Source organism: Bradyrhizobium hereditatis, from assembly GCF_020329435.1.
In the GTDB taxonomy this organism is placed as follows: domain Bacteria; phylum Pseudomonadota; class Alphaproteobacteria; order Rhizobiales; family Xanthobacteraceae; genus Bradyrhizobium; species Bradyrhizobium hereditatis.
Genome location: NZ_JAGKJK010000008.1, coordinates 1 through 112,024 on the forward strand (window position 1 = coordinate 1; position 112,024 = coordinate 112,024).

106 protein-coding genes, 3 tRNA genes and 2 pseudogenes (1 of these 111 cut by a window edge) are annotated in these 112,024 nt (G+C 62.9%); 57 read left to right on the forward strand and 54 right to left on the reverse strand.

The genetic code is table 11. The annotated features are described in order from the left end of the window. The first annotated feature begins 611 nt into the window (after nucleotides 1–611). The 6 genes from J6524_RS19170 to J6524_RS19195 all read left to right on the forward strand — a co-directional run bounded on the left by J6524_RS19170 (nucleotide 612) and on the right by J6524_RS19195 (nucleotide 6,574). Entirely contained in the window at nucleotides 612–1,325 is a 714-nt protein-coding gene (locus tag J6524_RS19170; protein WP_225673274.1) for a TetR/AcrR family transcriptional regulator, read from the forward strand. Continuing rightward, nucleotides 1,322–2,107, forward strand: a complete 786-nt coding sequence (locus tag J6524_RS19175; RefSeq protein ID WP_225673275.1) for an HlyD family secretion protein — start codon at nucleotides 1,322–1,324, stop codon at nucleotides 2,105–2,107. The genes J6524_RS19170 and J6524_RS19175 overlap by 4 nt, the downstream gene beginning before the upstream one ends. Beyond that, nucleotides 2,104–3,048, forward strand: a complete 945-nt coding sequence (locus J6524_RS19180) for an ABC transporter ATP-binding protein (RefSeq protein WP_225673276.1) — start codon at nucleotides 2,104–2,106, stop codon at nucleotides 3,046–3,048. The genes J6524_RS19175 and J6524_RS19180 overlap by 4 nt, the downstream gene beginning before the upstream one ends. After that, nucleotides 3,045–4,211: an ABC transporter permease gene (locus tag J6524_RS19185; protein WP_225673278.1), complete on the forward strand. Its 1,167-nt coding sequence runs from the start codon at nucleotides 3,045–3,047 to the stop codon at nucleotides 4,209–4,211. The genes J6524_RS19180 and J6524_RS19185 overlap by 4 nt, the downstream gene beginning before the upstream one ends. 126 nt (nucleotides 4,212–4,337) lie before the next feature. Beyond that, nucleotides 4,338–5,645, forward strand: coding sequence for an adenylate/guanylate cyclase domain-containing protein (locus J6524_RS19190; RefSeq protein WP_225673280.1), 1,308 nt, complete (start codon nucleotides 4,338–4,340; stop codon nucleotides 5,643–5,645). A 14-nt stretch (nucleotides 5,646–5,659) separates the two neighbouring features. Continuing rightward, nucleotides 5,660–6,574 carry a PhzF family protein gene (locus J6524_RS19195; RefSeq protein ID WP_225673282.1) on the forward strand — a complete coding sequence of 305 codons (915 nt, stop codon included), beginning with the start codon at nucleotides 5,660–5,662 and terminating at the stop codon, nucleotides 6,572–6,574. Nucleotides 6,575–6,664: 90 nt separating this feature from the next. Here the strand turns inward: J6524_RS19195 and J6524_RS19200 are convergent, their stop codons facing one another. Then, nucleotides 6,665–7,129 carry a DUF488 domain-containing protein gene (locus J6524_RS19200; RefSeq protein WP_225673284.1) on the reverse strand — a complete coding sequence of 155 codons (465 nt, stop codon included), beginning with the start codon at nucleotides 7,127–7,129 and terminating at the stop codon, nucleotides 6,665–6,667. Nucleotides 7,130–7,275: 146 nt separating this feature from the next. Between J6524_RS19200 and J6524_RS19205 the strand changes: the two genes are divergently transcribed. Continuing rightward, nucleotides 7,276–8,247 carry a Bug family tripartite tricarboxylate transporter substrate binding protein gene (locus J6524_RS19205; protein ID WP_225673286.1) on the forward strand — a complete coding sequence of 324 codons (972 nt, stop codon included), beginning with the start codon at nucleotides 7,276–7,278 and terminating at the stop codon, nucleotides 8,245–8,247. A 9-nt stretch (nucleotides 8,248–8,256) separates the two neighbouring features. Here J6524_RS19205 and J6524_RS19210 read toward each other — a convergent pair whose 3' ends face one another. Both J6524_RS19210 and J6524_RS19215 read right to left on the reverse strand, forming a co-directional pair. Continuing rightward, on the reverse strand, nucleotides 8,257–9,081 hold the full coding sequence (locus tag J6524_RS19210; RefSeq protein WP_225673288.1) for a DUF72 domain-containing protein: 825 nt from the start codon (nucleotides 9,079–9,081) through the stop codon (nucleotides 8,257–8,259). Between the two features lie 169 nt (nucleotides 9,082–9,250). Then, nucleotides 9,251–9,859, reverse strand: a complete 609-nt coding sequence (locus tag J6524_RS19215) for a phasin family protein (protein ID WP_225673289.1) — start codon at nucleotides 9,857–9,859, stop codon at nucleotides 9,251–9,253. A gap of 215 nt (nucleotides 9,860–10,074) precedes the next feature. Between J6524_RS19215 and J6524_RS19220 the strand changes: the two genes are divergently transcribed. The 3 genes from J6524_RS19220 (at nucleotide 10,075) to J6524_RS19230 (ending at nucleotide 13,355) form a co-directional block, all read left to right on the forward strand. Continuing rightward, nucleotides 10,075–10,275 (forward strand): hypothetical protein, encoded by a 201-nt coding sequence (locus J6524_RS19220; RefSeq protein ID WP_225673291.1) that lies wholly within the window; start codon nucleotides 10,075–10,077, stop codon nucleotides 10,273–10,275. A 316-nt stretch (nucleotides 10,276–10,591) separates the two neighbouring features. Beyond that, a complete protein-coding gene (locus J6524_RS19225; RefSeq protein WP_225673293.1) occupies nucleotides 10,592–11,722 on the forward strand; it encodes a glycosyltransferase in 1,131 nt (376 codons plus the stop codon). Between the two features lie 133 nt (nucleotides 11,723–11,855). Then, the gene (locus tag J6524_RS19230; protein ID WP_225673295.1) at nucleotides 11,856–13,355 is read left to right on the forward strand and encodes a glycosyltransferase family 39 protein; all 1,500 of its coding nucleotides are present in this window, start codon (nucleotides 11,856–11,858) and stop codon (nucleotides 13,353–13,355) included. A gap of 7 nt (nucleotides 13,356–13,362) precedes the next feature. Here the strand turns inward: J6524_RS19230 and J6524_RS19235 are convergent, their stop codons facing one another. Both J6524_RS19235 and J6524_RS19240 read right to left on the reverse strand, forming a co-directional pair. Then, nucleotides 13,363–15,258 carry a CHASE2 domain-containing protein gene (locus tag J6524_RS19235; protein WP_225673297.1) on the reverse strand — a complete coding sequence of 632 codons (1,896 nt, stop codon included), beginning with the start codon at nucleotides 15,256–15,258 and terminating at the stop codon, nucleotides 13,363–13,365. Nucleotides 15,259–15,266: 8 nt separating this feature from the next. Then, complete coding sequence (locus J6524_RS19240; RefSeq protein ID WP_225674024.1) at nucleotides 15,267–15,788, reverse strand: FecR domain-containing protein; 522 nt, start codon at nucleotides 15,786–15,788, stop codon at nucleotides 15,267–15,269. A gap of 267 nt (nucleotides 15,789–16,055) precedes the next feature. On the opposite strand from J6524_RS19240, the gene J6524_RS19245 reads away from it, so the two are divergent. The 7 genes from J6524_RS19245 (at nucleotide 16,056) to J6524_RS19275 (ending at nucleotide 22,910) form a co-directional block, all read left to right on the forward strand. Next, the gene (locus J6524_RS19245; protein ID WP_225673298.1) at nucleotides 16,056–16,751 is read left to right on the forward strand and encodes a DUF899 family protein; all 696 of its coding nucleotides are present in this window, start codon (nucleotides 16,056–16,058) and stop codon (nucleotides 16,749–16,751) included. Nucleotides 16,752–16,881: 130 nt separating this feature from the next. Then, nucleotides 16,882–18,222 (forward strand): RtcB family protein, encoded by a 1,341-nt coding sequence (locus J6524_RS19250; protein WP_225673301.1) that lies wholly within the window; start codon nucleotides 16,882–16,884, stop codon nucleotides 18,220–18,222. 273 nt (nucleotides 18,223–18,495) lie between these two features. Next, nucleotides 18,496–19,668 carry a DUF2778 domain-containing protein gene (locus J6524_RS19255; RefSeq protein ID WP_225673303.1) on the forward strand — a complete coding sequence of 391 codons (1,173 nt, stop codon included), beginning with the start codon at nucleotides 18,496–18,498 and terminating at the stop codon, nucleotides 19,666–19,668. Between the two features lie 400 nt (nucleotides 19,669–20,068). After that, nucleotides 20,069–20,138: transfer RNA gene (locus tag J6524_RS19260), tRNA-Ser, on the forward strand. 7 nt (nucleotides 20,139–20,145) lie between these two features. After that, nucleotides 20,146–20,211 (forward strand) — tRNA-Asp (locus tag J6524_RS19265). Nucleotides 20,212–20,552: 341 nt separating this feature from the next. Continuing rightward, on the forward strand, nucleotides 20,553–21,704 hold the full coding sequence (locus J6524_RS19270; RefSeq protein ID WP_225674026.1) for a slipin family protein: 1,152 nt from the start codon (nucleotides 20,553–20,555) through the stop codon (nucleotides 21,702–21,704). A 444-nt stretch (nucleotides 21,705–22,148) separates the two neighbouring features. Further along, a complete protein-coding gene (locus J6524_RS19275; protein ID WP_225673305.1) occupies nucleotides 22,149–22,910 on the forward strand; it encodes a Crp/Fnr family transcriptional regulator in 762 nt (253 codons plus the stop codon). Between the two features lie 730 nt (nucleotides 22,911–23,640). Here the strand turns inward: J6524_RS19275 and J6524_RS19285 are convergent. From J6524_RS19285 to groES, 3 genes are all read right to left on the reverse strand, one after another. Then, nucleotides 23,641–24,087, reverse strand: coding sequence for a phasin family protein (locus tag J6524_RS19285; protein WP_225673309.1), 447 nt, complete (start codon nucleotides 24,085–24,087; stop codon nucleotides 23,641–23,643). 438 nt (nucleotides 24,088–24,525) lie between these two features. After that, entirely contained in the window at nucleotides 24,526–26,166 is a 1,641-nt protein-coding gene (groL, locus tag J6524_RS19290) for a chaperonin GroEL (protein WP_225673311.1), read from the reverse strand. A 91-nt stretch (nucleotides 26,167–26,257) separates the two neighbouring features. Further along, nucleotides 26,258–26,572 (reverse strand): co-chaperone GroES, encoded by a 315-nt coding sequence (gene groES / locus J6524_RS19295; protein ID WP_225673313.1) that lies wholly within the window; start codon nucleotides 26,570–26,572, stop codon nucleotides 26,258–26,260. Between the two features lie 380 nt (nucleotides 26,573–26,952). Between groES and J6524_RS19300 the strand changes: the two genes are divergently transcribed. Both J6524_RS19300 and J6524_RS19305 read left to right on the forward strand, forming a co-directional pair. Then, nucleotides 26,953–27,240: an usg protein gene (locus J6524_RS19300; protein WP_225673314.1), complete on the forward strand. Its 288-nt coding sequence runs from the start codon at nucleotides 26,953–26,955 to the stop codon at nucleotides 27,238–27,240. Between the two features lie 150 nt (nucleotides 27,241–27,390). Continuing rightward, nucleotides 27,391–27,930 carry a cupin domain-containing protein gene (locus J6524_RS19305; protein ID WP_225673316.1) on the forward strand — a complete coding sequence of 180 codons (540 nt, stop codon included), beginning with the start codon at nucleotides 27,391–27,393 and terminating at the stop codon, nucleotides 27,928–27,930. Between the two features lie 114 nt (nucleotides 27,931–28,044). On the opposite strand, the gene J6524_RS19310 is transcribed toward J6524_RS19305, so the two are convergent. Continuing rightward, nucleotides 28,045–29,295 (reverse strand): NupC/NupG family nucleoside CNT transporter, encoded by a 1,251-nt coding sequence (locus J6524_RS19310; RefSeq protein ID WP_225673318.1) that lies wholly within the window; start codon nucleotides 29,293–29,295, stop codon nucleotides 28,045–28,047. A 243-nt stretch (nucleotides 29,296–29,538) separates the two neighbouring features. Here J6524_RS19310 and J6524_RS19315 point away from each other — a divergent pair, with 243 nt between their 5' ends. The 3 genes from J6524_RS19315 to J6524_RS19325 all read left to right on the forward strand — a co-directional run bounded on the left by J6524_RS19315 (nucleotide 29,539) and on the right by J6524_RS19325 (nucleotide 32,143). Continuing rightward, nucleotides 29,539–30,762 carry an MFS transporter gene (locus tag J6524_RS19315; protein ID WP_225673320.1) on the forward strand — a complete coding sequence of 408 codons (1,224 nt, stop codon included), beginning with the start codon at nucleotides 29,539–29,541 and terminating at the stop codon, nucleotides 30,760–30,762. Nucleotides 30,763–30,863: 101 nt separating this feature from the next. Further along, nucleotides 30,864–31,091, forward strand: a complete 228-nt coding sequence (locus tag J6524_RS19320; protein WP_225673322.1) for a hypothetical protein — start codon at nucleotides 30,864–30,866, stop codon at nucleotides 31,089–31,091. Nucleotides 31,092–31,102: 11 nt separating this feature from the next. Then, the gene (locus J6524_RS19325; RefSeq protein WP_225673324.1) at nucleotides 31,103–32,143 is read left to right on the forward strand and encodes a hypothetical protein; all 1,041 of its coding nucleotides are present in this window, start codon (nucleotides 31,103–31,105) and stop codon (nucleotides 32,141–32,143) included. On the opposite strand, the gene J6524_RS19330 is transcribed toward J6524_RS19325, so the two are convergent. From J6524_RS19330 to J6524_RS19350, 5 genes are all read right to left on the reverse strand, one after another. Then, nucleotides 32,140–32,904 (reverse strand): SDR family oxidoreductase, encoded by a 765-nt coding sequence (locus J6524_RS19330; protein WP_225673326.1) that lies wholly within the window; start codon nucleotides 32,902–32,904, stop codon nucleotides 32,140–32,142. The genes J6524_RS19325 and J6524_RS19330 overlap by 4 nt on opposite strands. Nucleotides 32,905–32,917: 13 nt before the next feature. Continuing rightward, complete coding sequence (locus J6524_RS19335; protein ID WP_225673328.1) at nucleotides 32,918–33,676, reverse strand: proteasome-type protease; 759 nt, start codon at nucleotides 33,674–33,676, stop codon at nucleotides 32,918–32,920. Nucleotides 33,677–34,040: 364 nt separating this feature from the next. Continuing rightward, nucleotides 34,041–34,883: a transglutaminase family protein gene (locus J6524_RS19340; RefSeq protein ID WP_225673330.1), complete on the reverse strand. Its 843-nt coding sequence runs from the start codon at nucleotides 34,881–34,883 to the stop codon at nucleotides 34,041–34,043. 131 nt (nucleotides 34,884–35,014) lie between these two features. Further along, nucleotides 35,015–35,959: an alpha-E domain-containing protein gene (locus J6524_RS19345; RefSeq protein WP_225673333.1), complete on the reverse strand. Its 945-nt coding sequence runs from the start codon at nucleotides 35,957–35,959 to the stop codon at nucleotides 35,015–35,017. A gap of 16 nt (nucleotides 35,960–35,975) precedes the next feature. Next, nucleotides 35,976–37,394 carry a circularly permuted type 2 ATP-grasp protein gene (locus J6524_RS19350; protein WP_225673335.1) on the reverse strand — a complete coding sequence of 473 codons (1,419 nt, stop codon included), beginning with the start codon at nucleotides 37,392–37,394 and terminating at the stop codon, nucleotides 35,976–35,978. A gap of 220 nt (nucleotides 37,395–37,614) precedes the next feature. On the opposite strand from J6524_RS19350, the gene J6524_RS19355 reads away from it, so the two are divergent. From J6524_RS19355 to J6524_RS19365, 3 genes are all read left to right on the forward strand, one after another. Then, nucleotides 37,615–38,352: a competence/damage-inducible protein A gene (locus J6524_RS19355; protein ID WP_225673336.1), complete on the forward strand. Its 738-nt coding sequence runs from the start codon at nucleotides 37,615–37,617 to the stop codon at nucleotides 38,350–38,352. A gap of 67 nt (nucleotides 38,353–38,419) precedes the next feature. Continuing rightward, nucleotides 38,420–38,911, forward strand: a complete 492-nt coding sequence (gpt, locus tag J6524_RS19360; RefSeq protein ID WP_225673338.1) for a xanthine phosphoribosyltransferase — start codon at nucleotides 38,420–38,422, stop codon at nucleotides 38,909–38,911. Nucleotides 38,912–39,073: 162 nt separating this feature from the next. Further along, entirely contained in the window at nucleotides 39,074–39,718 is a 645-nt protein-coding gene (locus J6524_RS19365; protein ID WP_225673340.1) for a hypothetical protein, read from the forward strand. Nucleotides 39,719–39,833: 115 nt separating this feature from the next. On the opposite strand, the gene J6524_RS19370 is transcribed toward J6524_RS19365, so the two are convergent. Further along, on the reverse strand, nucleotides 39,834–40,856 hold the full coding sequence (locus J6524_RS19370) for a methionine synthase (protein WP_225673342.1): 1,023 nt from the start codon (nucleotides 40,854–40,856) through the stop codon (nucleotides 39,834–39,836). Between the two features lie 265 nt (nucleotides 40,857–41,121). Here J6524_RS19370 and J6524_RS19375 point away from each other — a divergent pair, with 265 nt between their 5' ends. Both J6524_RS19375 and J6524_RS19380 read left to right on the forward strand, forming a co-directional pair. Continuing rightward, nucleotides 41,122–41,730 carry a 2-hydroxychromene-2-carboxylate isomerase gene (locus tag J6524_RS19375; RefSeq protein ID WP_225673344.1) on the forward strand — a complete coding sequence of 203 codons (609 nt, stop codon included), beginning with the start codon at nucleotides 41,122–41,124 and terminating at the stop codon, nucleotides 41,728–41,730. Further along, nucleotides 41,730–42,704 (forward strand): NADPH:quinone oxidoreductase family protein, encoded by a 975-nt coding sequence (locus tag J6524_RS19380; protein ID WP_225673345.1) that lies wholly within the window; start codon nucleotides 41,730–41,732, stop codon nucleotides 42,702–42,704. The genes J6524_RS19375 and J6524_RS19380 overlap by 1 nt, the downstream gene beginning before the upstream one ends. Nucleotides 42,705–42,840: 136 nt before the next feature. Here the strand turns inward: J6524_RS19380 and J6524_RS19385 are convergent, their stop codons facing one another. The 8 genes from J6524_RS19385 to J6524_RS19420 form a co-directional block, all read right to left on the reverse strand. Next, the gene (locus J6524_RS19385) at nucleotides 42,841–43,731 is read right to left on the reverse strand and encodes a crotonase/enoyl-CoA hydratase family protein (protein ID WP_225673347.1); all 891 of its coding nucleotides are present in this window, start codon (nucleotides 43,729–43,731) and stop codon (nucleotides 42,841–42,843) included. Between the two features lie 131 nt (nucleotides 43,732–43,862). Then, nucleotides 43,863–45,287, reverse strand: a complete 1,425-nt coding sequence (locus J6524_RS19390) for an amidase (RefSeq protein ID WP_225673349.1) — start codon at nucleotides 45,285–45,287, stop codon at nucleotides 43,863–43,865. Beyond that, nucleotides 45,280–46,452 carry a M20 aminoacylase family protein gene (locus J6524_RS19395; protein WP_225673351.1) on the reverse strand — a complete coding sequence of 391 codons (1,173 nt, stop codon included), beginning with the start codon at nucleotides 46,450–46,452 and terminating at the stop codon, nucleotides 45,280–45,282. Before J6524_RS19395 ends, J6524_RS19390 begins: the two co-directional genes overlap by 8 nt. A gap of 5 nt (nucleotides 46,453–46,457) precedes the next feature. Further along, on the reverse strand, nucleotides 46,458–47,984 hold the full coding sequence (locus tag J6524_RS19400) for a M81 family metallopeptidase (RefSeq protein WP_225673353.1): 1,527 nt from the start codon (nucleotides 47,982–47,984) through the stop codon (nucleotides 46,458–46,460). 219 nt (nucleotides 47,985–48,203) lie between these two features. Beyond that, nucleotides 48,204–49,844 carry an ABC transporter ATP-binding protein gene (locus J6524_RS19405; protein WP_225673355.1) on the reverse strand — a complete coding sequence of 547 codons (1,641 nt, stop codon included), beginning with the start codon at nucleotides 49,842–49,844 and terminating at the stop codon, nucleotides 48,204–48,206. Nucleotides 49,845–49,995: 151 nt separating this feature from the next. Next, nucleotides 49,996–50,886 carry an ABC transporter permease gene (locus J6524_RS19410; protein WP_225673357.1) on the reverse strand — a complete coding sequence of 297 codons (891 nt, stop codon included), beginning with the start codon at nucleotides 50,884–50,886 and terminating at the stop codon, nucleotides 49,996–49,998. Beyond that, nucleotides 50,886–51,827, reverse strand: coding sequence for an ABC transporter permease (locus J6524_RS19415; RefSeq protein WP_225673359.1), 942 nt, complete (start codon nucleotides 51,825–51,827; stop codon nucleotides 50,886–50,888). The genes J6524_RS19410 and J6524_RS19415 overlap by 1 nt, the downstream gene beginning before the upstream one ends. A 250-nt stretch (nucleotides 51,828–52,077) precedes the next feature. Continuing rightward, the gene (locus tag J6524_RS19420; protein ID WP_225673361.1) at nucleotides 52,078–53,208 is read right to left on the reverse strand and encodes a M20/M25/M40 family metallo-hydrolase; all 1,131 of its coding nucleotides are present in this window, start codon (nucleotides 53,206–53,208) and stop codon (nucleotides 52,078–52,080) included. Between the two features lie 275 nt (nucleotides 53,209–53,483). On the opposite strand from J6524_RS19420, the gene J6524_RS19425 reads away from it, so the two are divergent. Further along, nucleotides 53,484–55,106 carry an ABC transporter substrate-binding protein gene (locus J6524_RS19425; RefSeq protein WP_225673363.1) on the forward strand — a complete coding sequence of 541 codons (1,623 nt, stop codon included), beginning with the start codon at nucleotides 53,484–53,486 and terminating at the stop codon, nucleotides 55,104–55,106. Nucleotides 55,107–55,193: 87 nt separating this feature from the next. Here the strand turns inward: J6524_RS19425 and J6524_RS19430 are convergent, their stop codons facing one another. Continuing rightward, entirely contained in the window at nucleotides 55,194–55,340 is a 147-nt protein-coding gene (locus J6524_RS19430) for a hypothetical protein (RefSeq protein WP_225673364.1), read from the reverse strand. A gap of 53 nt (nucleotides 55,341–55,393) precedes the next feature. Continuing rightward, nucleotides 55,394–56,251: an alpha/beta fold hydrolase gene (locus J6524_RS19435; RefSeq protein WP_225673366.1), complete on the reverse strand. Its 858-nt coding sequence runs from the start codon at nucleotides 56,249–56,251 to the stop codon at nucleotides 55,394–55,396. A 133-nt stretch (nucleotides 56,252–56,384) separates the two neighbouring features. On the opposite strand from J6524_RS19435, the gene J6524_RS19440 reads away from it, so the two are divergent. Further along, entirely contained in the window at nucleotides 56,385–57,116 is a 732-nt protein-coding gene (locus J6524_RS19440; protein ID WP_225673368.1) for a lysophospholipid acyltransferase family protein, read from the forward strand. Nucleotides 57,117–57,261: 145 nt separating this feature from the next. On the opposite strand, the gene J6524_RS19445 is transcribed toward J6524_RS19440, so the two are convergent. The 3 genes from J6524_RS19445 to J6524_RS19455 form a co-directional block, all read right to left on the reverse strand. Then, nucleotides 57,262–57,714, reverse strand: coding sequence for a DUF302 domain-containing protein (locus J6524_RS19445; RefSeq protein ID WP_225673370.1), 453 nt, complete (start codon nucleotides 57,712–57,714; stop codon nucleotides 57,262–57,264). 98 nt (nucleotides 57,715–57,812) lie between these two features. Further along, complete coding sequence (locus tag J6524_RS19450) at nucleotides 57,813–58,325, reverse strand: TMEM175 family protein (protein WP_249789545.1); 513 nt, start codon at nucleotides 58,323–58,325, stop codon at nucleotides 57,813–57,815. A 262-nt stretch (nucleotides 58,326–58,587) separates the two neighbouring features. Further along, nucleotides 58,588–58,674, reverse strand: a tRNA-Leu gene (locus J6524_RS19455). 187 nt (nucleotides 58,675–58,861) lie between these two features. Here J6524_RS19455 and J6524_RS19460 point away from each other — a divergent pair. Further along, entirely contained in the window at nucleotides 58,862–59,284 is a 423-nt protein-coding gene (locus J6524_RS19460; RefSeq protein ID WP_225673374.1) for a twin-arginine translocation pathway signal, read from the forward strand. Nucleotides 59,285–59,471: 187 nt separating this feature from the next. Here the strand turns inward: J6524_RS19460 and J6524_RS19465 are convergent, their stop codons facing one another. Together J6524_RS19465 and J6524_RS19470 are read right to left on the reverse strand one after the other, a co-directional pair. Further along, nucleotides 59,472–60,674, reverse strand: a complete 1,203-nt coding sequence (locus J6524_RS19465; protein ID WP_225673376.1) for an FAD-dependent monooxygenase — start codon at nucleotides 60,672–60,674, stop codon at nucleotides 59,472–59,474. Nucleotides 60,675–60,681: 7 nt separating this feature from the next. After that, entirely contained in the window at nucleotides 60,682–60,927 is a 246-nt protein-coding gene (locus J6524_RS19470) for a zinc-finger domain-containing protein (protein ID WP_057852504.1), read from the reverse strand. A gap of 260 nt (nucleotides 60,928–61,187) precedes the next feature. On the opposite strand from J6524_RS19470, the gene J6524_RS19475 reads away from it, so the two are divergent. Then, nucleotides 61,188–62,345 carry a hypothetical protein gene (locus J6524_RS19475; protein ID WP_225673378.1) on the forward strand — a complete coding sequence of 386 codons (1,158 nt, stop codon included), beginning with the start codon at nucleotides 61,188–61,190 and terminating at the stop codon, nucleotides 62,343–62,345. A 56-nt stretch (nucleotides 62,346–62,401) separates the two neighbouring features. Continuing rightward, on the forward strand, nucleotides 62,402–63,154 hold the full coding sequence (locus J6524_RS19480) for an alpha/beta fold hydrolase (protein WP_225673380.1): 753 nt from the start codon (nucleotides 62,402–62,404) through the stop codon (nucleotides 63,152–63,154). Here the strand turns inward: J6524_RS19480 and J6524_RS19485 are convergent. After that, nucleotides 63,140–63,524 (reverse strand): annotated as a pseudogene (locus J6524_RS19485) (hypothetical protein); the annotation flags it as partial. The gene J6524_RS19480 and the pseudogene J6524_RS19485 sit on opposite strands and share 15 nt — an antisense overlap. Before the next feature lie 430 nt (nucleotides 63,525–63,954). Here J6524_RS19485 and cysE point away from each other — a divergent pair. Both cysE and J6524_RS19495 read left to right on the forward strand, forming a co-directional pair. After that, nucleotides 63,955–64,782 (forward strand): serine O-acetyltransferase, encoded by an 828-nt coding sequence (gene cysE, locus J6524_RS19490; RefSeq protein ID WP_225673382.1) that lies wholly within the window; start codon nucleotides 63,955–63,957, stop codon nucleotides 64,780–64,782. A gap of 106 nt (nucleotides 64,783–64,888) precedes the next feature. Then, nucleotides 64,889–65,107, forward strand: a complete 219-nt coding sequence (locus J6524_RS19495; RefSeq protein ID WP_171709115.1) for a DUF3126 family protein — start codon at nucleotides 64,889–64,891, stop codon at nucleotides 65,105–65,107. Between the two features lie 130 nt (nucleotides 65,108–65,237). On the opposite strand, the gene J6524_RS19500 is transcribed toward J6524_RS19495, so the two are convergent. Beyond that, entirely contained in the window at nucleotides 65,238–65,939 is a 702-nt protein-coding gene (locus tag J6524_RS19500) for a hypothetical protein (RefSeq protein ID WP_225673384.1), read from the reverse strand. Nucleotides 65,940–66,157: 218 nt separating this feature from the next. Here J6524_RS19500 and J6524_RS19505 point away from each other — a divergent pair, with 218 nt between their 5' ends. After that, nucleotides 66,158–66,487: a DUF6949 family protein gene (locus J6524_RS19505; protein ID WP_225673386.1), complete on the forward strand. Its 330-nt coding sequence runs from the start codon at nucleotides 66,158–66,160 to the stop codon at nucleotides 66,485–66,487. Between the two features lie 64 nt (nucleotides 66,488–66,551). Next, on the forward strand, nucleotides 66,552–67,082 hold the full coding sequence (locus J6524_RS19510) for a gamma carbonic anhydrase family protein (protein WP_225673388.1): 531 nt from the start codon (nucleotides 66,552–66,554) through the stop codon (nucleotides 67,080–67,082). A 129-nt stretch (nucleotides 67,083–67,211) separates the two neighbouring features. Here the strand turns inward: J6524_RS19510 and J6524_RS19515 are convergent, their stop codons facing one another. The 4 genes from J6524_RS19515 to J6524_RS19530 form a co-directional block, all read right to left on the reverse strand. Further along, nucleotides 67,212–67,379 (reverse strand): hypothetical protein, encoded by a 168-nt coding sequence (locus J6524_RS19515; protein WP_225673390.1) that lies wholly within the window; start codon nucleotides 67,377–67,379, stop codon nucleotides 67,212–67,214. Further along, a complete protein-coding gene (locus J6524_RS19520) occupies nucleotides 67,376–67,603 on the reverse strand; it encodes a hypothetical protein (RefSeq protein ID WP_225673392.1) in 228 nt (75 codons plus the stop codon). The genes J6524_RS19515 and J6524_RS19520 overlap by 4 nt, the downstream gene beginning before the upstream one ends. A gap of 1,449 nt (nucleotides 67,604–69,052) precedes the next feature. Further along, nucleotides 69,053–69,559, reverse strand: coding sequence for a hypothetical protein (locus J6524_RS19525; RefSeq protein WP_225673394.1), 507 nt, complete (start codon nucleotides 69,557–69,559; stop codon nucleotides 69,053–69,055). A 153-nt stretch (nucleotides 69,560–69,712) separates the two neighbouring features. Beyond that, entirely contained in the window at nucleotides 69,713–70,600 is an 888-nt protein-coding gene (locus J6524_RS19530; protein ID WP_225673396.1) for an alpha/beta hydrolase, read from the reverse strand. A gap of 572 nt (nucleotides 70,601–71,172) precedes the next feature. Here J6524_RS19530 and J6524_RS19535 point away from each other — a divergent pair. Continuing rightward, nucleotides 71,173–72,582 (forward strand): phospholipase D-like domain-containing protein, encoded by a 1,410-nt coding sequence (locus J6524_RS19535; RefSeq protein ID WP_225673398.1) that lies wholly within the window; start codon nucleotides 71,173–71,175, stop codon nucleotides 72,580–72,582. Between the two features lie 63 nt (nucleotides 72,583–72,645). Here the strand turns inward: J6524_RS19535 and J6524_RS19540 are convergent, their stop codons facing one another. After that, nucleotides 72,646–73,872, reverse strand: coding sequence for a S41 family peptidase (locus J6524_RS19540; RefSeq protein ID WP_225673399.1), 1,227 nt, complete (start codon nucleotides 73,870–73,872; stop codon nucleotides 72,646–72,648). On the opposite strand from J6524_RS19540, the gene J6524_RS19545 reads away from it, so the two are divergent. From J6524_RS19545 to J6524_RS19565, 5 genes are all read left to right on the forward strand, one after another. Then, on the forward strand, nucleotides 73,778–73,996 hold the full coding sequence (locus J6524_RS19545; protein ID WP_225674051.1) for a hypothetical protein: 219 nt from the start codon (nucleotides 73,778–73,780) through the stop codon (nucleotides 73,994–73,996). The genes J6524_RS19540 and J6524_RS19545 overlap by 95 nt on opposite strands. A 263-nt stretch (nucleotides 73,997–74,259) precedes the next feature. Then, entirely contained in the window at nucleotides 74,260–76,056 is a 1,797-nt protein-coding gene (locus J6524_RS19550; protein ID WP_225673401.1) for a Rieske (2Fe-2S) protein, read from the forward strand. Between the two features lie 27 nt (nucleotides 76,057–76,083). Next, a complete protein-coding gene (locus tag J6524_RS19555) occupies nucleotides 76,084–76,380 on the forward strand; it encodes a cytosolic protein (protein ID WP_225673403.1) in 297 nt (98 codons plus the stop codon). Nucleotides 76,381–77,037: 657 nt separating this feature from the next. Then, entirely contained in the window at nucleotides 77,038–77,493 is a 456-nt protein-coding gene (locus J6524_RS19560) for an Hsp20 family protein (RefSeq protein ID WP_225673406.1), read from the forward strand. A gap of 86 nt (nucleotides 77,494–77,579) precedes the next feature. Continuing rightward, nucleotides 77,580–77,897 (forward strand): hypothetical protein, encoded by a 318-nt coding sequence (locus J6524_RS19565; protein WP_225673408.1) that lies wholly within the window; start codon nucleotides 77,580–77,582, stop codon nucleotides 77,895–77,897. 126 nt (nucleotides 77,898–78,023) lie between these two features. Here the strand turns inward: J6524_RS19565 and J6524_RS19570 are convergent, their stop codons facing one another. Together J6524_RS19570 and J6524_RS19575 are read right to left on the reverse strand one after the other, a co-directional pair. Beyond that, nucleotides 78,024–78,653, reverse strand: coding sequence for a transglutaminase-like cysteine peptidase (locus tag J6524_RS19570; protein WP_225673410.1), 630 nt, complete (start codon nucleotides 78,651–78,653; stop codon nucleotides 78,024–78,026). Nucleotides 78,654–78,983: 330 nt separating this feature from the next. Further along, nucleotides 78,984–79,601 carry a PilZ domain-containing protein gene (locus J6524_RS19575; RefSeq protein ID WP_171709126.1) on the reverse strand — a complete coding sequence of 206 codons (618 nt, stop codon included), beginning with the start codon at nucleotides 79,599–79,601 and terminating at the stop codon, nucleotides 78,984–78,986. Nucleotides 79,602–79,967: 366 nt separating this feature from the next. On the opposite strand from J6524_RS19575, the gene J6524_RS19580 reads away from it, so the two are divergent. Beyond that, nucleotides 79,968–80,741, forward strand: a complete 774-nt coding sequence (locus J6524_RS19580) for an enoyl-CoA hydratase-related protein (protein ID WP_225673412.1) — start codon at nucleotides 79,968–79,970, stop codon at nucleotides 80,739–80,741. Nucleotides 80,742–80,840: 99 nt separating this feature from the next. Further along, on the forward strand, nucleotides 80,841–81,428 hold the full coding sequence (locus tag J6524_RS19585) for a hypothetical protein (protein WP_225673414.1): 588 nt from the start codon (nucleotides 80,841–80,843) through the stop codon (nucleotides 81,426–81,428). A gap of 12 nt (nucleotides 81,429–81,440) precedes the next feature. Here J6524_RS19585 and J6524_RS19590 read toward each other — a convergent pair whose 3' ends face one another. The 6 genes and pseudogenes from J6524_RS19590 to J6524_RS19615 all read right to left on the reverse strand — a co-directional run bounded on the left by J6524_RS19590 (nucleotide 81,441) and on the right by J6524_RS19615 (nucleotide 85,869). Beyond that, on the reverse strand, nucleotides 81,441–82,169 hold the full coding sequence (locus J6524_RS19590) for an amino acid ABC transporter ATP-binding protein (protein WP_225673416.1): 729 nt from the start codon (nucleotides 82,167–82,169) through the stop codon (nucleotides 81,441–81,443). After that, nucleotides 82,156–82,806, reverse strand: coding sequence for an amino acid ABC transporter permease (locus tag J6524_RS19595; RefSeq protein WP_225673418.1), 651 nt, complete (start codon nucleotides 82,804–82,806; stop codon nucleotides 82,156–82,158). The genes J6524_RS19590 and J6524_RS19595 overlap by 14 nt, the downstream gene beginning before the upstream one ends. A gap of 3 nt (nucleotides 82,807–82,809) precedes the next feature. Continuing rightward, nucleotides 82,810–83,472 (reverse strand): amino acid ABC transporter permease, encoded by a 663-nt coding sequence (locus J6524_RS19600; protein WP_225673420.1) that lies wholly within the window; start codon nucleotides 83,470–83,472, stop codon nucleotides 82,810–82,812. Nucleotides 83,473–83,491: 19 nt separating this feature from the next. Then, entirely contained in the window at nucleotides 83,492–84,268 is a 777-nt protein-coding gene (locus J6524_RS19605; RefSeq protein ID WP_225673441.1) for a transporter substrate-binding domain-containing protein, read from the reverse strand. A gap of 224 nt (nucleotides 84,269–84,492) precedes the next feature. After that, the gene (locus tag J6524_RS19610) at nucleotides 84,493–85,047 is read right to left on the reverse strand and encodes a PAS domain-containing protein (protein WP_225673443.1); all 555 of its coding nucleotides are present in this window, start codon (nucleotides 85,045–85,047) and stop codon (nucleotides 84,493–84,495) included. 529 nt (nucleotides 85,048–85,576) lie between these two features. After that, nucleotides 85,577–85,869 (reverse strand): annotated as a pseudogene (locus J6524_RS19615) (GIY-YIG nuclease family protein). A gap of 290 nt (nucleotides 85,870–86,159) precedes the next feature. Here J6524_RS19615 and J6524_RS19620 point away from each other — a divergent pair. After that, nucleotides 86,160–86,954, forward strand: a complete 795-nt coding sequence (locus J6524_RS19620; protein WP_225673446.1) for a rhomboid family intramembrane serine protease — start codon at nucleotides 86,160–86,162, stop codon at nucleotides 86,952–86,954. Between the two features lie 189 nt (nucleotides 86,955–87,143). Next, a complete protein-coding gene (locus J6524_RS19625; protein ID WP_225673448.1) occupies nucleotides 87,144–87,572 on the forward strand; it encodes a CBS domain-containing protein in 429 nt (142 codons plus the stop codon). A 3-nt stretch (nucleotides 87,573–87,575) separates the two neighbouring features. Here the strand turns inward: J6524_RS19625 and J6524_RS19630 are convergent, their stop codons facing one another. Further along, nucleotides 87,576–88,643 (reverse strand): patatin-like phospholipase family protein, encoded by a 1,068-nt coding sequence (locus J6524_RS19630; protein ID WP_225673450.1) that lies wholly within the window; start codon nucleotides 88,641–88,643, stop codon nucleotides 87,576–87,578. Nucleotides 88,644–88,877: 234 nt separating this feature from the next. Between J6524_RS19630 and J6524_RS19635 the strand changes: the two genes are divergently transcribed. After that, nucleotides 88,878–89,945 carry an RgsD C-terminal domain-containing protein gene (locus J6524_RS19635; protein ID WP_376712055.1) on the forward strand — a complete coding sequence of 356 codons (1,068 nt, stop codon included), beginning with the start codon at nucleotides 88,878–88,880 and terminating at the stop codon, nucleotides 89,943–89,945. A gap of 156 nt (nucleotides 89,946–90,101) precedes the next feature. After that, complete coding sequence (locus J6524_RS19640; RefSeq protein ID WP_225674029.1) at nucleotides 90,102–92,582, forward strand: putative bifunctional diguanylate cyclase/phosphodiesterase; 2,481 nt, start codon at nucleotides 90,102–90,104, stop codon at nucleotides 92,580–92,582. Between the two features lie 115 nt (nucleotides 92,583–92,697). On the opposite strand, the gene J6524_RS19645 is transcribed toward J6524_RS19640, so the two are convergent. Both J6524_RS19645 and thrS read right to left on the reverse strand, forming a co-directional pair. Next, nucleotides 92,698–93,261, reverse strand: a complete 564-nt coding sequence (locus J6524_RS19645; RefSeq protein WP_225673454.1) for a nitroreductase family protein — start codon at nucleotides 93,259–93,261, stop codon at nucleotides 92,698–92,700. 82 nt (nucleotides 93,262–93,343) lie between these two features. Next, entirely contained in the window at nucleotides 93,344–95,389 is a 2,046-nt protein-coding gene (thrS, locus tag J6524_RS19650; RefSeq protein ID WP_225673456.1) for a threonine--tRNA ligase, read from the reverse strand. 296 nt (nucleotides 95,390–95,685) lie between these two features. On the opposite strand from thrS, the gene J6524_RS19655 reads away from it, so the two are divergent. After that, a complete protein-coding gene (locus J6524_RS19655; RefSeq protein WP_225673458.1) occupies nucleotides 95,686–96,876 on the forward strand; it encodes an MFS transporter in 1,191 nt (396 codons plus the stop codon). Nucleotides 96,877–97,016: 140 nt separating this feature from the next. After that, nucleotides 97,017–99,305 carry a TonB-dependent receptor gene (locus tag J6524_RS19660; protein WP_225673460.1) on the forward strand — a complete coding sequence of 763 codons (2,289 nt, stop codon included), beginning with the start codon at nucleotides 97,017–97,019 and terminating at the stop codon, nucleotides 99,303–99,305. A 117-nt stretch (nucleotides 99,306–99,422) separates the two neighbouring features. Here the strand turns inward: J6524_RS19660 and J6524_RS19665 are convergent, their stop codons facing one another. Next, nucleotides 99,423–100,604: a hypothetical protein gene (locus tag J6524_RS19665; RefSeq protein WP_225673462.1), complete on the reverse strand. Its 1,182-nt coding sequence runs from the start codon at nucleotides 100,602–100,604 to the stop codon at nucleotides 99,423–99,425. A 129-nt stretch (nucleotides 100,605–100,733) separates the two neighbouring features. Next, nucleotides 100,734–102,047: an alpha/beta hydrolase family protein gene (locus J6524_RS19670; RefSeq protein WP_225673465.1), complete on the reverse strand. Its 1,314-nt coding sequence runs from the start codon at nucleotides 102,045–102,047 to the stop codon at nucleotides 100,734–100,736. Between the two features lie 297 nt (nucleotides 102,048–102,344). Here J6524_RS19670 and J6524_RS19675 point away from each other — a divergent pair, with 297 nt between their 5' ends. Then, on the forward strand, nucleotides 102,345–103,715 hold the full coding sequence (locus J6524_RS19675) for an APC family permease (RefSeq protein WP_225673467.1): 1,371 nt from the start codon (nucleotides 102,345–102,347) through the stop codon (nucleotides 103,713–103,715). A gap of 2 nt (nucleotides 103,716–103,717) precedes the next feature. Continuing rightward, nucleotides 103,718–104,950 carry a hypothetical protein gene (locus J6524_RS19680; protein ID WP_225673469.1) on the forward strand — a complete coding sequence of 411 codons (1,233 nt, stop codon included), beginning with the start codon at nucleotides 103,718–103,720 and terminating at the stop codon, nucleotides 104,948–104,950. A 34-nt stretch (nucleotides 104,951–104,984) separates the two neighbouring features. On the opposite strand, the gene yidD is transcribed toward J6524_RS19680, so the two are convergent. Continuing rightward, nucleotides 104,985–105,296, reverse strand: coding sequence for a membrane protein insertion efficiency factor YidD (gene yidD / locus J6524_RS19685; protein ID WP_225673471.1), 312 nt, complete (start codon nucleotides 105,294–105,296; stop codon nucleotides 104,985–104,987). A 273-nt stretch (nucleotides 105,297–105,569) separates the two neighbouring features. Between yidD and J6524_RS19690 the strand changes: the two genes are divergently transcribed. Beyond that, nucleotides 105,570–106,508, forward strand: a complete 939-nt coding sequence (locus J6524_RS19690; RefSeq protein ID WP_225673473.1) for a COG3904 family protein — start codon at nucleotides 105,570–105,572, stop codon at nucleotides 106,506–106,508. A gap of 135 nt (nucleotides 106,509–106,643) precedes the next feature. Here J6524_RS19690 and J6524_RS19695 read toward each other — a convergent pair whose 3' ends face one another. Beyond that, complete coding sequence (locus tag J6524_RS19695; RefSeq protein ID WP_225673475.1) at nucleotides 106,644–107,093, reverse strand: iron-sulfur cluster assembly scaffold protein; 450 nt, start codon at nucleotides 107,091–107,093, stop codon at nucleotides 106,644–106,646. A gap of 231 nt (nucleotides 107,094–107,324) precedes the next feature. On the opposite strand from J6524_RS19695, the gene folE reads away from it, so the two are divergent. The 4 genes from folE (at nucleotide 107,325) to J6524_RS19715 (ending at nucleotide 111,187) form a co-directional block, all read left to right on the forward strand. Further along, nucleotides 107,325–108,062 (forward strand): GTP cyclohydrolase I FolE, encoded by a 738-nt coding sequence (gene folE / locus J6524_RS19700; protein WP_225673477.1) that lies wholly within the window; start codon nucleotides 107,325–107,327, stop codon nucleotides 108,060–108,062. 28 nt (nucleotides 108,063–108,090) lie between these two features. Beyond that, a complete protein-coding gene (gene hisI / locus J6524_RS19705; protein WP_225673479.1) occupies nucleotides 108,091–108,519 on the forward strand; it encodes a phosphoribosyl-AMP cyclohydrolase in 429 nt (142 codons plus the stop codon). A 226-nt stretch (nucleotides 108,520–108,745) separates the two neighbouring features. Next, on the forward strand, nucleotides 108,746–109,732 hold the full coding sequence (locus J6524_RS19710) for a transglycosylase SLT domain-containing protein (protein ID WP_225673482.1): 987 nt from the start codon (nucleotides 108,746–108,748) through the stop codon (nucleotides 109,730–109,732). 279 nt (nucleotides 109,733–110,011) lie between these two features. Continuing rightward, nucleotides 110,012–111,187: a DUF2336 domain-containing protein gene (locus J6524_RS19715; protein WP_225673484.1), complete on the forward strand. Its 1,176-nt coding sequence runs from the start codon at nucleotides 110,012–110,014 to the stop codon at nucleotides 111,185–111,187. Nucleotides 111,188–111,302: 115 nt separating this feature from the next. On the opposite strand, the gene J6524_RS19720 is transcribed toward J6524_RS19715, so the two are convergent. Together J6524_RS19720 and J6524_RS19725 are read right to left on the reverse strand one after the other, a co-directional pair. Next, on the reverse strand, nucleotides 111,303–111,881 hold the full coding sequence (locus J6524_RS19720; RefSeq protein ID WP_225673486.1) for an Hpt domain-containing protein: 579 nt from the start codon (nucleotides 111,879–111,881) through the stop codon (nucleotides 111,303–111,305). A gap of 22 nt (nucleotides 111,882–111,903) precedes the next feature. Beyond that, on the reverse strand, nucleotides 111,904–112,024 hold the end of the coding sequence (locus J6524_RS19725; RefSeq protein WP_225673489.1) for a response regulator. It continues 425 nt past the right edge of the window; the window shows 121 of its 546 coding nt (coding positions 426–546); its start codon lies beyond the right edge, outside the window — the gene reads right to left on this strand; the stop codon is at nucleotides 111,904–111,906.

A 112,024-nucleotide genomic window follows, 5' to 3' on the forward strand; every position in this document is an offset into this window, starting at 1 on the left:
ACGGAGGCCAGAGGAATTCGGCTCCGGGGAGATCGCGGCATAAGCCGTCAAACCATTGCGCAGGGAATGCCGGAGTGCTTCGGCTGTACCTGTATGCTCGTGTGCGTTTTGCTTTGCGCATATTGCACACGAGACCGCGGGTGCAGCGTGCACCCGGCATTCCCTGCTCCCTCTCGTTGGGGAGACAAGTTTTCTTGGCAAAGCTCGGACGCAAGTCGCGTCGCGAGAACGCCGGCACACATTCACCTGTCATCGTCCGCGAAGGCGGACGATCCAGTATTCCAGAGGCAGCAGTGATGGAACCGATGAGCCGCGGCGTGCTGGATCCCCCGCATGCGCGGGGGATGACGATCGAGTGTTGGGTTGCTGTTGCCGCGTCATTGCGAGCCAACGGGGCGCGCATTCGCGCGACCCGTTGGCTCGCAATGACCCGGAGGGGCTGTGGCGTAACGGACACCCCGCATGTGTGGGATAGGAAATGCAATTGGGCCCGCGTCAAAATCTTCCACGCTACGCGGTCCGCACCCCGCCAGCCGCTAGTAACGCCCATGTGAGAGCCATCCTTTCAATCGCCCTTTGACAATGACTGACCAGTCAGTCATAATTAAAACATGACAAATGTAGCCGCCAAAAACCCGCGAAAAATCGCCGTCAAAGCGACCAGTCGCCGAGCCGGCGCGAAGGCATCGGCCAGATCGAACCTGCCGCCCAAACCCGCCTCCAACCGCGCCGAACGCGCGGCCGAGCGGCGCGGGGCGATCATCGAGGCGGCGATGGACGAGTTCATCGCGCGCGGATTTGCGGCGACGCGGCTTGACGACATCGCCAAGCGCGCTGGCGTCGCCAAGGGCACGATCTACCTGCACTTCAAGGACAAGGAATCGATGTTCGAGGAACTGATCCGCACCGCCATCGTTCCGCTGGTTGTGCGCCTCAGTTCGACGCCGCCGCCGCCCGGTGCATCGGTTCGCGACATGGTGGAGCTGTTCGCGCAAAACTTCATCAAGGAGGTTGCAAGCACACGGCGCGGCGATCTCGTGCGGCTGATCGTGGCGGAGGGGCCACGATTTCCAGCCGTGGCCGACTTCTACTATCGCGAGGTGGTGACGCGGGGGCTTACCGGAATGCGCGCGCTCATCGAACTCGGCATCAACAGGGGCGAGATCAAACAGAAGAACCTGGCGCAGTTTCCCCAGATCATGGTCGCGCCCGCGCTGATCGCCGTGATCTGGCAGAGCCTGTTCGGCAGGCACGCGCCGCTGGATGCGATCGCGATGTTTCGCGTGCATCTCGATCTGATTTTTGGCGAGCGGAGAATGGCATGACTTCGTCGCGAACGATAACGATCCTGGCCGCGCTGGCGCTTGCCGCTACGCTCGCGGGCTGCAAGGAGCGCCGGGATCCGGGCTTTCAGGGCTGGGTGGAGGCCGACATGATTTTTGTCAGCCCCGATGAAACCGGCCGCGTCACCAAGCTCAACGTGCGCGAGGGCGACGAGGTCAAGCCTGGCGATCACCTCTATTCGGTCGACGACGATCTGCAACTGGCGGACCTCAACCAGAACAAGGCGACGCTCGCGAATGCGCAACAGACCTATGACCGCGCGGCGTCGCTGAGCAAGACCGGCTCCGGCACGCAGGCCAATCTCGATTCCGCGACCTCGGCGTTGCGCGTGGCGGAAGCCCGCGTCAACACATCCCAGACGCGGCTGGCGCGGCGGCGCGGCTTTGCGCCGGTCGGTGGCACCATCCAGCAGATCTATTTCCGCGAAGGCGAGATGGTACCGGCGCAGCGGCCGGTGCTGTCGATCATGCCGCCCGGCAACATGAAGGTCCGCTTCTTCGTACCGGAGACCGAACTGCCGAAGCTTGCGATCGGCGATGAGGTGAGGGTGACCTGCGACAATTGCGCGCCCGATCTCACCGCGAAGATCTATTTCATCGCGACGACGGCGGAATATACCCCGCCGGTCATCTACAGCCTCGATGAACGCAACAAGCTGGTTTACCTGATCCAGGCGCGGCCGAGCCGGCCCGACGCACTGCGTGTTGGTCAGCCGGTCAGCATATTCCTCAATCCCCGGACGCCGGTGGCGGACAAGCGATGAATGCAGCGCCTGCATCAGCACCCGATATTGCCATCAATGTCGAGGGCCTTTCGAAGTCGTTCGGCGGCCGCGAGGTCGTGCATGATCTCTCGATGCAGGTGAAGCGCGGCTCGATCTACGGCTTCCTCGGACCCAACGGCTCCGGCAAGACCACGACCATTCGCATGCTGTGCGGGCTGCTGACACCGGATTCCGGCGAGGGCACGTGTCTCGGCTACGACATCCGGCGCGACGCCGACAAGATCAAGCGCCAGGTCGGCTACATGACCCAGCGCTTCAGCCTGTATCAGGATCTCTCGGTGCGCGAGAACCTCGAATTCGTCGCGCGGCTCTACGGCCTGCGCGACGCGCGGAGCGCGGCACGCGACATGATCCAGCGCATCGGCCTCAACGGCCGCGAGGAGCAGCTCGCCGGCGAGCTTTCAGGCGGCTGGAAGCAGCGGCTGGCGCTCGGCGCCTGCACGCTGCCCAATCCGCGATTGCTGCTGCTGGACGAGCCGACGGCCGGCGTCGATCCGAAGGCGCGGCGCGACTTCTGGAACGAGATCCACGCGCTCGCAGCCGATGGGCTGACGGTGCTGGTCTCGACCCACTACATGGACGAGGCCGAGCGCTGTCACGAGATCGCGTACATCGCCTATGGCCACCTGTTGGCGCACGGCACGGTGGACGAGGTGATTGCGAAATCCGCGCTGTCGACCTGGACAGTCTCCGGCGACGACCTCAACGGGCTTGCGGCCGAACTCGCCGGCAAACCCGGCGTTGACATGGTGGCGCCGTTCGGCACCAGCCTGCACGTCTCCGGGCGCGACAAGGCCGCGCTTGAGGCAACCATCGCCCCTTATCGCGACAAGAGAGGATGGCGCTGGGAGGACAGCGAGCCATCGCTGGAAGACGTGTTCATCGATCTCATGAACCGCTCAAAGGACAATTTCCAATGAGTGCAACCGATGCTGCCAGCCAAGATCGCGGCGTGCCGGAGCCTGCTTTCGGTTTCTGGCGGCGCAGCTACGCCATGCTGGTGAAAGAGTTCATCCAGCTCCGCCGCGACCGCGTCTCGTTTGCGATGATCGTGATGATACCGGTCATGCAGCTATTGCTGTTTGGCTACGCCATCAACACCACGCCGCGCCATCTGCCGACGGCGGTATTGATCCAGGAAGACAGCGACCTGGCGCGCTCGGTGCTGAAGGCGTTGGAGAACACTCGCTACTTCCGCTTTACCCGGGAGGTGCACAGCGTCGCCGAGTTCGACGAACTCCTGCAGTCCGGCAAGGTGCTGTTCGGGGTCGAGATCCCGCGCGGCTTCGAGCGGGCGGTGCGGCGCGGCGACCGCCCGGCGCTGCTTGTCGCGGCCGATGCGACCGATCCGGTTGCTGCCGGTTCTGCGCTCGGCACGCTTGGCGCGGTCGTGCAGACCGCGCTCGCGCACGACGTCCACATCGGCGATCCGCCGCAGCTTCCGTTCGAGATCAGGGCGCATGCCCGCTACAACCCGGCCGCGGAATCGCGGCTCAATATCGTGCCGGGCCTCGTCGGCACCATCCTCACCATGACGATGCTGATCTTCACCGCGCTGTCGGTGACGCGCGAGATCGAGCGCGGCACCATGGAGAGCCTCTTGTCGATGCCGATCAAGCCGGTAGAGGTGATGTTCGGCAAGATCATTCCTTACGTGATCGTCGGCTTCATCCAGGCTTCGCTCATCGTCAGCATCGGTGTGCTGCTGTTCGGAGTGCCCATCCTCGGCAGCGTGACACTGCTGGCCTTGCTGACAACGCTGTTCATCACCACCAACCTGTCGATCGGCTATACCTTCTCGACCATCGTGCAGAACCAGTTGCAGGCGATGCAGATGTCGATGATGTTCTTCCTGCCCAGCATTCTTCTGTCCGGATTCATGTTTCCATTCGCCGGCATGCCGGTCTGGGCGCAATATCTCGGCGAGGCTCTGCCGCTCACCCATTACATCCGCATCGTCCGCGCCATCATGCTGAAGGGCGCTGATCCTTCCAACCTGCAATACGACACGATTGCACTCATTGTACTGATGCTGGTGGCGATGACGATCGCCGTGACGCGCTTCCGTCGCACGCTCGATTGAGGTTATACATTTCGTAGTCATTCCGGGCGATGCGCAGCATCGAACTATGATGTGCTATAGCACATCTGAGAATCTCGAGATTCCGGGTTCACGCTGACGCGTGCCCCGGAATGACAAGGGGCTTCGATGGCAGGGTTCTGGGGCAAGGGGAAGAGCGACCAAGACACGGAAGTGTCGCCTGATTTCCAGCGCGCGTTGACACAGGAAGTGATGGCGACCGAGTTGCTCCGCATCAAGGCGCTGATCGGAACGACCGTCCTGTTGGCCGGCATACTCTGGACCGTCTACCTCCTCGCGCCCGAGAAGGTGAGCCAGATTTGGCACGGCAATCTCAAGCCGCACTATCTCTATTCGGTCATGGTGCCGTTCATCCTGTTCGAACTCTGGGTGCATGGCGCGATCACCCGGCACATGCGTCAGGGCCGTGATCTGCCCTTGTTCCGGCGCTATCTCGGTGCGCTGATCGAGACGTCGATGCCGACGGTTGCGCTGGCGCTGCACATCAACAGTATGGGATCGGTCGCCGCGCTCGGCTTCGTGGTCCCGATGACCTATTTCATCTTCATCATCCTCTCCACGCTGCGGCTGGATTTCTGGCTCTCCACCTTCACCGGTTTCGTCGCGGCGGCGGAGCTGTTTGCAATGGCGATTTTCTATCACCCCGATCCCAGTCAGGAGGCCAGCGTCTTCTATCACGCCGCACGCAGCCTGATCCTCCTGGTCTGCGGCGTGCTCGCCGGCGCCGTCGGGCACCAGTTGCGGCGGCAGTTCGAAAAGAGCATCAAGGCCGCCACGGCGCGCGATCGCATCACCAACCTGTTCGGCCAGCACGTCTCGCCACAGGTGGTTGAACGCCTGATGGCCGAGGGCACCAAGACCGACAGCGACATCCGCCGCGTTGCCGTCATGTTCGTCGATTTCCGCAGCTTCACCGCAGGCGCGCGCAGCCGCACGCCGCAGGAGGTGGTGGAGCGGCTCGACGGCGCCTTTGCCGTGCTGGTCGATATTCTTGATCGGCACGGCGGCATCGTGAATAAATTTCTGGGCGACGGATTCCTGGCGTTGTTTGGCGCGCCGCTGGAAGCGCCGGACCCGGCGCACCGGGCGGTCGCAGCAGCGCGCGAAATGCTGGAAGCCAATGAACGGGCCAACGAGGCGACGAGCTGGCCGCTGCGCATCGGCATCGGCATTCACCTCGGCGAAGTCGTCGCTGGCAGCATCGGCTCGCCGCGGCGCAAGGAATACACAGTGATCGGCGACACCGTGAACTTTGCCTCGCGGCTTGAAGCGCTCAACAAGGACTTCAATACACAATTCCTGATCTCGGAAGCGGTTCGCGATGCGCTCGGCGACGCCTGTGGCGATGCCGTCGCACTCGGTGAGGTCGAGGTCAGGGGCTATGAGCGGCCGATGGCCGTGTGGCGGCTGGGATAAGAGGGAGTATTGAAATGAACCGGCGTTACGTCACCGTCGATGTGTTCACCGATCGCGCCTTCGGCGGCAATCCGCTTGCCGTGGTGCTCGATGCTGGCGGGCTGTCGACCGAGCAGATGCAGGCGATAGCCAGAGAATTCAATTATTCGGAGACGACCTTCGTGCTGCCGCCGCGCGACCCCGCACACGACGCGCAGGTTCGCATCTTCACGGTGAACCGCGAGATACCCTTCGCCGGCCATCCCAATGTCGGCACCGCCTTCGTGCTGGCGACGCAGGCCGCAAAGCCGCCGGCGCGGCTGTTGTTCGAGGAGGGGGCTGGCCTCGTGCCGGTCGAGGTTGCGACCGAGCAGGGCAGGGTTGCCAGCACCGAATTCACGGCGCCGCAGCCGCTGAAGCGGATGTCGCAAGTCAGCGCCGAGCAGGCGGCGGCGCTGCTTTCGCTCTCGGCGAGCGACGTGCGAACCGACCGGCACCCGCCGCAGGTCATCTCGGTGGGGCTGTCGTTCATCGCTGTCGAACTCGCTTCGCGCGATGCGCTGCGGCGGGCGAAGCCGGATGCAGCGGCATTCGAAAGGACATTTCCATGCGACGGCAGCGATGCGGTCTATTTCTACACCCGCGACGTGCCATCTGACGAAAAGCCCTGCGACCTTCAGGCGCGGATGTTCCATCCCGGCTCGAGCGGCTTGTCCGAAGATCCCGCGACCGGCAGCGCAACGGCGGCCGCGACAGCGCTGCTCGCCGATCTCGACGATACAAAAGACGGCGAACTGAGATTGAAGATCGGGCAGGGAGTCGACATGGGCCGGCCGAGCCTGTTGCTGACGCGCGTCCGCAAGCAGAACGGCAAGATCACTTCCATTCATGTCGGCGGCGCTTGCGTGAAGATGATGGAGGGAACGTTCCGGCTTGAAGGGAAGGAGTGACGGCTTCGTAGCCCGGATGAGCGAAGCGACATCCGGGACAAACACGAGCACCGGCCCCGGATATCGCTGCGCTCATCCGGGCTACGAGCCCTAAACCTGCGGCGCCACCAGGTTCTCCACCTTCACGCCCTCGCGCTCCTCGATGATCTCTGCGATCCATTGCCGGTGACAATGGGAATGATCGCGCTCATAGCAGAGAATGCAAACCGGACCCGATTGCTTGACCAGCGCCGACAGCTCGTCGAGCTCCTCTTTCGCCTGGGCCGTCTTCAGATGCTTGGAATAAATCCTATGCAGCAGATCGAACTTGCCGCTGCGCGCCGCCTCGCGGCCCTCCTTCGGCGTGCCCAGCCCCTTGAGGTGCAGGTAAGAGATGCCGCGCTCATCGAGCCCGGCCGCGAGTTGATTCTTGGAGAAGCCCGGCCGCCGCGACGACGCCACGGCGCGCACGTCAACCAAAAGCTTGACGCCAGCCTCCTCCAATTCGTCGAGCACCGCCTTGGCCGGCGTCTGCTCGTAACCGATGGTGAAGAGGCGTTTGGTCTTGCGGGCCATGTCGATATCCGGTGCGCTGATCTGTCGCCAGGAAGCTAGGGCAGCGCTGACATGATTTCCATATCCCGCGTTGCCGCCGGGCACCGCCTATCGCATAGTCCCTGGAAAGAGCCTGTTGAAGGCCTGATCTGCCAGGGGGGAATATGATGAACCGATTTTGCCGGACGCTCAGATGGCTGCTCACGCTGCTCGTATGCGGCATCGCCGCGGCGCACGCCCAGTCCGGCTATCCCGACCGCCCGGTAAAGATCATCGTCCCGATCGGCCCCGGCGGCAGCTACGACCTGGTCGGGCGGCAGCTTGCGGATGCGCTATCGAAGCGGATGGGGCAGGCCTTCGTGGTCGAGAACAAGCCGGGCGCCGGCACCGTTGTCGGTACGCAGGCGGCCAGCCAGAGCGAGCCGGACGGCTATACGCTGGTGGTCGGCGGCCTCTCCAACATGGCCTTCAACTCGGCGCTCTACTCCAAGCTCGGTTACGATCCGCGCAAGGACTTCGTGCCGGTCGCGCTGATCTACAAGTTCGGTTACGTCATGGTCGGCCGCAAGGATCTGCCGCACGCCAAATTGCACGACATCGTCGCAGCGGCGAAAGCTAGCCCGGGCTCGATCTCCGTAGCGACGGCCGGCGTCGGTACCGGCCAGCACCTGGTGGCGGCCGCGTTCATGAAGGCGGCAGGCGTGAAATTCCAGGAGATACCCTACAAGGGTTCGCCGCCGGCCTTCACCGATCTGCTCGCCGGCCGCATCGACCTGTTTTTCGATTCGATCGCCGCGGGATTGCCTTACGTGCAATCAGGCCAGGCGCGGGGCATTGCCGTCTTGTCGTCGAAGCGCAGCCCGCTGGCGCCTGACGTGCCGACCATGTCTGAAGCCGGCGTTTCCGGCCTCGATGTCGACTCCTGGCTCGGCATATTCGCACCGGCCAAGACCCCGCCCGAGGTCATTACAAAACTGCGTCGGGAAATCCGGGCCTCGCTGCCCGAACTCAAGGAGCGCTTTGAGAAGAGTGGTGGCGAGGTGTGGGATCTCGCCGACGACAAGCTCGACGCCTTCGTCGCGTCCGAATATGAGAGCTGGACAAAACTGATTCGCGAGGCCGCGATAAAGCTCGACTGAGCACCTCGGCTACTTGACGCGCTCGATCAATTCCATCGCGCCCGCCGGTGCGCGTATCTTGCCCTCGTGAATTACATACGCAAACACGTCGCGCGGCATCTTCTTCGGCTTGGCCTTGTCGACCCGCGGCAGGTCGTCGGGCTCGCCGCCGCTGGCCCAGTCCTGGAAGCGCTTGGCCCAGGCGTCGAGCTGTTTCGGCGGATAGCAGGTCTTGATCTCGTCATTGCCCTTCTGCAGCCTCGCATAGACGAAGTCGCTGGCAACGTCGGCAATCGCCGGATATTTGCCGTGCTCGGCGAACACGACAGGCGTCTCGAATTGGCGCAGCAGCGCGATGAATTCCGGCACACAGAAACTGTCATGCCGCACCTCGACGACGTGGCGCAGCGCGCGGCCCTCGAGTCTACGCGGCAGAAGTTCGAGAAACTTGCCGAAATCGGCCTCGTCGAATTTTTTGGTGGGCGCGAACTGCCAGAGCACAGGACCGAGCCGGTCACCAAGCTCCAGCACGCCGGAATCGTAGAAGCGTTTGACGGAATCGCCGGCTTCCGCCAGCACCCGACGATTGGTCGCAAAGCGCGGCCCCTTCAATGAAAATACGAAACCATCGGGCACCTCGCGCGCCCATTTGCGAAAGCTCTCCGGCTTCTGCGAACCGTAGTACGTGCCGTTGATCTCGATCGAAGTAAGCTTTGACGCGGCGTAGGACAGCTCCTTCGACTGAGCCAGCTTCTCCGGATAAAACACCCCGCGCCACGGCTCGAAGGTCCAGCCGCCGATGCCGATATAGATGCTGCCGCTGTTCTTCGCGGTCGATTTCGCAGGCTTGCTCACGGGATAGCTCGTCGGGAAATGGGAGAAACGGGGCCGGGCGATGTTAACTAAACCGGCCCTGATTGGCCAGTTTGTTGCTCAGGACGACGAAGCTCCAGGAAGGCTCGAAAAAGAGGCCCCGGAAAACCGAGGCCTCGCGCTTCGTTCATTGCATCGTCTTGATATGAGCCTAGCGCTTGCCCTGCGTTGGCGGCGCCTTCCCCGCCAGTCCCTTGAAGGGGTCGAGGGTTTGCCTCGCAAGGCGGGTGTGGAGTTCGCAGATCCTCTGCGACTCGGAAACCGAGGTCTCGTAAGCCCGCTTCATAAATTCGGTCTGAACCGTCATCGCCTTGTCGAGCGAACGAACTCCGCTGAGCTGCTCGACAAATGAGCCGAACTCCTCGAACGATTTCCTGGTGTAGTCGCGATAGGCGTTCGCGATGGTCTGCAGGCTCACCGGCGCGGGCTCGGCCGGCGCGGGTTTGGCCGTGGGAGGCTCGGCGGGCGAGGGGGCTGCATCCGGCGTGGGCTCAGGCGCGGCGGTGACGGCCTCGACTGGCGCAACGGCTTCGACCGGCTCAGCGACGAGCGGTGGTTGGTCCCCCACCGGGCTTTCCACGACGGCCGGCTCCGGCTGCGGTTGCAGGGTCTGATCCGGGCTTTGCGGTTGAACGGGTTCCGGGCTCTGCAATTCGACAGGCGCGGGGCTCTGGCCGACGGTCGGCTTCTTCTTGCGCTCGCCTTTGCCTTTGCGCCGCCCGGATTTGCCGGCCGGCTTGGTGTCATCTGTCGTCGACATTGCTTTCCCCTATTCCCTGTCAAATCAAAGGTCGAGACTCCGCCATGTTTACGCTAGAATCGCGGTTGTTGCTTGTCAGTTGCGCGGCGCTCGCGTGGTGAGATTTTGGAGGCCGGTGCTGGCGGCCCGTTTTGTCGATGGCTCATGCCGGGACTACTCCTCCATACGTTCTTTCCGTGATATCAGTTCCCGTTCAGGCGTAGGGAAAATTGAGTATGAATTCGCAATCAATCGCTGGTCTTTTGGGAGCCATCGTCGCTTCAATCGTGATGGTGGTCGCAATTGCCTACGGGCCGATCGGCCAGTACGGAAAGCCCGCCAAGCCGGCCAGCGTCCAGCAGGCCGCGCCGGCGGTTCAACAGGTTCCCGCGGCGCCGGCCCCGCGCGGGCCGGTGATTCGGGAAGTACCGAACTAGCTGATACCCGCTTGCGGAACGACGGTGGCGTTCCTATTTGGAACCTAACGGCGACGTTGACGCGTTAAAGCTCCGGCGCTGGGACGACCATGAATAGCCTGGCAGCGCCGGACGTACGCGTGCCTCTGTTCGTGGTCGTTGGCATTTTCAGAGCATTTTCAAGCGACGCATCCTTCGAATCCGACCCGGCGAGGCTACTGATTCGCCAGCGCCGGATAGACACCGGTTGATTTCATCCCCGTTTTCACCGTCCGGTCACCTCGTTCCTGAAGCTCGCCTTGGCAGGTTAGCCGGCTACGGATATACGCTGCCGGTCATGCATGACACCATTAAACCCGGCCCCGAAACCCCGTCGCAGGCCGGTTTGCCTGAGCTTTCGGTCGTTGTCCCCACCTTCAACGAGCGCGATAACGTCACCGTGCTGTACCGGCGACTGGATGCCACGCTGGTCGGCATTGCCTGGGAAGTGGTCTTTGTCGACGACAACTCCCCTGACGGTACGTGGGAGGTGGTGCGGGCGCTGGCGCGAAATGATTCCCGCGTCCGCTGTATCCGCCGGATCGGACGGCGCGGATTGTCGGGCGCGTGCATAGAGGGCATCTTGGCCTCCAGCGCGCCCTATGCGGCGGTGATCGATGCCGACCTGCAGCACGACGAGACGCAACTGCCGAAAATGGTTGCGTTGCTGCGCAGCGGCGAGGCCGAGCTTGTGGTCGGCAGCCGCTATATCGAAGGCGGTAGCGCCGACAGTTTCAACAAACAGCGGGCAGGGGCCAGCCAGCTTGCGACCGAGGTCGCCAAGCGCACGCTGAAGGTCGAGGTTGCCGATCCCATGAGCGGCTTCTTCATGATCCGCCGTGACCGTTTTGAGCAACTGGCGCCGCAGCTCTCGACCCAGGGATTCAAGATACTGCTCGACATCATCGCGACCGCGCAAGGCAAGCTGCGCACCGTCGAGATTCCCTACACATTCGGTTCGCGCCAGCATGGCGAGAGCAAGCTCGATTCCATGGTCGCGCTTGACTTCCTCGGCCTGGTGCTGGCCAAGCTGACACACGACGTGGTCTCGCTACGCTTCATCTTGTTCGCGATGGTTGGAGGTACCGGCCTGGTGGTGCATCTCGTGGCGCTGTTCATCGCGCATGAGATCTTCAAAGAGCCGTTTGCCGAGGCGCAGACCGCCGGCGCGCTGGTCGCCATGACCAGCAATTTCATCCTGAACAATTTCCTCACCTATCGCGACCAGCGGCTGAAGGGATTTGCGATCCTGCGCGGCCTGTTACTGTTCTATCTCGTTTGCGGCGTCGGCCTGCTCGCCAATGTCGGTGTGGCGTTCTCGGTCTTCGAGCAGGAGCCGATCTGGTGGCTGGCGGGACTTGGAGGCGCGCTGATGGGCGTGGTCTGGAACTATGCGATGTCAGGCCTGTTCGTCTGGCGCAGGCGATGATCCATAGCGTTTTCAAGCGAAGCATGCCCTCGGACGTGATCCGGGGATGGATAGCGGTTCGCGTGAAGAAAACGCGTCAGCACAATAGACTGGAGCCCGGTTCTGATCTGATCAGAACCGGGAGGGCTCCAAAATGAACGCGAATGAGGCGCGGGTTGCCCTGAACACGGGTCTGGTGATCCTGGGGCTGGTCGCGCTGCGCCTGATCGCCGCGGCGTTCACGCCGATCACCTTCGACGAAGCCTATTACTGGATGTGGTCGAAGCATCTCGCCGGCGGCTACTACGATCATCCGCCGATGGTCGCCGTGGTGATCCGGCTTGGCACTCTCATCGCAGGGGATACCGAGTTCGGTGTGCGGCTGGTCTCGATCCTGCTGGCGCTGCCGATGAGCTGGGCGATTTACCAGGCCGCCGCCATCCTGTTCGGCAGCCGGCGTGTCGCAGCCTCATCGGCAATCCTTCTCAACATCACACTGATGGCCGCGGTCGGCACCATGATCGTCACGCCGGACGCGCCGCTGTTGGTTGCTTCCAGTCTCCTTCTGTTTGCGCTCGCCAAGGTGCTGCAGACCGGGCGCGGCGTGTGGTGGCTCGCAGTCGGCGCCGCCGCCGGCTGTGCGCTGCTGTCGAAATACACCGCGCTGTTCTTCGGGCCTGCGATCCTGATCTGGCTGATCGCCGTTCCCAAGCTGCGGCATTGGCTGATCTCGCCTTGGCTTTATCTTGGCGGGCTCGTCGCGCTGTTGCTGTTTGCGCCGGTCATTCTCTGGAATGCCGAGCACCATTGGGTCTCCTTCATCAAGCAGATGGGGCGAGCGCGGATCGAGGATTTCCGGCCGGTCTACATCGCAGAACTGATTCCGACGCAGATCGCCTTCGCAACGCCGCTGGTCTGGATGCTCGGTGCGATGGGACTTTATGCGATCTTCCGCCGCCGCGCTGGCGCAACCCCGGCGCGTGCGCTCGTCAACACGATGTTCTGGGTCATCGTCGCCTATTTTTTCTGGCATTCACTGCATGCGCGCGTGGAGGCCAACTGGTTTGCGCCGGTCTATCCGGCGTTTGCCATCGCCGCTGCGGTTGCTGCGCATCTGGTGCAATGGGAGCCGCGCTGGCAGCGCCTAGCCGATTTCTGCCGGCGCTGGGCAGCGCCGGCCGGCATTGTGATGTTCGCGCTGCTTGTCGTGCAGGCCAATACCGGCATGCTGTCGGGCTATCGCCGCGATGCCACTGTGCGCAGCGTCGGCATCGGCTGGCGCGAGACGGCGGCTGCGATCGAAGCGGCGAGGGCGCGAACCGGCGCAACCTGCGTGCTGGCTTCGGATTATGGCACCACAGGCTGGCTCGCCTTCCATCTGCCGAAGGGCACCTGCGTCGCGCAACAGAGCCAGCGCGTTCGCTGGGTCAACATGTCCGAACCTGACGCGGCGCAGCTCGCCGGCCCGTTGCTCTATGTCCGCGAGCTCTTCCGGGATGACGCTCCATTGACGGACCGGTTCGCCCGCGTAGACAAAATCGGGGAAGTCGAGCGCAAGCGCGGCCCGCTCCTGATCGAGACCTACGCGCTCCATCTGATGCAGGGGCCGAAGGGCGACGTATTCGACCGCACGCCGCCGCCGGAATTGCAATAGGTTCGGATCATTCCGCAGCGTTGGGATGCGTGCGCTGATCCATCTTGGGGTGTTCGCCGTGCCACAGCCAGACCGCGAGGGTGCCCGACCTCCCGCGAATCTGCGCCTCGACTGGCCCGGCAAGGCTGCCGGTTTTCAGCCGCGCGCCGGTGCTTTCCGCCGCGATGCGCAGCGTATCGCTCAATGCCAGCCTGACATCGTGTTGGGCTGCCACTTCCATCAGGCGGCTCGCCACATTCACAGTGTCACCGGTCGCGGTAATGTGCTGATGGTTACGCCCGCCAAGGCGGGAGGCGATGATCGGTCCAAAGTGCGCGCCGATCTTGAAGCCGATCCGCGCCGCGATTTGTGGCGGTAACGCCGCGATCCAGCGTTCGATCTTTACGCACAGCGCGATCGAACATTGCCCTGCGCGCGCGGCATCATCTGCTGATGCCTCCGGCAGGCCGAACAGGATCATGACCCCGTCGCCGAGGAAGCTCGTGATCACGCCGCCGCACCGCGTCACTTCTTTGTCGACCAGCGCGTGAAATTCCTGCAGCAGTCCCCGCGTGGCATCGGGATCGAGCGTTTCGCTGAGCGAGGTAAATCCCGACAGATCGACGAAGACGACGGCGGCATTCTGTCTGACCGGCGCGAGCAGAAAATCGGGATCGCGCGTCAGCCATTCCTGCAGGCCCGGCGTATGGAATTGTTCGAGCAGCTTGTTCTGCGCGGCGAGGTGCTGGGCGCTGCGCCGGCCCGACCATAATTGCAACGTGCCGAACAGCACGATGGGCGGCACCGCCGCGGCCATCGTTGTCGCGGCGTCGAACCATATGCCATGTGCGAACGCAACCGTATTTGCGAGGGCCCATGCGAGCAATATCATGCTGACCGTCAGCAGCCCCATTACGTTGCGTCGCCACGCCAGCAAGCCCACCAGCAGCATCGGGAGCAGGATCGTTATGATGCCCTCTACGATGCGAACCTGCCGGTCGCGCACAAGCCCGTCGCCGGCGACCAGGTGCGTGATCGCGGTGGAAATGATTTCGACCCCCGGCATCAGCGAATCGAACGGCGTCGGGAAGAAGTCGCCCGCGCCGGTCGCGGTCGCGCCGAGGACGATGATCCGGCCCGCAATGGCTTCCTTGTCGATGCTGCCGTCGATCAGATTTGCGGCGCTGACGGTGCGAATGGTTTGGCGCGGGCCGAAATAGGAAAGCGGCAGGGCGTAGCCGGAAGCGGTTGCGATCGGCCGGTCGCCGAACTTGAGACGGTCCGGTTCGATCGTCAGCTTCTCGCCGATCGCGACGGATGCGACACGGAGCGGGAACGACAACTCGATCCTGTCATGTGTGCGGAACAACATTGGAACAGACAGCGGCGTGCCGGTCTGGCCTGTCGCCACGTTGGCGATGCCGACTTCCGTATGGTCGGCAAATGCCGGGAGCGGCAGCAGGAAGCGGTCAGCCTTCGGCAGATGGGCCAGCGGCCCATCGTTTTCTGCAGACGGCTGGATGGTATCCGAAAATACGGCCGCCGCCGCAAGCACGGTCGGGCGCGTTGCGAATGATTTCGCCAGCGCCGCGTCGCCCTCGGCAGGCCCCTTGTCGATCAGCAGCAGATCGACGGCAATGACCTTCGGCTCCAGCCGCGCGATCGCCTCGACGATTCCCGCGATCTCCGCGCGAGGCAGCGGATAGGTGCCGGCGAGCTTGACGATGTTGTCATCGATCGCAACGATCGTGACGACGTCCGGTGGCACCTTGACGCCGCGCGCCAGCGTTCGCGCATCGGTCAATGCCGACTCCATCCGGTCGAGAAACCGCAAATAGCCGTTCGAATGGGCGAGCCAGATCGCGCCTGCCCACAGTCCCGTGCAGAGCAACGCAACCAGAATATGCAGACGTCGATGGCTCATAAGCCTGTCTATTGTCCCAGTCTTGCCATCAGGGCCGCAACGCGCGCCGCTCCCCAACGCTTGACGACCAGCTCGCCTGACGTCTCGACATCGACACCCTCGCCAGGGCCGAGCACGACGCTGCCGCGGCCGGCGGATCGCGCGACGCTTACGCGGCCATCGACGACGAAGACGGAGGTCTTTCCGCTCTCGGCGTCGACAGCCCATTTGGTGCCGCGCACGGCGGCAATCGCTTGCGGCGTCACCACGTTGAACCTGACACGGCCCGGCTTCTTCGGCACCTCGAGCAGCAAGGCCTTGTTGCTGAGCTCAACGGAATCGACATGGCCGTCACGGTTGCGATCCCTGAGCTCGAACTTAGCACCACCCTCGGCCACGATTGTGATCGCCCTCTCACAGCGCAGGGTTTGCGTTCCCTGAGCCGTCTGTGCGGACGTACAGCCTAGTGTTGCCGGCTGGGCCACTGCAGGTCCGGCGAATAATAGCAGGATGCCTGCGAACGCGATCGATCCGGCGCGTGCCAGCATCATTGTCATGGCAGTTCCCCTTGGGTACGGGCGAATACAGCGAATAAGGGTGATACGGTACCGTATCACGTGCCGCTCTCGGTGCAAAGGCGATGACCGGCGATAGTGTGTCTATGGGTGGCCATTAAGGTTCGGTGATAGCTGCAATGCAAGAAACAGGGCACAAACGCTGCCGAACCGGCGCTTTAGCACCGAATTCTTGCTCGCCCCTGTCGGCCGAGCCGGGCGCCAACCGTCTTCCAATCGTTCAGTCCAAGAGGAGGTGTCGCCATGTCCGGTTCCCCACTGAAACCCGCCGCCGAACTCGCACGCGCCAATGCCGTGCGCTTTCCCAACGAGAGCGCCGAGTACCGTCGTGCCCGCGAGCAATTATTGGCGGAGGAGATCGAACTGCGCCGTCATATAGAACGCGTCGCCGCGTTGCGCCGCGCGCTGCCGCCGGGCGGCCTGGTGACAAAGAACTACGAATTCGAAGGCGAGGGCGGCAAGGCGACCTTGCCGGACCTGTTCGGCGACAAGCAGACGCTCGTGATCTACAGCTACATGTTCGGCCCGCAGCGCGAGCAGCTGTGCCCGATGTGCACGTCCTTCATGAGCACGTGGGAGGGAAAGCTGCCCGACATCGAACAGCGCATCGCCTTCGTGTTCATGGCGCGCTCGCCGATCGCGCGGCTGAGCGCGGCGAAGAAGGCACGCGGCTGGACACGGCATCGGATCTATTCGGATGTATCGGGTGAGTACACGCGCGACTATGTCAGCGCTGCGGATGCGGACGTGCCCGGCTACAACGTCTTCACGCGGCGCGACGGCAGCATCCGTCATTTCTGGTCCGGCGAAATGGGCTCGTCGACCGCCGATCCCGGACAGGATCCGCGCGGCGCGCCCGACATCGATCCGCTGTGGACCATTCTCGACACCACGCCGGAAGGACGCGGCAAGGATTGGTATCCGCGGCTGAGCTATTAGCATCGCGCCCCTAAAGTTCGATGTCTTGAGTAATCTCCGCGAACCGATCTGACCTGTCTGGCGACCGAATAGGATCCTTGGGAGCCTTGAAGGGTTTCAGGATTGAAGTATTTCAGTTGCGGAGAATGAAATGCGATCCGATCCTTACCAGGAGCGCGCCAGGGCTATGGCCGCCGAAGCCGGGCTCGACCCCGATGCGAAGATCGACCGGCCTGGCCAGCGGCCGATGCCGACCTGGTGCCTGTTCCGCGATGCCGCGCGCAAGGAGAAGCTTGCGCGCGACGCGGAGGCTGTTGCCGTTGATATCGCGAGCAAGCCGCAGGCCGCGCAATACCAGAACAGCCCGCTCAAGGTCTTCGGCAAGCATGACGACGCCACGATCGCGCAGATGCGAAATTGCATGTCGGTTGGCAATGCGGTTGCCGGCGTGATCTGCGCCGACGGCCATCTCGGCTATGCTCAGCCGGTCGGCGGCGTGATCGCCTATGAGAAGCAGATCAGCATCTCCGGCGTCGGCTTCGATATTGGCTGCGGCAACATGGCCGTGCGTCTCGACACTCCATTCAGCCAGATCGAAAGCAACGTCGGCACGATCATGAAGGACGTGCGCAACACGATTTCGTTCGGTGTCGGCCGCACCAATGACGAGCGCGTCGAGCATGAGCTGTTCGACGATGAGCACGCATGGCGGGAATCCGACATGGGCTCCTATCGGCAAAAGGCGGTCTCGCAACTCGGCACCGTCGGATCGGGCAACCACTATGTCGACCTCTTGCGCGACGAGGAGGGCTTTGTCTGGATCGGCGTGCACTTCGGCAGCCGCGGCCTCGGCCACACCAGCGCGACCCGCTACCTCAAGGCCGCAGGCGGCAAGGACGGCATGAATGTGCCGCCCGCCATCGTCGACGAGGACAGCGAGATCGGGCGGCGCTACATCGCGGCAATGCAGCTTGCCGGGCGCTATGCCCATGCCGGCCGCGAGTGGGTGATCGAGCGCGTGCGCAGGATCATCGGCGGCGAAGTCACCGACACGGTGCACAACCACCACAATTACGCGTGGCGGGAGAATCATGGCGGCAAGGATCTGTGGGTGGTGCGCAAGGGCGCGACGCCGGCATTTCCCGGCCAGCGCGGCTTCATCGGCGGGTCGATGGGCGACGACGCGGTCATCGTTGAGGGCATCGAGAGCGAGGAGGCGAAGGCGTCGCTCTATTCGACCGTGCACGGTGCGGGTCGTTTGTTTGGCCGCAGGGAGGCCAAGCGTCGCTTCACGCGCGCGGAGATGGATGCCTGGCTGCAATCGCGAGGCGTCACGCTTGTAGGCGCCGACCTTGACGAAAGTCCGATGGCCTACCGCCGGCTGCCGGAGGTGCTGGCCGAACATGCCGGTTCGATCAGGGTGCAGCACACGCTGCGTCCGTTTGCGGTGGCGATGGCCGGAGAGAATGAGTTCGATCCGTTCAAGGATTGAGGCCGAACTTGGCCCATTATGGGACATCTGTCGTGATTTCACGGCGGATGTCCCCGATCCCTGCTAATCCCGACTAATTTCCGCGTCGACAGGAAGGCAATTTTCCCAATGGTTACATATGTTTGGGGTCGCCTTAGTTCCGCCCGCGTTTAATCCGGATTTAACTAAAATTCGCCTTAATGACGCTCTGTGCCTCTGCGAGATGCTGCGGGGACGTCTCCGGACGCAGCATCAACGGGGGACTTGGTGGAATTGTTGTTCTGGGCGTTGTGAATGAGTAAGCGTACGCGTGCGTTCGGCCCTGCGGCTCACAACCGCAGGAAATCCTCCCGCAAAGCCATTCCCCAATATTTTCTCGGCGGTGTCGCGGTCGCCGGCCTTGTGCTGGGCTGCGCCTGGACCGTTTACACCAACGTGATCGGCGCCAGCATCTATCCGACCATGAACAGCGCTGCCTATGAGGCGCCTGTCGCCAACAATTCGAGCACGATCGCCACCCGCCCGGTGCAGCCGGCTTTCAACGAAATCTTCGCGTCGCTGGAGCAGCGCCCGCTGGTGATGCCCGCGCCGGAGAACGTCGCGAGTTCGCTGATGTTCAACGAGCGGTTCGCCGCCGCAGCCGCGCAGGGCCAGCCGTCCAGGGCCGCCGAGGCACAGCCGGCTGAAGCGACGAAGCTGGCGGAAGCTTCGCCGCCGGCCGACGCGCCGAAGACCGTCCAGGCCTCGAAGTCGAGTGAAGCAGCGAAGCCGAAAGTTTCCGCGCCGGCTACCAAGCTCGCCATGAACGTTCCGGGCTCGGCGCCGAAGGAGGTCGACGCCAAGATCACGGAGGACAAGACCGCAAAGTCATCCGGCACGACCATTCGCGACATGGCGCAGCGCGCGAAGGCCGCCGTGATGTCGATCGGCGCGAGCGACAGAACGAACATGGTCGAGAAGCTGTGGGGCAAGCAGCCGCAGCAGAACTCGCTGCTCGCTTTCGCATCCGCCGACGCCAACGTCACCGGCAGCATCATCGATACGCGAAGCCAGAATCCGATGATGGGCGGCGCGCCGCCCTACGACCGTCAGACCGCGGTCTACATCATTGCCAACAAGATGGTGTATCTGCCCGATGGCACCCAGCTCGAGGCGCATTCGGGCCTCGGCTCGAAGATGGACGACGTGCGCTATTCGCATGTGCGGATGCAGGGCGTGACCCCGCCGCACATCTACGAAATGAAGCCGCGCGAGGCGCTGTTTCACGGCGTGCCGGCGCTGCGGCTGACGCCGATCGGCGGCCAGGACAAGATCTACGGTCGCGACGGACTGCTCGCCCATAGCTACATGCTCGGACCGAGCGGCCAGTCCAACGGCTGCGTCTCCTTCAAGGACTACTACGCCTTCCTCGACGCCTACCGCAACAAGGGTATCAGGCGTCTGGCCGTGCTGGCGAAGCTGCCGTAGGCGGCGAGATCGCTCCACGGGCCGTCATACCCCGGGAAGGCGGGGTATCCAGTACGCCGCGGCTTTTCCATTCAATCACCGGCACCTCCGCGTCATTGCGAGCACAGCGAAGCAATCCATCGCGCCACGCGGGGATAGATGGATTGCTTCGTCGCTACACCCTCGCAATGACGGCTGCGTGCAGCGTGCACGCCATTCAAAGCCCTTCGCCTATTCTGCGCGGTGTGATCGCGCCGCTACAATGGATCGCGACCAACGAAGAATTCTTGCTCAGGGACTTGCAATCTCAGGGTGCTTCGTTTATTTCCGCGCTCCCTTGCTTTGGCCATGGGTTCGGGCTCGTTGTGATCCCGACCGGCGCGGACCGGTATCCGGTTTCGTGTTCCGCCGTTGCAGGGATGCAGGATGTAGCTCATGGAGAGCGTCGGGGTTGATCCCCGAAGGCATCGGTTCGATTCCGGTCTCTTGCACAACAAAGGATAGCTCAGTTTGGTAGAGCAGATGACTGTCACTCATCGGGTCGCGGGTTCGAATCCTGCTCCAACGCTCCGGTTCAGCCTGATACGCTGATTCCTCTGACGGGGACCGGACGCGCGCTTCAGTCGCAGTCCGGCCGCATCGCCGCTAAGGCTTTTCGTCCGAACTAAGACACTGTGAGACCGGCTTTGCGCCGCGGTGGATACCGCTTGCGTTGGTGCCGGGTGGCAACGTGCGGACGCGCGACACTGGTCGCGCGAACGCCCGCGTGCGCCCGCTATCTGCGCAAGCTCAAACCCGGCCCGCCGAGCTTTCAGGAAGCGTCGTCCGCGTCCTCACATCCTTTGCAAAACGAAACCCGCTTTTGGCCCCGACAAGGGCCGGAGGGCAAACCATGGAGGCGTGCCATGACCTGGCATTTGCTGATGAAGACGCTGACGGTGAAGGATGGCGAGCGCGCGTTGCTTACGCGGAGCGGCAGGCTCGAGCGCGCGCTCGAACCCGGCCGTCACTTCCTGTTCGATTGGCGGCGTCAGTTGACGGCGGAGATCTTCAACGTCGTTCGGACCGAATTCCCTGCGGATCGCTACGCGGTGCTGAAGGCCGCGCGGCCCGATCTGGCCGAGGAGTTGTTCGAGGCGGTGGAGACGAAGGCGAACGAGATCGCGATCGTCAGCCTCGATGGCCGCCCCGTGCACCTGATGACGCCCTGGCAGGCGCGCGTCTACTGGAAGGTCGCTACCTCTATTGATGTCGAACGCATCGATGTGGCGAGCGATCCCCGTGTGACCGAGCGCCACCTGGCGATGATCGAGCGCAACCGTCCTACCATCGTGACGGAAGCCGTAGTCGAGAACCACGAAGCCGGTCTGCTCTATGTCGAGGGTCGGCTGGTGGAGCGGCTTGCGCCCGGACGGCACGCCTTCTGGATCGCCGGCCGCAAGATCGAGGTGAAGCGCCTCGATCTGCGTCCCCAGGCGGTCGAGATTACCGCGCAGGAAATGCTGACCAAGGATCGCATCGCTCTGCGTGTGACCCTGACGGCATTCCGCCGGATCGTCGACCCTGAGCGGGTGGTCGCGGCCGTGCCCGACGTGGATGCGTGGCTGTACCGCCTGGTGCAGTTCGCGATCCGCGAAGCGGTTGCCGGCCGCACGCTCGACGAGGTGCTGTCGGCGAAGGCTGCGCTCGACGCAGAGCTGCGCGACTACGTGCGCGACCGCGTCGCCGACAGTGGCGTGGAGGTCACGGAGCTCGGCGTGAAGGACGTGATCCTGCCTGGCGAGATCCGCGAGCTCGTCAACAAGGTGGTGGAAGCGGAGCGGGTCGCGAAGGCGAACCTGATCCGCCGGCAGGAGGAGACCGCGGCGACGCGCTCGCTCCTGAACACCGCCCGCCTGATGGAGGAGAACCCTCTGCTGTTGCGACTCAAGGAGCTGGAGTCGCTGGAGCGGCTCGTGGAGAAGGTCGGCCGGATCGACCTGCACGCAGGCGACGGGCAGGGCCTCGACGCATTGCTCAGCAAGCTGGTCCGCATCAAGTCCGCGGAGCACGCATGACAGGAAGGGTCGCCCACGGGCGGCCCTTCGCTTTTAGTTTTCAGACCTCGCAGGGCAACGCTACATACGAAAACCCGCATCGCTGCCGAAATCCTTCATTCTTGAATCGTCTTCGAAAGATTGGTTCAAGAATGACAGCCTCATAGCAGAGAGCACTTGCCCCGCGCCGGAATTGGAACCGAACTTTCCAGTGCTGTTACCGTATTACCCATGCGTATTTTGTGGTTGCCTCGAGCATCTCATTTGCATCTAACTCTTGAAGCGATGCGGGCGGCAAGCCGCCTCGCGACTGAGCATTTGGCGTTTGGTAGAGCGCGCTTTGCGTGAGTATGCGTACAAAAGGCAGATTTGATTTATGTCAAAATGGACGTTTCGCGACACTCCAAATGGAGAACGCCGCAGACGCGTCATTGCGGGTTCCCCGTGGTGAAGTCTCGCGACGGAATGAGCAATCGCCTTCTTGCAGCATTGCCTGCGTCGGACCTTGATCTGCTAGAGCCCGAACTTGATACGATCGTGCTCGATCAGGATGCGGTCCTTTCGCGGGCGGGCGACGAAATCGAATACGTCGTCTTTCCCCATCGCGGCGCGATCACGTTGATGATCGACATGGCGGACGGGCACACGGTGGCCACGGCGGCAATCGGGCGCGAGGGAGCTGTCGGCATGCTTTCGGTGCTCGGGCCATCACCTTCGGCAACTACGGCCATCGTTCGCGCGGCAGGCACCGCGTCCCGGATCCCGGCATCGCGGTTTCTTGGTGTGTTTAACCGCAGTCCTGCGATCCGCCGCATGGTTCAAAATCACGTCAAGGCAATGTTGATGCAGTTCCAACTCGGCCTGGCCTGCAATGCGCTGCATCCGGTCGAAGCCCGCATGGCGCGCTGGCTGCTTCAACTGCGCGACCGCGTTGACCACGATGCGCTGCCGCTCACCCAGCAAGCGCTGTCGCAGATGCTCGGTGTGCGGCGCACGACCGTGACGCTTCTGATGCGCAAGCTGCGTGAGCGCGGAGCGATCAGGTCCGATCGGCGGGGCCTGATCGAGATCGATCGCAGACAGCTCGCTGCAGCGGCATGCGAATGCCATCAGACCATGCGTCTTGAAGTCGAGGAGATTTTCTCGGCGAGTTCAGACCCATCTCGCGCGCCGGTTCTACTCGAAGACGAGCGCACCCAGGGAAGAAAATCGGGCAATGTCAGGTGAACGCATTTTATGCGATTCCTTGGCCTGCCATGTCGTGCGCCGCGGTCTATGCGGCAAGGCCCGCCGGGGAGCGGATACCCGGATCAGTCTCGCTGCGGCCAATCACGCTCGAGCGACTGCCCGGATGCCGCTTCGAGCCTCGCAATTTCTCGCAGCACCTTTGCCGTTTGACGCAGCTCCTGGCGCGCGGGGCCGGGCTTTAGCCGGCGTGCTTCATCAAGAATGTCCTTGGCCTGCAGTAGCCAGGTAGACGTTTCACTTGAAACTTGCTTACGCGGCATGGTGTCCCCTCGATCGCGATCATCATCCGCTCTGTGTCAAGGATGATGGGGAGCCCGCGCTGTGATGCTGCACGCGGATGCCCGGCTCGTCGACCCAGGCATCGCGCGCAAACCAGGGATGGTCCGTGTGGCAGATCACGCACCGCGTGCGAGAGAAGAATACCGGGCGGCGGCCGAAGCTTTCGCGATCAGTCCTGATACCCGTAGGAATTGCGTGCCCGGTTTCCGGACATTTGACCATCACCATACCCATGTCGCCTCCCTGCATCCTTTTAGTTTGTGCGAAAAAGTACCGGCCGGTTGGAGTAGCCTGTGGTTGGTGCGGGTCAACTTGGGGGCATCGCGCACCTTGTTCGGTCGAGCAGGGCTGGTGGGGGCTTTGTGCTCGCCGGGCTTGGCCAACCGGCCGGATCCCTCCTTAAGAGATTCTTGGACGTGGAGCAGGATTCTTAGCCTGCCTGGTGGAGAGCCTTCGTGAAGTGCTTCCTGATCGGCTCACCCGTTTCAGTCGCAAGCTTCTGAGCAAGCGACCACAGTTCCCTGTTCTGGTGCGAAGCGGTGTCGAACGCCTTGCGCGTTTGCTCCGCCGACAACGCAAGAACGTCTGTCGCCGATTTGCTGCCGCAGAGATGGATCATGAAATCGAGCGCAGAGGCGGCGTTGGTGTTTGAGAGTTCGAACACCTTCAGCCCGTAGTCGGCCGTGCTTTTGGCGCTGCTCGAATAGGTCTCCCGCAATGCTTCCGACATCTCTTCTGACGCCGCCTTGATCTTCTCGAAGCCTTGCCGTGCGCGCTCGAGGACCTGCTCGTTGCTGCCGAAGCCCGGTAAGGTGACCTTCGAGAAGTCCGGCAGCGGCATCGCGAAGATATTGGTTCCGTTCGCAGTCACTTTCATTTCGCTTTCAGTCACGCAATATACCCCTTCTCAAGCGAAAGCATTCTCCGCAACGCGTACCCGCGTCACGAGAGCTCGCGCTCCGTGTTGGATCAGATTTTTGGATGAGCCTTGATTTAGCCCCTTACCCAGTACGACTTTGTGCCAAGAGAAGCGGAACGTCGGTTCGAATTGCGACTCTCGCTGGAATTTTTTTTGAGATTGTCAACACAAACGATGGTATATTTTACGCAACACTGTGCATAACAGGGATATCTCAGGGGGCGGTAAGCCCTTGCTTCAGCGCAGCGTTGCGAGTGAGATTTCGCCCGCTTTGGCGGGCTATCCACATCATCTAGCAAGCAAAAACCCCGGCATTTCTGCCGGGGTTTTGCTTTTCTTGGCGGAGCGAAGTCCCGGATCCGCGGTGCGCCGCTGATCCGGGACGGCTTCGTCGAATCAGAAGTCCATGCCGCCCATGCCGCCGCCCGGGGGCATGCCGGCCGCCGGAGCGTTCTTCTTCGGCAGTTCGGCGATCATGGCTTCGGTCGTGATCAGGAGAGCCGCAACCGAAGCTGCGTTCTGGATCGCGGTGCGGACCACCTTGGTCGGGTCGATGATGCCCTTGGTGACGAGGTTGCCGTACTCGCCGGTCTGCGAGTCGAACCCGTAGTTGTACTGGTCCTTCTCGAGGATCTTGCCGACGATGACGGAACCGTCTTCACCGGCGTTGACCGCGATCTGGCGGGCCGGCGCGGACAGCGCCTTGCGCACGATCTCGACGCCGGTCTTCTGGTCGTCGTTCTTGGTGCGCAGGCCCTTGAGCTGCTCGGAAGCACGGAGCAGGGCGACGCCGCCGCCCGGCACGATGCCTTCCTCGACCGCCGCACGGGTCGCATGCATCGCGTCATCCACGCGATCCTTGCGCTCCTTCACCTCGACTTCGGTCGCGCCGCCGACGCGGATCACCGCGACGCCGCCCGCGAGCTTGGCCAAACGCTCCTGCAGCTTCTCACGGTCGTAATCCGAGGTGGTTTCCTCGATCTGCGCCTTGATCTGGGCAACGCGGGCTTCGATGTCGGCCTTCTTGCCGGCGCCGTTGACGATCGTGGTGTTCTCCTTGTCGATCATCACCTTCTTGGCGCGGCCGAGCATCTGCAGCGTGACGTTCTCGAGCTTGATGCCGAGATCTTCCGAGATCGCCTGGCCGCCGGTCAGGATCGCGATGTCCTGCAGCATGGCCTTGCGGCGATCGCCGAAGCCCGGAGCCTTGACGGCCGCGACCTTCAGGCCACCGCGCAGACGGTTGACGACGAGGGTGGCGAGGGCCTCGCCTTCGACGTCTTCGGCGACGATGACCAGCGGCTTGCCGGTCTGCACCACGGCTTCGAGCAGCGGCAGCAGCTCGTTCAGCGAGGAGAGCTTCTTCTCGTTGATCAGGATGTAGGCGTCTTCCATCTCAACGCGCATCTTGTCGGCGTTGGTAACGAAGTAGGGCGAGATGTAGCCGCGGTCGAACTGCATGCCCTCGACGACGTCCAGTTCGGTCTCGAGCGACTTGGCTTCCTCGACCGTGATGACGCCCTCGTTGCCGACCTTCTTCATGGCGTCGGCGAGGAACTTGCCGATTTCGGCGTCGCCGTTGGCAGAGATGGTGCCAACCTGGGCGATCTCCTCGTTCGAGGTGACCTTCTTGGAGTTCTTCTCGAGGTCGGCGACCACGGCTTCCACGGCGAGGTCGATACCGCGCTTCAGGTCCATCGGGTTCATACCGGCGGCAACCGACTTGGCGCCCTCACGGACGATCGCAGCCGCGAGCACAGTCGCGGTGGTGGTGCCGTCGCCGGCCGCGTCAGCGGACTTGGAGGCGACTTCGCGCACCATCTGCGCGCCCATGTTCTCGAACTTGTCGTCGAGCTCGATCTCCTTGGCGACGGTGACGCCGTCCTTGGTGATGCGGGGAGCGCCGAACGACTTGTCGAGCACGACGTTGCGGCCCTTCGGACCGAGCGTGACCTTCACGGCATTGGCGAGAATGTCGACGCCGCGCAGCATGCGGTCGCGGGCGTCGACGCCGAACTTGACTTCTTTAGCGGACATATCTGGTTTCCCTGAGTTGATCTTTGTTTCTCACCCTGTCGGGGAGGCGCCTTGCGGGCGCTCCTCAGGGTGAGCGTTGCAGGCGAAGCGCTTAGGCAGCCTTCTTTTTGGAAGCGGGGACGTCGAGCACGCCCATGATGTCGGACTCCTTCATGATCAGGAGCTCCTGGCCGTCGATCTTGACCTCGGTGCCCGACCACTTGCCGAACAGCACGCGGTCACCGACCTTGAGGTCGATCGGGATCAGCTTGCCGGTTTCGTCACGGCCGCCGGGGCCAACAGCGACGACTTCACCCTGGGAGGGCTTTTCCTTGGCAGTGTCCGGAATGATGATGCCGCCAGCGGTCTTCTCTTCTGCGTCGATGCGTTTGACGACGACGCGGTCGTGAAGCGGACGGAAGTTCATGCAGTCCTCCTAAACGTTTGGAAATGTTGCCGAATTCTGGATTTTTGGCAGTCCGTGCCGGCGAGTGCCAGCGCGGCTGCGGCTGATTTAGGCCAGACTTGTTTTGGGGACAAGGGCTTCTAACAGAAAAATTGGCACTCAAACATGGCGTCTGCCAATTTTACGCGGCATGATTAACGGGCCCTGCGGATGCGCCGGACCCTTATTAGCACGTGCGGTAAGCTGCTGCTAACGTGCGAATTTTTCAACACATCATTAAACATTTAGGCTTGTGATAGGTTGGTATCGTGCGTCACATTTCGCTCATGTGAGCGCATCTCCGCCGGGGTGGCTCGGTGTGGGCCACCAGGACAATGCGCTCCAGAAATGGAGGTATTGGCATGGTCTCGCGGGTTGGTTTTGTTTCCGATGACTTCCGGAAGCAGGTGCTGGGTTACGGGCTGACGACGGCGCAAATCCTGTATCGGATGCCGGATCACCCTTCATTGCTGCAGACCTATGTCTGGCAGAACTACGATCTCTGTCCGAAATTCCCGGCGCTGCAGGACTTCCTCGCTTTCTGGCAGGAAAAGCTCGATGGCCCGCTGTTTTCCGTCACGGTTGCCCATTCCAGGCTGATCAAGCCTGCCGAGCTGCGCGCGGTCGACGGGGTGTTCAAGCTGCATTGATATTCGGGCCGTGTAGGGTGGGTTAGCGCAGCGTAACCCGCCATGCTTCCGCTGCCGCGCGCTCTTCGGTGGGTTACGCCTTCGGCTAACCCACCCTACGCAGGCGAATTGGTGTTAGCCTCTCCGCGACAAACAAAAAGGGAGGCAGAAATGGCCAAGCGGAAGGTGGCATCACGGCCGGCGGCGCAGCCCGCCGTCAGGAAGAAGTGGTCGGGTCACAAGACGGCGGCCAAGTCTTCAGCTCGCAAGACCATAAAATCCAAAGGACGCGTGTCGAAAGCCAAGCCGGCCAAGAAGGCGCGGCCGAAGCAGACCATCGCGATCAGCCATCACCGCGAAGAGGACTTCAAGGCCGACGGGCTGCGCCCTTACGCAAAGTATCGCGACCTCGGCATCAAGGATGCGACCCACGGCCTCGCACAGGCGCATGTGATCCGCCTGCAGGGGCCCTGCAATCCGGCGGAAGTTTCAAAGCTGCATTACCACGACGTCGAATTTCAGATGGTCTACGTGCTCAAGGGCTGGGTGAAGACCTACATGGAAGGGCAGGGCGAGACGCTGATGAAGGAAGGCAGCGCCTGGACCCAGCCGCCGCGCATCAAGCATCTGATCATGGATTATTCCGACGACGCGGAATTGCTGGAAGTGATCCTGCCGGCGGATTTCAAGACGGTGGAATTGGCGTCGTAAGGACGGCGCTTACGCCAACGCTCGTCATGGCCGGGCTTGACCCGGCCATCCATCTCGCTTCGCAAGACTCTCTCCCAATTGATGGATGCCCGGGTCAAGCCCGGGCATGACGAACTAGATCAAAACCCCCACCACCGCACCCATCAGGCACGTCGTCAGCGTCCCTGACACGATCGACTTCAACCCCAGCGCGTTGATCTCCTCGCGCCGCTCCGGCGCCATGGTGCCGAGGCCGCCGATCATGATGCCGAGGCTGGCGAAGTTGGCGAATCCGCACATCGCATAGAGCATGATCAGCCGCGAGCGCGGGTCGAGCGCATCCGTCCCGAGCTTTGACAGCTCGAGATAGGCGATCAACTCGTTGAGCACGGTCTTGGTCCCCATCAGGCTGCCTGCCGTGACGGCCTGCGGCCAAGGCAAGCCGATCAGCCAGCACACCGGCGCCATCAAGTAGCCGAGGAGGCGCTGCAGCGAGATTTTCGCGCCGCCGATTTCGGGCAACAGGCCGAGGATGGCGTTGGCGAGATAGACCAGCGCCACCAATACCAAAAGCATTGCGACGATGTTGAGAAGCAGCTCAAGTCCCGCGGTGGTGCCCTTGACGATCGCGTCCATGGTCGAGGACGTCTGCATGTCAGGATCTTCCAATGATCCGCCGGTGCGCTTGTCTGATGTCTCCGGCACCATGATCAGGCTGATCAGGATCGCTGCCGGCGCGCCGAGCACGGATGCAATGACAAAATGCGCGGCTGCGTCGGGGATCAGCGGCGCGAGGAAAGTGGCGTAGAGCACCAGAACGGTACCCGCGATGCCGGCCATGCCGCCGGTCATCACCAGGAACAATTCGCTGCGCGTGAGCTGCGCCAGATAAGGGCGGATGAACAGCGGTGCCTCGACCATGCCGAGAAAGATATTGGCCGCGGCCGACAGCCCGACCGCACCGCCGACGCCGAGCGTGCGCTCCAAGAGCCATGCCATGCCGCGCACGATTGGCGGCAGCACGCGCCAGTAGAACAGCAGCGTCGTCAGGACGCTCATGACAAGCACGATCGGCAGCGCCTGGAACGCCAGCACGAAATCCGCGCCCGGCGTCTTGAGATCGAAGGGCGGCGCGCCACCGCCGACATAGCCGAACACGAAGGAGGTGCCGGCACGCGTAGCCGCCGAGATGGTGTTGACCGCATCGTTGATGGCGCCGAACGCCTTTGCGATCGGCGGCAGCTTGAGCAGCGCAAGGGCCGTGACGATGGTGACGGCGAGGCCAATCGCCGCCTGGCGCAACGAAACCGCGCGGCGGTTTTCGCTGATCGCCCACGCGATTGCCAGCAACGCCAGCACGCCAAACGCCGATTGCAGTTGCAGCATAGGTCCCCCGAAACCCCGGGCCGGGATTATGCCTGCGCCGCGGAATTGTGAAAACCCAGCTCGTGTCCCGGACGCGGTGCAGCGCCTCTTGGGCGGTGCACCGCAGAGCCGGGACCCATCTCGCCACACGGAAACAGGTCCCGGCTCAGCAGCGCAGCACTTCGTGCCGCTGCGTCCGGGACACGATTCCCATCCGACCCCGACCATTGACAATGGCCTTGGTGTCAGCCACCCGTCTCGACCATGTCCTCGACGCTACCGGTCGGCGCCCGCGATCTGCTGAGGCGCGGGCCGTTCCTGTATTTCCTGCTGTCGCGCAGCCTCTCGCGCTTCTCCAGCCAGATCGCCGCGGTCGCGATCGGCTGGCAGATCTACGACATCACCGGCAGCGCCTTCGATCTCGGCATGGTTGGGCTGGTGCAATTCCTGCCTACCGCGCTCCTGGTTTTCGTAGCCGGCCATGCGGCCGACCGGTTTGAGCGCAAACGCGTCGTGCAACTTTGCCAGATCGCGGAAGCAGCGACCGCGCTGTTCCTGGCGGTCTCGACCTTTGCCGGCTGGCTCAACGAGGTGCAGATCTTCGTCGCGACCTTCGTGATCGGGATCGCCGGTGCTTTCGAGAGCCCGGCGACCGCGGCGCTATTGCCGCTGATCGCCCCAAAGGGCTCGCTGCAGCGGGCGACCGCGATTTCCTCCGGCGCCGCGCAGGTCGCGACCATCACCGGCCCCGCGCTTGGCGGTCTCGCTTATGTCGTCGCGCCGAGCCTGCCTTACCTCATCATCGTCGTCTTCTGGCTGGCGGGCGCGGTCCTGACCGGCTTCATCCGCACGGAACGGCAGGAGCTTCCGAAAGCAGATCCGACCGCCGATGATGTGTATGCCGGCGTTCGTTTCATCCGCAACAACCCGGCGATTCTCGGCACCATCTCGCTCGACCTGTTCGCCGTGCTGCTCGGCGGCGTCACGGCGCTATTGCCGATCTATGCACGCGATATTCTGCAGAGCGGGCCGCTCGGGCTCGGCATCCTGCGCGCCGCGCCGGCGGTCGGCGCGCTCCTGATGACGGCCTATCTCGCGCGCCACACCATCAATCGCCATGTGGGCTTGCGGATGTTCCAGGCGGTGATCGTCTTTGGCGCGGCGACGGTGGTGTTTGCGCTGTCGCAATGGATGTGGCTGTCGGTGCTGGCGCTGGCGACGCTCGGCGCCGCCGACACGATCAGCGTGGTGATCCGCTTCTCGCTGGTGCAGCTCTCGACACCCGATGAGATGCGTGGCCGGGTCGGCGCGGTGAATTTCCTTTTCATCAATGCCAGCAACCAGCTTGGCCAGTTCGAAAGCGGCATTACGGCGGCGCTATTCGGCACGGTGCCGGCCGCCGTCATCGGCGGCATCGGCACCATTGCGGTCGCGCTGCTATGGATGAAGCTATTCCCAGCGCTGCGGAAGGTGGAGCGGCTGGAGTAGGGGCAGCCGGCGGCGGGATTATTTCCAGATTGCTAACGCCGAGACCCGCTTTTCCCGCTGTCATTGACCGGGGATTAAACGCGCGCCGCTATCATCCCGGCATGATCCGGATCGGACAGCGTCAGTTCGAAGTGCCGCTTTGGCTGTGGGTGGCCGTGCCGCTCGCATGGGCGATGTATGCCGCTTACGGCGCTACAATCTATCTGCGCATTGCGAACCTTCCCGACGGATACTTCCTCCTGACCATGAAGCTCTGTGCGGGAGGAGCGCTGGCGGGCTTTATCCTCTCCGACCTTGCGCGCCGATCAATCCTGCCTGGTACGATCTGATCGTCCTGGCGTTGGCGAGCTTTGCGGTATCGTCGCTGGCGATCGACTGGCTGGTGGTTGCCGTGGGGGAAGTGCCCGACGTCATCGCGGGAGTTGCGATCAGAGCGGCGATCTCGATCGGTGTAGAGTTTAAAGGCGCGCGGCTGCCGTTTGCGACGAACACTCTCGTACTGATCGGCTGTGGTCTCATCCTGGCGCTGTTGCTCACCCTTGCCAGCCGTTACCTGCTTGGCCTTCCGTGGTCGGCTGCGGATACGCGCCGGGAATTCCGGGCAAATCTGGTCGGCGCATATGTCTGGCTGACGATCGCGTTCGGCGGCTATCTTGCCATTCGCTCAGCGTATCAGTTGCCGCTCGGCCATCCCGCCAGCGCCGTGCCGCGCTGGCTGCCCGTCGCCGGTGCCTGCCTCAGTGCGATTGCGGCTCTCGCCGCGCAGCTATGGCTCGCTGATCGCGTGCGCCGCGAACGCAATCCCCGCCATAGTCTGAAAGTTGGGGCGCTGGCTTTGGCCTGTGCTTTCGCGTGGTTCTACAGCCCCGGCATATTCGGCCACACCGGCTTCAGGCTCATGAACAACCAGGTTCGTCCGGCGCTGCGCGCGCTGCACATCCTGCCTACCCCCGACATTGCTGTTGCCGGATATCGCGTCGACGTTCCCTATCACGACGTCAAAGTCTTCATAGGTCCTGCAATGCCCGACGGCGCGACGTCGTTTGTCGTGGTGCCCATGCCGGACGAGTACGGGCTAACCTCGATCAGTCGCAACCCGCAGGTCCACATCGCGCGGCGCGATATCACGCAGCGGGAGATGACAAGGTTCTTCTGGTTCGACTCTCGAAAGGAGCTCGATGAACTGCAGGCCGCACGACGTGGCGAGGACGCCGTCGTTCGAGTTCCGCTCGGCGTGATGGACGGCCTCGCGTTCCGCAGCGACGAGTATCCTCTGGTGGATGTCCGGCTGATCGGATTTGGTAAAGCGACCCCGACGGAAGCGGCGGAGCAGGCGTTGCGCCGGTTTTTGCGCGAACGCCTGCAGCGCGTGAACGGCTAGCCTCGCCCCACGAACGGCATCTTGGTCGCCATGACCGTCATGAACAGCACGTTGGCATCCAGCGGCAGGCCGGCCATGTAGGCGACGGCATCGCCGACCGCCTTTGCGTCCATGCGCGGCTCGTGCTTCATCGTGCCGTCGGGCTGCATCACGCCGGGGCCGGCGACCATGCGGTCTGTCATCGGCGTGGCGGCATTGCCGATGTCGATCTGACCGACGGCGATGTCGTACATGCGGCCATCGAGATTGGAGGACTTGGTCAGGCCGGTGATCGCGTGCTTGGTGGAGGTATAGGCCGCGGAGAATGGGCGCGGGGCGTGCGCCGAGATCGAGCCGTTGTTGATGATGCGGCCGCCGCGCGGGTTCTGGTCCTTCATGATGCGGAAGGCGTGCTGCGTGCACAGAAAGGGACCGGTGAGGTTGGTGTTCACCACCGCCTGCCACTGCTCGAGGCTGAGGTCTTCGAAATTCACCGGCGGCGCGCCCATGCCGGCATTGTTGAAGAGAACGTCGAGCCGGCCGTAAGTATCCTTCACCTTGGCGAACAGCGCCGCAATCGAATCCGGCTTGGTCATGTCGGCCGAAACGCACAGGCTCTTGCCCACATTGCCGCCGAGCTTCTGGGTCTCCTCCAGCATCTCCATGCGACGTCCGGCGAGCACCACGGTGAAGCCGGCATTCATCAGCGCCAGCGATGCCGCGCGTCCGACGCCGGTGCCGGCACCGGTTACGAGCGCGATCTTGTTTGTTGCGTCGGCCATTGTTTCCTCGCCTTCAGTTCTTTGTTTCTGTTTGGGTTTTGTAGGGTGGTCTCGGGATATTCTGATGCGCCGCGCGCAGCGCTGCCGACCAGCGCGAGCGCAGATCGTGGAAATAGGGCTCGCCCGCCTCGATGCGGTGGTTGAGATCGGCTTCGCAGGCATCCGCCCGCACCACCAGCACGTCGATCGGAAGGCCAACGCCGAGATTGGAACGCATGGTCGAATCCATCGAGATCAGGCCGGTCTTCAGCGCCTCGTAGAGCTCGACGTCGTAATGCATCGCGCGGTCCAGCACTGGCTTTCCGTATTTATGCTCGCCGATCTGCAAATACGGCGTGTCGGTGGTGCACTCGATGAAATTGCCGGCGGTGTAGACCATGAACAGCCGCATCCGCGAGCCCTTGATCTGTCCGCCGAACAGGAAGGAGACGTCGAAGGAGACGTCCTCGGATCGCAGCGCCGGGCCTTCGGTGGCATGGACCAGGCGGATGGCTCGCCCGATACGCTGCGCCGCCTGGAACATGGTCGGCGCGTTCATCAGCGTCTCGACCTCGCCGGTGTTTGGATCCTCGATGCCCTCGGTCAATGTCGAAAGCACCGACTGGCTGATCGCCAAATTGCCGGCGCTGGCAATCGCCATGATGCGCTCGCCGGGTTTTGAGAAAATATGCAGCTTGCGGAAGGTCGAGACGTTGTCGAGGCCGGCATTGGTGCGGGTATCCGCGATCATGACCAGACCGTCCCGCACTAGAATTCCGCAACAATAGGTCATTCCAAGTCCCCGAGCGCGTCCATTTTCGGCGGCCAAACTAGTAGCCAATTTCGAAGGGGCATCCAACCCCAATTCCCCGTGGCGCGCTATCCGTCGGGCGACCAAGACATCCCGAAGGCGGGCAGGCATGCAGAAATCAGCTTTGGCAAGTTCGGTTGTCGTGACGCTCCTCTTGGCCGCGCCCGTGCGCTGGCAGGTCCCTGGGAAGACCGCATGGTGGCCTACAACCGCGGCGACTACGTTCCCGCGATCCGCCTGTTCCGCCCGCTGGCCGAACAAGAAAATCCGAAGGCGCAAACCAGATTGGAACCATGTATCGCACGGGCGACATATAGAGCAATGACGGCGAAGGAGCGTCCGGCCCCTACGACTGCGACTGGCTCTGCCATTGGCTCGGCCGCCCAACCTGTTCGACCTTGACCGCGACCGTCAGCGTCTCGTTGCCGCCGCCATAACGGGTGCCACGCACAGGAGCTGCGCCGAGGTAATCGAGCCCGATGGCGACGCGGGCGTGTGCATCCGTGGTGCAGATGCCGTTGGCGGCGTCGAAGCCGACCCAGCCGAGGTCAGGCACATGCGCTTCTGCCCAGGCGTGTCCCGCCTGCTGATGAACGGTGCCGTCGGCGCGTAGCAGGTGGCCGGAAACGAACCGCGCCGGCACGCCGCCGGAACGGGCGCAGGCGATGAAGATGTGCGCATAGTCCTGGCAGACGCCGCGCTTGAGCCCGAACGCTTCCGCGGCCGACGTGCCCGAATGGGTCGGGTCCTCGTCGAACGTCATGTGCTCGTTGATCTGCACCATGAGCGCGTGCAGGAAGCCGAGCACGTCGCCGTCGGATTCCGCGCGCAGCTCGCGGACAAACGTCGCCATCGCCGGATTGACCGAGGTCAGCGCGGTCTGGCGCAGGAACAGGCTAGCCGGAAAGCGCTCGTCGGTGCCGCGCAGCACGCCTTCGGTGTCGTGGGTCTCGAGCAGGCCCTCGACATGGATACTGAGATCGGAGATGGGCCCATGGGTGAGCACATGGGTGACATTGCCGAAGGCATCCTGGTGCATGTCGAGCCGGGAATCGGTCGAGACGTCGATCTGCCATTCGGCGACATATTGCCCGTCATGGCTGCCGGGCGTCATGCGCAGGATCTGGATCACGCCCGAGGCGGCAGGCTCATAGCGATAGGTCGTGGTGTGGGCAATTCGCAGGCGCATTGGGCGTCTCTTCTTTCGCACGTCATTCCGGGGCGATGCGAAGCATCGAACTATGGTGCGCAATTGCGCACCTGAGAATCTCGAGATTCCGGGTTCGGCTCTGCGAGCCGCCCCGGAATGACGGTGGTTGGTTAAATCAAATACTGCCTGGTGATGATCTCACCCAGCCGCGAATTGTCGGCGATGAATTCCTGGATGAATTCGTGAACGCCGTGCTGGAAGATATCGTCCATATGGCTGTGTTCAAGCCGGTTGCGCACCCCGCGGGCATGGCGCTGGGCCGGGCCCTGGCGGCCATAGGCGACGCCGATCTGGTCGAGATTGCGCACGAGGTTGCTGTAGCAGCTCGCCAGCGACCGCGGCAGCGTGTCGTTGAGGATCAGGAGATCGGCGATCAGCCACGGCTTCAGTGTCTCGCGATAGACCCAGTGATAGGCCGTGAGTGCGGACACCGAACGCAGGATCGAGGTCCACTGGTAGTAATCGAGAGGACCGCCGACGTGCTCCTCTTCGGGCAGCAGCACGTGGTATTTCACGTCGAGTATGCGCGCGGTGTTGTCGGCGCGCTCCAGATGCACCCCAAGCCGCGAGAACCAGTAGGCGTCATTGCGCAGCATGGTGCGGTAGGCCGAGCCGTCGAAGCGTAGCGAGGTCTCCTGGACGAAGCGCAGGAACCGCGCCAGCTCTTCGCGGCTCGACGTGCCCTTGCCCCAGACCTCCTGCAGTTCGAGCCAGGCCGAGTTGATGGTGTCCCACATCTCCGATGTCAGGGCGGTGCGGACCGAGCGCGAATTCAGCCGCGCCGCCTCGATGCAGTTCTTGATCGAAGAGGGGTTGGATGGGGAGAACGCCAGATACTCGACGACGTTCTGCTCGTTGGCTTCCAGATACGCTTCGTAGAAGCTCGCGCTGACGCCGGCGGTCAGCAGCGCCGACTCCCACTCATTGGTCTTGCCGATGTAAGCGGCGGGCAGCGCGGTAACCCGCAAGGTCGCGTCGATGGTGCGCGCGATATATTCGGCGCGCTCGACATAGCGAGCCAGCCAGTACAGGTTTTCGGCGGTGCGCGACAGCATGAAGGGGATTCGCTCTCTATTCGTCCAGTATCCAGGTGTCCTTGGTGCCGCCGCCCTGGCTGGAGTTGACCACCAGCGAGCCTTCCTTCAGCGCCACCCGCGTCAGCCCGCCCGGCACGATAGTGACGTGCTTGCTGCCGGTCAGCACGAACGGACGCAAGTCGACATGGCGCGGCGCAAGGCCGGAGGCGGTGCAGGTCGGGCAAGTCGAGAGCGCCAACGTCGGCTGGGCAATAAAACCTTCCGGCTCGCGTTTGAGCTTGTCGCGGAACGCCTCGATCGTGGCCTTGGTCGCGGCCGGGCCGATCAGCATGCCGTAGCCGCCGGAGCCGTGGACTTCCTTGACGACCAGTTCGCTCAAATTGTCGAGCACATAGGCGAGGTCCTTCGGCTCGCGGCAGCGCCAGGTCGGCACGTTCTTCAGGATCGGCTCCTCGCCGAGATAGAATTTCACGATCTCCGGCATGTAGGAGTAGATTGCCTTGTCGTCGGCAATGCCGGTGCCGACCGCGTTCGCGAGCGTGATATTGCCGGCGGCATACGCCGACATCAGCCCAGGCACGCCGAGCGCAGAATCCGGCCGGAAGGTCAGCGGATCAAGGAAATCGTCATCGACGCGGCGGTAGATGACGTCAACGCGCTTCAGCCCTTCAGTGGTGCGCATGAACACCTCGTCGCTCTTGACGATGAGGTCGCGGCCCTCGACGAGCTCGATGCCGAGCTTGTCGGCGAGGAAGGAGTGTTCGTAATAGGCGGAGTTGTAGACGCCGGGCGTCATCAGCGCGACGGTCGGCTCCGCCGAGGCGGAAAGCGGCGCCACCGAGCGCAGTGCGGCGAGCAGCTCGTCGGGATAGCGCTCGACTGGCGCCACGCGGTGGCGGGCGAACAGGTCGGGAAACAGCCGCATCATGATTTCGCGGTTTTCCAGCATGTAGGACACGCCCGAAGGGGTCCGTGCGTTGTCCTCCAGCACGATGAAATTCTCGGCGTCGACCCTGACGATATCGATGCCGGCGATGTGCACATAGACGTCGTGCGGCACGCTCTGGCCGTTCATCTCGGGACGGAAGACCGGGTTCTGGAAGATCAAGTCGTCGGGAATGATGTTGGCGCGCAGGATGTCACGGCCGTGATAGATGTCGCGCAGAAACATGTTGAGCGCGCGGACCCGCTGCTTCAGGCCCTTTTCCAGCACCGTCCATTCCTTGCCCGACATGATCCGCGGAATCACATCGAAGGGGATCAACCGTTCCTGCGCTTCGGCGTCGCCATAGACGGCAAAGGTGATGCCGATCCGGCGGAACAGGAGTTCCGCCTCCTGGCGGCGATATTCCAGGGCTTCCGGAGGCGTCTCCTTCAGCCAGCGGGAGAGCTCTTGATAGGCCGGACGGAGGTCACCGCCGGGCCCGTTCATTTCATCAAAGGCAACTGCCATAAATCCTGACTATCTCTCGAAGCCATGCGGCACAGTGCATGACTTCACGGGATGGTAGCAAGGCTCGGGCCAGCGCGATATGCATTGGCTTGCGGCATTTCGTGTGGGTGGCCGGCCGCGCTGCCCTAAAAAAGGGCTGCCGGGTGCTTATTTCGGCAGCAAACCCCGGTGACTTCAATGCGTTGCTTGCGCAAAGTACCGGGACAGGTGGGGAGAAGTCATGAGCGAGATCGTCACGGCGGGTATTCTGGTCATTGGCGACGAGATTCTGTCCGGCCGGACCAAGGACAAGAACATCGGCTTCATTGCCGAATACCTGACCAATATCGGGATTGACCTCAGGGAAGTCCGCATCGTCGCCGACGACGAGAGCGACATCGTCGACGCCCTTAATGCACTGCGGAATCGCTACACTTATGTCTTTACCACCGGCGGCATCGGCCCGACCCACGACGACATCACTGCCGACAGCGTCGCCAAGGCGTTCGGCGTCGGCATCGACCATCACCCGGAGGTCGTTGCGCGCTTCCGCGAGCGCTGGAGTGAGCAGGATCTGAACGAGGCGCGGCTGCGTATGGCCCGTGTGCCCGACGGCGCCGAGCTGATCCAGAGCGCCACCATCCTGGCCCCCGGCTTCAAGCTCGGCAACGTCATCGTGATGGCGGGCATTCCCTCGATCATGCAGGCGATGATGGATATCGTCGCGCCGAAGCTGAAGTCGGGCGTGCGGATGCTCTCGGACTCGGTAACGGCCAATGCGCGGGAGGGCGATATCGGCGGGCCGTTGCGGGAGATCGCCAACGCCCATCCCGACACCATCATCGGCAGCTATCCTTTCATGGACGAGGACAAGAAGCCGAACACCAGCCTTGTCGTGCGCTCCCGCGATCCCGAAAAGCTCAACGCCGCGATGGCCGCGGTGAAGGAGATGCTAGCGGGATTGAACGTGTCGCGGTAGGGGCGCGAGCGATCCGGTTTTAAGAATTACGGAGAACAAGAGTGACACATCGTTCTGGAGCGCGCTCGTGACGGCGCCGCTGGAGAAGGCCTTTCCGGTCTCCTGGGACCAGTTTCACCGGGATTGCCGCGCGCTGACCTGGCGGCTCAACGAAGTCGGGCCATTTCACGCCATCATCGCGATCACCCGGGGCGGACTGGTGCCGGCGGCGATCGTCGCGCGTGAACTCGGCATTCGCGTCATCGATACCGTCTGCATTGCGAGCTACGACCACACCAGGCAAGGCGATCTCAAGGCGCTCAAGGGCGTATCGGCCGACGTGGCAAAACTCGGCGGCGGCACAGGGAAAGGGCTGTTGATCGTCGATGACCTCGTCGACACCGGCAAGACCGGGCGCCTGGTGCGCGCGATGATGCCGGACGCGCATTTCGCCGCCGTGTACGCCAAGCCGCAGGGCAAGCCGCTGGTCGACACCTTCATCACCGAAGTATCGCAGGACACCTGGATCCATTTTCCCTGGGATACCGCGCTGTCGTTCCAGCCGCCGATCCGGCCGTGACTGTTCACCTCTCCCCGCGTGCGGGGAGAGGTCGGATTGCATCGGAGATGCAATCCGGGTGAGGGGGACTCTCCGCGAGTCCGTCTCTCACCGGGTTTGCGGAGGCTCCCCTCACCCCGACCCTCTCCCCGTGAAGGACGGGGAGAGGGAGAGGAAAGAACCATGTCTCTCCAAAACCGCGTCACGCCCACCGGCGACATCATCGCCACCACACATCGCGGCCTGTTCACCGGCAACCGCGGCATCATTCATGATCCCGCGACCAAGGCCTTGCTGAAAAAGCGCTGGTCGAGCCCGGCCTGGATTACATGCCTGTGCGAGTTCAGGGGCTGGCGGCGGCCGGTGATGGGCCGGCGGAGCTGGACCGAGCTGTTCTTTTTCGACGAAGCCACCGCCTTCGCCGCCGGCCATCGCCCATGCTTCTTCTGCCGCCGCGACGACGCCAACCGTTTTCGTAGCTGCTGGGAAAAGGGCAATGGCGTTGCGGACATTCGCGCGCGGGAGATGGATGCCGTGCTGCATCGGGAGCGGCTGGCGGGCAGCAAGAAGCGGTTGCACGCGTTGCCGATGCCATTGGCGCAATTGCCTGACGGCGCGATGGTGCAGCGGGGCGAGGCGAGTTTCCTGATCGTGCAGGGCAGGGCGCTGCAATGGTCAATGGCGGGTTACAGCGAGGCGGTCGACGCACTCGATGACGCATTACTGTTGACGCCGCCGTCAACGCTGCGTGCGCTGGGCGCTGGGTATCGCCCTGTGCTGCATCCGAGCGCACGGTACGTTCCCTCCCGCCTTGCGGTGGAGGGCTAGGGAGAGGGGTAAGTCGCGACGGCGGTGTGCGTGGCTTACCCCTCTCTCCAACTCTCCCCTGCAAGGGGGGAGAGGGCTCAGTGTGTCGTGTGTTGATCAGCGCGGATCAAAACTCCTATCCCAATCTCTCCCTCGCCAGCCTCGCGCCGGCACCCAGCGCCATCAGCTTGGCTTCCGCAATATCCCGCCGCATCGGCGCCATGCCGCAATTGGTCGTCGCAACGATATTGCTCAGCGGCACGAATTTCGCGACCTGCTCGATCACCTTCACGACGTCCTCGGCCGTCTCGACCGTATCGCTGGCGACGTCAATCACGCCGGCCTGCACGACCTTGCCGGGAAGCAGCGCCAATAGATCCAGCGGCACTTTTGAATTTCGGCACTCGATCGCCACCTGCTGGATCGAGCTTTTCGCGATCGCCGGAAAGATATCCTCATATTGCCGCCACTCGCTGCCGAGCGTCTGCTTCCAGTCGGTGTTGGCCTTGATGCCGTAGCCGTAGCAGATGTGGACGGCGGTGGTGCAGGTCAGTCCCTCGGCGGCGCGCTCCAGTGCCTTGATGCCCCAGTCGGAGACCTCGTCCATGAAGACGTTGAAGGCCGGCTCGTCGAACTGGATCACGTCGACGCCATCGGCCTGCAGCGCCTTGGCCTCGGCATTGAGCAGTTCGGCAAAGGCGAACGCCATCTTGACCTTGTCGCCGTAATATTTGTCCGCGACGGTATCGGCGATGGTCATCGGACCGGGCAGGGTGAATTTCAGCTTATTCTTAGTGTGGGTACGCGCAACGCGGGCCTCGTCGGCATGGACGCGGCCCTTCAGCGTCAGCGGCGCTATCACCTGCGGCACCATCGCCTTGTAGCGGTCGTTGCGGATGCCCATCTCGACCTTGTGGGCGAAATCGATGCCCTCGACCTTCTCCAGAAAGCCGTGGACGAAATGCTGGCGGGCCTGCTCGCCCTCGGTGACGATGTCGATGCCGGCATCCTCTTGCAGCTTCACGGCCAGCATGGTGGCATCGCGCTTGGCGCGGGCCAGCTCGTCGCCCTTTGATTTCCAGGGCGCCCACAACATGTTGGGCTCGGCCAGCCATTCCGGCTTCGGCAGCGACCCTGCGATCGTGGTTGGAAACAGCATGGGAGCCTCCCGGTCGGTTCGGATTGAGCGCCTGTCTGCCATGTCTTATGCTGCAGGTACAGAACAACAATAGTCGTTGGGACCGGAGCAGTTCAGGCCGGAATTTCTGCGATCAGCCCGAATAACCGGATTCCGGCCATTGTCGGCCATGACCGCGGCGAGGTCAGGGGGTACAGGAGCAACCGCATTCGCGACTCGTTCAGAGAGCCCCTCTCCCATAGGCAATGGGGAGACGGAGAAGAATGCAACAGAAAAGGAAACAGCCATGCTCGAATTCTTCTTCGATTGCTCCAGTCCTTGGACCTATCTCGCCTTTCACAACATCCAGCCGCTCGCCAAGGAGTTGGGCGTCGAGATCACATGGCGACCGATTCTGGTCGGCGGCATCTTCAATACCGTGAACCCCAGCGTCTATGCCGCGCGCGAGACGCCGGTGCCGCTGAAGGCGCGTTACATGAAGAAGGACCTCGCCGACTGGGCGCGCTCGGCGGGCCTTGCGATCAAGATGCCGCCGACGGTGTTTCCCGTGAACAGCGTCAAGGCGATGCGCGGCTGCATCTGGCTTGGCAAGGATATGGTGCCGTTTGCGCGCGCGGTATTCGAGGCGTACTGGGGCGACGACAAGGACATCTCGCAGGATTCGGTATTGACCGAGATCTGCAAGAAGGTCGGCATCGATCACGTCAAATTCTTCGACGGCATCGGCCAGCAGGCGATCAAGGACCAGCTCAAGGCCAACACCGACGAGGTGATGGCGCGCGGCGGCTTCGGTTCGCCGACGATCTTCGTCGACAAGACCGACATGTATTTCGGCAACGACCGTATGCCGCTGATCCGCGAGGCGCTGGAGCGCGTCAAAGCGCGGGCCGCCTGATGCCGAGAGCCGTCGTCTGCCGCGAGCTCGGCCCGCCCGAGAACCTGCGCCTGGAAACATTTGCTTCCAGGCCGCTGGTGCCGGGCCAGGTGCGCGTCGCCATCCGCGCCGCCGGGTTGAATTTCCCTGATGTGCTGATGGCGGCCGGCGAGTATCAGCTCAAGCCGCCGCTGCCGTTCACGCCGGGCATGGAAGCCGCCGGCGACATCGTCGAGGTCAACGCGGCAGAAGGCGTGGCGGTGGGGGACCGCGTGATCGTCAAGATGCGGCACGGCGCCTATTGCGATGAAGCCGTTGCAACGCCATCGCAGCTCGTGAAGCTGCCGTCGACATTCGATTATGCCGAAGGCGCGACATTCCTGGCTGGCCATGGCACCGCCTATCACGCGCTGATCGACCGCGGGCAGCTCAAAGCCGGCGAGGTGCTGCTGGTGCATGGCGCGGGCGGGGGTGTCGGGCTTGCCGCCGTCGAGATCGGCAAGATGCTGGGCGCGACAGTGATTGCGACCGCATCAAGCGACGAGAAGCTTGCGATCGCGAAAGCAAGAGGCGCCGATCATCTCATCCGCTACGACCGCGAGCCGTTTCGCGACGCCGTCAAGCGCATCACCGACGGAGAGGGCGCGGATGTGGTGTTCGATCCCGTCGGCGGCGAAGTCTTCGAGAACTCGATGCGCTGCATCAACTGGGGCGCGCGGCTCCTGATCATCGGGTTCACTGGCGGTATCGGACTCGCCAAAACCAATCTTCTGATGATCAAGGGTGCCAGCGTGCTCGGAGTGCGCGCCGGTGAAGCGGTGCGGAGAAATCCCGCGCTCGGTGAAGTCAGGATCAAGGCGCTGACGGAATGGGCGGAAGCCGGAAAGGTTCGCCCCAACGTCTCGCACCGCCTGCCGCTGGAAGATTACGCGAAGGCGATGCGGCTACTCATCGATCGCAAGGCGATCGGGCGGGTGGCGTTGGTGATGGGGTGAGTGAACTTCATTCGGTCGTGCCCCGCGAAGGCGGGGCATCCAGTACGCCGCGGCCTTTCGGCTCAATCACTAGCGTCTCGGAGTACTGGGTCACCCGCCTTCGCGGGTGACGACAGCCTCAGGTCGCGGGCAATCTCTACTCATATTCCCGCTCTTGCCACCACGGGAAATAATCGGGCATGTCGCTCGACACCTTGTTCTTGAACTGCGCCGGGCGCTTTTCCAGGAACGATACCACGCCTTCCTTCACGTCCTCCGAGCGGCCGCGGGCGTAGATGCCGCGGCTGTCGACCTTGTGGGCTTCCATCGGATCGTCCGCGCCCAGCATCCGCCACATCATCTGCCGGATCAGCGCGACCGAGACCGGCGCCGTCTTGGTGGCGAATTCCTTGGCGAGGGCGCGGGCGGTCGGCAGCAATTCGTCCGGCGGCACCACTTTGCTGACCAGACGGCCCGCGAGCGCTTCCTGCGCCGGGAAGACGCGGCCCGAATAGCACCATTCCAGCGCCTGCGAGATGCCGACAATGCGCGGCAGGAACCAGCTCGAGGCGGCCTCCGGCACGATGCCGCGCTGGGAGAACACGAAGCCGAAGCGCGCGGCGTCGGAGGCGATGCGGATATCCATCGCAAGCTGCATGGTGACGCCGATGCCGACGGCGGGTCCGTTCACCGCTGCGATCACGGGCTTGAGGCATTTGAAGATGCGCAGCGTCACCTGCCCGCCGCCATCGCGCACCTGGGGATCGCTGTAGTCGACCGCGCCGCTCGCGAGCCGCTTGACCGGCCCGCGCCGCGCATCGCGGTCAAACGTGTTGGCACCCGAAGAAAGGTCAGCGCCGGCGCAGAAGCCGCGGCCTGCACCTGTCACGATGATGGCGCGGACGTTGTCATCCTTGTCGGCCGCGTCGAAGGCGTCGATCAGCTCCTGCTGCATGGTGCCGTTGAAGGCGTTGAGCTTGTCGGGGCGGTTCAGTGTGATGGTCAGAATCTGATCGTCGACCTCGTACTTGATGGTCTCGTAGGCCATTGGGGTGTTCCTTCCTGTGATGCTTGTTGTTTGTCGTTCGTCATTGCCGGGCTTGACCCGGAAATCCATCCTCTTGAAAGAGATGGATGCGTGGGTCAGGCCCGCGCATGACGATCTTGTATGCCTTACGCTTACTTCTTCGGCGGCGTCGGCCACGGCCGCTGCGGACCGCGCAGGCCTTCGAACGCCTTGGCCATGCCGAGCACGCCGAGATCGTCGAAGCGGCGGCCGATGATCTGCACGCCAATCGGGAAACCGTTCTTGTCGTAGCCGCCATTGATCGAAAGGGCCGGGTTTTCCGACATATTCCACGGCACGGTATAGCAGATGTGCTCGAACGGCTTGTCGGGATCGTTGATTGGCGAAGCAAACTCCGCAGGGAAGCTCACGACCGGCGACACCGGAGAAATCACGTAATCGAGCTCGAAGAACAGTTTTGCCGCGGCTGCGCGGATCGCCATCGTGGCGTTGAAGCCTCTGATGACGTCGACACCGGAAAGCCGTGCGCCGGCCTCCGCCCATTTCTGGATATAGGGTAGCGCCTTGGCGCGCTCCTCGGGAGATAGCTTCGAAAGATCGTCCCACATCCGGGCGCGCCAGAAATTATCGAGCCCGTCGAGCATCTCGCGCGTCAGGATGCCGTCGACTTCAGTCACGACGGCGCCGGCGGATTCAAACGCTTTGGCTGCCTCGACGACGACGCTTCGTACCTCGCTTTCCAGCGCTTGTCCGGTGCCGGCATCGAGCATCAGGCCGATGCGCATCTTACGTGGCGACTTGTCGTGTGTCTTCCAGTGAATGCTATCGTCCGCCGGCAGGCTCATGCCGTCGCGGCGATCCGGCTTCGACAGCACGCACATCATCAGCGCCGCATCGTCGACGGTGCGGGTCATGGGACCCGCGACGCGGCCGACATAGGGCGGATCGATCGGCACGCGCCCCAGACTCGGCTTCAGCGCGACGAGACCGCACCAACAGGCCGGCAGCCGCACCGAGCCGCCGATATCTGTGCCGAGATGCAGGGGGCCGTAACCGGCCGCACCTGCCGCGCCTGCGCCCGACGAGGACCCTCCGGGATTCTTGCTGAGGTCCCAGGGATTACGGGTGAGGGGATGGAAGCTGGAGAGACCCGACGACAGCATGCCGTAGTCCGGCATCGTCGTCTTGGAGAAGATGATCGCGCCGGATTCGCGCTGGCGCGCGGCGGGCGGCGCATCCTTCTCGGCCGGCACCTGCCTCACACTAGCGGCGCCGAGCGGGATCGGCTGGCCCTTGGTGGCGATGTTGTCCTTGATGGTAACCGGCACGCCGTCGAGCGCGCCCGCCGGCTCGCCCCGCTGATAGCGCTCGGTCGAGGCCTTCGCGGCAGCGCGTGCGCCGTCGGGATCGAAGAGATAGAGCGCCTTGATGTGCGGCTCCCACGCCGCGACATGCTCGATCACTTCCTCCAGCACTTCCGAGGGCGAGAACTGCTTGGCGCGATAGCCCGCGATCAGGTCAGTCGCGGACAGGTCATGCAGCGAGGTGATCTCTTCTTCGGCGCCTGGTTTATGCATGCGAACCTACCGGCAAACGGGTTTCGATGATGCGGGCGAACATGCTGGCGCCGATCGGCAGGATCTTATCGTCGAGGACGTAGCCAGGATTGTGCACCGGCACCGAGCCGTCATGGCCGATCCAGAAATAGGCGCCGGGCACCTCCTGCATCATATCGGCAAAGTCCTCGCTGCCCATCTTCGGCGCTGCGCGCGTAAACACATTGGTGGGATCGACCACGGTCTTGGCCACGGCTTCAACCACCCTGGACTGTTCTTCCTGGTTGATGAGGACGCTGAAGGTGTCGCGGATATCGGCGGTTATTTCGCACTCGAACGTCGCGGCAACTCCGGCGCAGATCGCGCGCATGCGGTCGCGGATCAGCGCCCGCACGCCGTCGTCGAAGGCGCGCACCGTGCCGCCGAGCCTGGCGTCGCCGGGGATCACGTTGTTCGCGGAGCCGGCATGGATCTGCGTGACCGACAGCACCGCCGCCTTCAACGGATCGACATTGCGGCTGACGATAGTCTGCAGCGCCTGCGCCAGCGTGGTCGCGATCACGACCGCATCCTTGGAGCGCTCCGGCATCGCGCCATGCGCGCCATAGCCCTGGATCGTGATGTCGAAGAAGTCGGCGCCGGCCATCGCCGGGCCCGGCAGGATCGCGATCTCGCCGTGATTGAGATCTGGCGCGTTGTGCAGGCCGTAGACCTCGTCGCAGGGGAATTTCTGGAATAGGCCGTCCTTGATCATGGCGCGCGCACCGCCGAGGCCTTCCTCGGCAGGCTGGAAGATGAAATGGACGGTGCCGTCGAAATTTCTGGTCTCGGCCAGATAGCGCGCGGTGCCGAGCAGCATGGTGGTGTGGCCGTCATGGCCGCAGCCGTGGAAGCGGCCGGGGATGGTCGAGCGCCATTTCAGGTTGGTATTCTCCTCCATCGGCAGCGCGTCCATGTCGGCGCGCAGGCCGATGCGCTTGCCGCCGCTGCCCTTGCCCTTGAGCACGCCAATTACGCCGGTGCCGCCGAGGCCGCGATGCACCTCGATGCCCCATCCCTTGAGCTTCTCGGCGACGATGCCGGAAGTGCGCACTTCCTCGAAACCGATCTCGGGATGGGCATGCAGATCGCGTCTGATGGCGGTGAGTTCCTCGGCGTAGCCGTCGATGCGTTCGAGAGTGGGCATGTCTGTTATCCCGTGACTGTTAAGCGTGATGGGGCGGATGGGGTGAACGCGGGGCCGTTCGGCTTGATGCGGATGCCCGGACGCAGCCGCGTCCAGGGTAGATCAGCCGTATCGGCCGGCATCGCACCGGGCGCGGCGCAGATCAGAATCTTTTCGGCGATCGGTTCGAAATCGGCGCGGAAGTGCACCGAGCTCTTGTTGACCAGGATTTTCTGCTCGGTCGGCTCGATGCCGACATAACGGTACATCGACTGATCCGCGAGCTGCGCCTTGTAGGAGGCGACGACGACTCTGATATCACCGATCCGCAGGCATGCCGACGGTCCCATGTCCATGTCGCGGCCGCCATAATAGGGACCGGGCGCCACGAACTTTCCGTCGGACAGTTTTTCGATGACGAATGTTTCCTTGTAAGGCGAGTCTCCGGGAATGCCGGACTTGCCGCCGAGCGACAGCGTCGCGGTGGCGCCGACGCCGGCCGCATGCGCGGCTCTCGCCGAGGCCGGATCATAGATCACGCCGGTGGCGCCGGATGCCTTGTTGCGCACCAGCGCGCGCAGCATGCCGGTGGTGTCGGAATCGCCGCCCGCGCCGGGATTGTCCTGGGTGTCGGCGATGATGATCGGCCGGGTCGCCGATTTTGCCAGCTCCATGGCGAGGCGCACGCCTTCATCGGGCGAATAGATGCGGCCGTCGAAATCGTTCTCATGGCTCTCGACGAGGGCGGCGATCTTGTCGGCTGCCGCATCGGCCTCGGCCTGCGTCCGGCCATAGGCGAACACGCTCGGGCCGCAATGCGCAAAATCAGCGGCCGGGAAGCCCGGAGCGAACGACAGCGTCGGCACCGCGTCGCTTTCGAGCGCGGCGAGCTTTTCGTAGATGCTCTTGGTCGGCTGGTCATTGGTGCATTGCCAGCTTATCGGGATCAGGAACGGCAATTGCCGGAACGCTCTTGCAAAACGCGTCTTCGACTTCAGGAGCAGCGCAAGGTGTCTGGCGCAGGCGCGGCCGGTGCCGGCCATGTCGACATGAGGATAGGTGCGGTAGGCGATCAGTGCATCGGCATGCCCGATCATTTCGGGCGAGACGTTGGCGTGGAGATCGAGGCTCGCGACCAGCGGCAGGTCGTTGCCGATCACCTTGCGCACGCGGGCAAGGATTTCGCCTTCGCCATCGTCGTGCTGTTCGGTGACCATGGCGCCGTGCAGATCGAGATAGACGGCATCGATCGGCCCGGCATTGGCGATGCCGTCGACCATTTCTTTCATCACGCGTTCGAACGCATCCGTCGTGACATGCGCCGAGGGACTGGCGGCCGCGGAGATCGTCGGGACCAGCTCCCAGCCATTGGCTTCGGCCACCTCGACGAAACCGGCGAGGCCAACATTGATCTTGCGCATGACCTTGAGCACGTCAGCGCCGTGCGCCATTGCCGGCCAGCCGCCACCGTGAATGAAATCCTGGTAGGTCGCCTTGGTCGGCGCGAAAGTATTGGTCTCGTGCAAGAAGCCGCCGACGGCGATGCGGGTCATTTTACCTCAGCCACTGTTCTTGGTTTGGGGGACGTTAAGCGGGACATCGTGGCAAGCGCAAGCCGGAGAGCAATTCCGTTTTGCATGCCGCCCCACCGTCATTGCGAGCGGAGCGACTTGTCCGCCGTAGCTCGAAGAGCGAAGGCGGAAGCAATCCATCTCTCGGCACGACGGATAGATGGATTGCTTCGTCGCTGCGCTCGCAAGGACGCGGAGAGGCTACTCCGCCGCCACTTCGACCGCCCGGAAATTGGCAAAATCCCAGCCACGTCCCGGCGCCGCGTCAAGCAGCGCCTTGGTGTAGGCCTGCTGCGGATGAGTCAGCACCTCTGCGGCCGGTCCCTGTTCCACAATGCGGCCATGCTGCATCACGGCGACGTCGTCGCAGATCTGCGCTGCGACGCGCAGGTCATGGGTGATGAATAGTAGCGCGATGCCCAGACGCTTCTGGATTTCGTCGAGCAGTTCGAGGACCTGCGCCTGCACGGAGACGTCGAGGGCGGACACCGCCTCATCCGCAACGAGAACGTCGGGATCGAGCGCGAGCGCGCGGGCGATCGCGATGCGCTGGCGCTGGCCGCCGGAGAATTGGTGCGGGTAACGCGACACTGCGTCCGCCGGCAGGTCAACCAACTCCAGCAGTTCGCGCGCCCGGGCCAAGGCTTCGGCGCGCGGCATGCCATAATTGATCGGGCCCTCCGCAATGGTCTCGCCAATTGCGACGCGCGGATTGAGCGAGCGATAGGGGTCCTGGAAGATGATCTGGATCTTCTTGCGGTGTGGCTGCAGGAGCCGCCGCGACAAATCCGAAATCTCGCGACCGGCCAGTCGCACGCCGCCGGAAGTCGGATCGATGAGGCGGACGATGCAGCGCGCCACCGTCGACTTGCCCGATCCGCTCTCGCCGACGATGCCGAGGGTGCGGCCCTTGCGCAGGGTGAGGGTCACCTCCTTGGCAGCGGCGACTTCGCGGGTTTTTCCAAAGAAGGAACGCTCGCGATAGACTTTGCCGAGCTCGTTGGCTTCCAGCACGACCGGTTCATTGGTCTCCGCCCGCGGAGGCCGCGGCACCAGGCTCGGCACCGACGAGAGCAGGTTGCGGGTATATTCCATGTTCGGTGTGCGCAGGATGGTTTCGAGCGTGCCGGTCTCGACCAGCTTGCCATAACGCATCACGGCGACGCGGTCGGCGATCTCAGCCACCACGCCCATGTCGTGGGTGATGAACAGCACCGCGGTGCCGTGGTCGCGCTGCAGGTCGCGGATCAGAGTCAGGATCTGCTTCTGCGTGGTGACGTCGAGCGCGGTCGTCGGTTCGTCCGCGATCAGGAGTTTCGGTTCGAGCACCAGGGCCATCGCGATCATAATGCGCTGGCGCTGCCCGCCGGACAGCCGGTGCGGGTAGGAGGCGAAGATGCGCTCCACGTCGGGCAGCCGGACATGCTCCATCATTGCGAGAATCTTCTGTCGCCGCGCGCGGGCGTCGAGACTGGTGTGGACGCGCAAGACTTCGTCGATCTGGCGGCCGACCGGCACGACCGGGTTGAGCGCCGTCATCGGCTCCTGAAAGATCATCGCCATCCGCGTGGCGCGGAGTTCACGCAAGCGACGGTCGGAGGCCGCGAGCAATTCCTCGCCGACCAGCTTGACGCTGCCGCCGGTCGGGGTCAGCGCGCCTTTCTGCAGGAGTCCCATCACGGTGAGCGAGGTCACGGACTTGCCGGAGCCGCTTTCGCCGACGACGCACAGTGTCTCGCCGTCGCGGACCTGCAAGGAAACGCCGTCGATGATGCGCGGGCCGCCGGATTTTTTGCCGAGGCTGACGACGAGATTTTCGATGTCGAGAACGATGTCGGTCATTTCACTTCATTTCTGGCGTCATTGTGAGGAGCCAACGGGTCGCGCGAAGCGCGCGCCTGATGACAGGCTCCACGACGAAGCAATCCATTCTTTCTTGATGCGGCGAGATGGATTGCTTCGCTTCGCTCGCAATGACGGAGGGAGAACGTATTCACTTCCCAGCCTCCCGCTGCTTCATGCGCGGATCGAGCGCATCGCGGGCGGCGTCGCCGATCAAATTGACGCTGAGAATCGCGATCGACAGGAGCAGGCCCGGCCAGAAGATCAACGAAGGTTTTACCTGGAAGTAGGCACGGCCTTCGGCCATGATGTTGCCCCAGGTCGGCGTTTCCGGGCTGATGCCGGCGCCGAGGAACGACAGGATCGCTTCGGTGAGAATGGCCGATGCGGCGACGTAAGTTCCCTGCACGATCAGCGGCGCCACGGTGTTCGGCATCAAATGCCGCCACATGATCTTGGGCAGGCTGCTGCCGACCGAGATCGCGGCTTCGACATAGGGCTCCTCGCGCGCTGACAGCACCACCGAGCGCACCAGCCGCGCGACGCGCGGAATTTCGGGAATGGTGATTGCGACCAGCACCGTCATCAGGCTGGCGCCGGAGAGCGATACAACGGCGATCGCAAGCAGAATGGCGGGGATAGCCATCAGGCCGTCCATCACCCGCATCATCACGGCGTCGACCCATTTGAAGAAGCCGGATACGAGCCCGATCACGAGCCCGATGCTGATCGAGAAGATCGCAGCGCCTAGACCGATCAGAAGCGAAATCCGTCCGCCATAGATGATACGTGACAGTAGGTCGCGGCCAAAGGCGTCTGTGCCGAGCAGGAATTGCGCGCTGGATGGCTTCAGCCGCTGCGCCGGCGCCAGCAATTGCGGGTCGTGCGGCGCGAGCAGGGGAGCCGCGATCGACATGGCGATGATCAGCCCGAGGCAGATGGTCGCCCCCGCGATGATCGGCGTCGATGTGAGAAATCCCAGTTTTGGCCGGAACGGCGTGGTGACCGGAATTGACGGTTCGGGAAGGGTATCGATCGCCATCAGTAGCGAATCCTTGGATCAAGCAGGGTATAGGCGACGTCGATCAGGAGATTGACGGTGACGTAGACCAGCGAGGTCAGAAGGATCATCGCCTGGATGACCGGATAATCGCGCGCCAGCACCGCATCGACGGTGAGGCGGCCGATGCCCGGCAGGTTGAACACGCTCTCGGTGACGACGACGCCGGAAATCAGAAGAGCAAAGCCGGTGCCGATCACGGTGATGACGGGTACGGCGGCGTTGCGCAGCGCGTGACGCAGCAGCACGCCGGTCTCGCTGATGCCCTTGGCGCGCGCGGTGCGAACATAGTCCTCGCCCAGCACGTCCAGCATCGCCGCGCGCGTCATGCGCGCGATCAGCGCGACATAGATAAAAGACAGCGTACAGGTCGGCAGGATGATGCGTTCGAAGAATGGGCCGAAGCCTGCGGTGATGCTGCGAAAACCCTGCACCGGCACCCAGCGCAGCTCGATGGCGAAGATCTGGATCAGCAAATAGCCGATCACGAATACCGGCACGGAGAAGCCGATCACCGACAGGCCCATTACGAAACGGTCGATCCAGGTGCCATGCTTCCACGCTGCAATCACGCCGAGCGGCACCGCTACCAGAATGGCCAGGATGATGGTGGAAAGGGCAATCGAGATCGATGGCTCGATGCGCCGGCCGATCAGCGTCAGCACTGGCACGTTCGAAATCAGCGACGTGCCGAGATCACCCTGCAACAGCTTGCCGATCCAGGTGAAGAACTGGGTGTAGAGCGGCTCATTGAGGCCGAGTGAGGTGCGGATGCGCTCGAGCTGCTCGGGCGTCGCATTGTCGCCGGCCAGGATTGCGGCGGGATCGCCGGGCGTCAGCCGCAGCAGGAGAAATACAAACAGCGCGACCACGCCCATTACGGGAATGGCGGCGAGAATGCGGCGAAGCAGATATCCGAGCATCTTGATCCGTCAGTTGTGTTGGCAACGTCGTTGTCAGAAGCGTAACACTTGAGCAAGTCCCGTGCCATCGAACCTGCATTTTTTGCGATGCAGCTAGGCGGTTGGATAGCGAGCTCTTTCGCGTCATTGCGAGCCAACGGGCCGCGCGAACGCGCGCCCGGTGACAGGCCCCGCGAAGCAATCCATTCTTCCTTCATGCGGGACTATGGATTGCTTCGCTGCGATCGCAATGACGGCGGAGAGACCGCCATCACTCCAGCGTCGCCAAAAGTCCTGCCATCAGGCGGCCGCGTTCGGCAAGGCTGTCGACTTCAATATGTTCGTTCAGCGTGTGGGCGTCGGCGCCGCGGACGCCCAGTCCGTCGAGCGTCGGGATGCCCATCGCACCAGTAAAATTGCCGTCGGAACCGCCGCCGGCGCTGCCGTGAGGTAATTCAAGGCCAAGCTGCGCGGCAATCCCGCGCGCCTTTTCGTATAACGCCATGGTGCCGGCATCCGGTTCCCACACCGGTCGGGTGACGCCGCGCGTCACGGTGAAGGTCACGTCGTTGCTTGTGCCTGAAAGAGCCAGCATACGCTCGACGCCACGGTCGAGATCGGCCTGGCGCTTCGCCATGCTCAGTGCCTCGCCGCTGCAGGTGGTGGCGACGCAATTGACCCATTGGCCGCCGTGCACGATGCCGACCGAGAACGTGCAATCTTCGGTCGTCATGCCGTCGATCGCTATAATCTGGCGTGCCATTTCGCGGATCGCGGAGCGCCCCGAAGAGAGTGTTGCGCCAGCGTGGCTGGGGCGGCCGACGGCTTGGAGATTGAAGCGCGCAATCGCGTAGCGCCCGGTGACGACACCGTTATTGGGCCGTCCAGGCTCCGGCACCAGGACATATTTGTTGCGCGCCGCTTCCGCCTCGATGATGTCGCGGGTCGATGGCGTGCCGACTTCCTCGTCAGGCGTGAACAGCACGGTGATCGGCAGTGGCGTGGTGAACGCCGCGCGGGCCAGTTGGCGGATCGCTTCCAGTGAAAGGTAATTGCCGCCCTTCATGTCGAAGATGCCGGGGCCGAAACATTTGTTGCCTTCGCGCCGCCACTGCAGCTTCTCGATCGTGCCGACGGGATGAACGGTATCCATGTGGCCGGCGATCAGGATGCCGGGCTTGCCTTGCCGGGGGTGCGGGAAGCGGGCGCGGACGCAGCCGGCAAAGCCTTGGCGGCCGGCGATGCGCTCGATGGTCGCACCCATGATCGCCATGTCGCGCGCGGCGAGGTCCAGCATGCGCTCGACGGCGCTCTTGTCCCAGGTCGGGCTCTCACATTCCACCCAGCTACGCAGCCCCTGCAACATGACCTCGGAATCAAAGGGAAGATTGGCTGGGTTCATGGACTTCTCTTGGGTTTCTTATGTTGATTTTCGAACGGCCGATGGCTCGGCGGCGTTACGAGAATGGTCTCGAGCGCGTTTGTAAAGTGAAACATGAGCGCACGGGCGCGCCGCATGCGACAGGGTGGGCCACGCCATAAGCCGATTGACGCGCCGCGCGCTTGATGCAAGTCTTCAAATAGTCAGGATTTACAGCGTGTTAGTTCGCCCAAATAACGAACCGCATGCATAATGAATCAGCGGACTTTGACCAGTTTCACGTCAGGAGAGATCGAATGTTCCCCATCATGCGTCGGAAACGTCCCACGATAGCCTCCGCTCTGTCGGTGCTTGCGCTTTCTGTGGCGCTGACATCGCTGGCCCCGATATCGCAGGCCATGGCTGCCAGCAAGAAGACCATCACCGCCGTGATGCATTCCGACCTTCGCGTGATCGATCCCGGCTTCACCACCGCCTACATCACCCGTGACCATGGCTACATGGTCTACGACACGCTGCTGGCGACCGATTCCAATTTCAAGATCCAGCCGCAGATGGCGGATTGGAAAGTCAGCGACGACAAGCTGACCTACACCTTTACCCTGCGCGACGGATTGAAGTGGCATGACGGCCAGCCGGTGACGGCCGAGGATTGCGTCGCGTCGCTGAAGCGCTGGGGCCGCAACGACACGATGGGCCAGAAGCTGATGGATTTCGTCGCAAGCCTGGAGCCGATCGACGCCAAGAGCTTTGCGCTGAAGCTGAAGGAGCCCTACGGCCTGGTGCTGGAATCGATCGGCAAGCCGTCCTCCTATACGCCGTTCATGATGCCGAAGCGGCTTGCGGAAACGCCTGCCGGCCAGCAGATCAAGGAGCAGGTCGGCTCCGGTCCGTTCAAGTTCGTGCAGGCCGAATTCCAGCCGGGCGTCAAGGCCGTCTATGAAAAGAACCCGGACTACGTGCCGCGCAAGGAGCCGCCGAGCTGGACCTCCGGCGGCAAGGTAGTGAAGGTCGACCGTGTCGAATGGATCACCATGCCGGACGCGCAGACTGCGGTGAACGCGCTGCAGTCGGGCGATATCGACTTCATGGAGAATCTGCCGTTCGATCTGCTGCCGGTGCTGGAGGCGAACAAGGATATCAAGGTCGACGTCCTCAACAAGTTCGGTTTCCAGACTCTGGGACGGATGAACTTCCTTCATCCGCCGTTCGATAACGTCAAGGTTCGCCGCGCCGCCTTTCTGGCCATGAAGCAGAAGGACGTGCTCGATGCGCTGGTTGGCAATGCCAAGTATCAGAAGATCTGCGGTGCGATCTTTGTGTGCGGCACCCCACTGGAGAGTGACGTCGGCTCCGAGAGCCTAGTGAAGGGCAATGGCATGGCAGAGGCGAAGAAGCTGCTCGCCGAGTCCGGCTATGACGGCACGCCGATCGTGATCATGGCGCCCGGAGACGTCGTGACGCTGAAGGCGCAGCCGATTGTTGCGGCGCAATTGCTCCGTGAAGCCGGCTTCAAGGTCGACCTGCAAGCCACCGACTGGCAGACCGTGGTGACCCGCCGCGCCAGCCAGAAGCCGCCGAAGGAGGGTGGCTGGAACATGTTCTTCACCAACTGGGTCGCCGCCGACGTCTCCAATCCCGTGGGCAACGCTTCCGTGAGTGGGCGCGGCAAGAACGGTGGCTGGTTCGGCTGGGCCGAAGACGCCAAGATCGAAGAGCTCCGCGACAAGTTTGCGCGCTCCGGCTCTGCTGACGAGCAGAAGAAGCTCGCTGCTGAAATCCAGAAGCAGGCCTATGAACAGGTGATCTACATCCCGCTCGGCCAGTATCTGATCCCGAGCGGCTGGCGCAAATCGCTCACGGGCATCGTCGACGGTCCGGCCACTCCGGTGTTCTGGAACATCGACAAGAGCGAGTAGGGCTCGCTCACTTCAAGTCAGACAACAAAAGCGCGACGGAGGTTTGTTCCTCCGTCGCGTTTCAATTTGAATCAGCTGCTGCCAAGGTCAGCAATGGGTGTCGCGCACCAGTTCCGGACCGTCGTTCAAGAGCGGCGGCTGGATCTGCGGCGGTTGCGCTTGCTCCGAGCGCCCATTTTCGGTTCGTTCGGGCTCGTTCGCGGCAGGCTTGTCAAAGGCTTCTTCGCTGGCCATCAGTCAATGCTCCATTTTGTGCATGACAACATTTTTATGGCCGTTGCGTTCCTTCATACGGGGTGCGCCGCGAGATGTTCCAAAAGCAATTCGCATACGCGCTCAGGCACCTGATCCGCTGCAAAGTGCCCGACGCCGGGTAGCACTTCGAAGCGGTAGGACGCGGCAATGAAATCCACCGTGCCCTCGGCGGCCATACGGCCGACGGTGTCGTCGGCGTCACCCCAGATATAAAGCGTCGGCACACGGATCGGGCCGAGCGGGCCGCGGATCGCGCCACGCGCGCGATACCAGGCCAGCGCCGCTTCCATCGCCTGCCTGTTGCCGAGCACGGCGAGATGCCTCTCGATGGCCTCAGCGGGAACGCCGTTGGCGGCGAGGCGCTCGCGCAGCCATCTCGCATCGTCGGCCAGCACGATGTCGGCGGCATCGGGCTCAAGAAATGCCTTGTGATGCTTCGAACGCTGCGCCTGCTCGCCATCGGTTGCCATTGCGCGGTTGAACGCGTTCGGATGCGGCCGCGATAGAATGGTGAGCGAAGCCAATCGCTTGTGATGTCGATCAGCGATGCCCCACGCGATGCTGCCGCCCCAGTCGTGTCCGACGAGGTGAAAGCGTGCGTTGCCATAGCCTGCGGCCGCTACGATCGCCATCGCGTCGTCTATGAGGCGATCGATCAGGTAGTGCGAAAAGTCGCGCGGATCGGGCCGGGCCCTCGGCGAATAGCCGCGCTGGCTCGGCGCGATGGCGCGATAGCCCGCGTCGCCGACGGCCATGACCTGCGCGCGCCAGCAATGCATCGATTCCGCAAAGCCGTGCAGCAGCAGCACCAACGGCGCGCCGGGGGCGCCGGCGGTGATGGCGTCGAAGACGAGATGCGGCGCGATGACGATTTTTTCGCTGTCGGGCACGCGGCGATCCTGGCGAGCCAATCAGGCTGGGGCCGATCCATGGCGGGCCATTTCAGCGGTGAGGCCGGAATTGTGCAACCCGGGAAAAGTGCTGTATTGGAAGCCGCTACCTAAACCCGAGGGGACGGAACGTTTGCACTATCTGAGGTCTATTCTATTCGATGCCGCCGTGGTGGTCGTGACGATCCTCGTTTCGTCGTCCGTGCCGTTCATGGCGCTGTTCAATGCGAGCAGCGCGACCGTGCGCGCGGTTTCCCAGGTATGGGCCAACGGCATCATGCTCCTGATGAAGTACGTGATCGGGCTGGACTATCGCGTCCAGGGACGTGAGCACGTGCCCGATGGCCCCTGCATCATCGCGTGCAATCATCAATCGCTGTGGGAGACCGCGGCGCTCTGCGTGATCTTCCCCGATGCCAGCATCGTCGCCAAGAAAGAACTGCGGAAGCTGCCGATGGTCGGGTGGTTTCTCGAACACTATCCGATGATCCTGGTGGATCGCTCGGCAGGCCGCCATGCGCTGCGCCAGATGGTCGACGAAGCAAGGCGCGCGATCGGGGAGGGGCGCAAGGTGCTGCTGTTTCCGCAAGGCACGCGGCAGGCGATCGACGATCCCGTAACGTTCCAGTCGGCCGGCGTCTCCGCGCTCTACACCAACCTCGGAGTCCCGGTCGTGCCGGCCGCGTGCAATTCCGGCCTGTTCTGGGGCAAGAAGACCCTGATCATGCACTCAGGCACCGTCACGCTGTCGTTCCTGCCGCCGATTGCGCCGGGCCTGCCGCGCAAGGAATTTCAGGAGAAGATGGAGCAGATGATTGCGGACGAGGCGAGCCGCCTGCTCACGCTGAGCAAGGCGAAGGTGTAGCTCCGCGTCAGCAATGACAACTCGACTCGTTCAAAGGTCCGAGAGGACCGCTGTTCGCTCCAGCGGTCGTTTGTTTTGTACCTCTGACGAATCGGCCGGACAGCTAAAGCGCGGGCTAACGCAACAACCACGGACTCGGCGGAATCTATTTCGTCGCCTGGTCGGTCATCTCGTCCAGCAGCTTTGCAAAAGGCGCGTAGTTCTGTGGCGGTTCCGCCCCATGTCTTGGGTAGATCGTTTTATAGAGATAGTCCGGGGAATTGTACGACAGCCAGACCTTGCCTTGGTCGTCCTCCCAGACGAGTGCTTTGGGGGGAACGTCGATCGCCAGCAGCGGTGTCTTGATCATCACCGGCGTCCCGAGCTTGGGGTTGCCAAAGATGATGACGGTGCGTGGCTTCATGTCGATGCCGAATTTTTTTCCGGCCGCGGCGTGGTCAATTTCGGTGAAGACGATAAACCCACCGCTCTCCCTCTGCTTCACAGCAGCCTGGAACTTCTCCACGGTCTCCTTGACCGAATACTTGCTCTGCTTGGTGATGATGCCGTCATCGGCGGCGAACGACGTCGTTGCGAACATTGCAAACGCGAGCGTCAAAGCTTTTCGCTTCAAGATACCCTCCCGTTAATGGAGTGTACGACGCCTGCAGTATCCACGCTTCCAGGTTCAAATTAAAGAGCGGAACTGGATTCGATCTAGCCCGCGCGGCGCGCCGCGAGCCAGCCGCCGAGCGGCGCCAGGAACGCCAGGCACCAGATGAATTGCGCTACTTTCGGCGCGACGAAGGCGATGGCCGTGCCGATCACGAATACGACGACGGGGACCAGCGCCGTCGCCAGCAGTGGCGGCTCGCTGCGGCCCCGCAGCGCGAGGACCCACAACACCGCGTTGAGCGTTGCTATCAGCAGCAGGTGGAAGCCATAGATCACTGCCACCACGCCATCGAGCCGGTAGTTGCCATAGAGGCCGTTCGTCACCGGCAGGATGATGATCGACAGCAGAAAAAACAGATTGAGGAACACCACGCCGCGTCCGCCTTCCGGCGCGACCGCCAGCCTGCGGTGATGGCTGAACCAGAACAGGCCAGCGACCACGAAGCTGATCGTCAATGCGATGACCGGCTGCGCATAGACCCGCATGACATCGTGCCAATCGGGGGCGGTGGTGAAGGTGCTGGCCTTGGGCAGGTCATAGGCGAGAAGCGTCATGGCCACGCCAAAAATGGTGTTGCTCAGCATCTCCAGCCGGCGCGCATTTCGAAGAGGCCGATTTGCGGCAATTGATCCCCCAGTCCCCCAGTCTGTCTCAGGCCGCCCAAGCTAATCTGTGCAAGGCGTGGCTTGCCTAGCCGTAGCTCGCGTGCGTCCACCCGTCCGTCTTCGCTTTCGCTATGCTCAAGCTTCGCCGGACACGCTTCGCCCTGGCGGCCTTCGCGTGGCTGTGCCACGCGTAGCCCGACAGGGCGAAGCGTGGTGCGGGCGGTGGGACTCGAACCCACACGACGTTGCCATCGAGGGATTTTAAGTCCCTTGCGTCTACCAGTTCCGCCACGTCCGCTTTACTCAGGAGATCAGATACTTAGCGCGTTTACCGGAGAATTGAAATCGGCGTGAACCCCGGCCAAGAGGTTCCCCACCTTTAAGTGAGCGCGCGCGCCAAAGCAAAGCCTCAATGCGGACACTTGGGGCGTTTACCTGCGGCGAGCTTTAGGCAATCTCAACATAATCCACATAACGAAGGTCCGATGCCCAACTCGTTGTCCCATCGCCGGTTAGTTTCGTGCAGCCTCGCGGCGCTGGCGCTGTTCGCGCTGGGGGCGGGCCTGTCCGGCTGCGCCGGGATGAGCGACACGATTGCTCCAGCCTTCGCCGATCCCGCCAAATACGATCTCTACGATTGCAAGCAGCTCGAGCCGGAACGCAAAAGCCTTGCCACCCGCACGGCGGAACTGCAGGGGCTGATGACCAAGGCAGAGACCGGCGTCGCCGGGCCGGTAGTGGCGGAGCTCGCCTACCGCAATGAATACATTGCGTTGCGCGGACAATCGAAGCTTGCCGATGAAGCCTGGCAGAAGAACAGGTGTCAGGAATCGAAGCCGGAAGCGCCCACCACGGCGGCGGCGCCTGCCAAAGGCGGCCGCTCGAAGGCCAGCCGGGCGGCCAATTAGAGCGGGATGAGATTGGGTGGGCCGTGGCGACGGACCATCTCGTGACCTGGACGCCGGCGGTATCGGTGCTGCGAGCTGGGACCCACTCTACTTTGCATGGGGTTGTTTTCGAGATTTTGTGGGGGTCCTGCGGCGAGCCGCCGAAGCGCATCTGCACTGCGTCAGTCGCTGGGTGCCAAGTACCCGCTCACACCCGCCAGTCATAAATCCAGTACTGCCGCGCCAGCATACGCTGCGGGCCCATGGCCTTGATGGCGAGGTCGCGCGCCAGCGCCAGCGGTCCGGTGAGGTGATAGATTCGCCCCTGTTGCCGTGCCGTACGCTGCACCCGCAAGACGCGGCCGCGCCGCAGGCGGCCATAGCGCTTCAGCGCGGCCGGGATGCCCGCGACAGTATCGCCCGGGGCTTCGCTCAGGCATTTGGCGAGCACGGCGGCGTCCTCGATCGCCATGCCCGCGCCTTGTGCGGCGAACGGCAGCATCGCATGCGCGGCATCGCCGAGCAGCGCAACCGCGCCATCCGTCCATTCGCCGATGTCGGGCAGCGTGAACAAGGCCCATCGCCGCCAACCGTCGACGGCGCCGATCAGCATGCGCGCCGTCGCCGGCCAGCGTTGCGAGGCGAACGCGCCCTTGAGCTCGTTGGCATCGCCAGGCGCGCTCCAGCCTGGCCGGTTCCAAGTTCCCGGCACGATCGCCACCACATTGATCTGCCGCGCCGCCGAGATCGGATAGGCGACCAGATGCGCATCCGGCCCCATCCAAAGCTGCACCCGGGCTGAAGTATATTCGCGCGGCAGCGTCGTTGCATCGAGGGTTCCGCGCCAGGCGATCAGGCCGGAAAATTGCGGCTGCACCTGCGGGAACAAATGGTTCCGCACCGCCGACCAGATGCCGTCGGCACCCACCAGCGCCGCCGCCAGCTCCTGCTGCCGCGTGTCGCCCCGGCGCTGAACCACGGTTAGCCCCTTGGCGTGGGAGGTCACATCCTCGAACTGGCAGCCGAGCCGCAGGTCGATGTCTGGATGATCGTTGACCGCTGCCTGCAGGGCGCTTTGCAGATCCGCCCGGTGCATCACCCAATAGGGCGCACCGGCGCGCTGGCCGGCAGCCTCGCCGAGCGGCACGCGACTGATCTCGCCGCCCGCCCGCGCACTCATGATATTGATGGCCTCGGGCGTCACGGCGCGCGGCGTCAGCCGCGGCCGCAGGCCGAGGTCGATCAGGATACGGCTGGCATTGGGTGAAAGCTGCAGGCCGGCCCCGGCTTCCTCCAGCCGTTCGGTCTTTTCCAGGATGATGACGCGAAAACCTTTCGCTGCGAGCGAAAGCGCTGCCGTCAGTCCCCCGATCCCGGCACCAGCAACGATGATGGTGCGCGCCGCAGCCACCGAAGGGTCAGGCGACCTTGTCCTTCAGCACGCATTCCGGAGGCCGGGCTTCGCCCGCGCCGAGGTCGGCGGCAAAGCGATACAGCGTCGAGCAATAGGGGCAGATGATCTCGTTGTCGTTGCCGAGGTCGAGGAACACATGCGGATGGTCGAAAGGCGGGTTGGCGCCCACGCACATGAATTCCTGCGAGCCGATCTCGATTACCGAGACGCCGGCGTCGTTGTGGAAATGCGGGACGACATGGTCGGACATCAGATTCACCTTGGATAGCAACGGTAGGCGGACGCAATCAACGCGATGCAGCAAACTCGAGATGCCGCGCACCATAGTGGGGGGTGCCGATGATTCCTAGAGTCGTTCTTCAGCGATTCCTGGAGGTCCCCGCCGCCCATTTGCTCATGCAAATTCGACACAATCTTGTCGTCGGAGAAAAGCCCTTCTTTCGTCGGGGCAGTTGTGTCTTAAAAACGGCATACCATCTTGAGACTGACGAAAACATTAGGCTTTTTTGGATGAGGCGATTGCGGCTCGGTTCGGCTCTGGCAGGGGCGCTAGGATGCTTGGCGCTCAGCGTGGCGGTGTGCGCTGCGCTGTGGCCGCATGCCCGCGAGGCCGGCGCCATTCTCGTGGCGCAGGACGATCCCGTGGCGCTATCCGACATTCGCATCAATTCCGCCCTGCGGGGCAATCAGGCGCTGGTCGCTGAGCATATCGAGGCGGCGCTTGCGGAAGGCGATTCTGATCTTGCAAACAGCTTCGTCGAACTCGCCCGCGACAGGGGCATCACCGTCAGTGATGAACTCATGAAGCGCGTCAGCGATGCCGTGACGGAGGCAGGCTCGGCGTCGCATTTCGCCAAACGCTTTGCCACGGGCCTCGTGACCGGCAATGCCGACGACGTCGCGAGCCTGTCAGGCACGGTTGCCGGCGATCTCTTCGTATTCGGCGACATCAGGGACGTCGTGCGCGAAGGCAAGCATCTCGTGGCCGGCGAGGAGGTCGATCGGCTGATTTTGGGCCTGGCGACGGTCGGGCTTGCGGTGACCGCCGCGACCTACGTCTCCGTCGGCGGTCTCGGACCGGTGCGCGCCGGCCTTTCCATGGTCAAGGATGCACGCAAGGTCGGGCGGCTGGGCGAGGGGCTGACACAGTGGGCCGGCCGTTCCGCGCGCGAAGTTGTCGATGCGCCCGTCCTGCAGCAGGCGGTCGCGAAGGGCTCCGTGTTGCGCCCCGCCGAGACCATCAGCGCGATCAAGGCGGCGTTCCGCGCGGAGAAGGCCGGCGCGCTGGTGCGGCTGGCCAAGGACGTCGGACGCGTCGGCGAGAAGGCGGGCACGCGCGGGGCGCTCGACACGCTGCGCATCGCACAGGGGCCGAAGGATGTCGCCCGCGCTGCACGGCTTGCCGAATCCAAGGGCACCCAGACCCGCGCGATTCTGAAGGTGCTCGGCCGCGGCGCGCTGCTGCTGACCACCGGCGCCTTCAATCTGACGATGTGGGTATTCGGTGCGCTGTTGGCGCTGTTCGGTTTCCTCTCGTCCATCAAGGCAACTACCGAGCGCGCCACTGAAGCGTGGCTGCGTCGAAGCAAGGCGCGGCGGTTAAGAAGGCAGGCGGCGGCAACATTGCCGTCCGCCCCGGCTCTGGCGGGCGCTGCCCTGCAGGGCTAGACTTGCAGCCATTGCAACCTCGCCCATTCCGATCCCCCAAAAAAACGGAACTGATGATGCCGAGTTTTCACAACGGCGCTGTCGAAATTGCCTATCTCGACGAAGGTGAGGGTGATCCGATTGTTCTGGTGCATGGCTTTGCCTCTAGCAAGAACGTGAACTGGGTCTATCCGACCTGGGTCTCCGACTTGAGGAAGGACGGCCGCCGCGTCATCGCGCTCGACAATCGCGGCCACGGCGATTCCGAAAAACTCTACGATTCCGCCGCTTACGAAATTGCGATCATGGCAAGCGACGTCATCGCGCTGCTCGATCATCTGGAGATCGAGCGCGCCGACGTCATGGGCTATTCGCTGGGATCGCGCATGACGGCGATACTGGCGCGTGAGCAGCCGCAGCGGCTGCGCTCGGCAATTCTCGGCGGCATCGGGATCGGTCTGATCGAAGGTGGCGGCCCCGGTGAGAACGTGGCTGTCGCACTCGAAGCGCCCTCGCTGGAGGACGTCACCGATCCGGTCGGGCGAACCTTCCGTGCATTTGCTGACCAGACCCGCTCCGACCGCCGCGCCTTGGCCGCCTGCCTGCGCGGCTCGCGGCGGCTGATGACGTCGGACGAGGCCGCCGGGATCAGCGTGCCGGTCCTGATCGCGGTCGGCACCAAGGATGAGATTGCGGGCTCCGCGGCAGCATTGGGCATGATCATTCCGGGCGCGGAGGTGCTCGACATTCCAAATCGCGATCATATGCGCGCGGTCGGGGATAAGGTCTACAAGGCCGGGGTCACCGATTTCCTGTCACGCCGGCAGTAAGCGATCGCGCGATCTGGCCTCGCCGGTGACGAGCCGGATCGCCGCGATCAACACGACGGTGGTCGCAAGCCATGCCATGCGCGCGCCGTGACGGTCATGCGGGCCTGATATCACGGCGCAGATGAACGCGTTGCCGAGGATGGCCCAGCGTAACTGTGCCGGCGAGCAGCGTGACATCATCGAACGGCCGACGCAGCACGCCATGGCCGAACAGGATCGCGACCATGAACATCGACGCCAGCGCGACGGGAACGTGAAGCTGATTGATCGCAGTGAAGTCGAAACGCCAGCGCTGCTGCTGCGCCGCGTGCATCGGCTTCACCTGTGCGGGGAGAAAGCGTTCGATGATGCCGTAGGTGTGGCCGAGCCAGACGAAGATAGAGCCCGAAGGTGGTCGAGCGGCTCGGCACCAGATATGCTTCGTACCAGCGCGCCAGGTAGCCGCCGGGATCCCATTGGAGCAGGGGATAGCCATTCCACAGAGCGGGGGCCAGCAACATCAACGGGATGGTAATGGCGGCGATCCAGGCCGACCGCGACACCGCAGCGGTCCGCGCCTGCCATATCTCCGTACTGATCTGACTTGCCCCCGTTTAGCCCAGCATCCGGGAATGCCAGGCCCCCCCAAATTGGCCGATAGTCGGACATCATCCGGCTTGATTTCCGGAATTGACTGACCACCTTGAACTAACCCCGAATGGCGTTTGGTAGTGGTTTACGTTGCCAAGGCCTGCCCCGGGACAGAAGCCCGCCCGCCGTGCTATAACATCGGCCAACCAAGCGAATTTGCGAGAGCCATCATGGCAGTGCATCAGGTCAATCCGCAAGCGTCGAAGCTCGCTACACTCGATCCGATCTGGGACCGCATCCGAAGCGAGGCCGAGGACATCGTCCGCCGCGAGCCCGAGCTTGCTTCCTTCATCTATGCGACCGTGCTGCATCACGACCGCCTCGAAGAGTCGGTGGTGCATCGTCTCGCCGAGCGGCTCGATCATTCGGCTCTATCGGGTGATCTGATCCGCCAGACCTATGACGAGGCGCTGCGCGACGAGCCTGATCTCGGCAATGCGTTCCGCGCCGACCTGGTCGCGGTCTACGACCGCGATCCCGCAACCTCGCGCTTCATCGATCCCTTGCTCTACTTCAAAGGCTTTCACGCGCTGCAGACCCATCGCCTGGCGCACTGGCTGTATCAGAAGGGCCGCAAGGATTTCGCCTATTATTTGCAGAGCCGGTCGTCGGCGGTGTTTCAGACCGACATCAACCCCGCCGCAAGAATCGGCCGGGGTATTTTCCTCGATCACGCGACCGGATTTGTCTGCGGCGAGACCGCTGTCGTCGACGACGATGTTTCGATCCTGCACGGCGTCACGCTGGGCGGCACCGGCAAAGAGAATGAGGATCGTCATCCGAAGATTCGCCGCGGTGTGTTGATCGGGGCGGGCGCAAAGATTCTCGGCAATATCGAGATCGGTCATTGCGCGCGCATCGCCGCCGGTTCGGTGGTGGTCAAGCCGGTGCCTCACAACGTCACGGTGGCCGGCGTTCCCGCCAAGATCGTGGGCGAAGCCGGCTGTGCGGAGCCGTCGCGCACCATGGATCAGATGCTCGGCGCCATCGGGCTTTGATTTTCCACACTTTCTCCCAGCCGTATTTGTGAAGTTACGGCTGGTAGTCTGCGTCGTCTCGTCCTAAAACCCCCCGGCAATTCAAAGAATCCGATTGGAGACCGCCGTGGACGTTCAGGAAGTCAGGAAGCTCGACGCCTATCTCAAGCGCGTATTCGGCAATCCCAAGATCCGCGTTGTGCCGCGGCCGAAGAAGGACGACTCCGCCGAGGTTTATATTGGCGAAGAGTTCGTCGGCGTGCTGTTCGTGGATGACGAGGATGACGATCGCTCATTCCAGTTTCAGATGGCAATCCTCGAGGAAGATCTCGCCGATATTGGCTGAGAGACCGCGATGTCGTTGGGTGGGCAAAGCAAAGCGTGCCCACCATTGTCTTTCTCATATCGTGAGTTGTTGTGGTGGGCACGGCGCTGCGCGCCTTTGCCCACCCTACGAATCCAACGCCTAGCGTTCGCTAGCTCTTCGGCCCGCGCATCTGCGCCGTCAGGCGGTCCATCGCATTTGCAACGTCGCGCCATTGCAAAAGCCAGCTCCGCGGAAAGCGGAATGTCAGGTCGGCGCCATCGACGCGGCGCTCGCTCAGGCACATGCCGGGCGTCGGGCCGTCACGCGTGCAACGCGCGTTGAAGCCGGGCGCCGTGGCGGAGAACAGATCCTCGTTGGCGTAGGGCGAGCCGTCGCGAAAGGCGCGCATCATCAAGCCGTCATTGATCGGCGTTGCAGATTGATCGAGATAGCGCGGATAGATCGTGCGGACGCGCATATCCGGCGCCAATGCATCGTGATGGGCCGATATCGATAGGAAGATGCGGTCGATCGGCTGCACCTTGTCCTCGATCGTATCGGCGCTGACGTGCTTCGGCGCATCCGGCGGTTCGAGCGAAGGGAAGACGAAACCGAGATCGACACGCTCCTGCGGCCCGGAGTGCCGCTGAATTTTGCGACGGATCGCTGCCGTCGGCACGTTGAAGAGCGTGGCGCCGACACTGACCGGCATCCGGTCCGGCGCGCTGGCGGGGCGCGCGACCCAGGTCGGCCACAAGAGATAGGCGACCAGCGCAATAGCGCCCGCGGCGATGGTCACCGCCGCCACGATCGGGATCATGTGCGAGCGGGGGTCGCGGGCGAGATGCTGGGCCGTCGAAGGCAAGGTCATGAACGAAGCATCGGTCGATGGAACGGTTGCGCGAATCACCTCGCGAATATGCCACGCGGCAGGCAATTTCCGCATGATTTCGCAGGCTTTCGCCTCCGACAGCCATGCGCAAACGAAGTTCCCGCACTTCGCTGTTAACCTTTCCTTAAGGATACTGTGGCGGCTGCCGGCCAATTTTGCGAAAGCAGGGCGCGGTTTGTCGAGTAGCGGAAGTGTTCATGTCGCCCGATGCGTTGAATTCCCTGTTCGCCCTTTGCATCGGCTTTGCGTTCGCAGGCGCGCTTGCCAGCGGCTATCAGGCGATGGCGGAACGTCCGGCAAACTTCGGGCTGCTGGAGGAGGGCGTGGCGCCGAAGACGTTTGCGGCGGTGCCGTTTCTGGTCTTTGCAGCGCCGTTCATCATCATGCGCAACACCCTGCGCGGCGCGAGGATCGAGCGCCGGCGCTTCGAATTCGTGATGATGGCCACCGTGCTTTCGGGCTTCTGGAGCATGATGTCCGGCACGTTCTGCATCATGACGCTGCGCGCCGCAGGCGTGCTGGCCTGAACCTGCTCGCTTGATCCCCTAGTAGCGGCTGTGCCAAGGTCTCCGCCAATGGAGATCTTTTGCTATGGCGATCTACGAACTCGACGGGCAGGGGCCTGAACTCCCCGCAAACGGAAACTATTTCATCGCAGATACCGCCGTCGTGATCGGCAAGGTGCGTCTTCTGGATTCCGCCAGCGTGTGGTTCGGCGCAGTCCTGCGCGGCGACAATGAATGGATCGAGATCGGCGAAGGCTCCAACGTACAGGACAATTCCACCTGCCACACCGACCGGGGCTTTCCGCTCACTATCGGTAAGAACTGCACCGTCGGCCACAACGTCATCCTGCACGGCTGCACGCTGGAAGACGACGCGCTGGTGGGCATGGGGTCGATTGTGATGAACGGTGCAAGGATACGCCGCGGCAGCATTGTCGGCGCGGGATCGGTCATCACCGAGGGCAAGGAGTATCCGGAATATTCGCTGATCATCGGCTCGCCTGCGCGCGTGATCCGCACGTTGACGCCCGAGCAGGTGACGGCGATGGGAAGCGCTGCGAAATTCTACGCGCTGAACGGCCCGCGATTCAAAAAAGGGTTGAGGAAGATCGGCTGAGGACGGCGCCAAACCGGGCCGCTTGCGCGGTAGCGTCTCGTCGCTAATCGGATTTCCGGTCAGCATGATCGAAAACCCGACAGCGCAGGCGGATTGCCGCCTAGACGTCGCTTCGCGCGAATGCGCGCCTCAGCCGTCTTTGCTCTCGTTCGCCTCGGGGGCGCCGGCAACCTTTTCATGGCCGGCGGCCCAGAGCGCATGTTCCTCACTTCCGTCCTGATAGGGATTGGCTTCCGCCGGTATATGCTGGCGCGCGGCTTCCTGGCCTAGCTCGAAAGGGTCCGGGTCGGAATTCATGATGGCGTCCTTGCGGTTCTCGGCCTTGTCTTCTTCGGCGTCGCGTCCTTGGAAAGCCTCGCACTCTTTCGCAGTGCATCCTTGAGATCGATCGGGATGCCGTGCTTCTTGAGCAGGTCCGCAAAGGCTTCGTCGGCCAATTCCTGAAATGTCGCCATCCGGTCGCGCGCAAGCTGGGTGAGCTTGTCGAGTGTGTCATCGTCGAAGGCGATCAATTTGCGCAAAACGTCACGACTCCGGCCGTCGAGCGGATGTGAATGAATGATCGGACAGCGGTTTCGTTCCGGCAGGAACAACGGCGGGACGCCATCGTTGCTCCCAAAAAGGAGTTTCCGATGAAGCTGGCATCTGCAGCCGCCGCAGTTGCGGCAATCACAATCCTGATATCCCCGATCGCGTCGCTTTCTCAGGGTGTGGGCGGATCTACGGGCGGCGGGTCATCAGCCGGTAGCAGCAGCGGCACCGCTGCGGGCTCGCCTGGCATGGGTTCGCCCAGCGCGGGTTCACCCGGGGCGGGCACGCAAGGTGTCACTGGCGTTCCTGGGACTGCAGCTCCTAATGCCAGTCAAGGTCCAGGTGGCACGGCGAACCCGTCCGGGCTCGCGTCGCCACCTCCGCCGGGCACCAACAGTGCCGGCACCGCGCAGTCTTCAGGCGGCGGCGCAACGACCGGCATGGGAAGATCACGAACGACGACCGGCGACGCCGAGATCGATGAGGAGAACAAGCAAGTCGACCGCAAGCTCAAGGGCATCTGCCGCGGCTGCTGACATCGCTTCCGCGGCCCGCTCACGGAAGAGCGCAAACAGCCAAAATAGCCCAAGCCATCGCCGAGAAATCGATCTAGACTTGCCGCCGGATCCTCGCGAGTCCGGCGGCGAATGCGTCGTCTTCGTCGAGGCCAAGGCCACGGCGGGAAATGCTGCGCCGCGATGTTACTGAGACCATTGTTTGGAGGAATGCCGTTCGCGTCACATCGGGGGATGTTGAACATGCTCACAGCGCCTGCGTTGACATTGCTGTTTTTGATTGTCGTGATCGCTCTGGGTGCAGCTTTTGTCTGGATGTTCTGGGAAATCGAACAGATGAAGTCCAGGCCGCGTGGGATGTCGAGACCACATCGCAGGGGCGATCGTTTCGGATAGACGACCCGACACGGCGTACAGTCACGTTCCGCGCAATAGCCGGAGCCTCCCCGGCAGCGTCGTTATTCGCAATTTTCGCTGGGTCGGTCGGGGGCGGGATTGGATCTCGCGGGGGGAGCGAACTTCAACTCCAAACTGCTGGCGGCGATAGCGCTCACTGACGGACAGCACGGCCGGGCCGGATCCTGGCGTGTGTCGGTGCAGGCGTCGGTAGGCTATTGAAGGTCTTGCAATCGCGCCAGGACGGCACAAAAAACAAGGCCGTCGACGCAGTATACCGTCAACGACCTTGCCAGCCCCGGATATTGAAATCGGCTCACGCCATCCGGTGAATTGCAGGATGCCCGGGAATCTAGCGGGCATATGTGAACCAGTTCACAAACGCGGAAAAAAGTTGCGGCAAGGGGTGCTACAGCGGTGGAAAATTATCGCGCGGCGGGGGACTACCGGGAGACCAGATCGACGCCGCCAGATGTGGGCCAGTCGGATCAACCCGCCAAGGGGGCCTATCCGCGCCGTCCAGACGGACTAGCCGCGTGCCTTGGCACGGCTGCGGTTTGCCGACCTGCTCGAGCGGGGCTTGGTCTTGGCTGAGCGCTGGCGCGAGCTTGGAGCGGCGGTGGGTTCGGAGGCTTGCGCGCTGGCAAAAGACTGCCTCAGGCCATCGATTGCTTCGGTCAGCATGCCGACCTGCTCGGAAAGCTTCTTGGTGTCAGCTTGCTGGGCGGCGAGTAGGCGGCGTACCGTCAGCAACTGATCCTGCACCATCTGCAACTGATCGATCGATTCCTGCTGCGTCGCTTCCAGCCCCTTGGTCTTCTCGACCAGTTGCTCGGAGGCCTGCGCGGCGCGCGCCTGCAACTGCCGGGCAGCGACCGCGCGATCGGTCTCCGGCGCGTTGCCGGTAAAGGCGCGCCATAAGGCGATAGAACTAACTCCAAGCACAACAATGATGAGAGCCGCAGCGGCGATCGCAATCGGCTGACCGCCGAAACGCGCGATGGGGCTGGCACTCCGGGGGGCGAGTTCGATCATGCGACTCCAAAATCCGGACGTGATTCCAAAGTTCCAGATAGCACAGGCTGGAAACCGCTAAAACCCCGGGATTTGCCATACCAGGACCGGGATTGCGGGCAAAAGCGCCCTCTTAGGCTGCAGGAATCGCGCCTTCCAGAACGGGTCTGGGGCTTAACGGATATGCGTGCGGATGAACTGGCCGGCATAGGCCAAGGCGCGGCGGCCGTCTTCGAGCCTCGCATTCCACACCGGCCAGGCGTGAATCATATGGGGCCAGATCTGCAGCGTCACATCGACGTCGGCCACCCCCGCTGCCAGCGCAAGCCGCGTGGCGTCCGCGAGTAACGTCTCAGCTGATCCGACCTGAATTAGCGCGGGGGGAAAACTCCTGAGATCGGCGAACAGAGGCGAGATCAAGGGATCGCTGCGATCGATGGAGGGCGGCGCATAGGCACCCGCGAGCTCATCGAGATAGGTCTTGTGAATCAGCGGGTCGACGGCGTCCTTAGTTGCGAGCGTTTCGCCGGACATCGTCAGGTCGGTCCAGGGTGAGACCAGCCAGGCGCAGGCCGGCAGCGGCTCTCCAGCTGCGCGCAGCCGGTTGATCAGGCCGAGCGTCAGGTTGCCACCGGCGCTGTCGCCGCCGACGGCAATATGCGCCGCCGAAATGCCTTGCCGGCGCAGGAAGCGCCACGCGGTGAGCGCGTCTTCATGGGCCGCGGGGTAGGGATGTTCAGGAGCCAGCCGGTAGTCGATCGCAAGTGTGCGCATGCGGGCCGCGCGCCCGGCTTCCGTCACCAGGCGGCGGTGGCTGACAATCGAGCCGGAGCAATATCCGCCGCCATGGAAATAGAGCAGTACGTGCGAGGGCTCGCTGTCGGGAGCAACTGACCACTCGCCGGCAACGCCGTCGCAATCGACCGCCTCGCATGTCACGTCGGATGCGACCGGCCAGGTTGACCCGACTTCGTCGAGGCGTTGCCGCCGCTCCGACCAGCCGACCGGCCGCGGCTTCGAGCCGAGCAATGCGCGGATAGCGTCGATCTCGCTGTATGCCAAGGAGCCTTCTCCTGGTGAAGGCCAGTCATCATCGCATGCCGGTCGGGCAACGCGAAAGGCAACAGCCAAAGCTGCCGCCAGTGGAGCCTGAAAGAGCGGCAGCGTAATATTATGCTTCTACACGCAAAAACTGCAAGCCATCCCAAAACAACCTTCATTCAGCCGTTGTATCCGTGTGCGATACCACCGGAGGCGACTGAAATACGCCAATCCGTCTAGCTGGATCGCTGGTCTGGTGAATTCATTTTCAACGCCAATTTGCTTCAAAGGGGGCGGGAATGTCGGAGATCCATCTCAAAGTGTTTTCGAATGCCGACGACGTGCACCTTGTCTGGACGCACGCGGATGACATTCCGGGATGCCTGGGGTTCGCCATCGAATGCCGGCGGGGCGAAGCGGAGCCGAAGTATCTGTCGAACCGCGTCGGCTTCGAAGATGACGAGGAAGTCGACGGCGAGGGCAATCAGTTCACCTCACGCTCGTCCCAGATCTGGCCGTTTCAACGCTACGACTGGACCGATCACGCGGCCGACCTGGGCGATGTGATCGCATATCGCGTGGTGGCCAGGGTAGTGGGCGCCGATGGCAAGCTGCATGACGGCCCGTCGAGTGAATGGTCCAGAACGCTGACACTCAGCGCGGACTGCGGCGACGGCGTGAGCGTGCACTTCAACCGCGGTTACGTGCTGTCGCAATTCATGGCGCGCTATATGAAGCGCAAAGGCATTACCCTTGCGGAGCTGAAAGAGACGGCCGTCATTGTCAGCCAGGAGGTTGACCGCGAAGCTCGAGCCTTCCTCGGCGGGACACTGCGCGAGGCGATGCTGCAGATGATGGCCGAAGTGGCGGAGAACGGCGAACTCGAACTCCATGCAGCGCTGTACGAACTGAGCGACGAGGAGCTGGTCGATGGTCTCGTTGCGATAGGCGAGCGCGCGCATCTCGTACTGGCCAACGGCAGCGTTCAGGAGGAGGGGGAGGACGAAAATGAAAAGGCTCGAACCCGGCTGACGAATGCTGGCGTCGTGGTTCACGATCGTTTCCTCGCACCCAAAGCCCTCGCGCACAACAAGTTCGTGGTTGTGGGACGGCGGACGTCGGACGGATTTGAGCCGGAAAAGGTCTGGACGGGCAGCACCAATTGGACGCCGACCGGTCTTTGCACTCAGCTCAACAACGGAATCATGCTGGTTCACGAAGAACTGGCGCAACGGTTCGAGGCTCAGTTCCAGCTACTTGCCGAAGCGGGTGATGGCGTGTCCGATGAACTGCTCGCCTCAAACAACCGCCCGAAACGCGGAATCCCGCTCGGCGAGGCCACAGTCGATAGCTGGTTCTCCAGATTGAGCGGAGAGGCTGATATCGAGGAACTCGTCGATCTCGTGAAGAACGCAAAACAGGGCGTGCTCTTCGTGATGTTTCAGCCGGGCAACGAGCCGGTACGTACGCTGCTTCAGATGCAGGAGGAAAAGAACTTGTACGTGCGCGGTGTAGCGACCCAATTTACCAGCACAGGCGCGGAAGAATTCAAACTTCTGAAACAGAACCCCGAGGACTTCTTTCTCGATTCAGCGCAGGCGACGGGGGTCAACAAGACGGTCGGAGAATGGGCGGTGGAGGGCACGGCGGCGGAGTTCAGGGCGAACATTGGCCACGCCATTACGCATTCAAAGGTGATTGTGATCGATCCGTTCGGCGATGATCCCATCGTGGTCACGGGATCGCACAATTTCTCGAAGGCTGCCAGCGGCAAGAATGACGAGAATTTTCTGGTCATTCGCGGCCATCGCGACATCGCAATGCACTATTCGATCAACGCGATGCAGACTTACAGTCACTATCGCTGGCGGGCTTATCTCGAAGAGGCCGCGAGAGAGCGCAGGAGTCCGTTTCAATTTCTCTCGCGCAGTCCGAATTGGCAACGTCGTCGAAAGACTGGCGAGACCAAACGCATGCTGGCGTTCTGGTTGCCGGAAGATTAGGCCAGCTACTTCCGATCTATCTCAACTTCGGACTCATCGCTCCACTGCGCGAGCTGCCAAGGATCAGGCCACGGACAGGACCGCGATCGCACGATCGAGTTGTGGATCACTACGACCGATCGAATCCGCGGCGGCTTGGACCTCGATCGTGGGTGCGACGCCAACGCCTTCCAGCCGCTCGCCGTCGACATGCACCTCCGCGACTGCGAGCAAAAGCAAGCCGCCGCCAATGAGGAATGCCGTCGCAGCGAGGACAGCTCCCTCGGTTCGCGTACCAATGACCTCGCCAAGCCGGTATTTCTTGAAGCCGTAGGCAAGGATCTCCTTGCCGCTGCGGGTGCCACCGTTGACTAGCATAGCGACAGGTTTGCGCCACTTCACGTTCCGGAGTTCGCTGCCGCCATTGCGATCAGTGACCTGCATCGTCGGCGCTCGCGTGTTGAACAAATCGAGATACTCGGGAATCGCGCCGCCCCAGCCATCGCGGAGATCCCAGATCAGCGCGTCGGCGTCCTTCAGCGGACTTTGCGATAGAAGTTGCTCGAGGGTCCGCTGATACACGGAGCCAGCGTAGGACCAGACATGAACATAGCCAATGCTTCGGCCGTTGGCCTGTATTATGCGGGCACTCGCCTTCAGGCCGTCCAAGAACATTTTGTTGGGTTCAATGTCGACTGGGGTAACCGATATTGGCATAAACGCGCCGGCACGACGCAGGCCGAGCACGATCTCCTTGCCAATTTTGTCGCGGAATGACTGTACCGGCTGAAACGCTCCACCGTCGGCGAAGGCGATCACATCGCCAGTGAGCAAGCCGGCCTGTTGAGCCGGCGTCCCCTCTATAATGCCGGTAATCACGCTGTGGCCCTGCATGTCCAGACGCGAGAGGACGCCAATGCCTGGATAGGAGATACGGCCACTCGGAAAAGTACGTTCCAGTCCGCGTCGCCTAAGCGCACCAGCAAAGATATCGCAAAGCTGGTAGTACTCCGGTTCGTACGGTGTGTAGTAGCGGGTGTGCGAAGCATGCAGCTCGGAGAGCATGCTATTGATGACGCTCGCCAGGGCCTCTTCAGAGCTCGCCCGTGTGGCGTCCGGCAAGTAACGTTCCCGGACCGCCGACCAATCGAGCCCGTGTAGACGCGGATCGTAAAACCGATCTCCCGCCGTCCGCCATACCTCCTCGAAGGTGGCGATGCGTGCAGACACGGCCTGGGATGTGCTCGAATCCGCTGGTTCTCGCTGCTCGGCCCACAGAGCCGCTGGAGCTATCGCCGATGCCGCAGCCATTGATGTTAGCCGCAAGAAGTGGCGGCGCGACGGCGCTGAGTTGATTACCTCTTTCATCGTGCAAACCATGCGAGGCTCGTCGCTGCGCATCAGATTGGAACGTGATGAACCAGCTCTTGGCTGAGTTTCATAGTGTTCGCCAGTTTCTAGACTGCATCCGATCGTTCGCACCGACAGTGAAACAGCATAGAGGGATTGCCAGAAAAATTGAAAGAGGCGCGGGCATCTATAGCGTATTCTTGAATAGCTTGGCCGTCTCGCATAGCAGTTCGCAGCTGGTTCCGCGGCGCAATTTCTACGCAGCCCCATGCCATCCTCTCGCCTTTGCGCCAGAGGACGCTTATGTTGCGGACTACCTGCAGCCGCCCCAACGTGACAATGGGAGGTATGCTCATGGACACGCCTAGCGAGGAATTTGCGCTGGCAGGCAGCCTTGAGGAGCTGAGGATCCAGGGGCGGCTCGTTATGCACGGTGGCCATCGTCCAATCCTCGTCATTTACGACCGCGGGCGCGTCTTCGCCCTCGATAATCGGTGCCCGCACATGGGCTTCCCGCTCGAGCGCGGCAGCGTCGAGGACGGCATCCTGACCTGTCACTGGCACCACGCTCGCTTCGACCTCGAAAGCGGCTGCACCTTCGACCTGTGGGCGGACGACGTGCCGATCTGCCCTGTCGAAGTGCGCAATGGTGACGTCTGGGTGAAGACCACCTTCACTCATACCGATCCCGCCGCGCACTGGCGTCAACAGCTTGCGCACGGCCTGGCCCACGACCTCAGCCTCGTTATTGCCAGGGCCGTGCATGGTCAGCTCGCGGCCGGCGTACCGCAGGCCGAAATCGCTCGGCAAGTGGCACTGTTCGGGGCGCAAAATCGGGACGGCTGGGGCGTGGGTCTTACGATCCTCACGGCACTCGCCAATCTCCTGCCTGTGCTGCCGGAGGGGGAAGCCTATCTCGCCCTGTTCCACGGCGCACGCCGCGTGGCGGCGGACTGCGATGGCGAGGCGCCGCGGCGGGAACGCGCGCCGCTTGGAAGCCGGCCGGATCCGGCCGCACTCAAACGCTGGCTGCGGCGTTGGACAAATGTGCGCCATCGCGAGGCCGCCGAGCGCACCCTGCTCACGGCGGTTGCGGCCGGCTTCTCCCCGGCTGAACTCGCTGATGCCCTGTTCGCCGCCGAGACCGGGCGCGCGTTCGCCGACACCGGGCACTCGCTCGATTTCATCAACAAAGCCTTCGAGTGCCTCGACCTGATCGGCTGGCAACACGCGGCGGCTCTGCTGCCGACTGTCGTTGGTCAGATGGTGGCGGCCCGCGGCGCCGAGGAATCCACTTCCTGGCGTCAGCCCGTTGACCTTGTTGCATTGTGTGAGGAATCAACCAGCGAGCTCGCGGACCTGTTCGCTGCCGGAGGCGGCTCGCGCGAGTGGTCGGGCCAGGCCGCGCTTGCTCAAGAGCTGCTCGGGGACGACCCAGCCAGGATCGTTGACGCGCTCAAGCAGGCGATCCGCGCCGGTGCCGCTCCTACCGACCTTGGCCAATCCCTCGCGTACGCGGCGGCGCTCAGGGTGGCGCGCTTTGGCAATGCCAACGAGCATGCCGACTGGGAGACGGCGCATCACGTTTTCACCTACGCCAACGCAGTCCACCAGATGCTGGCGCGGATGGGCACTGCCAGTATCGACACTCACGTTACGGCTGTGCGCGGCGTATTGCACGGCACGATGGCGCTCTACCTTGCTCGCTACCTCAATGTGCCGCCGGCGCGCATCCCCGGCGATGGCGGCGAGCAGCTCGATGATCTGCCCTCGGATCCAGAGACGATCGGCGCCGCGTTACTCAACGCTTTCGATCGGCAGAAACAGGTCGATCTCGCCGCAAGGCTGGTGGCACGGCATCTCACGCTGGGCCATTCGCCGCAGCCGCTCATCGCCACGCTCGCGCATGCGGTGCTGCGCGAAGATGCAGGTTTCCATGCGTATCAAATGCTGGAGGCGGGAGTCCGGCAATTTGGCGCGTGGGGCGAGACGGACCAGGGCCGCCACATCCTCATCGCGGTTGCTCGCTATCTGGCGGCCCATTCACCGACCGAACGCGCGTCACTGCAGACAGCCGACATCGCCCGCCGCTTGATGCGGGGTGCCGAGCTGCATCAAGAGGCTGGATCTGGACATGAGGCGTGAATCCGGTCCAACCCGTAGGAGTGTCCGATGAAATCGCATTTGCTGCTCACGGCGAGCGGTCCGTTGCTCATTCTCACGTCGCACGAGTCCTTACTCGATCCCAATCTCCTCGAGAAGCTCAAGCACAAAGGGATTGGTAAGTTCGTCGCATTTGAGGTTCCAGTGTCGCTCGCTAGGGAGCGCTATGGTGGGCATTTTCGAGCGGTCGAGAGCGATCTGCACGAGACCGATGATTTGAGAGTGCTCGACTTCAACGGTCAGCGGGTCTTTCAGCTCTTTCGTTTCCATGAACTCGGCGCACCGATCCTTCAAGAACAGCCGTGATCTGGCTTTGTCCAGTCTGCCCCACGCCGGCTGCGCTTCGTCCCCGCCAAAGAAGGGTTGCGGCCAAGGGTGTGGGGCAAGCCGGGCCACCCGCGAACCGATCTGGGACGGGCAGGGGTGCTCGGGCGCCCGCTAGTAGTCGCGTCCGCATGCGCGCGGCGCGCCCGGCTTCGGTCACCAGGCGGCGGTGGCTGACAGTCGAGCTGGACCAGTATTGCGCCGCCGCGGAAATACGGCAGCACTAGGCACTTTTCGCTGCTGGGCACGACCGACCACTCGCCGGCGACGCCGTCACAATCGACCGTCTCGCATCGAAGTCCGGGGCCACCGGCCAGGTCGATGCGCACTTCATCGAGGCGCTGCCGCTCCGACCATCCGACCGGCCGCGGCTTCGAGCCCAGGAATGCGCGGATGGCCTCGGTCTCGCTGTGTGCCAAGGCGCCCCTCCCGATGAGGCAGGCCATCACTGCACCCCGTTCGCGGCGGGCGAGGGCGCCAAAATTTTTTGTAGGTTCCCTTGAAACCAAAAAGCCGTTTTCTAATTTTTTTGCTGCCGCCGCTAAGGCGGTCCGGGCGCCTGATGGGCCCGGTCGGGAGACGGGCACCGGTCGTGTCCGGTGCCGCTCGTAACCAACTTGCTCTTTGGAGGATTTGGCTATGCGCACATACGACTTCTCACCCCTCTGGCGCTCGACCATCGGCTTCGACCGCCTTTTCGACCTCGCCGAAACCGCACAGCGCGCCGGCGAGGATAACTACCCTCCCTATAACATCGAGCGGCTAGGCGAAGACCGCTACCAGATTTCGCTGGCGGTTGCCGGCTTCGCGGTCGATGAGATTTCCGTCACTGCCGAGCAGAACACGGTGACGATCGAAGGCCGCAAGGCCGAGAAGGACCAGCGCGAATATCTCTACCAGGGTATCTCCGCGCGCCCCTTCAAGCGCCAGTTCAGCCTTGCCGACCATGTGCAGGTGAAGAGCGCGTCGTTCGAGCACGGCCTGCTGCGGATCGAACTGTTCCGGGAAGTGCCAGAGGCCATGAAGCCGCGCCGCATCGCAATCAACGGCGTATTGCCGAGCAACGTGCAGCAGATCGAGGCGAAGGCGGCGTAAGCCCGTCACGCCTTGCAAAGGGACCGAAGGCTCCCGCCCGAACATGTCGGGCGGGAAGCGCTTCCACCTTTTGGGAGGACAAGCTGATGATCGACCAAACTGATAACGTGTTTGATCTGAATGCCGTGCTGCACCCGGCGACCGTGTTCGATCACCCGCGCGACGTGGTTGCGGATGCTACGCTTTCGCTCGCTGAAAAGCGCGCCATCCTGGCGTCCTGGGCCTCGGATGCCGCGGCGGTGACTTCAAATCCCGCGCTGCGCGAGCTGGCAGGCACGCGACATAGCGTGACGATCGATGAGGTGCTCGAAGCGCTGTCGATGCTCGATCACAAGCCGCCTGGACCGCCTGGCGGCAAGCCGATGCGGCAAAAATCGACGTCACGCGTGGCGCTGGCGGCGTAGGCCCCAGGCGACCAACACCCCAAAAAAGTTGCGGCCACCCTTTGGGGGAAGGGTGGCCGCGCGCGAACCGGTCTGGGACGGGGAGGGGTGGGGATGTGACCGGGTCGCGGGTTCAAAAATCCTTCGTTATCGATCGCGTGAAGAGGCGGTAGCTACTGCAGGGCGGCCGTCACCGAGCGAGACCCAGATATTCGGATCGCCCTGCGACTGACGCTTGACGAAGCGGTAACCGGTCTCGGTCCAGGCCAGGACGTTTTCGTTTTGGTTGTCGAGCACGAACTCGCCCTTGTCGCTCTTCACCGTCAGCACTGCATGGCCTTCGCCCTTCTTGTCGCGCACCACCGTGATCAGCAGCGCCTCGCGCGGCCACCCGGCGTCGATCAGCATCTTGCGCTTCAGAAGCACATAGTCCTCGCAGTCACCGTACCCGTCCGTCGGCAACGACCACTTCTCGATCACGCCCCAATGATCCATGTCGGTGATCGGCTTGACGGTCTCGTTGACCCACTTGTTGACTCGCAGCAGATCCCGCCACGCCGTCTGCGACATCACGATGTCGCGCGGCTGTGAAGCGCCACCGCGGCATTCGCTCGCGTTTTCGGCGCAGAATTCGACCCAGCCGATCGGCGCGCGCGCAGTCTCGCCCAGGCTTGCGTAGAGTACGTCGCCGGCTTTCGCCGAGACGCACATCGAAGCGCTTATTCCCAACAGGACAGCGGCGATCGCCAGTCCTTTCCCCTGTCCCCTGAACAACATCGTGGCCCCCGTTTCTTGTTGGGACCACGTTTCGCACAAAGGATTTGCGCTGCCGCTAAGTCAGGCAAGTACATTTGACGCGAATACTAGTAAAGCTCGCGGCGAATTCGATCTTTACTTGAATCGAATTCGCATAAAGTTTGAAACAACTGCAATTGATTCAAATTTATCTATTAACGCGTGCAGCCCTGGAACAGCAGGAGATGGCGTCGAAAGCGCGGGCCGCGTTAACCGCATTCGGCCGGTGCCGGACAGCGAAAAGGCGGTATCCTGCAACGCGGATACCGCCTCTTGAGGCTGAAAAATAAGGAATTTTTGCCGGCTGGCGCTTTACCGCGCGGTAACTGCTTCTTCGAGCGTCTCGGCAATCTGCTCGTGGACGAACTCGAGCGCAAAACCTTCCTCGAGGTTTCGCACCACGCGAGCCTGCACTTTCCCGAGCATGACCAGCGATTTCAGGGGCGGGCGGTTCTCCGCGGCGATCGCGGCGCCCGACAGCGACAGATCGATGATGCGGCAGGTCATCTTGCTGCCGTCCTCAAGCGTGAGCAGCGCAATCGGGTTGCGCGGCACGATACGGTCGTGGCGGCGGTCTTCCGGCAGGTTGAGGATATCGCGGTTGGCGAGCCAGGTGAGCTGGGCGGCGAGCTTGTCGCGCTTGCGCGCGGTGGCGCCGACGGTCATGGCAAAGCCGTTGTCGATGATGCGGGTGATCTTGCCCTCGACGCGGCCGATATGGTCGAGATAGGCGATCACGCGGTCGCCGACATTGCCGATGCCGGGCGCCAGCAGCGCGAGGCCACCCGGCGACATGTTAATAATCTGGCAAGGAAATTCGCGGCGATCCGGCAGCATGTAGCGGCCGAGCAGGTGGACCTTGACGCGTTGGAAGCGCCGTCGCTCCTCAGCGGACGGGACAGTGACTGTTTTCTTCTGCGCAAACGACATCTTCGCCACCAGACAGCCGGTCTTTCGGCGTCAGGAAGACCCTAAGGCCGACAGGGTTAACGATGTGTTAGCGGCGGTTGCGGGAAACGCTCAAGAATTCGAAGCGGACAATTTGGCGCCACTCTGGTGCAGTCGGCACACATGCCAAGCGCCGCTCGGATCGTGCTAGCGCATTGATGTACGGCGGACGGTGCATCGTGCACCAAGGGCGCAATCTCAGACGTCACTCACGTTCGAGGCCAAGTATTTGTAGGGAAGCCGATTTCAGGTCTGCGAGAGACGATTGTTCTTCGCTGCGTTGTTTCGGTACCCTTGGGGTGGCGCCCGATCGGGCCGACCCGATACAGCAAGAAGAGGGAGAAGCGGATGCCGGGAGTAAAGCGCGAGCGAGACGGCAATGTCGGCGTTCTGACATTGGACGAGCCGGCGAGCCTGAATGCAATGACGCCCGACCTCTTGGGTGACCTTGCCAGGGCGATTGCCGAGATGACCGGCGATCCGCAAGTTAGGGCGCTGGTGCTGACCGGCGCAGGCCGAGGCTTCTGCTCGGGCCAGAATCTGAAGGCCGCGCAGGTCCTCGGCGACGACATCGCCGCCGGCGTGATGAAGTATTACTGGCCGACGTTCAAGGCGATGCGCGAGTGCCGCGTGCCGATCGTGGTCGCCGTCAACGGCGTGGCGGCGGGTGGAGGGTTCAGCCTTGCCATGGCCGGCGACATGATCGTCGCCGCGCGTTCGGCGCGCTTCATCCAGGTGTTCAGCCGCATCGCGCTGGTCCCCGATCTCGGTTCGACCTGGCTGTTGCCGCGCCTTATCGGCCGGCAGCGCGCGCTCGAACTGATGATGACCAACGAGCCGCTCTCGGCCGATCAGGCGAAAGAGTGGGGATTGGTCCGCGAGGTGTTCGATGATGCCGAGCTTCATGGCGGCGCGCTCGAGCTGGCGCGCAGGCTCGCTGATGGCCCGACGCGCGCCCTCGTCGCGACGCGCCGCCTGATCGACGAGAGCGAACACGCCAGCTATGCTGATCAGTTCCGCCGCGAGATCGAAATCCAGGCGGACATCCGCCAGAGCGCCGATGCGCTGGAAGGGCGCAATGCTTTCCTCGAGAAGCGTGCGGCGGTATTCACCGGGCGCTGAGAACGTAGCCAAGACCAAGTTGCTGCCACGCTAGGCCCTGTACAGGTGCAACTTTTAATTCGGCCGGATGGCTGTTCAGTGTGCTAGACACAAGGCTCCATGTCCAAATGGCTTAAACCATTTCTGTTTGGAATTTGGGGTCTTCTGCTGATCCCACTGATCGCGCCTATCCTCAAAAAGTGGTTGGAGGAAAACGTCTTCTCCGATCCCAGCGATATGGCCACGACGGCCTTTCGTAACGCTGTGGCCACGACCGCTTCTGAAAACCTTCTCGCGCTGGGCCAACAGCGTTGGTTTAAATTTGCGTTGGTCTTTTGCACTGGAATCGTACTTGGCGCCTCGTTGGAATGGTTAAGCCGGAAGTCAGAGGAGAGAAAAGCTTCCGAGCTCCGGAGCCTCGGCTCTAAATTTCGCAGCCTTGCAGAAAGTCTCAAAATTCGGAGCGCGTCGTCAGGATGGCCGGACAACGTGGTTGATCTTAAACCTGCAATCATGTCTGCATTTGGCTCCGCCGGGAAGTTTCATCTGTGGGTCCCGGATGAGCACGTGTACCATTTGCCGGACGCATCATTCCTTTGTGAATATTTCAGATGTGTCGGTAAGCTTCTAGAGGATGGACAATTTGACAAGGCTAACAGGGAGGCGCTCTCCTGGAAGCCATTTCTCGATAATGTGACGCGGTCCTGAGTTTCTGCAGGTTCAGCCAACCTGGCCCACGAACTGCTGCAGTTCCGGAGTGCGCGGGGCGGCGAACACTTCCTTCGGAACACCTTCCTCATGCACCTTGCCGTGATGCATGAAGACGAGCTTGGTACCGACGTCGCGGGCGAAGCGCATTTCATGCGTGACGAGAATGAGCGTCATGCCCTCGCGCGCCAATTGTTCGACGACGCGCAAGACTTCATTGACCAGCTCGGGGTCGAGCGCGGAGGTGATCTCATCGCACAGCAACACCTTCGGCCGCATCGCCAAGGATCGCGCGATGGCGACGCGCTGCTGCTGGCCGCCGGAGAGCTCGCTCGGATAGGCGTCCATCTTTTCCGATAGGCCGACCTTGGCCAGTACCTCGGCAGCGATGGCGCGGGCTTCCGCCTTCGACACCTTGTTGACCACGGTTGGCGCCAGCATGACGTTCTCGGCCGCCGTCAGATGTGGAAACAGGTTGAACTGCTGGAACACCATGCCGACATGACGGCGCAGCTCGCGCAGATTGGTAGTGGCGCCGCCGACCTCGATCCCATCGGCGACGATACTGCCGGACTGATAGGTCTCAAGCCCGTTGATGCAGCGAAGCAGGGTGCTCTTGCCCGAGCCGGAGCGGCCGATGATCGCGACGACGTCACCCTTGGCGATATCGAGCGATACGCCTTTCAGCACCTCGTTCTGGCCAAAACTCTTCCTGACGTCACGAATGCTAACGAGCGACATTGAGGCGGCCTTCGATTTTCTTCGCCCACCAAGACAGCGGGAAACACAGGCAGAAATAGATCAGGGCGACTAGCGAGTAGACCAGGAACGGCCGGAAGGTCGCGTTGTTGAGCATGGTGCCGGCCTTGGTCAGTTCGACAAAGCCGATGATGGAGGCGAGCGCGGTGCCCTTGATGACCTGCACCGAAAAACCCACCGTCGGGGCGACCGCGATGCGCGAGGCCTGTGGCAGGATGACGTAGCGCATCTGCTCGATATAGCTGAGCGCAAGGCTCGATGAGGCCTCCCACTGGCCCTTGGGGATAGATTCAACACAGCCGCGCCAGATCTCGGTCAGGAACGCGCTGGTCCAGAATGTCAGCGCCAGCGTCGCCGCAGCCCACGGCGAAACCTCTACGCCGAACAGTGCAATGCCAAAGAAGAACAGGAACAGCTGCATCAGAAGCGGCGTGCCCTGGAAGAATTCGATGTAGATCTTGGTGAACCATTCCAGTGGTGCGATCCGCGAGGTGCGCATGAAGAGCAGGACCAGCCCGACGATGCCGCCACAGAAAAACGCGATCAGCGACAGCACGATCGTCCACTGCGTGGCGACCAGGAGGTTCGACAATATGTCCCAGAAGCTGAACTGCAGCACGGTTCACCTCGCCTTGAAGATGACGCGGCCGAGCGCGCGCAGGGCCGAGCGCGTCAGCATCGCCAGCACGAGGTAGGCCAGCGCGACGAACAGATAGACCTCGAAGTTGCGGAAGTTTCGCGAGGCGATGTAGTTCGCGGCATAGGTGAGGTCTTCGGCCGAGATCTGGGACACCACTGCGGAGCCTAGCATCACGATGATGATTTGCGACGACAGCGCCGGATAGATTTTCCGGAACGCCTGGTTGAGCACGATGTGTCGCAGCACCTCCCATTTGGTCATGGCGAGGCTGAGGCCGGCTTCGATGTGTCCTTTCGGAACCGCTTCGATACCGGCGCGGATGATCTCGGTCGAGTAGGCGCCGAGATTGATCACCATGGCGAGGAAAGCCGCAGTGGTTTCGCTGAGCTTTAGCCCCAGCGCCGGCAGGCCGAAGAAGATGAAGAACAGCTGCACGATGAACGGCGTGTTACGGATCAGTTCGACATAGACGGCAACGATACGGCCGAGCCAAGTCGGACCGAAGGTCCGTGCCGCCGCACCCGCGGTGCCGACGGCAACGCCGGCAACGGTCGACACGATCGTCAGCACGATCGTGAAGACCAGCCCGTAGAGAAGCACGTTCCAGTAAGGAAGCAGCTCGGCGAATTGCAGCTTGTAGGACACTGCGCGCCCCGGCCTTGCGTCAGAAGCCGGGCGGCAGCGGCGCCTTCAGCCATTTCTCCGACAATTTGCCGATCTCGCCCGAGGCCTTGGCTTTGGTGATGATCTCGTTGACCTTGGCGAGCAGCGCCGGTTCGTTCTTGTTGAGCCCGACATAGCAGGGGCTGTCCTTGATCACGAATTTCAGTGTCGGCGCGCGGGCAGGGACCTTTTCGGCAATAGCGGCGGCGACCGTGTTGCCGGTTGCGATCAGGTCGACCTGGCCGGACACGAAGGCAGCGATGGTCGCATTGTTGTCCTCAAAGCGCTTGACGGTGGCGTCCGGCGCCATGGCGGTCAAGGCCTGTTCCTCGATCGCACCGCGGGTCGCGCCGATGGTCTTGCCCTTGAGATCGGCGGCGCTCGCGACCGCGATCGCCTTGGTGCCGAACACGCCGGAGAAGAACGGCGCATAGGCGATCGAGAAGTCGATGACCTTTTCGCGCTCCTCATTCTTGCCGAGGCTGGAGATGACGAGGTCGGCCTTGTTGGTCTGCAGGTAAGGAATGCGGTTGGCGCTGGTCACCGGGATGATCTCGGTCTTCACCCCGAGTTCCTTGCCGATCAGATTGGCCATGTCGATGTCGTAGCCCTGCGGCTTGAGATCGAGCCCGGCCGAGCCAAACGGTGCAAAATCCTGCGGCACCGCGATCTTGATCACCTTCGACTTCATGATGTTGTCGAGGGCGTCGGCATGGGCCTGCGTTGCCACCGCGGCAGTGGCAAGTGCAGCGGCAAGCATCAATCTCTTAAGCAGCATACAAAGATCTCCGAGGTTACGGCGAATACGCGCATCCGAGATTTCTCTCGGTGCGTCGTTCGGCGATGTGGCCCGGCTCCACGTCGTGATTGGACCCTGCCTGACGCCTCGCATTTAGGCAATGCTTGGAGATGCTTTTTTTGAAGGCTTTTGTGGGACGTTTTCGAGCACGCTCACGCGACCATGCATTGTCTGGCAGCGCTTGATACCTCGGCGGTTGGTAATTACCGCAGGCCTTCATACACCATGAAGCCGCGCGCGATCGCGAGCTTGCGTAAGGTGCGCGGAACGAATTTTTGCGGCCGGTGCAGATAGCGCCACGAGGTCACCTTGAAATCCCGGATCGTGCCGAGATTGTCTTCGAACGGCGCCAGCAATCCGGTCAGGCTGATCGGCGCATGGGCCCGGTTGTTGAAAGGCAGCAGCAGCAGCTCCAGATGCACCGTCGTGCCGTCCTCCGAGGCCGCGGTGATGCCGGCAATCGCCGGCAGCATTTCTTCCGCGACGTAGGTGACGATGTCCTCGATCTCGCGACGGCTGTCCGGGGTGAACAGCGCCGAGAAGCTGGTATCCTTGAGGTCGCGGCCGAGCAGGGCGCAGACCCGCGTCCCGGCAACGCGAAACGGGTAACCGGCGTTGTTGTCGTAGGATAGCACGAAGATGTCGCCGAGCAGTTCGCGCACCGCGCCGGGTTCGATCTCGCCGCGGTCCGGCGCCCGCGCATCGCCGCGCTTCGCGTCCCAATAGGCGAAGAACTCGCGACTCGATGGGTGTTTCATGTCAAGTCCTCGCCCCCGGGGTTGCTTCCGGCGAGACAGATCTGTCCCGCTTTTGCGCAACACACGTTCCCTCGCGTGTTGTGCAGGACGGGCTTTGCAGCGTCCATGCCGTTGACGCGATTTGGCCGCGGAGAGCACGGCTTTGCGTTGTTAACGTTAAATTAACTATGAGGTTGGCGAACGCAGGGCGCTGGGCCTAGGGTGGAACGCATCAGACGGCGCCGGCTTATCTGAAAGATACTCCGCGCAGTTGATACACAGTGGCGTCAAACAGTTTGGTCATCGCGCGGGGAGGGGCGGGGATGTGATCCTCAGCTCCGGGGCGCGAGAAGATCAGCAGGACAAGGGAGGATGTTCTCAGCATCCTCCCTTTTTCGTTTGTTTGTTCTCTTGGCTGGGTATCGTGCCCCGGACGCGGCGCAGCGCGTTAGCGGTGTGACGCTGAGCCGGGGCCCAAACTGCCCGCATGGTAGGTCCCGGCTCTGCGTCGCATCACTTCGTGCTGCGCCGCGTCCGGGACACGAGCGCTTCAAGAGTTCAGCCTGTTCGTCAAATCATCCCAATTCGGATTGAATTCCTCGATGAGCTTGATCTTCCAAGCACTTCGCCATCGCTTCATCGAGTGTTCCCTCGCGCGCGCTTCGAGAATGGAGTCGAACGCCTCGAATAAACGAGCAGATCGACGCCGTACTTTCGAGTGAATCCGGGGACGAGCTTGCCTTTGTGCTCCATCATCCGCCGCGCGAGATTGTTTGTGACGCCGACGTAGAGCGTCCCATTCCGCTTGCTTGCAAGGATGTAGAGGAAGAAGGGGCCGTCCATCTTTATCAATTCCTACCAGTTGGGTTGAGAAGGTATGTCGGAACTATCTGACGTTGCCAAGGGCTTGGGTCCCGGCTCTGCGTCGCGTCACTGCGTGCCGCGCCGCGTCCGGGACACGAATCTGCGTGCCCTGGACGCGGCGCAGCGCGTTAGCGGTGCGACGCAGAGCCGGGGCCCATGCACTTGATTCGTCGCAGCCCCAAATTCCCGATTGTGCACTTGCACAGGGCAGGCAAAGCCGCCTATCTGGACCGATACCCGCGAAGCAGCCAGCTAAGGTCCTGGACCCCTTGGAATCCCAGCCCTATTCCTCCCACGTCGAGCCGCCGGACGCGCATGAGCCGATCCTGACGCTCCCGGCCGCGCTGACGGCCTATATCGCGCTGATCGCCGTCATTCATTTGCGGGTGCTGCTCCCGGCGGAGCTGGAGAACTGGACCATCGACGTGTTCGGCTTCATTCCGAAGCGCTACGATTCCACGCTGCTCAAGATCACCTTTCCCGGCGGGGCCGGCGCCAAGGTCTGGACCTTCGTCACCTATTCGCTGCTGCATGCCAATCTCAGCCATATCGGCTTCAACGTGCTGTGGCTGTTGCCGTTCGGCAGCGCGCTGGCGCGCCGGTTCGGTCCGGTCAGGTTCTTCACATTCATGGCGGTGACGGCGGCGGCCGGCGCGCTGGCGCATCTTGTCACCCATGAGCACGCCATTGCACCGATGATTGGCGCCTCGGCCTCGGTGTCCGGCGCCATGGCCGCCGCTATCCGTTTCGCCTTCGTGCGGGGAAGCTTTCTGTCGTTCAGGCGGGGCGATGCCGATGCCGCAGCCAAGGTTCCGGCGCTGTCGCTTGCCCGCGCACTTCGCAACACGCGCGTGCTCGGATTTCTGGCGGTGTGGTTCGGCGTCAACATCATCTTCGGCCTTGGCTCGATTTCGATTGGCGCTGAGGGCGCCACCGTCGCCTGGCAGGCGCATATCGGCGGATTTCTCGCCGGCCTGATGCTGTTTTCGCTGTTCGATCCGGTCCCGCGCCGGATGCCGCGTGCGGCGGACGCTTCATCGCCAGACGAACCCGGCCGCGTCTGATCGCCGCTTGCGGCGAGGGGCGATTTCATCCATCATCGTTGCGAGTTGTAACGCAAGCCAATGCCGCTGTCGTGCCACGACGGCCCGCGCTTGTTGGCCGCGCCCGAAACGAAACCGGCGCGGAACTGTTGATTGAAGACTCGCGAACAAGTCGGGCCCTGGGGCACGAACGGATTCAGGGAGGCGACAATGACGGTACGTTCAATTCTCGACACCAAGGGCCATCAGGTCACGAGCATCGAGCCGGATGCCAAGCTTTCGGCTGCGATCAAGCTTCTTGGTGAGCGCAAGATCGGTGCTGTGCTGGTGATGAACGGGGAACGTCTGGAAGGCATTCTTTCGGAGCGAGACATTGTCCGCGTGCTCGGCGATCGCGGCGCCAGGGTGCTCGAGGAGCCGGTCAGCGCCGTCATGACGCGCAAGGTCGTGAGTTGCCGGCAATCCGACACGGTCGCCGGGATCATGGAAATGATGACGATTGGCAAGTTCCGCCATTTGCCCGTGCTCGAGGAGGGCAAGGTGGTGGGTCTGATTTCGATCGGCGATATCGTGAAGCGCCGCGTCCAGGAATACGAGGCCGAGCAGGAAGCGCTGCGCGACTACATCAAGACAGCCTGATCGCTATTCCTTCTCGGTCTTTTCGACCGCCGGCTCGGCTTTGCCCGCCGGCGGCGCCAGTATGTGGATCGCCTCCTGGATCGAATCGATGGCGCGTTCGGCCGCCTTTGCGCCGTGGGCGATCAGGTCGTCGGCGCGATGAAAATCGAACCAGCCGATCTTCCCGACTCGGGGCGAGATCAGGAGATCGGGCGGGTCGCCGGCAAGCCGCGCGCGGGTGATGCGGTCCTGCATGATGTTGAAGGCGTCGACCATCACCGAGGAGATGCCAGGACGTCCGCCGCCGCCGAAGAACTCCCGCTTCATGGTGCGCTCGGCGGAGAAGAATTTTCCGATGCCGCGTCTGCGCGGCTCCGGTTCGGCCGCCACCTCCGGCATCACCGAGACGGAAACGCTTGGCGTGGCGCCGTGGGAATAGATCGTGGTGGAGTGCGCGAAGACGTCGCTGGAAAGATTGGCGGCGATGACGATCTCCGCGCCAAGCGCGCGCGCCGCTGACACCGGGACTGGATTGACCAGGGCGCCGTCAACCAGCCAGCGGTCGCCGACCAATATCGGCGAAAATATTCCGGGCAGCGCGTAGGAGGCGCGCATGGCATCCACCATCGGGCCATGGGTCAGCCAGATTTCGTGGCCGGTGCGCACCTCGGTCGCAACCGTGGCAAATTTCACCGGCAGCTCCTCGATCAGGCTCTGCCCGAGCGATGCTTCCAGTTCCGCCGCAAGCTTGGAGCCACCGATCAGGCCGGAGCCGTTCAGGCGGATATCGAGATAGGAAAGGACGGTTCGCGGCTGCAGGCTGCGCGCCCATTCCTCCAGCGTATCGAGATGTCCGGCGGCATAGGCGCCGCCAACCACGGCGCCGATCGACGTTCCGACTACGACGTTGGGCAAGATTCCGTGCGCGACCAGCGTCCGGACGATGCCGATATGGGCAAAGCCGCGCGCGGCGCCGCCGCCCAGCGCCAGCCCGATCACCGGCCGGCGAATGCTGCCGAGCCCTACCTTGTCTTGGGCCTTGTCTTGGGCATCGGAGCTCTTTTGGCCGCGGCCCATCCAGCTATCCAACACGCACACTCTCCTGCGGCCTCAAGGATATTCGCCGCGGCTCGGCCGCGCCAGAACCATCCAATCCGATCCTGATGCATGGTTTATGCCCGTCGACACTGGCCTAGGCAGGGAATGTGACTGGACCACGACCGCCGGATCAACATCCGCTTGCCGGGGCAGGTTCCGCCACCGCAGCTGCCCGGACTTCCGCGCTGCAGGCTTGAATTTGCCGCGTTTTCGGTGAAAAGCATGGCCATGATTTCGGGCGGTCACGGTATCGTTGGAAACGGGCGGGGCGCTTGGCCTTTTCCGGCGCTGGCGCTTGCATGGGCGCTGCTGTTTCCCACAACCGCCTCGGCTCAGTGGTTCTCGGACCGCCCCCCACCCGTACCGCCGGCCGCCGTTCCGGACGCCCAGACCGGCCCCGCCATGAACCTGGCGCCGCCATCGGGTACCGGCGCGCTCCCGCCGCTGCCGGCGCCCCTGACCCAGCCGACCCTCGTTCAGCCGCAAGTCACCACGACGCCGCCGGTGGTACCGCCGCCGGGTGCGGCAACTCCAAGCCAGGGAGTGCTGTCACTGACGGCGCGCTACGGCAAGGATCTGCCTGTCATCAATGGCGGGCTGGTGTGGCGGGTATTCGCCGACAAGCCCGACGATACCGGCACCTTCAAGCTGATCCGCGAGGAACGCGGCGCGACGCCGAACATCGTGCTGCCGCCCGGCAACTACGTGGTCCACGTCGCCCTCGGCCTGGTCAGTGCGGTGCGCGCGGTGAGCCTGAAGGCAGAGACGGACCGCGTCGCTTTCGTGCTTCCGGCCGGCGGGCTGCGCATCGAAGGCCGCGTCGGCTCCAGCAAGATTCCGCCGAACCAGATTTCGTTCGCACTCTACAAGGGCAGCCAGTTCGAGGGCGGCGCCGAGCGCTCTTCCCTGATCCCCAACGTGCCGGCCGGCGATGTCGCAATGCTGCCGGAGGGGACCTACTACATCATCTCCAACTATGGCGATGCCAACTCCGTCGTGCGCTCCGATATCCGTGTCCAGGCCGGCAAGCTGACGGACGTCACCGTTTCGCACCGCGCGGCGGTGATCACACTGAAGCTCGTCAGCGACAGGGGCGGCGAAGCGCTCGCCAACACCGCATGGTCGGTAATCACGCCGGGCGGCGACGTCATCAAGGAATCGATCGGCGCGTTTCCGCGCGTGGTGCTGTCCGAGGGCGAATACCGGGCGATCGCCAAGAACGAAGGCAAGGTGTTCGAGCGGCCCTTCAACGTCGTCAACGGCGTCGACGGCGAAGTCGAGGTCATCGCGCGCTGACGTCGGCTTTCGACTGTCATAGTCTCTAATACGCACTAACCATCGCACAACTTAAAACTGTCACAATCGCCGCATCTGCGTACCGCTGCCGCAATTTTTACACAGCCTTAAACCCGGCTGCATTGGATGCCCTGGGTACGCGTAGCGGGGCAGGTCATGGTTGCGGCCAAATCATCGAAAAAACCGACAGATAAATTCAACACCGAGATGTTCGCCGACGTCCCGGTCCTCAAGCGAAAATGGCAGGCTGCATTGCGGCCCGGCGAGAAGCTGCCGCGCTATGAGGACGTCATGCTGGGCAGTCTCGGCAGGTTGGCGGACCATGTCGTGCTGCTTCGCAATGACGGTGGCACGCTCACGGTTTCGCATAGCGGCCGCTATGTCCAGCAATGGCTGAACGAGGATCGCTGGGACGTCCCCTTAAGCGCATTGCCGCCGGATTGCGCGACCGCGCTGGCGGAAGCGGCATCACACGCGCTGCAGAACGGTCGCCCGTATCTTGCGACGGCGCATTGCGTGCGCGACGGGCTGGTTCGCACCTATGATGTGCTCGCGCTGCCGACTTCGTCACGCTGGGGTGGCAGCCTGGTCGGCGCCTATGTCAACGAGCGCGATACGCAATTCAACCTGCTGGATACGATCTTCTCGGCAACCGATGAGGGCATGCTGTCGCTGGCGGCGATCCGCGATGCGAATGGCCACCCGTCTGATTTTCAGATCGTCCATCTCAATCAGGGGGCGGCGCGGCTATTGCGGCAGCCCTCGACGGAACTATTGTGGCGACGACTTGCCTCGGGCGACGGCCTGCTGTGCGCGCCGGAGGTAATCCGGCGCCTGCGCGAGATCGTCGGCAGCGGGCGTGGTGGACAGATCGAAATCGACAACGACGAACGCTGCCTGCGGCTGGGCGTGACGGCATTCGGCGACATGCTCTCGCTAACAGTTTCCGACGTCACAGCGCTGAAGCGGCGCGAGGTTTCCTTCCGTCTGCTGTTTGACAACAACCCAATGCCGATGTGGGTGTTCGATGCCGAAACGACCCGGTTCCTGAGCGTCAACGATGCGGCGGTGCGGCACTACGGTTATCCCCGCGAAACCTTCCTGCAAATGCAGCTTCGCCAGATCTGGCCGGTGGACGAGTGGGTAAGCCACGGCGAGGCGCTGCAGCGCCTCGGTGACGTCTACAACTCGAGCCGCGACTGGCGGCATCTCAAAGCGGATGGCAGCGAAATCCACGTGCTGACGTTCGGACGGCGCGTCACCTTCGACGGGCGAGACGGCTATCTGGTGGCCGCGGTCGATATTACAGAGCGCCGCGCGGCGGAAGCGCGTATCGCCCACATGGCCCATCACGACGGCCTGACCAACCTGCCAAATCGCGACTTTTATCAGGAGCGACTTCGTCAGGCCCTCGAACGGGCCGCGTCCGGCAACAGGCGCGTGGCGGTGCTGTGCGTCGATCTCGACCTGTTCAAGAACGTCAACGATTCCTTCGGTCACCCGATGGGCGATCGTCTGCTGCAGGCGGTGGCCGAGCGGTTGAAGTCCGAGGTTCGTGGCGACAATGTCGTCGCACGGCTCGGCGGCGACGAATTCGCCATCGTGCTGGTCTCCGAGGTATCGCCGAACGAGCTGAGCGATTTTGCCGACCGGCTGATCGGCGTCCTGAGCGCGCGCTACGACCTCGACGGCATCGAGGTCGTCGTCGGCGCCAGCGTCGGCATCGCATTGTCGCCCGGCGATGGCGCGAGCTGCGAGGAATTGATGCGCAACGCCGACATGGCGCTCTATCGGGCGAAGTCGGATGGCGGCAACGTTCATCGCTTCTTTGAGCGCGAGATGGATCGCCAGGCGCAGAAGCGCCGCGATATGGAGCGCGACCTGCGTCGCGCCTTCGCCAACGGCGAATTCGAACTGCACTATCAGCCGCTGGTGGATATTGCCGCGAACCGTGTCAGCGGCTTCGAATCGCTGTTGCGCTGGCGCAGCCCTGAGAAGGGCATGATCTCGCCGGCCGAGTTTGTACCGGTTGCTGAGGATATCGGCCTGATCGTGGCACTGGGCGAGTGGGTGCTGCGCGAGGCCTGTTCGGAAGCTGCGAGCTGGCCGGAGGACATCAAGGTTGCCGTCAATCTGTCGCCGGTGCAGTTCCGCAGCCGCAATCTGGTTCAGGCGGTGATTTCGGCCCTGGCGCATTCCGGCCTGTCGCCACGGCGGCTTGAACTTGAAATCACCGAGTCGGTCTTCCTGGCCGAGACCGAAGCCAATCTGGCGATCCTGCATCAGCTTCGCGAACTCGGCGTCAGCATTTCCATGGACGATTTCGGCACCGGCTATTCGAGTCTGAGCTATCTCCGGAGCTTTCCATTCGACAAGATCAAGATCGACCGCTCGTTCGTGAAGGACCTTGTCGATCGTACCGATTGCGTCGCGATCGTGCGCGCCATCTCCGGCCTCGGCCGCAGCCTGAACATCACGACGACGGCCGAAGGCGTCGAGACCATGGACCAGCTCGACTGGCTGCGCGCCGAAGGTTGCAACGAGGTACAGGGCTTTCTGTTCAGCGCGGCGAAGCCGGCATCCGAGCTCGAGGCATTGCTGTCGGGGTTTGGCGCTCGCGCTTCAAAGGCGGCGTGAGGCGATAGCAACTCGTCATGCCCGGGCTCGACCCGGGCATCCATCTTCTTCGCAAGAATTTTCTCGGGAGGGATGGATTGCCGGGTCAAGCCAGGCAATGACGGTCACGGGATTTTTAGAACCGCGTCACGATATCGGACAGCGCCGGGCGAGGGCGATCCTCCACCGGTTTCGAGGGCTTGCCGATATGGATGAAGCCGGCGAGCTTCTCGTGCGCTTTCAGTCCGAGCCCGTCGAGCACGTCGCGGTCGAATGCGAACCAGCCGGTGAGCCAGCAGGCGCCATAACCAAGCGCCGTCGCCGCAGTGACGATGTTCATCGCGCTGGCGCCGGCAGATAATTCCTGTTCCCACCCCGGCACTTTGGGGTGCGGCTTGGTGAAACTGACAACCGCGATCACCAGCGGTGCGTCCATCAGCCGGCGCTTTTCGAGTTCGATATCGGCGACCGGGGCGGAGGGATGCTTTTTTGCGAACACCTGCGCAATGACGTCGCCGGCCCGCGCCCGGGCGTCGCCCTCGAACACGATGAAGCGCCACGGCGTCAGCTTGCCGTGGTCCGGCACCCGCGCGCCGATGGTCAGGATGGTCTCGAGTTCGCTCGCGGTTGGGCCGGGGCCGCTCATCTCGCGGGGCTTGACCGAGCGGCGGATCTTCAGGAGTTCGATAGCGTCAGGCACAAGGGTCTCTTTTGTCGGAAATGGCTGCGCCAGAGATAGTGGCACAGCCCGTCCAGCGGAAGCCGATTTAGACCGATTATGATCAGGCCGCCGCCCGCGCCCGCTTCACGTCCGGCGGCGTTGCTTCCTCGACAAGGGCGGCCAGCGCCTCGTCGGTCGGCATCACCTTCTGCCCATCGCTGCCGAGGCGGCGGACCGAGACCGAATGGGTCTCGGCTTCCTTCTTGCCGACGACGAGAAGGGCAGGGATCTTCGCCAGCGAGTGCTCGCGGACCTTGTAGTTGATCTTCTCGTTGCGCAGGTCGATCTCGACGCGCAGGCCGGCACGGCGCGCGGCGGCCGCAACCACCTTGGCGTATTCGTCGCCCTCGGAGGTGATGGTGGTGACCACCACCTGGGTAGGCGCCAGCCAGAGCGGGAAGCTGCCGGCAAAATGCTCGATCAGGATGCCGATGAAGCGCTCCATCGAGCCGCAGATTGCGCGATGGACCATCACCGGTACCTTCTTCGAGCCGTCGGCATCGATGTAGAACGCGCCGAAACGCTCCGGCAGGTTGAAGTCGACCTGCGTGGTGCCGCATTGCCAGTCGCGGCCGATGGCGTCGCGCAGCACGTACTCGAACTTCGGCCCGTAGAACGCGCCTTCGCCCGGGTTGATCGCGGTCTTGATGCGGTTGCTGCCGCTGGCCTGGATTTCGGCCAGCACGGTTGCCATCACGCGTTCGGCATGCTCCCACATTTCGTCGGTGCCGACGCGCTTCTCCGGCCGGGTCGAGAGCTTCACCGTCAATTCGCCATCGAATCCGAAGTCGGCGTAGGTCGACAGGATCAGCTCGTTGATCTTGAGGCATTCGTCCGCGAGCTGCGCCTCGGTGCAGAACACATGCGCATCGTCCTGCGTGAAGCCGCGCACGCGCATCAGGCCGTGCATGGCGCCCGACGCCTCATAGCGATGCACCACGCCGAATTCGGCAAGGCGCAAGGGCAGGTCGCGGTAGCTCTTCAGGCCATGCTTGAAGATCTGCACATGGCCAGGGCAGTTCATCGGCTTCAGTGCGAACCAGCGCTTGTCCTCGGCCTCGTCGCCGGCCGACTGCGCCGCGAACATGTTCTCGCGGTACCAGTCCCAGTGGCCCGACGTCTCCCACAACACCTTGTCGAGGATCTGCGGCGCGTTGACCTCGTCATAGTCGCCGGTCAGTCGGCGGCGCATGTAGGCGATGAGCTGCTGGAAGATGGTCCAGCCCTTCGGGTGCCAGAACACCACGCCCGGGCCTTCCTCCTGGAAGTGGAACAAATCGAGCTCGCGGCCGAGCTTGCGGTGGTCGCGCTTCTCGGCTTCCTCGATCTGTTTGAGGTAGGCGTCGAGCTCTTCCTGCCTGGCAAAGGCAGTACCGTAGATGCGGGTCAGCATCGGGTTGTTGGCGTCGCCGCGCCAATACGCGCCCGCCACCTTCATCAGTTTGAAGGCGTTCCCGATCTTGCCGGTCGAGTTCATGTGCGGGCCGCGGCACAGATCGAACCAGTCGCCCTGGAAATAGATCTTGATCGGCTCGTCGCCGGGAATGGCGTCGACCAGCTCGACCTTGAACGTCTCGCCCTTGTCGCGGAACACCTGCTTGGCCTTTTCGCGGTCCCACACTTCCTTGGTGAAGGGCTTGTCGCGCGCGATGATCTCGCGCATTCGCTTTTCGATCGCGGCAAAGTCTTCCGGCGTGAACGGCTCGTTGCGGAAGAAGTCGTAATAGAAACCGTTCTCGATCACCGGGCCGATCGTGACCTGCGTGCCCGGCCACAGCGACTGCACCGCTTCCGCCAGCACATGCGCGCAGTCGTGCCGGATCAGTTCCAGCGCGCGCGGGTCTTCGCGGTTGATCAGTTCGAGCTTGGCGTCGCGCAAGATTGGATCGTTGAGATCGGTCACCACGCCATCGAGCGCCATCGCCACCGTGCGCTTGGCCAGCGAGGGCGAGATGCCCTTGGCGATGTCGAAGCCAGTGATCCCCTTGCCGTAGTCGCGCCTGGCGCCATCGGGGAAAGTGACGGTAATCTTCTCCAGGGGCTCGGCTGGTTTCAGATTGGCGAGGCCATACTGGAAGCCCGATGGGGGCGTATTCTTGTCAGGCATGTTAGTCTCCTAAAGCTCACTCCTGCGAACGAGCGCAGGTAAGCGGGAAGCAGCGGTATAGCAGGCGATTCGGCTCCTGCAATCGGGCAATTTCGCTAAATAGGCCGTGATGGAAGCTGTCGCGGAGCTACATCTGGTCCCATTGCCCGGGAAAGAGAGCTACTCTCCGTCACGGCTGTTGGCGCGGAGCCGCGTGGCATCGGCGCCCTAAAATCAACAAAACTCATGACAGCAATGACAAATAGTCCGGCATCGCGTCCTTTTCTTGGCATGGCGTGCAGTCTACATGCATCTGCATGAAACACGTGCCCTTGCCTGTCCACGTCGAAAGCCGCTTTGCACCGACTGCGTTGATGTTGGGCAATGTCATCACCGGCTGTTCGGTGCTGGCGCCGGCGGGCATGCTTGTCGAACTGTCTTCGGGTCTCGACGTCTCGATCCGCACAGCCGGTCTTCTGATCACCTTCGGCGCGATCATACTTTGCGTCGGCTCGCCTGTGACGGCGTGGCTGACCTCCAGGATCGAGCGCCGCACCTTGTTGACGGCAACGATTGCCGTGCTCGCGCTCACCAATTTCGCTTCCGCCTTTGCGCCTGATTACGCCAGCCTGCTCGCCATCCGCCTGGTCATGCTGGCAGTCGGCGCGCTCTACACCCCACAGGCCGCCGGCACCGCTGCGCTGATCGTGGCTGAGGAAAAACGCGGCAGCACAATCGCCTATGTCTTCCTCGGCTGGTCGCTGGCGGCCGCCGTGGGCCTGCCGGCCATCACGTTCATCGCCAGCCGCTATGGGTGGCAGGCGGTGTATGGCGCCATCGGCGCGATGAGCTGCCTGAGTTTCCTGCTGCTGGCGTGGCGCCTGCCGCGCGGTCTGATGGGCGCGCCGGTTGACCTCAAGACCTGGGCTGCGATTGGCCGCAACCCGGTGATCCTGCTGCTGCTGTTGATCACGACACTGCAGATGTCCGGCCAGTTCGTGGTGTTCACCTATATGGGGCCGTTGCTGGCACGGCTGACCGGCGCAGGCCCGGACCCGATCGCCCTGGTGTTCGCGTCGTACGGCGTATGCGGTGTGATCGGCACCGCGATCGCGACCCGCATCGTCGATTCCTGGGGCGCCTGGAAGACGTCCATGTTGTTCACGTCGGTGTTGTTGGCCGGCCTCTCCGGCTGGGCGCTCAGCGCCGGCATCTATCCGCTGATGGCCGTTTCCGTCGCGATCTGGGGAATCGGATTTGCTTCCACCAATTCAATGCAGCAGGTGAGGCTGGTCGGCGCCGCGCCCGCGCTCGCCTCCGCCTCGGTCTCGCTCAACACATCGGTGCTCTATATCGGGCAGGCCATCGGCTCGGCGATCGGCGGCTTTCTCTACGCGCGCGATCTCCTCTATGCCTCTGGCTATGTCGCGATGACCTTCGTCGCGCTGGCGGTGACGATCGTGATTCTGACCAGGCCGACCAAGGTCCAGGGAAGCGCACCGCGTTGATGCCGACCGAAGACTTTTGACATCGTTACGCGAGTTCCATAGATGTAACGTTATAACGTTACATCTGGGGGCGGTAAGCTTTGGAAAAGATTGGCAATTGGTATGAAGTTACGCGGCGAATCGGACGCCGAACACGGTTCATGGCAGCGTTCTTGGCAGTTCTGGCCGCAGCATCCTGGGCCGCGGGCGGCGCACGCCCCGCCACTGCTCAAACCGTCTCACAGTCCGTTCTGCCTGCGATTACGGTGGAAGGACGGCCAGCCACAAAGCCAAAGCAGAGACCGAGCAAGCGCTTCCAGGTGCGGGCTGCGTCCATCGCGCGGCAGGCGCAGACCGGTGCGGACCGTGCGCCGCAAGGCCCAATCGACGGATGGCCAGGAGGCTTGCCGCGCGACTATATCCGTTCGACGACCGATCTCAACGTACCCAATACGACCGGATCGCGACTGCCGGGCACGGCTCGCGATATCCCCGCCAGCGTGGAGAGCATCAACCAGGCGACGATGCAGGAGCGAGGCAAGACGAGTTGGGTGGACGCCCTTCAAGGCCTGACCGGCTTCACGTCCGCCGTCCGGCCAGGAGCTGCCGGCGTCGCATCGACGCGCGGGTTCATCGAGAATGGCATCGCGGTGCTCTATGACGGAATCCGTGTCACCAACACCACGATCAGTACGCGCAACTACGACAGTTTTATTTTCGACAGGGTAGACGTGCTGCGCGGACCGGCGTCGGTGCTTTACGGAGAAGGCGCCATCGGCGGCGCCGTCAATCTCGTTCGCAAGCAACCAAGCGGGGTCAACGAGCCGTTCGAAACAATCTCCTCGCTCACTACTCGCGAAGGCGTCCGCCAGGCCGTGGGAAAGGGAGGTCCGCTGGGGAACGGCTTCTCTTATCGGCTCGACGGCGTCGTCAACGGATACAACGGCCCGGTCGACGACAACCAGGTCAGATACGGCAACGTCGCAGGCGCCTTGCGCTGGGACGTGACGCCGCAATTTTCATCGACCGTCGATTTTGACTACATGAAATCGAAAATCGAGAACGCGTATTGGGGCACGCCCCTGGTGCGAGGGCAAATCCGCTCCGATCTCCGCGACGTCAACTACAACAACCTGCCGAACAACAAATACGACGACAGTGTGCTGTGGCTGCGCTGGAATACGACGTATGACACCGAGGAGTTAAAGATCCGCAATCGCTTCTGGTCCTATCAATCCGACCGCGATTGGATCAACACGTTCCGCTTCGCCTATATTCCCGCAGGCGGCACCTGCTCCTTCCGCGGGCAGAACCTTCTCAACAACACCGGTACGGACCAGGTCTGCCGGCAAACGTGGGATAATCTCGGCTACGACCATCGTTTCGTTGGCGATCGTTTCGACGTGAACTGGAACGGCAGCTTGGGAGCGATGCCGCTGTCGACGGTCATGGGGGTTGAGGTTGCTAGCACCCGATGGGACAGTCCGCGCAACGAGGTGACATCGCTCCAACTCGTCGATCCCTACAATCCCGCACCGACGGACTTCTTCGCGCGAGGCACTGCACGGACACAAAACGTGCGCGCGGATCTGACGCAGAAGGCGGTTTTCGGCGAGACGCGCCTGGAAGTACTCAAGGGGGTCAAGATTGTCGGCGGGTTTCGGGTCGACCAAATGGAGGTGGACTACAATCGGCAGCCGGCGAACCAGCTCTACAGCAAGATGTTCGAACCCAGCACCTATCGCATAGGTGGACTATGGGACATTCGCGCCGACACGACGCTCTACGCGCAATATGCAACTGCGGTTGAGCCGCGCTTTGCTCTGTTCACATTGGGCGTCACCGATACGCCATTCAGCCTCACCAATGCGCGCCAGGTGGAAGGCGGTATCAAACACTCCTTCGCGAACGGACGGGGTGAGCTGTTGGCGGCCGTCTATCACATCGAAAAGATCGATATCCCCTCGACCGATCCGCTGACGGGATTCACGGTTCAGGTGGGCAAGCAGTCATCCCGCGGCCTTGAGATTTCCGGCAGCTACCGCCCGATGGAGACTTTGCGTCTCGAGGCGAACTTTGCCTACGTAAATGCCCGGTATGACGAGTATCGAACCAGTACGACCGCGAACTACACGGGCAATACGCCGCCGAATGTGCCGCAGGTCGTGGCGAACTTTGGTGCCACGTGGCAGCCGTTCACAAATTGGGCGGTTGGCGGTTGGATCAATTACAGGGCCTCGATCAAGGCTGACGATGCCAACCTGGTGACGTTGCCATCTGCCACCGTCGCGGATGTTTTTGCCACCTACCGTTTTGCGCAAAACGCCGACCTGACATTCCGCGTTCGCAATGTCACCGACGCGGTCTATGCAGCGTGGGCCACGGATGCCAACTACGTCATTCTTGGCACGCCGCGGACCTTCGAGCTTTCTCTCCGTACGCGGTGGTAGGCAGGTCCAGGAATGCTCGTTCGCAGCAGGCGTCGTCGTGCGCCGCCGCCCGCGCCGCGCAAAGCGTTCGTGTCCGGACACGGGACGCCGGCGATCGGAACGCACGGCGCGGATCATTCAATGGCTCACGCCATCCCCTCCAATCGCAAGCAGGTTCGAGGGGACGCCCTCTACCTTGATACGTTGTCGCGCGGCGAGGGTCGTTGCGTCGAGAATTGCTACTTCGCCTGCACGCGGATCGGAGACGGCGACATACGGGCCGATGGAAGCGATCCGCGGGCGCACGGTGCTCTGATCCATCGCATAGCGCTCGGTAACGCGTGCCTGGGCTTCGGTCGTGCCGGTCAATGGGTTGATGCTGAGAAGGGTACCATCCTCAATGATGACGAAGAGCCGGTCTCCCGATTCCGGATGGAGATTGAAGTCCATCCTGCGCGCCGGCAGTTCGATGAAGCGGAAGTCCCCATCCGCAGCCGAAGGATCGACGATGACCATGCCGTCGACGCCGAAATCACCGGCAACGAATGTAAATCCGGATGCGCCGGTCATGCGGCGGATCGTGCGTCCGGGCGGTAGCGAAGCTGGATAGGGGAGATGGCGACTGACGACGCCGTTGCGTGCCATCTCGAAGATCGCAACGCCATCCGCACATCCGAACACGACGAAGCGGCTCGTCGCCGCTTCGCCGTGCAAGCTTGGGCATTCAATCCGGTGCGGCTTTGGCGTGTCCTCGCGTCGGAGCTCGATCGCATCCGGAAGGCCTTCGCCTGCGGATGGAATTGTGATGGCCAAACGCCTTGCAACCGGAACGGCCACGCCGTGATGCTTGGCGCCCGTTTCGGCACGCTGAATGCGTTCCATGCGGCCCGCGACCAAGTCCTGCTCGTTGAAAATCTGGGCTGTTCCGTCGCCATCGAAAAACACGGCAACGCGGACGTTGTCGCGCGTGAGATGCGAAGGGCGTAGGCCACGAAGCCGCGGAGACAGCAGCGCTGGAGCGGAAATCCTTATGTCGGCATGATCGCCGTGGCTCCCCAGCTCAATGCCGGTGTCGATGACAGCTACTTCATCCGCTTCGGGCTGCACGGCATACGCATAACGGCCCGAGGCTCCCGCGTGGAGGCGCGCCGGACTGGCCAGCGGCAGTGCGGCAAGCAACTGGCCGTTTTCGAGATCAAAGATCTTGAGTGCCGCTGCCTTGGCATCGGCAACCATGAGCCGAAAGGCCTGCGCGGTGCCCGCAGCGTGGGTGCGATGTTCGACGGTGGGGCCGTGCGCATCGCTGGTTGCGCCGGACATTCCGCAAAGAACCATCGCGATAGCAAGAAGTCGGCGCATCGCTGTCCTGTAAGATAGAAAATATGAAATGTTATAACGTAACAATTGCATGCGGCAAGATCTCGACGCGAGCCTGATCGTGCGGCGAGGCTACCGATTAGCGTAAGGCGCACTCGCGATCCGGGTCAGCGCGGGCGTTGCGGCTATTTTGACCAGCACGTCCTTCACCGGGTGCTCGGTCCAGGCCTGCGTCACGTAATCGCGATGGGTGACGCCATCGGGCGTCTGCACGAAGATCACGCTGCCGGGGCGGAGCGGCCCGTCCATGCTCTCGGTGACGGTGATGCCGCGGTCGCGGAGCATCTGCATCAGCTCCAGGTCGTGCCGCTTGGTGTGGCGGGTATAGGCGGAGATGAAGAAGCCGGTCCGGTTCTTCTCTATCCAGGACGCGAACTTGTCGAGTTCGCCATAGATGGCGTCGAGCAGGAATACGCCGCGGACGCGGCTCGAGAGGCCGCCGACCTCGAGGCTCCAGGCCGTCGGCAGGAAGCCGCCGCTATAGCCGACGATCACGATCGGCATGTTCGCAAACGCCTGCGTCGACTTCGGATCGCCATAGAGGCGGGCGAGGTGGCCAGCCGATTCATCGATGAAGCGCTTGAAGCCGCCCGGCTGCCAAAACTTGCCCGCCGAGGAGTCGGCGGCATTGACAGCCATCTGAGGCGCGAGCAGCACGGCGTTAGCGCCGGAATCTGAGATCTGCTGCGGCACCAATTGCCTGTCGCGGACGTCGCGCTCCAGCGTCGCGCCGTTGCCATGGAAGAACACCACGATCACGCCGGGCTTCTTGACGTCGAACGCCTCGGGGACATGCACCAGCACGCGGCTGTCGTTGTAGGTCTCGTCCTGCCAATAAACCCGCCCACTAAATGTCTTGTGGCCCTTGCGGTCACCCTTGGTGATGTTGAGGAAGGGCTCCTCGGAGCGTGGGTTGGTGCCGAAATAGGGGAAGGCCGAGGACTTCATGCTCACCAGCGCGGTCAGTTCTTCGCGCTCGGTTCGGGGCAGGGACAGCGTCGGCGTCAGCGCGGCGACCCTCACGGGCACGGTACGTACCGCGCGCGGCTCCGCTGGAGCGAGCGCAACCTGGCGCTGGTACTGCGGCAGACTTTCATTGGCGGTCGGGAAACGATCGGCGAATTGCGCGTTCGGAAAGCGATCCTCGAACGCATCGGACGAAGCCTGGGACTTGGCTGCCTCGGATTTTGCGACTTGTGTGTTCGCCGCCAGCATGCCGGCATTGGGCGCCTTGCCGCATTGAACGAGCACGAAGGACAGCGGCACGATCAGCGCCGTCAGCGCGACCCAGTGCCATCGACGAGGTAGGGCGCGCCGCGGCACGGCCCATAACGCCGAGCGTATGGCGCGATCGATTGTCTGGAATTTCGGATCGGCTCCGACCATCCACCCCAATGTCCCAAGTCCACCGTCGACCGACGTTATGCTTGCACGCGTCTAGGCAACGTTAAGCGTCCGGAAAAACTCCCCACGTCCGGAAGCCCCGAGGAGACCACCCAATCGTGTCGCGATTGTGGGACCGTCACGATGTTTTCGCAATCCGCTAGTGGCACGGTAGGTTCGCAGGTATCCTGAAACCTATTTTACGTCTCAATTTAAACCCTTGTTAACATTGCTTGAATTGAGAGGCGTCAGCCTGCACGATGCAGCTCTCGGCTGCGGGCGCTTGAAGGTGGGTCCGAGATGGCGGCATCAGAAACGGCAAGCCCGGCTTGGCCCGGCTCGCGCTCCGGCGGCAGATCGAGCGTTTCGGTTCTGGTGGCGGTTGCCATCGTTGTTGCCGACATGATCGGCGTCGGCGTCTTCACCAGCCTCGGCTTTCAGGTCAAGGATATCCCTTCGGGCTTTTCGATCCTGTTGCTGTGGACCGTCGGCGGCATCGTCGCCTTGTGCGGGGTATTTTCCTACGGCGAACTCGGCGCGATGTTTCCGCGCTCGAGCGGCGAGTACAATTTCCTTGGCCGCGCCTATCACCCGGCCTTCGGTTTTGTGGCGGGCTGGGTGTCGGCGACCGTCGGCTTCGCCGCACCGGTTGCGCTGGCCGCGATGGCATTCGGCGAGTACGGCAAGTCGGTATTTCCAAATGCGCCGCCGCTGGCGCTTGCGGTCGGCATCGTCTGGCTGGTGTCGCTGGTGCAACTCACCGGCGTGCGCCATTCCTCGACCTTTCAACTCATAGCTACCATCCTGAAGGTGGTGCTGATCGTGGCCTTCCTGGCCTGCGGTTTCCTGATCGGCACGGCGCAGCCGGTCTCATTCACGCCATCGGCGTCCGACTTAACCTACATCGTCAGCGCGCCGTTCGCGATCAGTCTCGTCTTCGTGATGTATTCTTTCTCGGGATGGAACGCGGCGACCTACATCATCGGTGAGGTGAGGCTGCCCGAACGCAACGTGCCGCGGGCGATGCTGATCGGAACACTGATCGTGCTCGTGCTGTATGTCGCGCTCAACGCGGTGTTCCTGCACACGGCGCCGATCGACAAGCTGGCGGGCCAGCTCGACGTGGCCCGCATTTCCGGCAGCTATATCTTTGGCGAGCTCGGCGGCCGCATCGTCGGCGCGATGATCTGCTTCGGGCTGATCTCCTCGATCAGCGCGATGATGTGGATCGGGCCGCGCGTCATGATGACGATGGGCGAGGACATCCCGGTGTTGCGGATGTTTGCCCGAAGGTCGACCGCCGGCGCGCCGGCCAATGCCATTCTTTTCCAGCTTACCGTCGCAAGCCTGATGCTGTTCACGCGAAGCTTCGAGGCGGTGCTTGAATTCATCCAGTTCTCTTTGCTGTTCTGTTCGTTCTTTACCGTGCTCGGTGTCATCAAGCTGCGCATCACCCATCCGGACCTCCCGCGTCCTTACCGCGCTTGGGGATACCCGGTAACGCCAGTGGTCTTCCTGCTCGTGACCGGATTCATGATGTACTATCTTTTGAAGGAACAGCCGCTGCGCTCGTTCTTTGGTCTTCTGATCATGTTTTCAGGTCTGCTGATCTACGCCGTTTTCCGCAAGCGGGCAGATCAGGTTCCAGCGGCCGCAGTAGGCCGCGAATGAACATGCTGCATTCCCTGAGAACGGCGACACTTGCTACTGTCATGCTGCTGGCGGCCGTCGCTGGCGTCCATGCCCAAACCGTGACAGCGGACGACACCGCAAAATTTCTGGCAGGCATAATGCCGTCGGTGGACTCGCCGCTTCAGCCGCTCACGAACGACCCGGCCTGGCAGCGCCACGCCAAATTCTTCGACACTGCGTTCGCTCAGCTCGAGCAGCGGCAGCTGTCACGGATCCGCGCCTGGGCGGACACCAATCTGGCGGCGCCGAAGCCGACCATGTTTTACATGTTCTCAGGGCCAGACTTCCTCTATGCGAACGCCTTCTATTCGAAGGCATCGACTTACGTGCTGAGCGCGCTCGAGCCGGTCGGCTCGGTGCCCGATCTGACGCGACTGCCGCGCGGCGGCATTGCATCCGCGCTCTACAATGTCGAGCGCTCGCTCAGTTCGATCCTGAGCTTCAGCTTCTTCATCACCAAGCAGATGAAGACCGATCTGCAGGCGGGCCAGATCAGCGGTACCTTGCCGATCCTCTACGTATTCCTGGCGCGTTCGGGCATGACAATCAGAAGCGCCACTCCGATCTCGCTGGACGACAAGGGCGCGGCCTATTTCGCGAGTGAAAATCCCGGGCCGAACGCCGTGCGCGGCGTGCGCATCATCTTCGCAGGCCCCGAGGGTCAGGAAAAGACGCTGTATTATTTCTCGACCGACCTTTCCAATTCCGGCGTGAGGGCGAGCGGCTTTTTGAAATTCTGCGAGACGCTGGCGCCCGGCAATAGCCTGATCAAGAGCGCGTCCTACCTCCTGCATTCCGGCAACTTCACCACCGTGCGCAACTTCCTGCTCAACAACAGCGCCACCATCATCCAGGACGATTCAGGAATCCCGCTCGCCTATTACAGCACGAGGAAATGGCGCTTGTTTCCGTTCGGCCGCTACCTCGGGCCGATCGATGAATTCCCCGGACGCTATCAGGAATCCTATGCGGCACTGTTCCAGCGCGCGCAGCCGATCGATTTTGGCATCGGCTATCGCTGGCGTACGCCCGAAACGAATGTGCTGCTGGCGGTGAGATTGCCCGACGATGGGTCGCCTGCCATCGATGCCACGGCGTCGGCGGAGCCGCCACCGCCGCGTCCGCGCAGGCCGCGACCGCCGGCGGATATCGGGCCGCGACCATTGCCGGATTTTTGGTCTCAGCCGAGAGGCGGATTTTTCTTCTGGCGCTAATCGGCGCGATCCTGGCTCGCCGCAAGCGTCGTATTCAGGAAGCGTTGACGCCGCGCCAGCGTCCATAGCGCCACGGCAGATACCAGCGCGCACCGGGGGGCGCCGTGAGCGGTACGTTGTCGATGCCGGACGTGCCCCAAGGGTGGCAGCGCAACAGACGCGCCAGCGTCATCCAGCCGCCGGCCCACAGACCGAAACGCTCGATCGCTTCATCACCATAGACCGAGCATGTCGGCAGATGCCGGCAGTTGTAGCCAACGAGCAGCGACAGCGAGTGCCGGTAGATCCAGATCAGCGCACGTCCGGCATTTCGCGGCAGACGACGGATCGCGCTGGCACAATCCATGCATCGTTTTTGCTGTGAGATTGGATGATCTGCCGGTGCCATGCAGACTATGTACGTAGTTTTGCGGGAGTTCCCAAGCAAGGAACTCAATTCGTGCAGATATTTAGCCACACTTCGCAATTATCGCACTGCAAACTGACGGAGCAAGCCAAGGTATTATGGACGACACACGTCAGCACAGTTACCGTTTTCATACGGATCGATGACGGAATCATCTCGCGTTAAAATGGGGCCATTGCCAGTCGTAGACGGGGCTTGGGGGAAGGATCCAAATTGAGCTTTGTGACCTCGCTGAAATTTCGCGGTTTGGCTCTTCTCGGTGCCACCGCTTTTTGTCTCGCCTTGCCCGGCGCGATCGCGATACTGGGCAATTCGGCTCACGCCGGCGGCGCTCTCGAAGAGCGCAAGCAGCCAATGCATTTCAAATGGAATGCGTGCCAGCCGGATTGCAGGGGCTGGGTCTCGGCTGTTGGCATCGTCACCGCGGATAGCCCGCGGGAGTTCGAGGAATTCGCCAAGGGTCGCCAGCTCGCTGGCGCAACCATCGTGCTGGATTCCAGCGGCGGCTCGGTCAACGATTCCATCACGCTCGGCCGGAAGTTCCGCAGTCTCGGCGCGCTGACCACGGTCGGCACCACCGTGCGCAAGCAGACCCCAAATGGCGAACGCGCCACCGTAGCGCCGGAAGCCTATTGCGAGTCGATGTGCGTATTCCTGCTCCTGTCAGGCAAGACCCGTTATGTGCCGCCGGCCGCGCATGTCCGCGTGCACCAGATCTGGATGGGCGATCGCGCGGACGATGCCAAGGCCGCGAGCTACACCGCGCAGGATCTGATGATCGTGCAACGCGATATCGGCCGCCTCACGAAATTCACCTTCGAGATGGGCGGAACCGGCGATCTGCTGTCGCTCGCGCTCAGCGTGCCTCCGTGGGAAGAGCTGCACGAGTTGTCGCGCGCTGAATTGCGTTTGGCCAATCTCGTCACGACCGATTTGGCTGCCGATGTGTTCCCGCAGGACAACGCGGGCGTGCCGATGGCGGAGGCCAAGCCGTCCAAGCCGCAGGATCGCTTCGTCAGTTCCGCGATGGAGGGCGAGACGTCATTGCAGCAGGGCAGGTCGACGAAGACCGCCGAAGCCGCGGTTCCAACCGGCGGCAACGCGACGCCGCCCACGCAGCCGGCCCCGCCGCAGCCGCAGCCTCAGAAATAGGCTGCTTCCGCCCACGATGTCATCATCCGCGAAAGCGGATGATCCAGTACGCCGCGGCGCTTGTGATCGAATAAGAATTCCCGGCGTACTGGGTACCCTGCCTTCGCGAGGTACGACCGTGTGCGGGGCGAACCCCTACGCCTGCGCCGTCTGCTTGGCCCTGGCTTCGATCTGGCCGATGGCGTCGACCACCGCATCGAAAGTCAGCATCGTCGAGGCATGGCGGGCCTTATAATCGCGCACCGGCTCGAGCAGGGCGATGTCGGCCCATTTACCCTGCGGAGGACTGCCGTTTTCCTTCAGCATCTTACGGACGGTTTCTCGCAACTCACGTAATTCGCTAGCCGTCGAGCCAACCACGTGGCTTGCCATGATCGAGGAAGAGGCCTGGCCGAGCGCACAGGCCTTCACGTCATGCGCGAAGTCGGTCACCACGGGCCCTTCCATCTTGAGGTCGACCTTTACGGTCGAGCCGCACAGTTTGGAATGGGCGGTGGCGCTGGCGTGAGGGTCGGGGAGGCGGCCAAGGCGGGGGATATTGCCCGCCAGTTCGATGATCCGCTTGTTGTAGATGTCATTCAGCATGAGAATCAGTGTCCCGGGCGGCGGTCCGAGCGCCCTTGGCGGCTGGGTTTCATCGTCCTATATATGGACAGGAACGGCGGAAAAACAGCCTGGCCGTTCGCCGAAGGCGAGCCCGGCAAGAAACCGGTTTGGCCTTTACGTGTTGTGGATGGGACTCAGGCGCCCGGCGGTCAAACCGCCCCGTCTGCCCGGTGACACTCCGGTCCTTGGGGCCGGTCGAACGGAGAAGACATGGACGCATTGATCAAATCCATCCGCCCCGCCAAGCCTTCTGAAGTGAAGCCTTCTGAAGCCAAGCCCTCCGAAGTCAGATCGCCCGATATGGCCCCGGAAACCCGCTCGGCCGAACTGGACCCCGCCGAGTTTCTGTCCGCCGCCGTCCGCGCCGATCTTCCGCGTCCCTCGCGTGCGGAGGCTGAACACGCCGTGCAGACCTTGCTCAGCTATATCGGCGAGAACCCCGCGCGCGAAGGCCTCCTGGATACGCCGCGCCGGGTGGTCGAAGCTTTCGACGAACTATATCAGGGCTATCACCAGTGCCCGGCCGAGGTGCTGGACCGCACTTTTGGCGAAACCGCCGGCTACGACGATTTCGTGCTGGTTCGCGACATCGAGTTCACCTCGCAATGCGAGCATCACATGATGCCGTTCTACGGCAAGGCGCACATCGCCTACACGCCGGTGGAGCGGGTGGTCGGTCTGTCGAAACTGGCGCGGCTCACCGATATCTTCGCGCGCCGCCTGCAGACCCAGGAGCACCTGACCGCCCAGATCGCAGCCGCGATCGACGAGGTCTTGAAGCCCCGCGGCGTTGCCGTGCTGATCGAGGCGGAGCATACCTGCATGTCGGTGCGCGGCGTCGCCAAGCATGGCGCGATGACGTTCACCAGCCGGTTCACCGGCATGTTCCGCGACAATCCGGCGGAGCAGCAGCGTTTCCTTTCCCTGGTGCGAGGCCCGAACCGGTAACCTCGTTGAACTTTTCGCGAGGCATACCGTGTCCACATCCGCAACGACCAATGAGCGCGAAGAAGGGCTGGTCTTCCAGCCCAAATTCGACGCGTCCGGTCTCGTGACCTGCGTCGCGACCGATGCGGCGACCGGCGACGTGCTGATGGTCGCGCATATGAACGAGGAAGCGCTGCGCAAAACCATCGCAAGTGGCGATGCCTGGTACTTCAGCCGTTCGCGCAATGCGCTGTGGCGAAAAGGTGAGACGTCGGGGCAAACCCAGCGCGTGGTCGAGATGCGGATGGATTGCGATCAGGATGCGGTCTGGATCCTCGTCGAGCAGCAGGGCGCCGCGTGTCACACCGGCAGGCGCTCGTGCTTCTATCGCAAGGTCGAGGCCGCCGACGGAGGCACGCGGGTGTCGTTCGTCGATGCTGAGCGGCGATTCGATCCGGATGCTGTCTACCTGAAGTGACACCGTCATTTCGGAGCTGCCCGCAGGGCAGAACTTTGGTGCGCTCTTGCGCACCAGAGAATCGCGAGATTCCGGGTTCGCGCAAGTGCGCGCCCCGCAATGACGCCGCCGAGCCCCTTAACCCCCCATTAACCATACTTGTCGCAGTCTCGGCCGCGTACAGGCGCTGATTGCCAGCGCCTTGATAGCCCGCGCGAGGACTCGCGAGGAACGGGGCACAAGAGACATGGCGATCGACACAGCAAGCGCCACGGCTGCGGCAGGTGTCGATCCCGCGCGCGCGAAGATCGCCGGCTCGATCAAGCAGGCGGCATCCACCACCGGCGCCAGCTTCGAATATCTGCTCGCCACCGCGAAGATGGAATCCAATTTCAACCCGAAAGCGGCCGCCACCACCTCGTCCGCGCGCGGGCTGTTTCAGTTCATCGACCAGACCTGGCTCGGCACGGTGAAGGAGGCGGGCGCCCATCTTGGCTATGGCAAATATGCCGACGCCATCACCAGAAACCCCTCCGGCAGCTATTCGGTCAGCGATCCCTCCATGCGCGCCGCGATCATGCGGCTGCGCAACGATCCTGACGCGGCTTCATCGATGGCGGCGGTGCTGACCCAATCGAACAGTTTCAAATTGACCGGCAAGATCGGCCGCCGCCCCAACGACGCCGAACTTTATATGGCGCATTTCTTGGGCGTCGGCGGCGCCGGCAGACTGATCCAGAGCGCCGAGGACAATCCGAACGCTTCCGCCGCGCAGATGTTTCCGAATGCGGCGGCGGCCAACCAGTCGATCTTCTATGACCGCTCGGGACGGGCGCGCAGCGTCGCCGAGGTCTATTCGGTGCTGAGCACGCGCTACGCGGCGGCCGCCAATTCCCAGGCGACGCGCACCGCGATGGCGGCCGCCGGCGGCGACCTGCCACGGCGCGTCACCGTCGCAAGCGCCACGCCTTCAGTGATGGCGATCGACAATGCAGCCTATCTGTCGACCTTCCCGGATCAACGTGCGGTGACGCCGGTTGCCGCCACGTCGCAGACCGCCTCGGCATCATCTGAGCCGGCCTTTCGTTCGCTGTTCCAGGCCGGCGAACGCACGCAGCCAATCTCGCCGACGGTTCAGGAATTGTGGGGCAAGATCGCCTCAGCGACGCCGGAGGTTCGCGCACCCGGCCGGCTCGATCTCTTCAGCGACCGCCGCGGCACGTTCAGTAGCTGAGCGCAGACCCTTGTCCCGGGCGCGATGCAGCGCGCAGCGGTGCATCGCAGAACCGGGACCCAGGCAGCGCGCGGCTTTGGATGGGCCCCGGATCAGCAGCGCAACACTGGGTGTTGCGCAGCATCCGGGGAGCGAGACATGGCAGCCATCCCCGCACCCTTAACAAAACGTCAATAAAACCAGCCGTTTATGGTGAACCCTTTGTTAAGCGTCATGGTTTATTTTTTCTAATAGTGGCATCGCGTTCCGGTGTCGTCTGAGGTTGCGTAAGCCAGGACCATGATCGTTCGGCAGTTCATCAGTTGGATTCGTACCGCTCCGGCAGGCGAGCGGGCAGAGGCGACCCGGGCATTGGCCCGGGCCTGGTTGATTTCAGATCTCAGCGAGGATGATCGCATCGCCGCCGAAGGCGCGCTGCTGATGCTGCTCGACGATCCATCGCCGCTGGTGCGCCAGGCGATGTCGGAGGTATTCGCACGTAGCTCGGAGGCGCCGGCCGCGATCGTGCAGGCGCTCTCGCTCGATCAGCCTTCAATTGCGCTTCCCGTGCTCGAGCATTCGCCGCTCCTGATCGACGCCGACCTCGTCGACATCGTCGCGACCGGCAATAGCGACATGCAATGCGCGATAGCCCGCCGCATCAACCTGCCGCCCTCGGTTTCGGCCGCGATTGCCGAAGTAGGCTCGGCGGCCGCGGCGCTCGAATTGATCGAGAATGCGTATGCCGAGCTGGCGCCATTTTCCTGGGACCGCATCGTCGAACGTCATGGCCATCTCGCTGCCATCAGGGAATCGATGCTGGTGCTGGAAGGCCTGCCGGCCGCAACCCGCGCGGCGCTGGTCGCCAAACTCTCCGAGACGCTGGCGCAATTCGTCGTCGCGCGTAACTGGCTCAGTGCCGACCGGGCAGGGCGGCTCGCAAACGAAGCGCGCGAGCGCTCGACCATCAACATCGCGGCGCGCTCGCGCGGCGAGGACATGCAGGGACTCGTGCAGCACCTGCGCGCCACAGGGCAACTGACTGCCGGCCTGATCCTGCGCGCGCTGTTGTCGGGCAATTCTGAACTGTTCGAATCCGCGCTCGCTGAATTGGCCGATCTGCCGCTGGCGCGCGTGACCGCGCTGTTGCACGACCGCGGCGGCGCCGGCGTGCAGGCGCTGCTGATCCGCGCGGGCCTTCCGGAATCGACCTTCGCTGCGTTCCGCGTGGCGCTCGAGGCCAGCCGCGAAACCGGCTATGTCGACACGCTTGGCGGAGCCGCGCGGCTGCGCCGCCGCATGGTCGAGCGTGTGCTGACCCATTGCGAGACGGACCGCAAGGCCGCCGAGCCGCTGTTGATCCTCTTGCGCCGCTTTGCCACCGAGTCCGCGCGGGAAGAAGCCCGCGCATTCTGCGAGGAGCTGGTCGCGGATGAGGCGTTCGTGCCGCCGATACGCGATCTGATCGCTGCTTAGTTCTCCATCCTGCCGTCATTGCGAGGAGCGCAAGCGACGAAGCAATCCATCGCGCCGCATACGCGGAGAGATGGCTTGCTTCGCTTCGCTCGCAATGACGGGGAGAGAGCGTAGGCTACTCCGCCGGAACGATGCTCGGCGCCAGGATCGCTTCGAGATGCTCGGGGCGGTCGCGGTTGGCCTTGACCAGGAATTCGTCCGCCACGCCGCGCAGCTGCTTGCTCAGCTTGCTTGCCATCACCGCCGTATCGAGCTTGGTGCGTTCGCGCACGATCGCCTGGACGGCATTGATGTGATGGGTGATCAGCTCCTCCGGGACCTGTTCGAGGTCAGGCGCATGTTCGATGATGCGGCACAGGCTCTCGGCGGCGGCGGCCGCGGAAGGAAAGCCGAAAGTGGCAGCGTCGCCTTTGATGTCGTGGGCTGCGCGAAACAGCTCTTCGCGATTCTCGGTGGTGAATCCGCCCTTGAGAACGGCTGCATGCGCCGCCGAGAGGCGGTCCGCCTCGATCGTCATCCAGTTCTTGAACTCCCCGGAAAGTTCGGCGAGCGCCTTTTCCGCGCGCCCGACCGGATCGTCGAGGTCGGACTCGGGAACGCGCAGCAGCACCTTGCGCAGTGGATTGGGCTGCGTGATCACGTGGTGATCGGCGAACGATTTGATCTGCAGCGTTCCGGGCTTTTCCTTCGCCATGATGATATCTCCAGACCGGCGCTTAAGCGTTCGAACGGGCCTTGTCGAGCAGCGACGGCTGCTGCATCACTTCCACTTCGCCGCCGACGCGCCGCTCCGGGCCGATGTAGGCGTTGTTGATGTTGCGCCGGCGATCCGGACCG

What these genes read in the sequence shown, in the direction of transcription:
- J6524_RS19170 (WP_225673274.1), top strand. Translation starts at nt 612, where the DNA reads ATGACAAATGTAGCCGCCAAAAACCCGCGAAAAATCGCCGTCAAAGCG.
- J6524_RS19240 (WP_225674024.1), bottom strand. Translation starts at nt 15,788, where the DNA reads ATGATGCTGGCACGCGCCGGATCGATCGCGTTCGCAGGCATCCTGCTA.
- J6524_RS19425 (WP_225673363.1), top strand. Translation starts at nt 53,484, where the DNA reads ATGTTCCCCATCATGCGTCGGAAACGTCCCACGATAGCCTCCGCTCTG.
- J6524_RS19410 (WP_225673357.1), bottom strand. Translation starts at nt 50,886, where the DNA reads ATGGCGATCGATACCCTTCCCGAACCGTCAATTCCGGTCACCACGCCG.
- J6524_RS19395 (WP_225673351.1), bottom strand. Translation starts at nt 46,452, where the DNA reads ATGCCCACTCTCGAACGCATCGACGGCTACGCCGAGGAACTCACCGCC.
- J6524_RS19580 (WP_225673412.1), top strand. Translation starts at nt 79,968, where the DNA reads ATGCCGGGAGTAAAGCGCGAGCGAGACGGCAATGTCGGCGTTCTGACA.
- J6524_RS19575 (WP_171709126.1), bottom strand. Translation starts at nt 79,601, where the DNA reads ATGTCGTTTGCGCAGAAGAAAACAGTCACTGTCCCGTCCGCTGAGGAG.
- cysE (WP_225673382.1), top strand. Translation starts at nt 63,955, where the DNA reads ATGGCAGTGCATCAGGTCAATCCGCAAGCGTCGAAGCTCGCTACACTC.
- J6524_RS19200 (WP_225673284.1), bottom strand. Translation starts at nt 7,129, where the DNA reads ATGGCCCGCAAGACCAAACGCCTCTTCACCATCGGTTACGAGCAGACG.
- J6524_RS19315 (WP_225673320.1), top strand. Translation starts at nt 29,539, where the DNA reads ATGTCCTCGACGCTACCGGTCGGCGCCCGCGATCTGCTGAGGCGCGGG.
- J6524_RS19375 (WP_225673344.1), top strand. Translation starts at nt 41,122, where the DNA reads ATGCTCGAATTCTTCTTCGATTGCTCCAGTCCTTGGACCTATCTCGCC.
- J6524_RS19220 (WP_225673291.1), top strand. Translation starts at nt 10,075, where the DNA reads ATGAATTCGCAATCAATCGCTGGTCTTTTGGGAGCCATCGTCGCTTCA.
- J6524_RS19665 (WP_225673462.1), bottom strand. Translation starts at nt 100,604, where the DNA reads ATGTCCGGCGCAACCAGCGATGCGCACGGCCCCACCGTCGAACATCGC.
- J6524_RS19470 (WP_057852504.1), bottom strand. Translation starts at nt 60,927, where the DNA reads ATGTCCGACCATGTCGTCCCGCATTTCCACAACGACGCCGGCGTCTCG.
- J6524_RS19380 (WP_225673345.1), top strand. Translation starts at nt 41,730, where the DNA reads ATGCCGAGAGCCGTCGTCTGCCGCGAGCTCGGCCCGCCCGAGAACCTG.
- J6524_RS19270 (WP_225674026.1), top strand. Translation starts at nt 20,553, where the DNA reads ATGACCTGGCATTTGCTGATGAAGACGCTGACGGTGAAGGATGGCGAG.
- groL (WP_225673311.1), bottom strand. Translation starts at nt 26,166, where the DNA reads ATGTCCGCTAAAGAAGTCAAGTTCGGCGTCGACGCCCGCGACCGCATG.
- J6524_RS19715 (WP_225673484.1), top strand. Translation starts at nt 110,012, where the DNA reads ATGATCGTTCGGCAGTTCATCAGTTGGATTCGTACCGCTCCGGCAGGC.
- J6524_RS19640 (WP_225674029.1), top strand. Translation starts at nt 90,102, where the DNA reads ATGGTTGCGGCCAAATCATCGAAAAAACCGACAGATAAATTCAACACC.
- J6524_RS19185 (WP_225673278.1), top strand. Translation starts at nt 3,045, where the DNA reads ATGAGTGCAACCGATGCTGCCAGCCAAGATCGCGGCGTGCCGGAGCCT.
- J6524_RS19460 (WP_225673374.1), top strand. Translation starts at nt 58,862, where the DNA reads ATGCCCAACTCGTTGTCCCATCGCCGGTTAGTTTCGTGCAGCCTCGCG.
- J6524_RS19430 (WP_225673364.1), bottom strand. Translation starts at nt 55,340, where the DNA reads ATGGCCAGCGAAGAAGCCTTTGACAAGCCTGCCGCGAACGAGCCCGAA.
- J6524_RS19510 (WP_225673388.1), top strand. Translation starts at nt 66,552, where the DNA reads ATGGCGATCTACGAACTCGACGGGCAGGGGCCTGAACTCCCCGCAAAC.
- J6524_RS19250 (WP_225673301.1), top strand. Translation starts at nt 16,882, where the DNA reads ATGCGATCCGATCCTTACCAGGAGCGCGCCAGGGCTATGGCCGCCGAA.
- J6524_RS19590 (WP_225673416.1), bottom strand. Translation starts at nt 82,169, where the DNA reads ATGTCGCTCGTTAGCATTCGTGACGTCAGGAAGAGTTTTGGCCAGAAC.
- J6524_RS19710 (WP_225673482.1), top strand. Translation starts at nt 108,746, where the DNA reads ATGGCGATCGACACAGCAAGCGCCACGGCTGCGGCAGGTGTCGATCCC.
- J6524_RS19180 (WP_225673276.1), top strand. Translation starts at nt 2,104, where the DNA reads ATGAATGCAGCGCCTGCATCAGCACCCGATATTGCCATCAATGTCGAG.
- J6524_RS19385 (WP_225673347.1), bottom strand. Translation starts at nt 43,731, where the DNA reads ATGGCCTACGAGACCATCAAGTACGAGGTCGACGATCAGATTCTGACC.
- J6524_RS19175 (WP_225673275.1), top strand. Translation starts at nt 1,322, where the DNA reads ATGACTTCGTCGCGAACGATAACGATCCTGGCCGCGCTGGCGCTTGCC.
- J6524_RS19500 (WP_225673384.1), bottom strand. Translation starts at nt 65,939, where the DNA reads ATGACCTTGCCTTCGACGGCCCAGCATCTCGCCCGCGACCCCCGCTCG.
- J6524_RS19560 (WP_225673406.1), top strand. Translation starts at nt 77,038, where the DNA reads ATGCGCACATACGACTTCTCACCCCTCTGGCGCTCGACCATCGGCTTC.
- J6524_RS19285 (WP_225673309.1), bottom strand. Translation starts at nt 24,087, where the DNA reads ATGAAAGTGACTGCGAACGGAACCAATATCTTCGCGATGCCGCTGCCG.
- J6524_RS19550 (WP_225673401.1), top strand. Translation starts at nt 74,260, where the DNA reads ATGCTCATGGACACGCCTAGCGAGGAATTTGCGCTGGCAGGCAGCCTT.
- thrS (WP_225673456.1), bottom strand. Translation starts at nt 95,389, where the DNA reads ATGCCTGACAAGAATACGCCCCCATCGGGCTTCCAGTATGGCCTCGCC.
- J6524_RS19350 (WP_225673335.1), bottom strand. Translation starts at nt 37,394, where the DNA reads ATGGCAGTTGCCTTTGATGAAATGAACGGGCCCGGCGGTGACCTCCGT.
- J6524_RS19255 (WP_225673303.1), top strand. Translation starts at nt 18,496, where the DNA reads ATGAGTAAGCGTACGCGTGCGTTCGGCCCTGCGGCTCACAACCGCAGG.
- J6524_RS19625 (WP_225673448.1), top strand. Translation starts at nt 87,144, where the DNA reads ATGACGGTACGTTCAATTCTCGACACCAAGGGCCATCAGGTCACGAGC.
- J6524_RS19480 (WP_225673380.1), top strand. Translation starts at nt 62,402, where the DNA reads ATGCCGAGTTTTCACAACGGCGCTGTCGAAATTGCCTATCTCGACGAA.
- groES (WP_225673313.1), bottom strand. Translation starts at nt 26,572, where the DNA reads ATGAACTTCCGTCCGCTTCACGACCGCGTCGTCGTCAAACGCATCGAC.
- J6524_RS19670 (WP_225673465.1), bottom strand. Translation starts at nt 102,047, where the DNA reads ATGGTCGGAGCCGATCCGAAATTCCAGACAATCGATCGCGCCATACGC.
- J6524_RS19660 (WP_225673460.1), top strand. Translation starts at nt 97,017, where the DNA reads ATGGCAGCGTTCTTGGCAGTTCTGGCCGCAGCATCCTGGGCCGCGGGC.
- J6524_RS19300 (WP_225673314.1), top strand. Translation starts at nt 26,953, where the DNA reads ATGGTCTCGCGGGTTGGTTTTGTTTCCGATGACTTCCGGAAGCAGGTG.
- J6524_RS19205 (WP_225673286.1), top strand. Translation starts at nt 7,276, where the DNA reads ATGAACCGATTTTGCCGGACGCTCAGATGGCTGCTCACGCTGCTCGTA.
- J6524_RS19675 (WP_225673467.1), top strand. Translation starts at nt 102,345, where the DNA reads ATGGCGGCATCAGAAACGGCAAGCCCGGCTTGGCCCGGCTCGCGCTCC.
- J6524_RS19230 (WP_225673295.1), top strand. Translation starts at nt 11,856, where the DNA reads ATGAACGCGAATGAGGCGCGGGTTGCCCTGAACACGGGTCTGGTGATC.
- J6524_RS19310 (WP_225673318.1), bottom strand. Translation starts at nt 29,295, where the DNA reads ATGCTGCAACTGCAATCGGCGTTTGGCGTGCTGGCGTTGCTGGCAATC.
- J6524_RS19340 (WP_225673330.1), bottom strand. Translation starts at nt 34,883, where the DNA reads ATGCGCCTGCGAATTGCCCACACCACGACCTATCGCTATGAGCCTGCC.
- J6524_RS19390 (WP_225673349.1), bottom strand. Translation starts at nt 45,287, where the DNA reads ATGCATAAACCAGGCGCCGAAGAAGAGATCACCTCGCTGCATGACCTG.
- J6524_RS19245 (WP_225673298.1), top strand. Translation starts at nt 16,056, where the DNA reads ATGTCCGGTTCCCCACTGAAACCCGCCGCCGAACTCGCACGCGCCAAT.
- J6524_RS19355 (WP_225673336.1), top strand. Translation starts at nt 37,615, where the DNA reads ATGAGCGAGATCGTCACGGCGGGTATTCTGGTCATTGGCGACGAGATT.
- J6524_RS19345 (WP_225673333.1), bottom strand. Translation starts at nt 35,959, where the DNA reads ATGCTGTCGCGCACCGCCGAAAACCTGTACTGGCTGGCTCGCTATGTC.
- J6524_RS19415 (WP_225673359.1), bottom strand. Translation starts at nt 51,827, where the DNA reads ATGCTCGGATATCTGCTTCGCCGCATTCTCGCCGCCATTCCCGTAATG.
- J6524_RS19400 (WP_225673353.1), bottom strand. Translation starts at nt 47,984, where the DNA reads ATGACCCGCATCGCCGTCGGCGGCTTCTTGCACGAGACCAATACTTTC.
- J6524_RS19320 (WP_225673322.1), top strand. Translation starts at nt 30,864, where the DNA reads ATGATCCGGATCGGACAGCGTCAGTTCGAAGTGCCGCTTTGGCTGTGG.
- J6524_RS19555 (WP_225673403.1), top strand. Translation starts at nt 76,084, where the DNA reads ATGAAATCGCATTTGCTGCTCACGGCGAGCGGTCCGTTGCTCATTCTC.
- J6524_RS19540 (WP_225673399.1), bottom strand. Translation starts at nt 73,872, where the DNA reads ATGGCTGCGGCATCGGCGATAGCTCCAGCGGCTCTGTGGGCCGAGCAG.
- J6524_RS19585 (WP_225673414.1), top strand. Translation starts at nt 80,841, where the DNA reads ATGTCCAAATGGCTTAAACCATTTCTGTTTGGAATTTGGGGTCTTCTG.
- J6524_RS19450 (WP_249789545.1), bottom strand. Translation starts at nt 58,325, where the DNA reads ATGACGCTTCTCGCCTATGACCTGCCCAAGGCCAGCACCTTCACCACC.
- J6524_RS19610 (WP_225673443.1), bottom strand. Translation starts at nt 85,047, where the DNA reads ATGAAACACCCATCGAGTCGCGAGTTCTTCGCCTATTGGGACGCGAAG.
- J6524_RS19720 (WP_225673486.1), bottom strand. Translation starts at nt 111,881, where the DNA reads ATGGCGAAGGAAAAGCCCGGAACGCTGCAGATCAAATCGTTCGCCGAT.
- J6524_RS19545 (WP_225674051.1), top strand. Translation starts at nt 73,778, where the DNA reads ATGCGTGCAGACACGGCCTGGGATGTGCTCGAATCCGCTGGTTCTCGC.
- J6524_RS19190 (WP_225673280.1), top strand. Translation starts at nt 4,338, where the DNA reads ATGGCAGGGTTCTGGGGCAAGGGGAAGAGCGACCAAGACACGGAAGTG.
- J6524_RS19405 (WP_225673355.1), bottom strand. Translation starts at nt 49,844, where the DNA reads ATGACCGACATCGTTCTCGACATCGAAAATCTCGTCGTCAGCCTCGGC.
- folE (WP_225673477.1), top strand. Translation starts at nt 107,325, where the DNA reads ATGGACGCATTGATCAAATCCATCCGCCCCGCCAAGCCTTCTGAAGTG.
- J6524_RS19305 (WP_225673316.1), top strand. Translation starts at nt 27,391, where the DNA reads ATGGCCAAGCGGAAGGTGGCATCACGGCCGGCGGCGCAGCCCGCCGTC.
- yidD (WP_225673471.1), bottom strand. Translation starts at nt 105,296, where the DNA reads ATGGATTGTGCCAGCGCGATCCGTCGTCTGCCGCGAAATGCCGGACGT.
- J6524_RS19565 (WP_225673408.1), top strand. Translation starts at nt 77,580, where the DNA reads ATGATCGACCAAACTGATAACGTGTTTGATCTGAATGCCGTGCTGCAC.
- J6524_RS19335 (WP_225673328.1), bottom strand. Translation starts at nt 33,676, where the DNA reads ATGACCTATTGTTGCGGAATTCTAGTGCGGGACGGTCTGGTCATGATC.
- J6524_RS19330 (WP_225673326.1), bottom strand. Translation starts at nt 32,904, where the DNA reads ATGGCCGACGCAACAAACAAGATCGCGCTCGTAACCGGTGCCGGCACC.
- J6524_RS19475 (WP_225673378.1), top strand. Translation starts at nt 61,188, where the DNA reads ATGAGGCGATTGCGGCTCGGTTCGGCTCTGGCAGGGGCGCTAGGATGC.
- J6524_RS19370 (WP_225673342.1), bottom strand. Translation starts at nt 40,856, where the DNA reads ATGCTGTTTCCAACCACGATCGCAGGGTCGCTGCCGAAGCCGGAATGG.
- J6524_RS19505 (WP_225673386.1), top strand. Translation starts at nt 66,158, where the DNA reads ATGTCGCCCGATGCGTTGAATTCCCTGTTCGCCCTTTGCATCGGCTTT.
- J6524_RS19420 (WP_225673361.1), bottom strand. Translation starts at nt 53,208, where the DNA reads ATGAACCCAGCCAATCTTCCCTTTGATTCCGAGGTCATGTTGCAGGGG.
- J6524_RS19655 (WP_225673458.1), top strand. Translation starts at nt 95,686, where the DNA reads ATGAAACACGTGCCCTTGCCTGTCCACGTCGAAAGCCGCTTTGCACCG.
- J6524_RS19275 (WP_225673305.1), top strand. Translation starts at nt 22,149, where the DNA reads ATGAGCAATCGCCTTCTTGCAGCATTGCCTGCGTCGGACCTTGATCTG.
- J6524_RS19515 (WP_225673390.1), bottom strand. Translation starts at nt 67,379, where the DNA reads ATGAATTCCGACCCGGACCCTTTCGAGCTAGGCCAGGAAGCCGCGCGC.
- J6524_RS19235 (WP_225673297.1), bottom strand. Translation starts at nt 15,258, where the DNA reads ATGAGCCATCGACGTCTGCATATTCTGGTTGCGTTGCTCTGCACGGGA.
- J6524_RS19525 (WP_225673394.1), bottom strand. Translation starts at nt 69,559, where the DNA reads ATGATCGAACTCGCCCCCCGGAGTGCCAGCCCCATCGCGCGTTTCGGC.
- J6524_RS19570 (WP_225673410.1), bottom strand. Translation starts at nt 78,653, where the DNA reads ATGTTGTTCAGGGGACAGGGGAAAGGACTGGCGATCGCCGCTGTCCTG.
- J6524_RS19605 (WP_225673441.1), bottom strand. Translation starts at nt 84,268, where the DNA reads ATGCTGCTTAAGAGATTGATGCTTGCCGCTGCACTTGCCACTGCCGCG.
- J6524_RS19195 (WP_225673282.1), top strand. Translation starts at nt 5,660, where the DNA reads ATGAACCGGCGTTACGTCACCGTCGATGTGTTCACCGATCGCGCCTTC.
- J6524_RS19635 (WP_376712055.1), top strand. Translation starts at nt 88,878, where the DNA reads ATGATTTCGGGCGGTCACGGTATCGTTGGAAACGGGCGGGGCGCTTGG.
- J6524_RS19680 (WP_225673469.1), top strand. Translation starts at nt 103,718, where the DNA reads ATGCTGCATTCCCTGAGAACGGCGACACTTGCTACTGTCATGCTGCTG.
- J6524_RS19365 (WP_225673340.1), top strand. Translation starts at nt 39,074, where the DNA reads ATGTCTCTCCAAAACCGCGTCACGCCCACCGGCGACATCATCGCCACC.
- J6524_RS19695 (WP_225673475.1), bottom strand. Translation starts at nt 107,093, where the DNA reads ATGCTGAATGACATCTACAACAAGCGGATCATCGAACTGGCGGGCAAT.
- J6524_RS19225 (WP_225673293.1), top strand. Translation starts at nt 10,592, where the DNA reads ATGCATGACACCATTAAACCCGGCCCCGAAACCCCGTCGCAGGCCGGT.
- J6524_RS19215 (WP_225673289.1), bottom strand. Translation starts at nt 9,859, where the DNA reads ATGTCGACGACAGATGACACCAAGCCGGCCGGCAAATCCGGGCGGCGC.